Here is a 115,343-nt window from a genome sequence, read left to right as displayed (position 1 = left end):
CCTCTTTGCCAGACTCTCCCTCGACCCGGCTATCCCTGACCGTACCACCATCATGAACTTCCGCCATCTGCTGGAGCAGCATCAGCTGGCTCGCCAGCTCTTCGAGTCCATCAATCAGTGGCTTTCTGACGCCGGCATCATGATGACTCAGGGGACGCTGGTTGATACCACTATCATCGAGGCACCCAGTTCGACCAAAAACAAGCGCCAGCAGCGTGACCCCGAGATGCACCAAACCAAGAAGGGCAACCAGTGGCACTTTGGCGTGAAGGCCCATATCGGGGTCGATGCCAAAAGCGGCCTGACCTACAACCTGAAAACCACCGCAGCCAATGAGCACGACCTCAATCAAGCCGGTAATCTGCTGCACAGGAAGGAAGATTTTGTATTTGGTGATGCCGGTTACCAAGGGGCACACAAGCGTGAGGAGCTTGCAGGGGTGAAGGTCAAATGGGCTATAGCCGAGCGGCCTGGCAAGGTCAAGGCGCTCAAAAAACATCCGCGCAAGAACAAGGCCGTCATCCAGCTTGAAAGGCTCAAGGCCAGCATCCGAGCCAAGGTTGAACACCCATTCCGGCTCATCAAACGTCAGTTTGGCTTCGTCAAAGCGCGGTACAAGGGGCTGATGAAGAACAACAATCAACTGGCGATGCTGTTTACTCTGGCGAACTTGTTCCGAGTGGACCAATTGATAAGAGCGCAGGAATGATCTACCTAAAATCGGATAACACCCCCAGAAAGAGGGTGAAAATGGTTATAAAAGCTGATTTTTGAAGAAAATAGGGCGATTTTGGAAACGGAGATAATCAAAAATCGATCTGACTATCAAAGACGAAGGTGCTAACCACTTATTCGCACCTTCCCTAAATATCCAGGCATATTTTGCCTATGTGTTTGCCATGTAACTGGTGCTCAAAAGCAACCTGAATATCTTCCAGCGGCATCCTGGAATCGATGACAGGACGAATTCCAGACGTATTGAACGCACGGATCATATCGAGTTGATGTGAACGGCTGCCGACTGTTATGCCTTTAACTGTCAGCTGTTTTCCCATAATGGCCCCCGTCGGTACTTGCCCGACAATACCAGTGAATACACCTATTAAACTGATGTGACCACCAATCCTGGCAGCCGTGAGCGATTGTGCTAGCGTCCCTGGCCCACCGATCTCCACAACATGATCGACGCCCCGACCACCGGTCATGTCCAGTATTTTTTTACCCCATTCTGGCTCCCGGCGGTAGTTAACCACTCCGCTAACACCTTGGCGTATTAACCATTCGGCCTTCTCATCAGAAGAGGTCGTCGCCCAGACACGCGCACCAGCCATGAGTGCAAACTGAAGGGCAAAAACTGAGACGCCACCCGTACCCAGGATCAAGACGTCATCTCCGGCTTTGATGTTGCCATTCACGACTAGGGCTCGCCAGGCGGTTAATCCGGCAGTGGGCAGTGTGGCTGCTTCGGCATGATCCCAGCCGCTCGGTGCACGCATAAACCAGTTTGCCGGGCGAACAGCATATGAGGTGGCATATCCGTCAAGCCCATCACCGGGGGTGCGGCTAAAGCCGATGGCAGGACAGTCCCCCTGCTCCCAGTCCGGAAAGAAAACGGAGACAACATGATCGCCAGCAGTGAACCCGGTAACGCCTTCCCCGATCTCCTCAACCACACCGGCACCGTCTGACATCAACAACCGTCCAGCGACAGAGGGAAGGATCCCTGCGGCAACGTTGTAATCATGAAAATTCAGGGAATTGCTGTGGATCCGTACCCTGATTTCACCAGAGCCAGGTTTTCCTGGGTCGGCGATGTCCGTTAACTGGATCTGGTCTATCCCAGGCATATGTCCGAGTAGTGCAGCCTTCATCATCTGGTCTCTTATTGGTATCTACGATGCAGAGAAGGTAACCTTTCCACCCCCTACCGATAAGTACGAACAAAAATGTCAGTATCAAAAATCAGCGACCGGAAGCAGAAGAATGTACTTTCACGCATGCTCGCCAGTAAGGAATCATTCGATGCGTCCTGTTCTTCCCGGCAAATGCTCAGCCATATCACCAGCCGTTGGGGAACGCTGACATTGGTCGCCTTGCTGGAGGGAACGCACCGTTTCAGCGAGCTTCGTCAGAAATTAACGGGCATCAGTGAACGTATGCTCATCAAGGTTTTAAAGGAACTGGAGGAGGACGGTCTGGTCATCCGGGTTTCCTTCCCTGTGATCCCGCCGCATACCGAATATTCCCTCAGCCCGGCGGGTGTTGAGGTCGCCGGGTTGGTAACAGTGCTGACGGATTGGATAGGTAATTACCAGGCAGAACGTGCTATCTGAGGATATTTCAGCTTCGGTAGCCGCTCAAGGCTGCCTGATTTTTGGTCTGGCGTTGCACTTCAACGTTGAATTCGCGCCGAGATATCGTTTTTGCATGGATAAGTACCTCATGGTTTATGTCGTCTCGAGTGGTTAAACATCGAGTTTACGGCCAGTCAACCATTCCACCATGGCGGGGTCGCGGTGAGAGAAGAAGGCACTGGTTGCGGTATCCAGCGCGGCTATCTGCACCATCTCATCCTGACTGAGCTCGAAGTCGAGGATATCGAGGTTCTCCTTCATCCTCTCCTTGCGCACCGATTTGGCCAGCGACGCTATGCCTCGCTGGAAGATCCAGCGCAACACGACTTGCCCCACGCTCCTTCCCCGCTTCGCGCCGATGGCGGTCAGCACCGGATGCTGGAACAGACCATTTCTGCCCTCTGCGAAGGGAGCCCACGCCTGTGGCTGTATGTGTCGACTCTGCATCCAGGGCGCGGCATGCAACTGCTGATTGAAGGGGTTCACCTCTATCTGGTTGACGGCAGGCACCAGCTTGTTGAACGCCATGAGATCCGCCAGCCGGTCCGGCTGGAAATTGCTGACGCCGATTGCGCGGATCTTGCCGGCTTGCAGCAACTCTTCCATCGCCCGCCATGCACCGTGGACATCCCCGTAGGGCTGATGGATGAGATAGAGATCCACATGATCGAGCTGCAGGCGATTCAAGGAGCGCTCGAACTGCGCCTTGGCCCCCTCATAGCTGGCGTCTTGCAGCCAGAGCTTGGTGGTGACAAAGAGCTCGTTACGCCCGATGCCGCTCTGCCTGATCCCGTTCCCGACCTGGGCCTCATTCTGATAGGAGGCGGCGGTGTCGATCAACCGATAGCCGCTGTCGATGGCTTCGATGACGGCGCGCTCGCACTCTGCCGCCTCCGTCATCTGAAAGACACCAAAGCCCTGCAGGGGCATTTCGATACCGTTGTTGAGTCTGACTGTGTTCATCTCATTTTCCTTTCGCTGTGGTGTGACTGGCATGACGCAGCCAAGGGTCTCCAGGGATCAATTCGTTGCCAGGGTGCGCTGACCACCTTGATTGTGCATATCAGGCACCCTGCCGTTATCCCCTGGTTATTGCAGACCCTTCTCTTTCAGGAACTGGCTGACCAGATCGGCAATCTGCACATTGTTCAGATCGGAGAAGGGGAAGTGGGTGTTGCCCTTGATGCCGATTTCGGGCAGATGAACCACAGTGACATCCCCTCCATGCTGGTTGACCAGATCCCGCCACTGGCGGGCCATCGCCAGCCGTACTCGCCAGCTGTCCTGGGCGGGCATGGCAGTCGGTTGGCTTGGGATGTTGTCGCCATACAGGATCAGCACCGGGATCTTGGTCAGGCTCATGAACTGCGCCATCGCCACCGGCTCCCCCTTCAGGGTATCGAACGCACTCGGCATAGGGGCTGGCAACGCCTGCTCAGGGAAGAGGAAGCCACTGCCTGGTTCGAACGCGACTATGGCCTTCACCTTGTTGCTTTTTATGGCGGTATGCCAGCCAGGTCCGCCCCCCTGAGAGTGGGTGAACAGGATGGCCGGACCACTCTTGTCCACCACCGCCGCCATGGCATCGGCGATGACATTGACATCAAAGGGCCCGGTGTTGGGCGTCATCTGGCGGAAATACTGGTTCAGCACCGCTTGATGCTGAGAAAACTGGACGTCTTTGAAATAATCCGGCCAGACGCCAAGACGGAACTGATTGAACCACAACTGCTCATCCGGATTGGGGGCCACCGCCCCCTCCACCATGCTGCGACCCGCGCTGCCTCTGCGGGGTTGATCGACCAGATAGGTCGCAAACCCCCGCCGCAGAAAGAGGCTCTGGAAGCCTTCCCGGCCATCCGGCGTGGTCTGCCAGGTACGGGAAGACTGGCCGGCACCGTGGAGCATGACGATCGGGTACTTGTGCGGGTTGGGCGGAATTTGATAGAAGACGCTGGCGTGATCCCCATGGTAGGTCTGACCGGCAGGCTCCAGTGGCTGCTTGGGGTCAAACTTGCCGGGGGCGGTGACGACGGCGCCCCCCGCGGCAAAGCTGCCCTGCTCCTGAATAACCAGGGGATCGGCATGAGCGGGGGCCACAAGCACCCCTGCCAGCATGCAAAAAAGCAATGATTTACTGAGTCTCTTCATGGTTGTGTTCCCTTGTTTGGCATCAAGCATCAATCCTGTTTACGTAATGAACGTCACCTGTCGCCATCACGACGATGACCTGTCTGCCTCGCCCAAAGATGAGATCAAGTCCCTCTGGCCTCCAGCCACCGGGCTACTGTCTCGGTCGTTCGCCTCTCCTGATCGCACTCCATGATCAGTGGTGCATCTCGCCGGGCACCTGACGCCAGTCTGGCGAGTACCGCCTCGCTATCCCCGATGCCATAACCACCGTGGGTGATGAAAGGAACGAGCCGCTTACCCGCCAGATCATGGGTGATCAAGAAGCGCTTGATCACGCTAAGGGGCGGTATCAAGGTGCACTGATTGGGGATCGGGCTGACTATTATTCCCCTGCATGCTCAATTCCGGTCCCCGGCGACGGAGGCGCGATAATCACGCTCGCTCACCTGCGCAAGCCAGGTCACCACCTGGCCATCCTGCCGTTCAGCCAGCGCCAGGTGGGTCATGGGGGTATCTGGCGCAGCACCGTGCCAGTGCTTCACGCCAGCCGGGATCCAGACCAGATCCCCTGGCCGGATCGCCAGGACAGGACCTTCTGCCATCTGCACCCGCCCTAGCCCACTGACCACGTAGAGGGTCTGGCCCAAAGGATGGGTATGCCAGGCGGTGCGCGCCCCCGGCGTGAAGCTGACCAGGCCGCCAGAGATGGCGGCGGGCGCCGTGCCCTGATACAGCTGATCCACATAGACATCCCCGACGAAGAATTCGCTGGCACCTTGGGTTGCAGGCACCAGCCCCGGGGAAAATACCTGTATCGTCTGATCTTTTGCCTCAGCCTGGGCAAGCGTGGTTGCGGATATTGGGTTCATTGTCGACTCCTGTGCTTTAAAAATGTGTCACTCGCGCCACCAGGCGCTGCCCTCATGGGGGATCAGCACGTTCAGGGGCTCGCCCATCACCGGGGTGGTCAATGGGATCTGCTGCTCGGTGGCCAAACGGACTATCTGCTCGAGCGGGTCATCCCACGAATGCATGGCCAGATCGAAGGTGCCGTTGTGGATCGGATAGAGCCACAGCCCGCGCAGATCGTGAAACGCCTGCGCCGTCTGCGCCGGCAACATGTGCACGTACTCCCAGCGTTTGTCGTAGGCCCCGGTCTCGAGGAAGGTCATGTCGAACGGACCGTAACGCTTGCCGATCTCCTTGAAGCCATCGAAGTAACCGCTGTCACCGCTGAAGAAGAGAGTGGCTCCCTCCCCGCGAATGACCCAGGAGGCCCACAGGGTCTGGTTGCCATCGCCAAGGCCACGGCCGGAGAAGTGCTGGGCCGGGGTGGCGATGAACTCAATGCCGCCGACCCGGGCCTTCTGCCACCAATCCAGCTCCCTGACCTTGTGCCGGGGGACACCCCAGGCAACCAGGCGCGCCCCCACGCCGAGCGGCGTGATGAAGTGGCTGACCTTCTCTTGCAGCGCAAGGATGGCGTCATGGTCGAGATGGTCGTAGTGATCATGGGAGAGGATCACCGCCTCTATGGGAGGCAGCGCATCCAGGGGGATGGGCGGTGCGTGCCAGCGCTTGGGGCCAAACCATTGCACCGGCGAGGCGCGCTCGCTGAACACGGGATCCGTCAGCCAGAACTTGCCCTGCAATTTGAACAGCAGACTGGAGTGGCCGAGGCGCCACACACTGTTATCCGAGGCGGCCATCAGCCCCTCACGGCTCATGGCCTGCACCGGGATGGCGCGATCCGGCACAGTGCCATCAGGCTTGGCGAACAGAAAATCCCACCAGAGCCGTACCCCTTCCCAGGTGCTGCGCTGCGGCAATGCCACGACATTGCTGAATTGACCCGCCTGATACTGGGAAGAGTCAGGGTGTGCGGGCAGGCCCGGTTTCAATACATAGGAAAAGATGCCTGCCATCACGGCTCCTGTTAGCAACCAGAGAGAGCGCCGGCCCCTTGGGACGGCGCGAGAGAGTACAGAGGGGTTCTGCATTCATGAGACTCCTGTTGACGATCCGACCTTAGCGACCCACGTTGTGCTGCAGGTGTGACGGATAGCGATCCCCCTCCACCTTGATCCCGACCAGGGCACGCTGGATGTCTCCCAGATCGGTGGCGCTCAGTACCACCCGAGCTGCGCCCAGGTTCTCCTCGAGCCGATGCAGCTTGGTGGTGCCGGGAATGGGGGCGATCCAGGGCTTTTGCGCCAGCAACCAGGCGATCGCGATCTGGGCAGACGTCACCCCCTTGCTGGCCGCAAGGTCGCTCAATACTTCGACCAGATGCTGGTTTGCCTGGCGCGCCGCCTCGGCAAAACGTGGGACTATGTTGCGAAAATCCGAGTCATCGAAACGGGTATCGGGCTTGATGGCTCCGGTCAGGAAGCCCTTGCCGAGGGGGCTGAAAGGGACGAACCCGATACCCAATTCCTCCAGCAACGGCAGGATGGCCTGCTCCGGTTCGCGCCACCAGAGGGAGTATTCGCTCTGTAGCGCCGCCACCGGCTGCACGGCGTGGGCGCGACGAATGGAGTCGACACCGGCCTCGGACAGACCGAAGTGGCGCACCTTGCCCTCCTGGATAAGGTCTCGCACTGTGCCAGCCACCTCTTCCATGGGGACATCGGGATCGACGCGGTGCTGGTAGAAGAGATCGATCACATCGGTGTTGAGGCGGCGCAGCGACGCCTCCGCCACTGCGCGGATGGTGGCCGGGCGGCTGTCCAGCCCCTCCGAGACCTTGCCGTGCTTGAAACCGAACTTGGTGGCGATCACCACCTTGTCCCGGAACGGGGCGAGAGCCTCCCCCAGCAACAGTTCGTTATCGCCAGGGCCATAGGCCTCGGCGGTGTCGAAGAAGGTCACCCCCAGTTCATGGGCGCGGCGGATCAGGGCGATGGCCTGCCCCTTGTCCGTGGCCGGGCCATAGCCAAAGCTCAGCCCCATGCAGCCCAGACCGATGGCCGACACTGCCAGCCCGCTGTTACCCAAAGTACGTGTTTGCATGATGGATCCCTTTTCTTGAAAGGCGCTCTCCTTGGAGAGCGCCATGGTGTGATGGCTGGCGACGCGCGGTTCAGTCCTGACACAGGACCTGGAGGCACCGCCACTCACATAGCATTGCGAAGGATGGTGGCCAGCACGTCCTGGGTGTAGGTTTCAGCCAGGCCAAACCAGCGGGCGTTACCCTTGAGGTTCTCCAGGATGGCAGGCAGGTCCGCCTCCGTGATGCCGAGCTGGGAGAGGCGGGTCGGCGTGCCAATCTTGTCAAACCATTTCTCAAGGGCGGCAATACCTTCCTCAGCGGTTTTCAAGCCGAACAACTGCTGGGCGAAGCGCTCGAACTGAGCCGGACTCTGGCCCTGGTACCACCTCATCCAGGCGGGCATCACCACCGACAGGCCGGCGCCATGGGGCACATTGAACAGGGCGGAGAGAGCGTGTTCGATCATGTGGTTGGGGTAGCCAAAACCCGAAGTCCCCGCATAGGTCAGGCCGTTCAATGCCAGGGTCGCCGCCCAGGCGAACTCGGCGCGGGCGTTGTAATCGGCGGGATCCGCCAGCAACTGCTCAGTGGTCTCCAGCACGGTGGCGATGACGGACTCCACCAGGCGGGACTGAATTTTCGGCTGCACCTTGGCGGTGAAGTAGCCCTCGATGGAGTGGGCTATGATGTCTGCCGCCGAGTAGACCAGATAGTCGCGAGAGACCGTCTGCATCAGCGCCGGATTGACAATGGAGACTTTCGGGAAGGTGTGCACCGAGTTGATGGCGAACTTCTCTTTGGTGTCATCGTTGGTCACCACGGCGCCGCTGTTCATCTCGCTGCCGGTGGCAGCCAGGGTCAGGATGGCAAACACCGGCAGCGCCGCCTCGATCTGCCCCTTGCCGACGAACAGATCCCAGACATCCCCCTGATAAAGGGCCCCTGCGGCAATGGCCTTGGCGCTGTCGAGCACGGAGCCGCCGCCGACGCTGAGAATGGCGTCGACCCCCTGTTCCCGTGCCAGGGCGATGGCGTCACGCACCTTGGAGATAAGCGGGTTGCTGACGATGCCGCCGCACGCCACGAACGGAATACCCTGCTCGTTCAGACTGGCGCTCACGCTGGCGAAGAGGCCATCACCCTTGATCCGCTCGCTGCCATAGGCCAGCAGCACCTTCTTGATGCCGTGCTGGGCCAGGATCTCGCCGATTAGCCGCTCCTTGCCGGTGCCGAACTCGATCCGGGTCGGGTTGTAAAAGCTGAAATTGTCCATCTTGCTCGTCTCTCTGTCTGGGTTCATGCCGGGAGGCTTGTCGATGAGCTGAACTATAGATGGGCAATAAACATCGAACTAGACGGCAAATGGATGAATCAGTTACAACTAAATGATGTAAATCGACGAGAAAGACCATGATCAGCGAATTGAGATCCATCACCACCTTCGTGCGTACGGTGGAACTGGGTAGCCTCAGCAAGGCAGCCGAGGCCCAGCAAATCTCCCCTCAAGCCGCCAGCAAGGCACTGAGGCAACTGGAGACCTATCTCGGGGTGAGGCTGTTCCATCGCACCACCCGCAGCATGTCGTTGACCGAAGAGGGCCAGCGTTTTCTGGAGGCAGCCCAACCCGCCCTGCTCGGCCTGCAACAGGCGTTGTCAGCCGCGAGGCAGACCCGGGAATCATTCGCCGGCCCACTGCGGATCGTGGGGCCACGCTCGGTCGCGCAGATGATCATCGGCCCAGTGCTGGACGAGTACTGCCGGCTCTACCCCGAGGTCCAGCCGGATGTGCAGCTCGATGACCGTATCGGCAACTGGGTAGAGGAGCGAGTCGATGTGGGCCTTAGGATCGGGCTCTCGCCGCAGGACGGGCTGATCGCACGCCGCCTGTTTCCCTTGCAGCTCATCATCTGCGCCTCCCCCGCCTATCTGCGCAAACATGGGGTGCCGCACACGCTGCACGATCTGGGCGTGCACCGCTGCAGCGTGTTTCGTCATGCCGGCACCGGCCACCTTATTCCCTGGCATGTGAAGCTTGGGGAGAGCGTGCAGGATCATCTCGTTCGTCCGGCAATATCGACCAATGATGAGACGGTAGAGCTGGGCGCCGTGCTGGCGGGAGAAGTGATAGGCCAAATTGCCGGGCCGACGGCGGCGGCGCACATCCGGGCCGGTCGCCTGGTTCCCCTGCTGCTCGACCACATGACAGACATGTACAGCCTGTTTCTCTACTACGGCAGCCGCGCGGCCCAGCCCGCCCGGGTACGCCGCTTCATCGATCTGGCGGTCGAACGCCTCACCGACAGCCCGGAGTTCGTGCTCGGTGCCGAGGAGCTGCGCCTTGCCCATGCCAAAGGCATTGCCCCGACAGCCTGAGGCTCGTGATGGGTTTATCCTGGCGTGGACCCCAAGATGAGTGTTGCCGTCATGGACGGCAGGAATGGCGAGGGAGCCGGGCCAGCAGAGGCTGGCTGATATCGGGCAGAGGGTCAGACAGGCAAGGCCGCAGCGTGTGCATTGACGGGGTACACCGGCACGCTAAAGCAGACAGGGAGGCGAAACTAAGGGAAATGAGGGCATGACGCTTGGGGATAGTACGGGCGAGCTGCCTAGTTACCGCGGCACGGCAGCCAGTTTGTCTCGGGTTTGCAGGGATTTCTTAATCTCTTTACGACGACCACAGGGAGCGTGGTGACTTTCCGGTAATACCAGATGCCGTGGGGACTGAGCCAGAGATTCACTATGAAGACTCCTGATTCATCCACACAAAGTGGATTACCAAGAGGTCTGAAGGGGGTTGTTAGTCGTAACTTATTGATTTGCAGAAACAAGTGGTGGCCCCACCAGCCACATCCCGGCACTCGAGTCCCCCACCTTGGCTGCTACCTTCCGGTCCTGACCAGGTCGACGGGTTATCAATGCGAGAGGACCAATGGGACCACCGGCGACGAGAATAGCAAAGTCCCGTTTCATTGCAATGGCTTTCTGCCCGGGGACGGTGCGTTTGCCTGCTTTTTCGGCAATTAGCCAATAAATCAGCTAAATAGCATAAATTTTGCCCCTATCACCAACATCAGCATGGCGAATGCCTGCTTGAGTCGCTGAGGGGGAAGACGGTGTGCCAGCCTGGCGCCGATGCGGGCAAACAGGGTGCTGGTGAGGATGATGCCGAGCAAGGCCGGCAGATAGATGAAGCCCAGACTCCACTCGGGCAAGCCGGCATGGCCCCAGCCGGCGTAGAGGTAGCTGAGGCTGCCCGCCAGCGCGATGGGGATGCTGCAGGCGGCGGAGGCCGCGACGGCGTTGCGCATCGGCACGCTGTTCCAGCTGAGGTAAGGCACTGTCAGGGAGCCCCCGCCGATGCCAAACAGCGCCGACATCCAGCCGATGACGGTGCCGGCGATGCCGGTGCCGACCGGACCAGGCAGATGGCGTTCCGCCTTGGGTCTGAGGTTGAGCCCCATCTGCAGCGCCATGGTCCAGGCGAAGCAACCTATGATGACGTTGAGGGTGCTGGCGCTGAGCAGGTTGGCCGTCATGCCGCCGAGCCAGGCGCCGACCAGCATGCCGACCGCCAGCCGACGGATGATCAGCCAGTCGACGGCACCCGCCTGTTTATGCACCCGCAGCGAGCTGAAGCCGGTGAATATCATGGTGGGCAGCGAGGTGCCGAGCGCGAGATGGGTGATAATATCGGGGGAGACCCCCTGGGCATGGTAGGTGAAGACCAGCACCGGCACTATGATGAGCCCCCCCCCGATCCCGAACAGCCCCGCCAATATGCCCGCGAAGGCCCCCAACAGCAGATAACCCATAAACAGCATAGAATGTCCTTCCCAAGCGGCGTCACCGTCCGTTTCTGCCAGTCGACACCTGAAAAAAAAGATGGCCAGGAGGCCATCTCTTCATTGTGCCGATTAATGCAGGGGAATGGTACCGTCCATCACCTTGTAGAAGGCCAGCACGGCGCAACCGAGCAGGGCCGCCGTCATCCCCTGCTCCAGCCGGTTGAGGCTGCGCAGCCCATGATGCTGGCGCGCCTTCCAGTAGATGAAGATGCCCGGGCTGTAGAGCAGTGCCACCAGCAGCAGGTATTCCACCCCGGCGGCATAGACCAGCCAGCAGCCGTAGACGGTGGCCACCAGCGCCAGCAGCAGGTCACGCTTGCGCTGGTGCGGCTGGCCCTGATAGGTCTCCCCGCTCAGCGCCAGCTTGAGCCCATAGGCGCCGGAGAAGACATAGGGCACCAGGGCCGCCGAGGTGGCGATGTTGACCAGCGCCAGGTAGGTGCTGCTCTGGAAATAGATGATGATGAGGAAGATCTGCACCAGACAGGTGGAGCACCAGAGCGACACCTTGGGCGAGCCGTTCTTGTTCTCCTTGGCAAACCAGGCCGGGAAGACCCCGGTCTTGCCGGCGATGTAGGGCACTTCCGCCGCCAGCACCGTCCAGCTCAGCAGGGCGCCGATCACCGAGATCACCAGGCCGATGTTGATGAGCCAGGCGCCCCAGGGGCCGACCACGGCCTCCAGGATCATGGCGGTGGACGGATTCTTGAGGGCGGCCAGTTGTGGCTGGCTCATCACGCCAAGGGAGAACAGGGTCACCATCACATAGAGCGCCAGGGCGCCGAGCAGCGCCAGCACTGTGGCACGGCCCACGTCCTTGCGATGACGGGCGCGGGCGGAGACCACCACGGCCCCCTCGATGCCGATGAAGACCCAGAGCGTCACCTTCATGGTGGACTTGACCTGATCCATCACGGATCCCAGTTCCATGTTGCCCTGTCCCCAGATGTCCAGGGTGAAGGTCTCCATGTTGAAGGCGAGCAGGACGGCGACACAGAACACGATGAGCGGCACCATCTTGGCGATGGTGGTGACTATATTCACCAGGGCGGCGACCTGGATCCCGCGCAGCACCAGGGCATGTACCGACCAGATGAGCAGGGAGGCGAGCGTGATGGCCACCGGCGTGTTGCCGTCACCGAAGATGACGTTGTCGGGGGTATCGAAGAAGTAGCTCAGCGCGCTGAACACCACGATGGCGTAGGAGACGTTGGCCAGCAGTTGGCAGAGCCAGTAACCCCAGGCGGCGTTGAAGCCGACGAAGTCGCCGAAGCCCGCCTTGGCATAACTGAAGATACCGCCGTCGAGATCCGGGCGGCGCATGGAGAGATTCTGGTAGACCAGCGCGAGGCAGATCATGCCAAGACCGGTGATAGCCCAACCCAGGGCGACGGCCCCGGCGCTGGCATGAGCGGCGATATTTTGTGGCAGACTGAAGACCCCGGCGCCGACCATGGAGCCGATCACCAGCGAGATGAGGGCGCCAAGCCCTAGTTTCTTGTCCATCTCAATCCTGTTTGATTAGGCGGCTGCAGAGCGTCCGTATTCATACTGCGCGCGACATGGGAGGGGCGAAGAGTCCGAGCCCCGTGAAAAAGGCGGCAACTATATTGCATGACTATTCCGACCGCAATCCCTCGCGGTGCCAATCATGCGCCACCTTGACCGCGCGCAATTCTACAGCACTGACCTCAAGCGCCTGTGAGCTGGTTCAAATTCAGAAAGACCCATTGATATTTCTCATTTTTCCATGACCTCGCCCCGCCTTTTCCAGATCAGCGCTGCATGGACATGCAGGCGCCCGAGGCCCCGCCAGGCGAGGCCGGCGGCGCAGACAGCCAATAAAAACGCCCCTGTGCCGAAGGCAAGGGGCGAGGTCCTGGTCGGCGACCCGCGTCAGAGCCGCAGGCCACCGTCGAGATCGATTATCCGTCCGGACAGATAGTCATTGGCGAGAATGAATTGCACCGTCTGGGCCAGTTGCGCCGCCTGCCCCAGAGTGCCGACCGGGATGGCCTGCTGCATCCGGGCCATCGCCTCAGGTTTCATCGCCGCCGTCATGTCGGTGGCAAAGACGCCGGGGGCTATGCCCATCACCCGGATCCCGTGGCGGGACAGCTCCCGTGCCCAGGTCACCACCAGCGAGGCCACCCCCGCCTTGCTGGCGGCATAGTTGCTCTGGCCTATGTTGCCGGCGCGGGCGATGGAGGAGATGTTGATCATGACCCCCCCCTGCCCGCCCTTGGCCATCAGCGCCGCCCCCTCGCGGCCACAGAGGAAGGTGCCGGTCAGGTTGACGTCTATAACCGCCTGCCACTGGGCCAGGCTCATCTTCTCCACCAGCTCCCCCTCCTTCACCTTGATCAGCATGCCGTCCCGCAGGATCCCGGCGCAATTGATAAGGCCGTGCAAGACGCCAAATTGCTCCTTGATGGCGGCGAAGGTCGCCTCCACCTCGGGCTCGCTCGCCACGTTGCAGACGAACAGGGCGCAGCGGCCATCCCGGCTGCGCAGCTCGGCCTCGGTGACCTCCAGATCGGCGCGATTGACGTCGATGAGGGCCAGCACAGCCCCCTGAGCGGCCAGGCTGAGGGCGATGGCGCGGCCCAACCCGCGTCCCGCCCCCGTGATGGCGATGACCTTCTGCTTGATATCCATGGAGACTCCTTGCCAGCTGACTGGCCATAAATGATTGGGTGAGCGGGCTGAGGGCGATGTCGCCTCGACTCAACCGCTTTGGGACTGATCAGCGATTTATCCAGATAGGGTTCGACGATGCTGGAAAAATTCTTGCCCCCCTCTGGTTCACGTGCAGGTTGAAACGGCGGTGGAGGCCAGAGCCCCCTGGCGCTTATTTGTCACTTGGTGCTTTATCGAGATACAGCGCCAGGATGCTGGAAAAATCCTTGGCCCCCTGCCCCTGACTTGCGTGCAGGTTGAAACGGCTGTGGGGGGCCAGAGCCTCTGGCGCTTATTTGTCACCGGGTGCCTTATCGAGATACAGCTCCAGGATGCTGGAAAAATCCTTGGCCCCCTGACCCTGACTTGCGTGCAGGTTGAACAGGTTACGGGCCAGCGCCCCCAGGGGCACGGCGCTGTGGGCATGCTCGGCCAGCGCCATCGCCAGCCCCAGATCTTTTACCATCAGCCGGGTCATGAAGCCCCCCTGGTAGCCTCGGGCGGCAGGCACGTTCTCCATCACCCCGGGCCAGGGGTTGTAGCGCTCCAGGCTCCAGTTGTTGCCCGAGCTCTTGCCCATGATGGTGGAGAGCACGGCCGGATCCAGCCCCTCCTTCACCCCGAGTGCCAGCGCCTCGGCGGTGCCCGCCATGTGGATGGCGAGCAGCATGTTGTTGCACATCTTGGCGATCTGGCCCGCCCCCAGCGCCCCGGCATGGAACAGGTTCTGCCCCATCTGGGCCAAAATCGGCCTGGCCGCCTCGAAGTCGGCCTGCTCGCCGCCGACGATAAAGGTCAGGGTCCCCGCCGCCGCCCCGGCGACGCCGCCCGAGACGGGGGCATCGATGAAGCGGATGCCGCGCACCCTGGCCGCCTCCCCCACCCGCCGGGCCGAGGCCACGTCTATGGTGGAGCTGTCGATCACCAGGGCCCCCGCCGGCAGCGCCCCCAGCAGACCTTGACCACCTCCCTCTGCCAGCCAGAGCGAGCACACATGCTCGCCGGCCGGCAACATGCTGATGACCACCTCACAGCCACCCACCGCCTCGCGGGCATCGCCGGCGGCGATGCAACCGGCGGCGATCGCCTTCTGCAGGTTCTCCGCCACCAGATCAAACACCTGCACGGCGTGGCCGGCCCTGGCCAGGTTGGCGGCCATGGGGCCCCCCATGTTGCCTAGCCCGATAAATCCGATCCTTGTCATCCTTTGCTCCTTGCTCCGTTCGTTATCTAGCCGGGCCTTTCCGGCGCTCTTGTCTTGTCGACTCGCTGTTAAGGGATCAGGGGATTCTTCCCTTCGGGCCAGCGATAGAAAGCGTCAAGCCAGTCGCTGCCCGGTTGGGCCGCCTGCCAGCGGGGGGACCTGTCCTTGTCGATGAGCAGCGCCCGCACCCCTTCCACGAAGTCCCCCCTCAGCACGCAGTTGACCGAGAGCGCCAGCTCATCGGCGAACACCTCGGTCAGGGACTGGCGGCGGGCCTGCCAGTACTGGCGCCAGAGGATGGCGCGGCTGATGGGGCTGCCGCCGCGGCAGGTCTCCCGCGCCGCCACCAGGCTTGCCTCGTCCAGCTCGGCATCGAACAGCCGCTCCAGCACCCCTTGCAGGGTGCAGCCGGCCATCAGCCCATCGATCCTGGCCTGCAGGGGCAGGATCACCGGGGCCGGCAAGGACGAACTGGCACACAGGCTGCCCAGCAGGCTATCGATCTGATCCCGTCGGCCGTCCGGCTCCGCAGACCAGGGCAAGGCGGCGAGACGCGGCAGCAGCTCGGCGCGCGCATCGCTGGCGATGGCGTGATCCGCCAGCCCCAGCCCGATGGCATCCGCGCCGTTGAAGCGCGCCCCGGTGAGCCCGAGCCAGAGCCCGAGTCGCCCCGGCATCCGGCTAAGGAACCAGCTGGCCCCCACATCCGGATAGAGACCTATGGTCACCTCCGGCATGGCAAACAGGCTCTTCTCGGTCACCACCCTGAACCCGGCGCCGGCAAACAGCCCTATGCCCCCCCCCATGCAGATGCCATCCGCCACGCAGATGAGTGGCTTGGCATAGCGGTGAATGTGGTGATCGAGCCTGTATTCCTGCTCGAAAAAGTCGCGGGCATAGCCAAACAGCGCCTGCTCGCTCTCCTCCTGCCGGCGGTAATAAAAAGAACGAATGTCCCCCCCGGCGCAGAACGCCTTCTCCCCGGCCCCCTGCAGCAGCACGCAGACCACGGTCGGATCCTGCTCCCACCGATCGAGCTCCCGTTGCAGGGCCTGGATCATCGGCAGGCTCAGGGCGTTGAGGGAGGCGGGGCTGTCGAGGGTCAGCACGCCGATTCGATGGCCATCCCGGCTGGGATGGAGGCTTGCCTTTACCGACTCAGTCATCGGTGGCGCCTCCCTGATTCGCGGGATAACGATGGGGAAAACAACCTGAAACAGGGGGATTTATTACTCATGAACGGCTCCATCCGGCTTTGATGAGGGGTCTATGCCTATCCCGTAGTGCCAGCGTGGCGCTCGCTTCTCCAGGAAGGCGGCCACCCCCTCACCTTGATTGGCATCGCTGAACAGCGAGAGGAACAGGCTGCGCTCCAGCGGCAGGGCCGCGTCGCGCGGGCCGCTGCGGCCCTGATTGATCAGCTGCTTGCAGGCACGCAGGGCGCTCGGGCTCTGACGCTCGACCATCTGCGCCATCTGCTGGGCCGCTCCCCAGGCATGGCCCTCGGTCACGACCTCCTCCACCAACCCCATCTCGTAGGCCAGGGTGGCACTCACCTTCTCGCCACAGAGGATCATGCGTTTGGCCCAGCCCGGCCCCACCAGCTCGGTGAGACGCTGGGTGCCGCCGGCACAGGGCAAGAGCCCCACCGAGGCCTCAGGCAGTCCCAGCTTGGCCTGCTGCTCGGCGATGCGAATGTCACAGGCCAGTGCCACCTCCAGCCCGCCACCCATGGCATAGCCATTGATGGCGGCGATGCTGACACCGTGAAAGCGCGCCAGCGCCTCGAAGGCGCGGCCAAAGGCCTCGGCCACCGCACGGGCGTGCACCGGGTTGCCGTCGGCAAACATGTTGAGATCGGCCCCGGCGCAGAAGAACTTGTCCCCCGCCCCGCGGATCACCAGCGCCACCACATCGGGGCGGCTGTCGAGCTCCACCATCATCTGCAGGAAGGCCTGCAGGCTGGCGAGGGTCCAGGTATTGGCGGGCGGATGATCCAGGGTGATGTAGGCCACGTGACCGTGATATTCGAGCCTGATCCTTGTCATTGCATTGTCCTTGTGAATAATCCTGCCCGCCATGATGACAGGGTTGAATGGAGCCGAACTCTGGCTGGCTCACAAAGCCTGATTCATCATGCGAGGCAGCGGGCGCTGATCGGCCGCATCACTTCCTTTGTGCCTTCCTGAGATGGCGCAGGAGTCCGTTACTCCAGCGACAGACCGGGATCCGCCAGCAGGCGGCGGGCGATGATCAGCCGCATCACTTCGTTGGTACCTTCCAGAATGCGGTGTACCCGGGTGTCACGCAGGTAGCGCTCGAGCGGGTACTCGCGGATATAACCATAGCCGCCAAAGAGTTGCAGGGCCTCGTCACAGACGCGATAACCCACATCGGTGGCGAACCGCTTGGCCATGGCGCACCAGGCGCTCTTGTCCGGGCTGCCACTGTCCAGCTTGTCGGCGGCCTGGCGCACCAGCAGCCGGGCGGCGGCCAGCTCGGTGGCCATGTCGGCGAGGCGAAACTGCACGCTCTGGAATTCGGCGATGGGGCGGCCAAACTGCTGGCGCTGCTGCACATGGGCCAGCGCATCGTCCAGCGCCTGCTGGGCTGTGCCCACCGAGCAGCTGGCGATGTTGATGCGCCCGCCATCCAGCGCCTGCATGGCGAACCTGAACCCTTCCCCCTCCTGCCCCAACCGATAACGGGCGGGGATGCGCACCCCGTTGAAGGCCACCTCCCGGGTCGGCTGGCTGTTCCAGCCCATCTTCTCCTCGGCCTTGCCGTAGTGAATGCCTGGAAGGTTGGCCGGCACCATAAAGGCAGAGATCCCCTTGGCCCCCTCGCCGCCGGTGCGGGCCATCACCACCAGTACCTCCGTGCTGCCCGCCCCCGAGATGAAGACCTTGCTGCCGTCGAGGAGGTAGTTATCGCCGTCCCGCACCGCGCGGGTCTTGAGGGCCGCCGCGTCCGATCCCGCTCCCGGCTCGGTGAGGCAGTAAGAGCCCAGCAGCTCGCCGCTGGCGAGCCTTGGCACCCACTGCTCGGCCACCTCGCTGGGCAACCAGCTGCCCAGCATCCAGCTCACCATGTTGTGGATGGTGAGGTAGGCGGTGGTGGAGGTGCAACCCATGGCCAGACGCTCGAAGATGAGGCTGGCGTCGAGCCTCGGCAGCGCGAGCCCGCCGTACTGCTCCGGGGTGTAGAGGCCGCAAAAACCGAGCGCGGCCGCCTGTCTGATGGTGGCAACGGGGAACTCGTGCTCCCTGTCCCAGCGCGCGGCATGGGGTTTGAGCGCCTCATTGGCAAAGGCGGTGGCGGCCTCCATGTAGGCCTGCTGATCCTCGGTCAGGGTAAAATCCATCTCGTTCGCTTCCTCGTTGTCCTTGGTTTATCTGTCGCTGCCAGCTGTCGCTCGGTGCCAGCCTATGATCTGGTTCCGATCCTGCCGACCTCTTTCCTCGATCGGCGTCAGCTCAGTACCACTGATCGCCGCTTAGCGCAGGCTGATGGTCATATTGGGGCCGTGCGGAATGTCCTCGTCGAACCAGCGCTCGGTCACCGTCTTGGTCTCGGTGTAGAAGCGCACCGCCTGCTTGCCGTAGGCGTGCAGATCCCCGTAGAAGGAGCCGCGCCAGCCGGTGAAGGAGAAGAACGGCAACGGCACCGGAATGGGCACGTTGATCCCCACCTGGCCCACCGCCACCTCGTGGCGGAACTTGCGGGCCGCGGCGCCGCAGCCGGTGAAGATGGAGGTGCCGTTGCCATAGGGGTTGTTGTTGATGAGGGTGAGCGCCTCGTCCAGATCCGCGACCTCCAGGCAGGCGAGCACGGGGCCGAAGATCTCCTCTTTATAGATGCGCATCTCGGGGGTCACGCCGCGAAACAGAGTCGGCCCCACCCAGTTGCCCACCGGATAACCAGCCACGTCGCAGAAGCGGCCGTCGAGCAGGCACTCGGCCCCCTCGCTGATCCCCACCTCGATCAGGTTCTCCACCCGCACCTTGGCCTCCGGGCTGATGAGGGGGCCATAGGCCGCTTGCGGATCGTGCCAGACCCCGGGCCTGACTTTGGCGAACTCGGCGGCCAGCTCCGGGATCCACTCCCGGGCACCACCCACGAACACCGCCACGCTGATGGCCATGCAGCGCTGGCCGGCAGCGCCGACCCCGGCCCCCACCAGGTTGCTCAGCACCGGCCCCTTGTTGGCATCGGGCATGATCACCACGTGATTCTTGGCGCCGACGAAGCACTGGGCGCGCTTGAGGTGATCGGTGGCGGTGCGATAGACGTGGGCCCCGACCCGGGCAGAGCCGACGAAGCTGACCGCCTTCACATCCGGATGGGTGATCAGCGCATCCACCTGCTCGGCGCCGCCGTGCACCACCGAGAGGATGCCTTTGGGGGCCCCCGCCTCGGTGAACAGCTCGGCCAGCCGCATGGGGGTGAGCGGATCCTGCTCCGAGGGCTTGAGCACGAAGCCGTTGCCACAGGCGACCGCCAGCGGAAACATCCACAGCGGTATCATGGCGGGGAAGTTGAACGGGGTGATGCCGACGCAGACCCCGAGCGACTGCACCCAGGAGTGACCGTCGACCCGGCGCGCCACGTTGCCCATGGTCTCCCCCATGGTCTGGCTGGCGATGGCGCAGGCCTGCTCCACCACCTCGATGCCACGCCAGACATCCCCCTTGGCATCCGCCAGGTTCTTGCCGGTCTCCTGAGCCAGCAACTCGGCCAGCTCGTCGTGATGGGTCTTGAGCAGATGCTGATAGTTGAACATGACCCTGGCCCGTTCCGGCGCCGGCACCTCCCGCCACAGCAGGTAGGCGTCGTGGGCGCAACGCACCGCCAGCTCGACCTCGGCCGGGGTGGCCATGGGCAGGCGCGCCAGCAGACTCTGATCCGCCGGGTTGGTCACCTCGATCCATGCCTGGCTCTCGGAGGCATGGGCCTGACCGCCGATATAGAGCGGCAGGTCGCCGTACTGGGTGTGATGGTGACTCATGCTTTCCCCCTCTTGCCGCTAGGCCAAGATCTGCACTTGCTGATCATGCTGTTCACTCCTTGCGTTCGACCGTTCGAGGGGATGCACCGCTTGCCACCGCCGCTCAACGAATTTACCTTAGACTAACAATCAATTTACGTTTACGCTAACGTAAACTTAACCCATAAATGGACTGACCAGTTTGTTGCCATTGGCGACGCTGCCGGTGAGTACCAGCCGCTTGATATAGAGGAGAGCAAGGATGCATGCCCTGATGGATGAGACCCTCCGCGCCCTGACCGAACAGGTCGAGGCCTTCTGCCAGAAGGTGATAGCGCCCCGCGCCAGCGAGATTGACCAGAGCAACGCCTTCCCGCGCGACCTCTGGCCCCTGATGGGTGAGCTCGGGCTGCACGGCATCACGGTGGCGGAGGAGTATGACGGGGTCGGCCTCGGCTACCTCGCCCACGTGCTGGTGATGGAGCAGGTGAGCCGTGCCAGCGCCTCGGTCGGCCTCTCCTACGGCGCCCACTCCAACCTCTGCATCAACCAGATCCACCGTCACGGCACCCCCGATCAGAAGGCGCGTTACTTGCCTGATCTCGTCAGCGGCAAGCACGTGGGGGCGCTGGCCATGAGCGAGCCCGGGGCTGGCTCCGACGTGGTCAGCATGCGCCTGACGGCAGAGGCCAGGGGCGATCACTTCGTGCTCAACGGCACCAAGATGTGGATCACCAACGGCCCGGACGCCGACACCTTCGTCATCTATGCCAAGACCGATGCCAAGGCCGGCGCCAAAGGGATATCGGCCTTCATCGTCGAGGCGGGCACGCCTGGCTTTACCACGGCCCAGAAGCTCGACAAGCTCGGCATGCGCGGCTCCAGCACCTGCGAGCTGGTGTTCGAGGAGTGCAAGATACCCAAGGAGAACCTGCTCGGCGTCCTGCACGGCGGGGCCCGGGTGCTGATGAGCGGCCTGGACTACGAGCGCGTCGTGCTGGCGGCGGGGCCCCTTGGCATCATGCAGGCCTGCCTGGACGTGGTGCTGCCCTATGTGCGCGAGCGCAAGCAGTTCGGCCAGGCCATCGGCGAGTTCCAGCTGGTGCAGGGCAAGTTGGCAGACATGTACACCCGCCTCGCCAGCAGCCGCGCCCTGGTCTATTCGGTGGCGAGCGATTGCGATCTGGGCCACACCAGCCGCAAGGATTGCGCCGCCGCCATCCTGCTTGCCGCCGAGAACGCCACCCAGATGGCGCTGGACGCCATCCAGCTGCTGGGCGGCAACGGCTACATCAACGAATACCCCACCGGCCGGCTGCTGCGGGACGCCAAGCTGTACGAGATTGGCGCCGGCACCTCGGAGATCCGCCGCTGGCTGATCGGCCGCGAGTTGATGGGAGAGAACGCATGAGTCATCTCCAATCGCATCTCGATGTTTCAAGCGCCGAGTTTGCCGCCAACCGGGAGGCCATGCAGGCCCTGGTGGCCGATCTCAACGCCCGCTTCGACGAGATTGCCCTGGGAGGGGGCGCGGCCAATCAGGCCCGCCATCAGGCCCGCGGCAAGCTGCTGCCCCGCGAGCGCATCGATCGGCTGCTCGATCCCGGCTCCCCCTTCCTCGAGCTCTCGGCCCTGGCCGCCTGGCAGGTGTATGAGGAGCCGGTGCCCGCCGCCGGCATCATCACGGGATTGGGCCAGATCGCGGGCCGGCTCTGCCTGCTGGTGGTGAACGATGCCACCGTCAAGGGCGGCACCTACTACCCGCTCACCGTGAAGAAACACCTGCGCGCCCAAGCCATCGCCGAGCGGCTGCGGCTGCCCTGCCTCTATCTGGTGGATTCGGGCGGTGCCTTCCTGCCCATGCAGGACGAGGTGTTTCCCGATCGGGATCACTTCGGCCGCATCTTCTACAACCAGGCCCGCATGTCGGCCCAAAACATCTCCCAGCTCGCCGTGGTGATGGGGCTCTGCACCGCGGGCGGCGCCTATGTGCCCGCCATGGCCGACGAATCCATCATGGTCAGGGAACAAGCCACCATCTTCCTGGCGGGGCCGCCGCTGGTCAGAGCCGCCACCGGCGAGGAGATCAGCGCCGAGGCCCTGGGGGGCGCCCTGGTGCACTGCGCCCACTCCGGGGTGGCGGATCACCTGGCCGAGGACGATGCCCATGCGCTGGCCATCGCCCGCACGTTGGTTCGCAACTTAGGGGTGAGTAACCCGGGAGTGAGCAATCTGGGCACGCCACCGCCGCCACCCGCCCCAACCTACGACGAACCCTGTTACCCCATCGAGGAGCTCTACGGCCTGGTGGGCACCAGCCTCAAGCGCCCCTATGACGCCCGGGAGCTCATCGCCCGCCTGGTGGATGGCTCCGAGTTTGACGAATTCAAGGCGCTGTTCGGCACCACGCAGGTCACCGGCTTCGCCCGCATCTGCGGCATGCCGGTGGGGATCCTCGCCAACAACGGCGTGCTGCACAGCGACAGCGCCCAGAAGGGCGCCCACTTCATCCAGCTCTGCAACAAGCGTGCTATTCCCCTGCTGTTCCTGCAGAACATCACCGGCTTCATGGTGGGCAGTGCGGCGGAGAAAGAGGGCATCGCCAAGCACGGCGCCAAGCTGGTCACCGCCGTGGCCTGCAGCCGGGTGCCCAAGCTGACCCTGATCGTCGGCGGCAGCTTCGGCGCCGGCAACTACGGCATGTGCGGCCGCGCCTATGAGCCCGACTTCCTGTTCAGCTGGCCCAACAGCCGCATCTCTGTGATGGGGGGCGAGCAGGCGGCCGGGGTGCTGGTGCAGGTACGCCGCGACAAGCTGGCGGCCGAGGGCAAAAGTTTAAGCGAGCAGGAGGCCGAGGCCATACGCGCGCCGGTGATCGCCCAGTATGAACAACAGGGTCACCCCTACTACGCCAGCGCAAGGTTGTGGGATGACGGCGTCATCGATCCCGCCCAGAGCCGCACCGTGCTGGCCCTGGCGCTGGCGGCCTGTCAGGGCGCCGAACTTGGCCCAGAACAATACGGCATCTTCCGGATGTAAGGAGTTCAGCATGTCCGACCCCCTCTTTGACAATCTGCCCCAGCCCGGTTTTCGGCTGGAACGCCATGGCCCGCTGGCGGAGCTCGTCCTGGCGCGCCCTGCCCGCCACAACGCCTTCGATGCGGCGCTGATGCTGGGGCTGCTCGACTGCCTCGACGAGCTGGTCCACCACCATGAGAACCCCCTCGCCGAGCGGCCACGTGTCCTGCTGCTGCGGGCCGAGGGCAAGCACTTCTGCGCCGGCGCCGATCTCGACTGGATGCGCAGCCTCGCTCACGCCGACTTCGAGCACAACCGCGAGGATGCGAGGGTGCTGGCGCGGCTGATGCAGACCCTGGACACCCTGCCCTTCCCCACCCTCGCCCTGGTGCAAGGGGCCGCCTATGGCGGGGCCCTTGGCCTCGTCTGTGCCTGCGACATAGTGCTGGCCAGCGACGATGCCCGCTTCTGCCTCTCCGAGGTGAGCCTGGGGCTGGTGCCGGCGGTGATCAGCCCCTATGTGGTACGCGCCATGGGCATGCGCCAGGCGCGCCGCTACATGCTGAGCGCCGAGCCGTTCGATGCCATCACCGCCTGCCGCCTCCATGTGGCACACCAGCTGGCCAAACCGGCGCAGCTGCTGGCGGAGGGCCGTGCCCTCGCCCTGCGGCTGTGTCGCAACGGCCCGGAGGCGATGAAGGAGACCAAGCGGTTGCTGGCCGCCATCGATGAGCAGGGGGTTGCCCCTCATGAAGAAAAAACCGTCGAGACCATAGCCCGGGTGCGGGTCGGACTCGAGGCCCAGGAGGGGATGCAGGCCTTCTTCGACAAACGCCCCCCCAGCTGGCGCCCCCGTTTCAAGGATGAAGCATGACAAACAGCAAGCCCATTCGACGCCTTCTTATCGCCAATCGCGGCGAGATCGCGGTGCGCATCATCAAGACAGCACGCCGCCTCGGCATTCATACCATCGCCCTCTACTCAGATGCCGACCAGGGTGCCATGCATGTGCGCGAGGCCGACGAGGCCTGGCACCTGGGGCCGGCCCTCGCGCGGGAGAGCTATCTCGATGCCGCCAAGGTGCTGCGCATCGCCCGCGAGGCGGGCGCCGATGCCGTCCACCCCGGCTATGGCTTCCTGTCGGAAAACAGCGACTTCGCCAGCGCCTGTGAGACTCAGGGAGTGCGATTTATCGGCCCGAGCGGCGCCGCCATCCTCGCCATGGGGGACAAGTCCGGCGCCAAGGCGCTGATGCTGGCGGCCGGGGTGCCCGTGTTGCCAGGCTATCACGGCCAGGATCAGCGCCCTGCGCTGTTGCGTGATCAGGCGAGCCAGACCGGCTTCCCGCTGCTGATCAAGGCCGCCAGCGGCGGCGGCGGCAAGGGGATGCGCCGGGTCGAGCAGATAGACGAGTTCGACGAGGCGCTGGCTGCGGTGAAGCGCGAGGCCCTGGCCGCCTTCGGCGATGACAACGTGCTGCTGGAGCGCTACCTGCCCAGGGCCCGCCACGTGGAGGTGCAGATCTTCGCCGACAGCCTGGGCAACGCCATCTATCTGGGGGACAGGGACTGCTCGCTGCAGCGCCGCCACCAGAAGGTGATCGAGGAGGCCCCTGCCCCCGACATCCCGCCCCAGTTGCGCCAGGCCATGGGTGAGGCGGCGGTCGCCGCCGCCAGGACCATCGATTATGTCGGGGCTGGCACCATAGAATTTCTGCTGTGCGAGGGGGAGTTCTTCTTCATGGAGATGAACACCCGCCTGCAGGTGGAGCACCCGGTCACCGAGTGCGTCACCGGCCAGGATCTGGTGGCCTGGCAGCTGGCGGTCGCCGAGGGCCAGCCCCTGCCGTTGACCCAGGATGAGGTGAAGCTGTGCGGCCACGCGGTGGAGGCGCGCCTCTACGCCGAAGACGTAGGAGCCGGTTTCCTGCCCGCCAGCGGCCCCATCCACTGGCTGCACTGGCCGGAGGGGGTAAGGATCGACACCGGGGTCGCCGCCGGGGATGCCGTCAGCCCCTATTACGATCCCATGATCGCCAAGCTCGTCGCCCACGGCCAGAGCCGCGCCGAGGCCTTTGCCCGCCTGGCCGAGGCCCTGGGTACCCTGGCGCTCGGCCCGCTGGTGCACAACGGTCCGCTGTTGCAGCGCCTGTGCCAGGAGCCCGACGTGCTGGCCATGCGCCATCACACCCAGTGGCCCATCCCCACCGAGCCGCAGGCCATTCCCGCGCTCGCCTGGCCGCTGGCAGCCCTCTGGCTCGCCAGCCGCGTGGCCGGTATGGCGCCCTGGCAGCGGGCGAACGGTTTTCGACTCGGTCATCGCCAGCACTGGACGGCGGCGGTGCGCATCGGCGAGGAACGCCGGGTGCTGAGCCTGACCGGCGCCGAGGGCGCGATCGACTGGCAAGGGAGCCGGCTCCCCTATGAGCTGGGCCCGGATCATATCCGTCTGCAGCAGGAAGGACGCTGGTTGCGCTACCCCGTGCAGCCCGGTGCGGCCGGGGCCTTTCTGCTGCGCCTCGGCGAGCAGAGCATCCATTTTGAGGCCGATGATCAGCAGCATCAGGCGCATCATGATCACCACAAGGGCAGCGGCGCCGTCGCCCCCATGCACGGCATAGTCGTGGCGCTGCTGGTGGAGGCCGGCCAGTCCGTCCAGAAGAACCAGCCCCTGCTGGTGCTGGAGGCGATGAAGATGGAACACACGTTGCGGGCAGAACATGAGGGGATGATCGCCGCCCTGCTCTGCCAGCAAGGGGATCAGGTGAGCCAGGGCACGGTGCTGGTGCATTTTGCCGACGCCGATACGGGCGCTGGCGAAAACAGACAAGAGAGCGCGTCATGAGCAGAGAACATGGGATACCGGTCGATCGGGTGAGCCTGGTGGAGATGGGCCCGCGGGATGGGTTGCAAAACGAGGCCCGCATCCTGCCGCTCGAACAGCGGCTTGAGCTGATCGCCCGCCTCGCCGACAGCGGCCTGCAGCGGATCGAGGTGGGCGCCTTCGTCTCCCCCCGAAAGGTGCCGCAGATGGCGGACTCCGCCGCACTTTTTGAGGCCCTGCCGCGCAAGGGCCCGACTCGCTACGGCGCCCTGGTGCCCAACCTGCAGGGACTGCAGGCCGCCATTGCCGCCCGGGTCGACGAGATCGGCCTCTTCACCGCCTGCTCCGATGGCTTCACCCGCGCCAACATCGGCATCGGCGTGGAGGAGTCCCTGATCCGCTTCGCCCCCCTGGTGGCGGAGGCGCGCCGCCTCGGCATCAAGGTGCGGGGCTACCTCTCCACCGTCATAGCCTGCCCGTTCGACGGCCCGACCCGCCCGAAACGGGTCGCCGCCCTGGCCGAGCGGCTGCTGGATCTCGGCTGTCACGAGATCTCCCTGGGTGACACCATAGGCGTCGGCACCCCGGGCACGGTGGCGCCCATGCTGGATGCGGTGCTGCACGAGGTACCTGCGGGGCGGCTCGCGGTGCATTTCCACGACACCTACGGCCAGGGCCTGGCCAACCTGCTGCCGGCGCTGGAGCGCGGCATCCGCACCATAGACTGCTCGGTGGCCGGGCTCGGCGGCTGCCCCTATGCGCCGGGGGCCTCCGGCAACCTGGCCTCGGAGGAGGTGGTCTATCTGCTGCACGGCCTCGGCATGAGCACCGGGGTGGATCTGGACAAGCTGGCCGCCACCGGCCAATGGGTGAGCGAGCGGCTCGGCCACGGCAACGGCTCCCGGGTCGGTCGGGCGCTCCATGCCAGGGCCCTGCAGCTGGCGGCACAGCATGAGATCGCACAGGGAGAGTGCCATGGTCCTTAATCGCGTCTCCGACAGGGAGATCACTCGCGGCATCTCGGTGCTTGTTTGGGGATTTGAGATGCCCAAGGCGCACGCCATGCAAGCCGGTCCTTTCTCCGGCAAGGCGATCACTTGCAGCATCTCGGTGCTTGACCGGGAGTTTGATATGCGCAGGAGCACACCATGAAAGCCAGCCCCTTCTCCGGCAAGGAGGTCACCTACAGCATCTCGGAGCTGGCGCAGGAGTTTGACATCACTCCGCGCACCATCCGCTACTACGAGGATGAGGGGCTGATCACCCCGTCCCGGGAGGGACAGACCCGCATCTACAGCCACAAGGACAAGATCCGCCTGAAGTTGACCCTGCGTGGCAAGCGGCTCGGCTTCAGCCTGGCGGAGATCCGCGAGCTGTTCGACATGTATGACACCGACCGCTCGAGCCGGATGCAGTTGCACTCCATGATCCAGCTCATCGAGGCGCGGCGTCACTCCCTGCGCCAGCAACTGGAAGACATCCAGATGGTGATGGCCGAGCTGGACGCCGCCGAGCAGCGCTGCGTCAATTCACTCGACGGCTTGAAAACCAGCGCAGATTAACCGGAGCTGAGCCCTCGCGCCCCACGCTGCACCGGGAACGCCGGTGCAGCGCCACCGGCCGATGGCGCCGGCAGGCTCATCCCCAGCCGGGTGGCCGAGCGGCCTGGGACTATGCCAGGACCCGGCGACCCTCTCCTCTCCAACCCGACTCCGTTTCACCAGCGGCGCAGTCATCTCGCGCTATGGCAGGGCGCCCCCCGATGGCGGGCCGACGGCGCGACCAGAACGCGACACACACCACGCGCTGGACAGAGTACGGCGTAGCGCATCCGGCAACCCATGCTTCCCCGGCGATTAATTGCTACCATGTGCGCATCAAACGGAGACCACCATGCTCAAGCCGCTGCCCGCTCGTCTGTTGCGCTATACCCTCTATCTCTGCGCCGCCTTGCTTATCTCCCTCTTCATCCTGCTATGGCAAGCCCCCAACCTCACCCAACGCCACCTGCCCGGCTGGCTGGCCAAGCACTATGGTCTGCGGCTGACCCTGGGGGAGATCGACGTCAATCTGCGCCATCCCTCCCTCAGCATCGGCCCCTCCGCCCTGCTCGACGAGCAGCAGCAACCCCTGCTGACGTTCGAGCGGCTCCAGTTAATCCCCCTGCCGCGCGAGAGCTGGCAGCAAAAATCCATCATCCTGGCCGACGCCATCCTGACCAAGCCGACCCTGGATCTGGTCCGCCTCGCCGATGGCAAGGGGCAGCGCGAGCCGCGCTTCAACCTGACCGAGGCGCTGGCCGGGGTGCTGGCTGCCGATCCGGCTCAGGCCCCCGCCGCCGCCGAGCCTGTGCTGGTGCGCATCACCCGGCTGGCCCTGGAGCAGGGCCAGATCCAGTATCGGGATAGCCGCAAGCAGAGCAGCCCGGGCTGGGTGCCGCCGCTCAATCTGCAGGCCGTGGCGCTGGAGCTGCCCGATTTCTCCACGGCCCAGGCATCTGCCAATCGCTACCGGCTGAGTGCGACCCTCAATCAGAAGAGCCCGCTCAAGGCCGAGGGGGAGTTCGATCTCCTGACCGGGGCCGGCAAGGGGCGACTCAGCCTCGGCAAGTTGCCGCTCTCCCCCTTCGCGCCGCTCTGGGCCCCCTACCTCAAGGTCAATCTGGCCAAGGGGGATGCCAGCGCCGAGCTGGACTACCGGCTGAGCCAGAGCAAGCAGGGGCTGGATTGGCGACTGTCGAAGGGCAAGCTGGTCTTGAACAACTGGCAGCTCAGGCGGCCCAAGGGGGCCGAATTTGCCCGCTTCAACCAGCTGGCCCTGACCGGGATCCGGCTCGATGGCCGCAAGCAGTCCCTCGATGTCGACGCCATCGCGCTCAAGGCCCCGGCCGTGATGGCCGTGATCGATGACAGGCAGCGGCTGGATCTGGCCGAGCTGCTCGTCCCGCCACCCGCCGCCAAGGCGACGGCCAAGCCACAGCAGCCGGGCAAGCCCTGGCGCTGGCAGCTCAAGCAGACCCGCATCAGCCAGGGCGAGCTCAAGCTGACCGAGTCGAGCAGCGGCAAGGCGCTGGCGCGCTCGCTCTCCGGGCTGAACCTCAATCTGGGCACCTTGGGCAGCACCACCGGCCAACCCACGACGCTGACCCTCGCCAGCACCCTCAACGGCCAGAGCCAGCTGAACTTCGACGGCGCCCTCAGCCTCACTCCCTTCGCGCTTGACGGCGAGATCAAGCAGCAGGGGTTGCCGCTGAGCTGGGCCCAGCCCTATCTGCAGGATCTGCTGAGGGTCAAGGTGCAGGATGGTCTGCTCAGCAGCCGCACCAAGCTGGCCATCGCGACCGATGCGCAGGGGGCATTGCGCCGGCTGGAGGTCACCGGCGGCTTCGACATCGACAAGCTGCAGGTGCTGGACAGGGCTGACAACCAGCGCCTGCTGCAGATAGAGCGCCTGCAACTGAGCGGCCTGCGCTATGACGGCATCAGCCAGCAGATGAGGATCGCCGATATCCTGCTGCGCCAACCCTTCGCCCGCATCGAGATCAACGAGGAGGGGATCACCAACGTGCAACAGCTGCTGTTGCCACAGCCGGCCAGCGCCAAGCCGGCCGGCGGACCTGCCCCCCGCATCACCATCGATCAGGTGCGCACCGAGCAGGGCAACCTGCGCTTCGCCGATCGCAGCCTGAGCCCGGAGTTCGTGGTGGACATCGCCTCGCTCGCCGGCCAGAGCCGCCACATCAGCAACATTCCCGGCCAGCGCTCCGATCTCGCCTTCAACGGCAAGGTGGACAGGTACGCCCCCGTCACCATCCGCGGCGGCACCAACCTGCTGATCGACGATCCCGTGCTCGACATCGCCGTGGCCTTCAACAACCTGGAGCTCACCACCTTCACCCCCTACTCCAGCACCTATGCGGGCTACGCCATCGACAAGGGCCAACTCTCCATGAAGCTCAACTACAAGCTGCAGGGCAACCGGCTGGAGGGGGACAACGACATCACCATCAAGAAGCTGCAGCTGGGGGAGAAGGTCAAGAGCGAGCAGGCCAAGGATCTGCCGCTCGGGCTCGCCATCGCCCTGCTCAGCGACGCCAGCGGCGTCATCAAGATGAACCTCAAGGTGAACGGCAACCTGGATCAGCCGGATTTCAGCCTGGGCAACATCTTCTGGGACGTGCTCGGCAACACCCTCGGCAAGGCCATCACCTCCCCCTTCTCCCTGCTGGCCTCCCTGACCGGCGGCACCAAAGATCTCGATGAGCTGCCCTTCCTGCTGGGGGATCCGAGTCTCACCCCAAGCCAGCAGACCAAGCTCGGCACCCTGGCCCAGGCGTTGAAGGAGCGCCCCAAGCTCAGCATGAACATCCGCGGCAAGGTCAACTTCAACGAGGAGCGCCCCATACTGCAACGCCAGAAACTGGAGCGCGTGCTGGCCAAGCTCACTGGCGCCCCGGTCGATCTCGGCGTGCTGGAGCAGGATCCCGCCCTGCAAACCGCGCTGGGTGAGGCCTATGAGGCGCGCTTCAAGGAGGATCTCGGCAGCCTGGCCAGTCGGCTGACCCTGGATGAGGCGAGCCCGGCCCTGCGTGCCCAGGCCGTGATCCTGCTGCGGGACCAGCAGCTGATCACCGCCAAGTCCTTGCGCAACCTCGCCATGCGCCGCGCCCAGAACACCAAGGAGTTCCTGGTGGATACCCAGGGCATAGCGCCTGAGCGGCTGTTCGTGCTCGACAGCCAGGTGAAGGAGGCGGACAAGGACGCCAAGGTGGTGCTGACGCTGGATAACTGAGCCGGTGGGGGGAGCCCGGGCTCCCCTCTTCCCCCATCACTTTCCCCGCCCTCTCCCGCTCGCCTCCATTTCGCTTATATCGCCTTGCTCGGCCATATCGCTTCGCTCGGCGCCCCAGCCACCAGCCACCAGCCACCAGCCATGATGGTGGCCGTCGTTGACACCCTCCCGGATAGTGCCGGTGCTGGCACTATGCCGCAGCGTCCCGTTTCAAATAGTGTTAAACATCACTTGTCTGATGGCATATGAGACTGATTTTCAATCGAAACGAGGTTAAATACCGACTTGCCGGGTGCGATGAGACGGCCAGACGCCATCTCGGGTGCCGTTATTCAGTTTCAGATCCTGGTAACTCACACAAAAAATCAACCTCACCGCCCCTATTCATTTACCTGTTTTCTACCTGGATGGCACGAATCATGGCCTGGGTAATTTTTCGTGTCGTTTTTTTACTATTTCTGCATTTCTCCCCTTGCCCGGGGTCCAGAGCCTGCCTAAAATCGCGCGTCTTTTATCAACCCCTACCTCTATTGCTGGAGAACACCACGTGAGCGAAAAATTGGCCAACCCTGCCCCTCTGGGTCTGATGGGTTTCGGTATGACCACCATTCTGCTGAACATCCATAACGCAGGTTTCTTCCCCATCAGCGCCATGATCCTGGCCATGGGCCTGTGCTATGGCGGCCTGGCCCAGATCATCGCCGGTATCATGGAGTACAAGCGTGGCAACACCTTCGGTGTCACCGCCTTCATCTCCTACGGCACCTTCTGGTGGAGCCTGGTGTTCCTGCTGATGATGCCGGGCATGGGTCTGGCCGAAGCCACCCCGCACGCCTTCATGGGCTGGTATCTGCTGATGTGGGGCATGTTCACCCTGTTCATGCTGGTCGGCACCATCAACTACCCGCGCGTGAAGCAGTTCGTGTTCGCCTCCCTGACCGTGCTGTTCTTCCTGCTGGCCGCCCGTGACTTCACCGGCAGCGCCCTGATCGGCACCATCGCCGGTTTCGAAGGCATCATCTGCGGCGCCAGCGCCATCTACCTGGCCATGGCCACCGTGATCAACGAGCAGTATGGCCGCACCGTGCTGCCCATCGGCGATCACAAGAAAGCCGCCACCGTGCAGCTCAAGGCCGCCGCATAATCCGCGATCATCTGGCGCCCGCGCCGATGCAAAAAAGGCACCCCTTGGGGTGCCTTTTGTTTATCCGGCTGCTTGACTCGCTGCGGGCCCCTACTCTCCCGCCAGCAGGCGGGTGGCCGGGAAGCGGGCCGCCGGCTGCTGGCCGAAGAACAGCACGAACTGCTCGTACACGGCGGGATAGGCCGCCCGTAGCCCCAACGGATCGGTGAAGAAGCTCTCGCAGCACACCGCGAAGAACTCGGCAGGATGCTCGGCGGCATAGGGATCGATGGCGGTCGGCTCGTGGCGGGCCAGCTGGGCACTCAGCTCATCGAACGCACGCTGCATGGCCTGGGTCCACCGGCGCGGATCCATGCCGCTCGGCAGCGGCGGCGCCCCATCGGCATTCCCCCCCAGCATGTCGAGCTTGTGGCTCAGTTCGTGGATCACCAGGTTGAAACCGTCCCAGTCCCCGTCCTGCTGCAGCTCGCTCCAGGCCAGCACCAGCGGCCCCTGGGGCCAGGATTCCCCGGCATTCTCCTCTTCCCATTCGCTGACCAGGCCGAACTCATCCTGCACCTGCTGGCGGCGGGTGACGGGCTCGGGGATGATGATCACCTCGTGAAAGCCGCGATACCAGTCCAGCCCAAGGTGCAGGATAGGCAGCGCCGCCTGCAGGGCCAGCACCGCCTGCTGGCGGGACGTGAGCTCGACCCCGATCTGGGTCAGCGTCTTGCGGGCCAGAAACTGCTGGGCCAACTTCGTCAGCCTCGCCTCGTCGTCCTCGGAGAAACCCTGCAGTATGGGCACGGCCGCCAGGGCCTGCCGCCACTCCAGCGCCCCGGGGGCGTTCTCCTGCCGGAGGGATGAAGGATAAAACCACTTCCGTAATCGGGACCAGAACACACGGACTCCTCTTGTCACATCAGAACAACTTCACGAACCGCTTCGGGCGCTCAAGATAGCCCTGCGCCAGGTAGAAGCGATGGGCCCCCTCCCGCTTCAGGCTGCTGGAGAGCTCCAGCTGGCCACAGCCTTGCGCCTGCGCCCGCGCCTCTGCCGCCGCCAGCAGCAGGGCGCCTACCCCCTTCCCTCTTGCACTCTCATCGATAACCAGCGCCGAGATCAGGCCCCAGGCGGGTGCAAGGTGCAAGGGTTGCAGGACATGCCACACCAGGACCCCCACCACCTCGGCATCGAGACAGGCCAGCAGCACCTCGCGGGCCGGATCCGGCTGCCGCAGGCGATCCACTATCTCGAGTGCCCCGGCCGGGTAGCCCAGCTGCTCGAACAGGCGGGCCATGGCGGCCCCATCCCCCTGCTCGGCGAGGCGGACCATGCCACCATTGTCTTCCATTTTCATTCCTGGCCTCACATTTGCTTTCTATCAACCGGCGACCCGCAAAGTGATCGGCACGGGGCATTTCCGAATCTTGTCCAGCCCATTCTGTCATTTGTTATTGCCAATTCACAAATTAACAAACCGACAACATATTTCACTAGGAAGCCCCTGCACAAATCGATATGTTAAAAGCCGCAGACTTACCAGTCGAAAGTACTGCACTAACCTGAGTGACCCTCTTGGTCACCACAGATTTCAATATTTTAGGGAGCGAGGCACAGACCTCGCCAAGACAGCGCAACAAAGGAGTTGTTGTACATGAATGAGATCGTCAATGCCATCAATGGGGTGATCTGGAGCCCCGCGCTCATCTATCTGTGTCTGGGGGTAGGCCTCTACTTCTCCCTGCGCAGCCGCTTCCTGCAACTGCGCCATATCAAGGAGATGGTGCGGTTGATGTTCGATGGCAAGAGCACCGATGCCGGTGTCTCTTCCTTCCAGGCACTGGCCATGACCCTGGCCGGCCGGGTCGGTACCGGTAACATCGCCGGGGTCGCCACCGCCATCACCTTCGGCGGCCCGGGTGCCCTGTTCTGGATGTGGATGGTCGCCTTCCTCGGCGCCAGCTCCGCCTTCGTGGAGTCCACCCTGGGTCAGGTCTACAAGGAGAAGATCAACGGTGAGTACCGCGGCGGCCCGGCCTTCTACATCGAGAAAGGGCTCGGCATGAAGTGGTACGCCTGGACCTTCGCCATCTCGACCATCTTCGCCTGCGGCGTCTTGCTGCCGGGGGTGCAGGCCAACTCCATCGGGGCCAGCCTGCAGACCGCCTTCGCGATCGATCCGAACGTCACCGCCGCCGGTCTGGCGCTGCTGCTCGGCTTCATCATCTTCGGCGGCGTCAAGCGGATCGCCAGCTTCGCCAGCACAGTGGTGCCCTTCATGGCGCTCGGCTACATCATAGTGGCCTGCGTCATCATCGCCCTCAACATCGGTCAATTGCCCGGTGTGCTGCTGCTGATCTGGAAGAGCGCCTTCGGCATGGAGGCCGGTTTCGGTGCCATCCTGGGCCTGGCCATCATGTGGGGGGTCAAGCGCGGGGTCTATTCCAATGAAGCCGGTCAGGGGACAGGGCCGCACGCCTCCTCCGCCGCCGCGGTGAGCCACCCGGCCAAGCAGGGTCTGGTGCAGGCTTTCTCTGTCTACATCGACACCCTGTTCGTCTGCTCCGCCACCGGCTTCATGCTGCTCATTACCGGGCTCTATAACGTGCAGGGACCGGACGGCGCCGCCATCTACACCGGCATCGCCGGTATCGCCGCAGGCCCAGGCTACGTGCAGACCGCCATGGAGAGCATGATGCCCGGCTTTGGCAGCATGTTCGTGGCTGTCGCGCTGTTCTTCTTCGCGTTCACCACCATAGTCGCCTACTACTACATCGCCGAGACCAACATCGCCTACATCAACCGCAAGGTGAACCGTCCCTGGCTGACCTTCGTGCTCAAGCTGACGCTGATGGCCTCCACCGTCTATGGCACCGTCAAGACCGCGGATCTGGCCTGGGGTCTTGGTGACATCGGGGTCGGCCTGATGGCCTGGCTCAACATAGGTGCCATCCTGCTGCTGCAGAAGACCGCCTTCGTCTGCCTCAAGGACTATGAGGCCCAGAAGGCCAAGGGGCTGGATCCCGTGTTCCATCCGGAGAAACTCGGCATCAAGAACGCCGACTACTGGATGGGTCACCGCTCCGAGGACAACCTGAAACAGGAGCAGGACGGCCATCCGTTCGAGCCGGATCGCAAGATCTCCTGAGTCATCGACCCAGCACGAGACGAAAAAAAAATGGCAGCCCTGGCTGCCATTTTCTATTGAAGAGCGCGGTCAGAGCGCGTTGCGCCGCGGCCCGAACGGCAGCCGCCAGCGCAACAGGCTGTTGAGGGTGGCGCGCCACTGGTTGGGCCGCCCCAGGATCTGCCGCTGCAGACGGGTCTCCTCCTTGAGCATCGCCTCATCGCTGCGGGCCCAGGCCTGGGTATAGAGCCGCTTGATCCCCGCCAGCGCATCCGGCGACTTGGTGATCAGGGTCTTGGCGAACTCCCGCGCCTCACTCAACGGATCCGCGCAGACCCGGCTCACCAGCCCCAGGCTCCTGGCCTCGCTGGCATCGCACTCACGCCCGCTCATGGCGAGCTCCATGGCGGTGTCGACCCCCATCAGGTTGCGCAGGGTGACGCTGCCACTCATGTCGGGGATGATGCCCCACTTGATCTCCATCACCGAGAAGCGGCAATCCGGTGTGCTGAAGCGAAAATCCGCCCCGAGCGCGATCTGCAGGCCGCCCCCGAAACAGACCCCCTGGGTCACCGCGATCACCGGCACCGGCAACTGGTGCCAGCCATAGGCGACCCGCTGGGCCAGATTGGTCGCCTCGTCCGCTTCCCGTTTGAGGATGTCGAGCGCCGCCACCGGCTGCTTGAGCATGGATTTCACATCCAGCCCGGCGCAGAAGGCGCGCCCCTCCCCGTGCAGGATCACCGCCCGCAGCCCCCGGTGCCGCTGCAGCTGGCCGAGCACCTCATCGATGGCGCCGAACATGGCCCTGTCCAGCGCATTGAGCTTGTCCCCCCGCGCCAGCATCACCTCGGCGATGCCGTCCCGGATCTCCCATTTGACCCTTGGTTTATCCATGTCCCCTGTCCTCTCCTGAGTCGCTACTGGTCATACCACCAAGTTACCAGAGTGTTACCGGCGGGTACAGGGAGGCGAGGGCCTCCGTGCGACTAAAGTCGGCTGGCCCCGCTCCGGCGCCTTTGTCAGACTGGCCTCACGCCCCCGGCCGAGAACCGCCATGACCATTCTGTTCAACTTCAGTCGCCCGCCGTTTGACTGCCTCGGGGAAGCGGAGCGCCAGCGCCTCGGGCAGAGCCTCAGCGTCTGCTATTTTCGGGCGGGCCAGAGGGTGCTGAGCCCGGGGGACGCCCCTCCCGGCCTCTATCTCATCATCAAGGGGGCGGTGGAGGAGTCGAGCCCCCACCAGTCGTTCGGCGATTACGGGGTCGACGATCTGTTCGACGTCCGTGCCCAGTTCGATGGCCGCTGCCGCCATGGCTTCAGCGCCCTGGAGGACTGCCTCTGCCAGCTGATCCCCCGCGAGGTGTTCACGGAGCTCTGCGCCGGCAACCCGGAGCTCGCGCACTATTTCACCGCGACCCTGGCCGAGCGCCAGCACCAACAGGCGCGGCGGGAGCAGCTTGGCCAGCAGAATCTGGCGGAGTTCATCCTGACCCGGATTGAGCCCAACCACCTGCAGCCACCGCTCCTCGTCGAGAGCCGGCTCAGCCTGCTGACCGCGACCGAAGCCATGGCCAGCCAGGGCTGCGATTGCCTGCTCTATCCCGCCGCCGACGGCAGCCTGAGCCTGGCCACCCGCAAGACCCTGCTCCACGCCCTGACCCTGAGAGGGCTGCCGCTGACGGCGCCGCTCGCGGTGCTGAGCCCGGCCCCGCTGATCGGCCTGCCCCTTGGCAGCTACCTGTTCGACGCCCTGCTGCTGATGACCCGTCACCGCATCAAGCGGCTGGTGGTCTGGGATCGGCAGGAGGTGGCGGGCGTCTTGCACCTGACCCAGGTGCTCGGCCTCTTCTCCGCCCACTCCCACGTGCTGACCCTGCGCATCGCCCGCGCCGATAGCCTGCCCGCGCTGGAAGCCGTCGCCCGGGAGCAGCAACAGCTGACCCGCTCCCTGTTCGGGCAGGGGATCCACACCGCCTTCCTGATGAGGCTCATCGCCACCCTCAACGAGCAGCTGATCGCCAAGGCCTTCACCCTGGCGATCCCGGCCGAGGTGCAGGATAAGGTGTGCCTGCTGATGCTGGGATCGGAGGGGCGCGGCGAGCAAATCCTCAAGACCGATCAGGACAACGCCCTGATCCTGCCCGCCAGCCTGCAGTGGCCAAGCCAGCAGGCAGACCTTGCCGCCTTCGGCGCCCTGCTGGAGCGGCTCGGTTATCCCCCCTGCCCGGGTCGGGTGATGGTCAGCAACCCGGCCTGGGTGAAGGAGGCCGCGCACTGGCAACAGGAGATCGAACGCGCCTGCCTGGGGGCCAGCGAAGCCGAGCTGCTCTGGCTCGCCACCCTGGCCGATGCCCAGCCCATCGCCGGTGATCGCAGCCTGCTGCCCCCCATCGCCCGCAGGCTAAGGGAGCAGCTCGCCGATCGGCCCGATCTGCTGGCGGAGATGGCCCGCGCCGCGGTCGCCTTTCACACCCCCCTCACCCTGTTTGGCCGGCTGGCGCAGGAGCCGGAGGGGCTGGATCTCAAGCGCGGTGGCCTGTTTGCGCTGGTACACGGCATCCGCCTGCTGGCGCTGGAGGCCAAGATCCTGGAGACCTCCACCCTGGGCCGCATCGAGGCCCTGGTGGCCTGCGATCGGCTCAGCAGCGATTACGGCGCCAATCTGGCGGAGGCGTTCCGGCTGTTCGTTCGGCTGCGGCTGCGCAGCCAGCTCAAGGTAGGTGACCACAGGGTGCGGGTGGAGGCGCTCAGCCACAGCGAGCGGGATCTGCTGCGCCATGCCCTGCATCAGGTGAAGAAGTTCCAGCAGTGGCTCGCCTTGCACTTTCGTCTGAGGCAATAGCATGTGGAGTCGCTGCCGACGCCGTTGGATTGGCCGGGCTTTTCGTCACGGGGAGTTCGCCCCGCTCTTTGCGCCCGCCCCGCGCGATGAGTGGGTGGCCCTCGATCTCGAGACCACCAGCCTGGATCCCGCACAGGCGGAAATCGTCGCCATCGGCGCGGTGCGCATCCAGGGCAACCGGCTGCTCACCGGGGAGGCACTCTCCTTGCGGGTGCAGGCACCCGCCAGCCTGAGCGCACAATCCGTGGTGATCCACGGCCTGCGCCATCAGGATTTGCAGCAGGGCATGCCGCTGGAGGCCGCGCTGCGCCAGCTGTTGGCCTTCATTGGCCCGCGCGAGCTGGTGGGCTATCACATCCCCTACGATCTGCGCATCTTCAACCTGGCCTGCCAAAAGCAGTGGGGGCTGCGCCTGCCCCAGCGCGGCATAGAGGTGAGCCGGCTCTATCACGATCACCTCTATCGACGCTACCCCGATGCCGCCATCGATCTGCACCTCGGCGCCATCTGCAGTCACCTGGAGCTGCCTCCCCTGCCCGCCCACGACGCCCTCGCCGACGCGGTCACCGCCGCCCTCATCTTCCTGCGCCTGCGCCTGGGCGGCCCCCTGGCTTATCCCAAAGTCTAATTGCCCACCAATAACATTTAATTCACATTTCCATTACATGAGCGGACCTCCTGCTCGGTAGGGACATCCTTCATTCACAGTCGACATTCATGTCATGGAGAAATGCAATGGAACAGCAACGCTATCTGAGGATCCAGCAAGATCCCGTCTTCCAGGAGTTGGTCAGCAAACGCCAACGCTTCGCCTGGACCCTCTCCATCCTGATGCTGGGGCTCTACCTGGCGTTTATCCTGCTCATCGCCTTCGCCCCCGGCTGGCTCGGCACACCGCTGAGCGAGGGATCTTCCATCACCCGTGGCATTCCCGTCGGCGTGGGCCTCATCCTCGCCTCCTTCGTGCTGACCGGCATCTATGTGGTGCGTGCCAACGGCGAGTTTGACGAGCTGAACCAGAAGATCCTCAAGGGAGTGCAATCATGAAAGGCAAGTCTCTGCTGCTGTTGACCGGCCTGGTCTCCACCCCCCTGCTGGCGGCCGATGCGCTGACCGGCGAGGTGCAACGCCAGCCCCTCAATGTCCCGGCCATCGTCATGTTCGTGGTCTTCGTGGCCGCCACCCTGTTCATCACCTACTGGGCCTCCAAGCGTAACCGCTCGGCCTCCGACTACTATGCCGCAGGGGGCCGCATCACCGGCTTCCAGAACGGCCTGGCCATCGCCGGTGACTACATGTCCGCCGCCTCCTTCCTCGGCATCTCCGCCCTGGTCTACACCTCGGGCTACGATGGCCTCATCTACTCCATCGGCTTCCTGGTGGGCTGGCCCATCATACTGTTCCTGATCGCGGAGCGGCTGCGCAACCTCGGCAAGTACACCTTCGCCGACGTCGCCTCCTACCGCCTCAAGCAAACCTCGGTGCGCAGCCTCTCCGCCAGCGGCTCCCTGGTGGTGGTCGCCCTCTACCTGATCGCCCAGATGGTCGGTGCCGGCAAGCTGATCGAGCTGCTGTTCGGCCTGCAATACCACGTGGCCGTGGTACTGGTCGGCATCCTGATGGTGCTCTACGTGCTGTTTGGCGGCATGCTGGCCACCACCTGGGTGCAGATCATCAAGGCGGTGATGCTGCTCTCCGGTGCCTCCTTCATGGCCATCATGGTGATGAAGTCCGTCAACTTCGACATCGGTGCCCTGTTCAGCGAGGCCGTCAAGGTGCACGCGAACGGCGCCGCCATCATGAGCCCGGGTGGCCTGGTGGCCGATCCCATCTCCGCCATCTCCCTCGGGCTGGCACTGATGTTCGGCACCGCCGGCCTGCCCCACATCCTGATGCGTTTCTTCACCGTGAGTGACGCCAAGGAAGCGCGCAAGAGCGTGTTCTACGCCACCGGCTTCATCGGCTACTTCTATATCCTGACCTTCATCATCGGCTTCGGCGCCATCCTGCTGGTCAGCACCAACCCGACCTTCAAGGATGCCACCGGCGCCCTGCTGGGCGGCACCAACATGGCGGCTGTCCATCTGGCCGATGCGGTAGGGGGCAGCCTGTTCCTCGGCTTCATCAGCGCCGTGGCCTTCGCCACCATCTTGGCGGTGGTCGCCGGCCTCACCCTGGCGGGCGCCTCCGCGGTCTCCCACGACCTCTATGCCTGCGTGATCAAGCAGGGCAAGGCCAACGAAACCGACGAGCTGCGCGTCTCCAAGTACACCACTGTGGTGCTGGGGGTGGTCGCCATCGGTCTGGGGATCCTGTTCGAGAAGCAGAACATCGCCTTCATGGTGGGCCTGGCCTTCTCCATCGCGGCAAGCTGCAACTTCCCGGTGCTGTTCCTCTCCATGTTCTGGTCCCGCCTGACCACCCGCGGCGCCGTCTACGGTGGCTGGCTGGGTCTCATCAGCGCCGTGACCCTGATGATCCTGGGCCCGACCGTGTGGGTGAAGGTGCTGGGTCATGCGCAGGCTATTTTCCCCTACGAGTACCCAGCACTCTTCTCCATGGCACTGGCCTTCGCCGGGATCTGGTTCTTCTCGGTCACCGACAAGTCCCAGAATGCCAGCGACGAACACGCGAAATTCATCCCGCAGTTCGTGCGCTCCCAGACCGGGCTCGGCGCCTCCGGTGCCTCCGCCCACTAAATTGCTCTCGTCACTCCCAAGCCGGCCCTGTGCCGGCTTTTTTCATGGGATCTCACTCACTTGTCATGGTGCCAGATCACAGTTCTCACTAAAACTTTCGGGGGATCTGTGCCATAATGCGCGCCATTTGACAGACCAACCGGGACATCTCCTTTGTTAAGCAGCAATAACATCACCATGCAGTTCGGCGCCAAGCCGTTGTTTGAGAACATCAGCGTCAAGTTTGGCGGCGGCAACCGCTACGGCCTCATCGGCGCCAACGGCTGTGGCAAGTCCACCTTTATGAAGATCCTCGGCGGCGACCTTGAGCCCACTGGCGGTAATGTGAGCCTGGACGTCAACGAGCGCATCGGTAAGTTGCGCCAGGATCAGTTCGCCTACGAAGAGATGCGCGTGCTGGACGTGGTCATGATGGGCCATAACGAGCTGTGGGCCGCCATCGCCGAGCGCGATGCCATCTACGCCAATCTGGAAGCCACCGACGACGACTACATGAAGGCCGCCGAGCTGGAAGGTCTGGTTGCCGAATACGACGGTTACACCGCCGAAGCCCGTGCGGGTGAGCTGCTGCTCGGCGCAGGTATTCCCATCGAGCTGCACAACGGCCCCATGAGCGAAGTGGCACCGGGCTGGAAACTGCGGGTGCTGCTGGCACAGGCATTGTTCTCCAACCCCGACATCCTGTTGCTGGACGAACCGACCAACAACCTGGACATCAACACCATTCGCTGGCTGGAGCAGGTGCTCAACGATCGTGAAAGTACCATGATCATCATCTCTCACGATCGTCACTTCCTGAACTCGGTCTGCACCCACATGGCGGATCTGGACTACGGCGAGCTGCGGGTCTACCCGGGCAACTACGACGAGTACATGACCGCGGCCACCCAGGCCCGCGAGCGTCTGCTCTCCGACAACGCCAAGAAGAAGGCCCAGATTGCCGACCTGCAATCCTTCGTCTCCCGTTTCAGTGCCAACGCCTCCAAGTCCAGCCAGGCCACCTCCCGCCTCAAGCAGATCGACAAGATCAAGATTGAAGAGGTGAAGGTCTCCAGCCGTCAGAACCCCTTCATCCGCTTCGAGCAGGAGAAGAAGCTGTACCGCAACATCCTGGAAGTGGAAGGGGTGTCCAAAGGCTATGGTGAGGCGCCCCTGTTCAAGGGCCTCAGCATGATGCTGGAAGTGGGCGAGAAGGTCGCCATTCTGGGTACCAACGGCATCGGTAAATCCACCCTGATCAAGACGCTCATGGGCGAATTGGCACCGGACAGCGGCACCATCAAGTGGTCCGAGAATGCCCAGATTGGCTACTATGCCCAGGATCACGCCGAAGACTTCAACACCGATCTGAACGTGTTCGACTGGATGGCGCAGTGGAAACAGGCCAACGAAGACGAGCAGGCGGTACGCTCAGTGCTGGGTCGTCTGCTGTTCACCCAGGACGACATCAAGAAGCCGGTCAAGGTGCTGTCCGGTGGCGAACAGGGCCGCATGCTGTTCGGCAAGCTGATGATGCAGCGCCCCAACATCCTGATCATGGATGAGCCGACCAACCACCTGGACATGGAATCTATCGAATCCTTGAACCTGGCGCTGGAGATGTATCAGGGCACCCTGATCTTCGTCTCCCACGACCGTGAGTTCGTCTCCTCCCTGGCGACCCGCATCATGGAACTGACCGAGAATGGCATCCGCGACTTCGGCGGCACCTACGAGGATTACCTGCGTACTCAGGGCGTGGCATAACCGCCCCTACCCTCGCGGTTCCTAAATGAAAACCGGCGCCACAGGCGCCGGTTTTTTATGCTTGTCTCTGCCGAGGCTGAGGATGCTGAGGATGCTGAGGATGCTGAGGATGCTGAGGATGCTGAGGATGCTGAGGATGCTGAGGATGCTGAGGATGCTGAGGATGCTGAGGATAAAAGCATAATAATGGTGTGCCCGCCCCTGCAGATAAAAAAACGGCTCCATCAAGGAGCCGTTTTCAATGGATGAGCGAGTCGATTATTCGACGGTCGCTTCCACGTCGGTGAAGTACTCGATCTTGGCCGCTTTGCGCAGCTCATCGATCAGCGACTTGTAGGAGGCCTGCGCCTTGCCCTGGCCAAGCTGGCCTTGCAGCAGGCTGACCATCTGGGACGGCTCCTTGGTCACGTTGACCTTGTCCAGCGCCACCACGACCCGATCGCCATTGGCTTCGGCCACCAGCTCGACGCTCGGCTTGCCGTCGACCGGATGGGGCATGCGGAACGCCTGGGCCAGCAGGGTCTGATCCATCTCCTGGGTGAAGCGGGCGACGCCGTTGTGGGTCTCCACCTTCAGTCCAAGGGCGGTCAGATCGGCCTGGATGTCCTCACCGGCGTGCAGCTTGTCGAGCAGGGCCTGTGCCTTGCCACGGGCCACTTCGCTGGCCTTGTCATGCTTGATGGCCGCGATCACCTGCTCCTTGATCTCCGCCAGCGGCTTGGCCGCCTTGGGCTTATGACCCATGATGTGCAGCACCAGCGCCTTGCCATCCGCCAGCTCGATCACATCCGAGTTGGTGTTGTCATCGCGCAGCTGTTCGGAGAACGCCACCGCCAGCACCTTGGGATCCTTGAGCGGGGCCGGGGCATTGGCCTGGCCGAAGTAATCCGAGGAGATGACCTTCAGACCCATGGTCTCGGCGGTCAGGTCCAGGGAGTCCGGGTTCTCGAAGCTGCTGTCGGCCATCTTCTGCTGCTCGGCGAAGAACAGCTCCTTGGCCTTGTCCGCTTGCAGGCGGCTGATGGTGTCACTCATCACATCCACGAACGGTTTGGTCTTGGCGGGCTCGACGGCCAGCAGCTTGATGACGTGGAAGCCGAACGGGCTCTTCACCACGGCGGAGAGATCGCCGGCCTTGTTCAGGGTAAAGGCGGCTTGTTCAAACGCCGGATCCATCACCCCTTTCTCGAACCAGTCCAGCTCGCCACCCTTCTTGGCGGAGAAGCTGTCACTGGAGTTGGCCTTGGCCAGCTCGGCGAAGTCTTCACCGCCCTTGGCCTTGGCCAGCAGGGCCTCGGCCTTCTGCTCGGCCGCTTTCTCGTCCTTGCCAAACGGGATCAGGATGTGCGCCACCTGGCGACGCTCGGCACGCTGGAACAGGTCCTGGTGCTGATCGTAGTAATCCTGGGCATCCTGCTCGGTGACCTTGATATCTTTACCCAGGTTGGCGGCATCCAGCAGCAGGTAGTCTACCTTGACCTGCTCGTCGTTCATGAAACGCGCGCTGTTGGCCTTGTAGAACTGATCCACCTCCGCATCGGAGACCTCGACCTCGCCCAGATAGGCAGAGGCAGCCAGGCGCACCAGGCGCAGATCGCGAGTCTGGTTGTAGAGCTTGTCGAGCTGCTCGGCCTCACCCTTGAGGGCGAATTCGGAGCCCAGCAGGGCGCCCATCAGTTGCTGGCGCACCATGTCCTGGCGCAGGGAGTCGCGGAACATCTCCGGCGTCATGCCGGCGCGGCGGATCAGCTGCAGGTAGCGCTCGTTGTTGAATTTGCCCTCTTCGACAAACTCCGGCATGGCGACGATGGCCTGCTTGATCTGCGCGTCGCTGATGCGCAGGCCGAGTTCACGGGCCTTGTCATCGATCAGCGCCTGATCGATGAGCCGGTCCAGCACACCACGGCGGAACTGTTTCATGTAATCGGGGTTGGCGGCCATCTGGTTGAAGGCCTCGCCCATTTGGGACTCCATGCGGGCCCGCTCGTTGCGATAGGCATTCTCCAGTGCGGGGGCACTGATGTCATTGCCGTTGACGGTGGCGGGGGCGGTACGTGCCGGGCCGTTGAGGTAGCTACCTACACCGGCCAAGGCAAAGGAGAGAATGATCAGGCCCAAGATAACCTTGGCTACCTTGCCCTGCGCCCCTTCGCGTAGTTTATCCAACATCATGTTTGTACTTATGCTCCCGAACTCGATGGGCCTAAATAATGAAAAGGCGCACCGATTGCGATGCGCCTTGGTCAATCAGTATGAGGGAGAGCCCTCTAACTTGTCTGGTCTGCGACCAAGGACGGTGCCGATGAGAATCAGCGCCCGGCTTAGTTGACCGCGTCTTTCAGGGCCTTGCCCGCTTTGAAGGCAGGAACTTTACCGGCGGCGATTTCGATGGTCGCGCCAGTTTGCGGGTTACGGCCAGAACGAGCAGCACGCTCGCGTACAGCGAAGGTACCGAAACCAACCAGAGCAACCTGGTCACCCTCTTTCAGTGCTTCACCTACTGCTTCGATGAAGGCATCAAGCGCACGGCCAGCAGCGGCTTTGGAGATATCAGCACCGTCTGCAATCTTGTCAATCAGTTGAGATTTATTCACTCTTATATTCCCCTTTTATCGAACATCGCTGCGGCGCTGATTTCCCTGGCCACAACAAGTGGAGGTTTTATAGCAAGCCTCCTGATCAGTTGCAAGTGACAATCTGGCGCAAACCCGCGCCACATCACGCATTGCGACTCATCATGAGTACCCGATCGGTGGTCAAGGCTACTTCCGTTATCCGGCGCATGCAAGCCTTAACCACCTCCCGAATGCGCCAAATTTGCGGCGCATCAACATTTACACGACAGAAACGCGTTCGAAACCCTGTGGATTGTCCTGCAGCGCCAGTGCCAGCACCTCATCAATCCAGCGAACCGGATAAATTTCAAGGTCTTGTTTGACGTTGGCCGGGATCTCTTCCAGGTCGCGCTCGTTCTCTTTCGGGATCAGCACCCGCTTGATGCCGCCACGGTGGGCCGCCAGCAGCTTCTCTTTGAGGCCGCCGATGGGCAGCACCTCACCGCGCAGGGTAATCTCCCCGGTCATGGCCACATCGGCACGGACCGGGTTGCCGGTCAGGCTGGAGACCAGGGCGGTACACATGGCGATGCCGGCGCTCGGGCCATCCTTCGGGGTCGCCCCTTCCGGCACGTGCACGTGAATGTCACGCTTCTCGTAGAAGTCGGCGTTGATACGCAGCATCTCGGCGCGGGCCCGCACCACCGTCATGGCGGCCTGGATGGACTCCTGCATCACATCACCGAGCGAGCCGGTGTAGGTGAGCTTGCCCTTGCCCGGCATGTTGGTGGTCTCGATGGTGAGCAGATCGCCGCCCACCTCGGTCCACGCCAAGCCGCACACCTGGCCGATCTGGTTCTGGCTGGTGGCCTTGCCGTAATCGAAACGCTGGACCCCGAGGAACTCCTTGAGGTTCTCCTGATTGACCAGAACATGCTTGATGCTCTTGTCCAGCAGGATACGTTTGACTGCCTTGCGACACATCTTGGAGATCTCGCGCTCCAGGCTACGCACCCCCGCCTCGCGGGTGTAGTAGCGGATCACCCCGATCAGGGCGGAGTCTTCGATGGTGATCTCGGACTCTTTCAAACCGTTGCGCTGGATCTGCTTGGCGACCAGGTGCTGCTTGGCGATGTTGAGCTTCTCGTCCTCGGTGTACCCGGACAGACGGATCACTTCCATCCGGTCCAGCAAGGGGCCCGGGATGTTCATGGAGTTGGAGGTGGCCACGAACATCACGTCCGACAGGTCATAGTCCACTTCCAGATAGTGATCGTTGAAGCTGTTGTTCTGCTCCGGATCCAGCACTTCCAGCAATGCGGAGGCGGGATCGCCACGCATGTCCGAGCTCATCTTGTCGATCTCGTCGAGCAGGAACAGCGGGTTCTTCACGCCGATCTTCGCCATCTTCTGGATGAGCTTGCCGGGCATGGAGCCAATATAGGTGCGACGGTGACCGCGGATCTCCGCCTCGTCACGCACGCCGCCGAGCGCCATGCGCACATATTTGCGACCGGTCGCCTTGGCGATGGACTGACCCAGCGAGGTCTTGCCTACACCGGGAGGCCCTACCAGACACAAGATCGGCCCCTTGAGCTTGTTGACCCTTGCCTGCACCGCCAGGTATTCGAGGATGCGATCCTTGACCTTCTCCAGGCCATAGTGATCCGAATCCAGCACCTCTTGTGCCTTGGCGAGATCTTTCTTGACCTTGGAGCGGGCCTTCCAGGGCACCTGCACCATCCAGTCCACGTAGCTGCGCACCACTGTGGCCTCGGCCGACATGGGGGACATCATCTTCAGCTTGGCGAGCTCGGCCAGCGCCTTCTCACGAGCATCGTCCGGCATTCCAGCCTCTTCAATCTTGCGATTGAGGGCCTCGAATTCGTCCGGACTGTCTTCCAGCTCACCCAGCTCTTTCTGGATGGCCTTCATCTGCTCGTTGAGATAGTACTCGCGCTGGCTCTTCTCCATCTGCTTCTTGACCCGGGAGCGGATGCGTTTCTCGACCTGCAAGAGGTCAATCTCCGACTCCATCATGGCCATCAGAAACTCGATGCGCTCGGACACAGAGGCGATTTCCAGCACCTTCTGCTTGTCTTCGAGCTTGAGCGGCATGTGCGCAGCCATGGTGTCAGCCAGGCGCGCCGCATCGTCGATCGCCGAGATCGAGGTGAGTACCTCGGGCGGGATCTTCTTGTTGAGCTTGATGTAACCTTCAAACTGGCCGATGGCGGAGCGCACCAGCACATCCTGATCCTTCTCCTCGATGGCGGCAGACGCTATGTACTGCGCCTCACCGACGAAGAAGTCCTTGTCATCGATCATCCGCTCAAGACGGGCACGCTGGCCCCCTTCCACCAGCACCTTGACGGTGCCGTCCGGCAGCTTGAGCATCTGTAAGATATTGGCTACTGTCCCGACGGAGAAGATCTCCTCCACCGTAGGTTCGTCTGTCGACGCATCCTTCTGGGCCACCAGCAGGACTTTTTTGTCCTGCTCCATGGCCGCTTCCAGACAGCGAATGGATTTTTCCCGCCCCACAAAGAGTGGAATGACCATGTGGGGGTAAACCACCACGTCACGAAGAGGCAGGACGGGAATCTCGATGCGTTCTGAACGCTCTAGGTTCATATATGTCCTCTCGGCTTGTTATACCGTTGGCAAAGCGCTTGGCTGAGTATATGGGGGCGCTAAGATGAGATTCAATCGCCTTGGCCGTAAAAAGCATGAAAGGGGCAAAATGCCCCTTTATGTGATTAAAAATCAGCCAGTTACTCTGAGGCGGCGGCCTGAGTCTCGGGATTGTCGTAGATCATCAGAGGCGCGGAGTCCCCTTTGATCACCGTCTCGTCGATCACCACCTTGCTGACCCCTTCCAGGGACGGCAGGTCATACATGGTGTCGAGCAACACGGCTTCAACGATGGATCTCAGACCACGGGCACCGGTTTTACGCTCCATCGCCTTGCGCGCAATGGCGTTCAGGGCGTCGTCACGGAACTCCAGCTCCACCTCTTCCAGGGCGAACAGCGCGGCGTACTGCTTGGTCAGCGCGTTTTTCGGCTCTTTCAGGATCTGGATGAGGGCAGCCTCGTCCAGCTCGGTGAGGGTCGCGACCACCGGCAGACGACCGATGAACTCGGGGATCAAACCGTACTTGATCAGATCCTCCGGCTCCACCTTGGCAAAGTTCTCGCTTAAGGTCGCCTTGGCGTTCTTGGATTTGACGTCAGCGCCAAAACCGATGCCGGTGCCCTTGACGGAACGCTGCTCGATCACCTTGTCCAGGCCGGCAAAGGCGCCACCGCAGATGAAGAGGATCTTGGAGGTATCAACCTGCAAGAACTCCTGCTGCGGATGCTTGCGACCACCTTGCGGCGGGACGGAAGCTATGGTGCCTTCGATCAGCTTGAGCAACGCCTGCTGCACCCCTTCCCCGGACACGTCGCGGGTGATGGAGGGGTTGTCCGACTTGCGGGAGATCTTGTCGATCTCGTCGATGTAGACGATGCCACGCTGGGCCTTCTCTACGTCGTAGTCGCACTTTTGCAGCAGCTTCTGGATGATGTTCTCCACGTCTTCGCCCACATAACCGGCTTCGGTCAGGGTGGTGGCGTCGGCCATGGTGAAGGGTACATCCAGCAGGCGGGCGAGCGTTTCGGCCAGCAGGGTCTTGCCGCTACCGGTCGGGCCAATCAGCAGGATGTTGGACTTGCCAAGCTCCACACCGCCGGCTTCGCTGCCGCTGCGCAGACGCTTGTAGTGGTTGTAAACGGCCACGGCCAACACCTTCTTGGCGTACTCCTGGCCGATCACATAGTCATCCAGGTGCGCACGAATTTCATGAGGGGTCGGCAGCTCGCTACCATCGCGCTTGGGAGAGATCTCGCGGATCTCTTCGCGGATGATGTCGTTGCACAGCTCGACACACTCATCACATACGTAGACGGAAGGGCCAGCGATCAGCTTACGCACTTCATGCTGACTTTTGCCGCAGAAAGAGCAATAAAGCAGCTTGTCGCCCTCACCCTTGCGTTTCTCTGTCATTCAGCAACCTCGTTCTATCAATAGAGGATGGATCGTCCTGTTGAGTTTACAACAGGACGGGATACCCTGCTCAGCCGCGCTGGCTCAGGATGCCGTCGACCAGACCATAGGCCACGGCCTGCTCGGCCGACATGAAGTTGTCACGATCGGTGTCGCGCTCGACGGTGGCCATGTCCTGGCCGGTGTGGAAGGCCAGACGCTCGTTCAGGGTATTCTTGATCTTCAGGATCTCCTGGGCATGGATCTGGATGTCAGATGCCTGGCCCTGGAAGCCGCCCAGCGGCTGGTGGATCATCACGCGCGCATTGGGCAGGCAGAAGCGCTTGCCCTTGGCGCCACCGGCCAGCAGGAAGGCGCCCATGGAGCAGGCCTGCCCCATACAGACGGTGCTGACGTCCGGCTTGATGAACTGCATGGTGTCATAGATGGACATACCCGCAGTGACGGCACCACCCGGCGAGTTGATGTAGATGCTGATGTCCTGATCCGGGTTCTCGGACTCCAGGAACAGCAGCTGAGCCACCACCAGGTTCGCCATGTGATCCTCAACCTGACCCGTCAGGAAGATGACCCGCTCTTTCAGCAGGCGGGAATAGATGTCATAAGAACGCTCCCCTTTCGCCGTCTGCTCGACCACCATAGGGATGAGCGCATTGCGTGGGGATTCAGTCACATCGTTATAGTTCTTGTACATAAGGCATTGTCCCTAAAATAAAATGGCCCGAGTGGAGATCACACGAGCCATTATACTTAACAGTTTTGACCTTAAGTCAAATGTTCTTAGGCAGCGGCACCGGACTTGTTGATCACTTCGTCGAAGGCCACTTCTTTCTCGGTCACTTGCGCCTTGGACAGGATCAGGTCGATGGCTTGATCTTCAACCGCCAGATTGCGGACGCCATTCAGCATCTGCTCGTTCTTCTGGTAGTACTCGATCACTTCCTTCGGATCTTCGTAGGCGGTGGCCATGGACTCGATGATGCTGGTCACACGGGCATCGTCAGCCTTGATCTCGTTGGTGCGGATGACATCACCCAGCAGCAGACCAACGCGGACGCGACGCTCGGCCTGGGCCTGGAACAGCTCGGCCGGCAGCTCGGGAGCGTTGCCGCCCTGGAAGCCACCGAAGCGCTGCAGCGCCTGCTGACGCAGGGTGTCGATTTCCTGGGCAACGGCAGCCTTCGGCAGATCGATCTGGTTGGCTTCAACCAGGCCGTTCAGCACTTGCTCTTTCACGCTGTTTTTCAGGGCCTGGGCCAGTTCGCGCTCCATGTTCTTGCGCACTTCGGCTTTCAGCTCTTCAACGTTACCGCTCTCGATGCCAAAACGCTTGACGAACTCTTCGGTCAGCTCGGGCAGCACCTGCTCTTCAACCTTGTTCAGCTTGGAGGCAAACTTGGCCGCCTTGCCTTTGAGGTTTTCGGCGTGGTAGTCAGCCGGGAAAGTCACCTCGATGGTGAACTCGTCGCCCGCTTTCTTGCCCAGGATGGCATCTTCGAAGCCCGGGATCATACGGCCAGCGCCCAGCTCCAGGGTGAAACCTTCGGCCTTGCCGCCGTCGAACTCTTCACCGTCGATGGAACCGACGAAGTCCAGAGTGACACGCATGCCCTTGGCGGCAGCGGCGTCAACATCGGTCCAGGTCGCGTGCTGCTTGCGCAGGGTGTCGATCATGTTGGCCAGATCTTCATCCTTGACGGTCGCAACCGGCTTCTCGACCTTGATGGTCTCGAGGCCTGCAACTTCAAACTCCGGGTACACTTCGAAAGTGGCGGTGAACTCGAAATCCTGGCCTTCCTTGATCTCTTTCGGATCCATGGTCGGCGCGCCGGCCGGGCTCAGTTTGTTTTCGATGATGGCCTTGATGAAGTTGTTCTGCATCATTTCATCGGCAACGCGGGCATGGGCCATGGCGCCGAACATCTTCTTGATGATGGCAACCGGAGCCTTGCCAGGACGGAAACCGTCGATGCGACGAGTCTTGGCCAGGCCATTCAATTCTTTACGCACGGCAGCGTCAACGGTAGCAGCCGGTACAGTGATGGTAAGACGGCGTTCCAGACCCTGGGTTGTCTCTACAGAAACTTGCATTCTTTTACCTCGTTCAACTCAGCACTGTGTGCTGACCCTTTATTACCCCTGGGTAAAACCCGGAGTCTTCCTGTTTATAAAGACAACGACTGTCTTTGTGATGAGAAAATATGACGCGACATTATAGCGGCGCACATTGGTCGCGTCGAGCCGCACATCCCCCATCCGGGGCACAGACGGCACAATTTGCGCATGTCTGCCCCTTATATGGGGAAGCCCTGGCCCCAGTTCAAGCGCCAGGTTAGCAATAATTTGCACTCGCTCACCTTTTTACGCACCAACCCTCCCTTTTTCCACCCCTGTGGCCCGCAAAACGGCCCCGCCGAGGGCGGCTGCGACCCAAATTGTCCACCTTCTCGCATCAGCCATTGCGTCCCTCGACGCCGCTCGCTATGGTGACAACCAATTTATGAGTCTGGAGTGACCCACATGTCCTTTTTCCGCTTCTTGTTTAACCTGCTCTGGTTTGTACTGGGGGGCGTCGTCATGGGGCTGGCCTGGTGGCTGGCCGGGCTGCTCTGCTTCGTCTCCCTGATAGGGATCCCCTGGGGGCGTTCCTGCTTCGTCATCGGCACCTTCACCTTCTTCCCGTTTGGCAAGCAGGCGGTGAGCCGCAAGAGCATGACCGGCCAGAGCGACATCGGCTCCGGCGTGCTGGGCCTTATCGGCAACATCCTCTGGTTCCTGGTGATCGGGGTCTGGCTGGCCATCGGCCATATCGCCTCGGCACTGGCCTGCTTCGTGACCATCATCGGCATCCCGTTCGGCATCCAGCACCTCAAGCTCGCCTTGATCGCGCTGGCCCCCATCGGTCAGATGGTGGTGACCAATCACGAGGCCGAATCCGGTCGCTACATTCGCTAACCAAGAATGCGGCAACGGGCTATGCCTGCGAGGTAAAAAAAGGGCAGACTAGGGTCTGCCCTTTTTCATTGCCCCCGTTCGAGGTCATTCATGCTCCCCAGCCACTTCTTCGCCAACCTCGCCCGCATGCGACTCATCTATCGCTGGCCGCTGATGCGCAACATACAGCCGGAAAACATCGCCGAGCACAGCCTGCAGGTCGCCATGGTGGCCCACGCCCTCGGGGTCATCCAGAATCGCCTGTTTGATGGCAGGGTCGATGCCAACCTGGCCGCGGTGATGGCGCTCTACCACGACAGCAGCGAGGTGCTGACCGGCGATCTGCCGACCCCGGTCAAGTATTTCAACCCCGAGATAGCCCGTGAATACAAGAAGATAGAGCTGGCGGCCGAGCAGCGCCTGCTGGGGATGCTGCCCCCCGAGCTGATGGAAGATTTTCGCCCCCTGCTCGACTCCGGCGCCCAGGATGGCGAGCTCAGCCGGCTGGTGAAGGATGCCGACACCCTCTGCGCCTATACCAAGTGCCTGGAAGAGATCAATGCCGGCAACCGGGAGTTCGAGCCGGCCAGGAAGCGGCTCGAGCAGATGCTGGCCGCCCGCATGAACCCGGCGATGCGCTACTTCATCGACGTGTTCGTGGCCAGCTTCTCGCTGCCATTGGATGAGCTCAACGCCCACTGAGCCTGCCATCGCCGCCACCAGAAAAAGCGAAGGGCCCGTAACGGGCCCTTCTTCTTTATCTTCGCATCCGGCGACGATCAGTGTCCCAACTCGCGGGACGGCACCAGGCCACTCGCCCGCCAAGCGGGATAGAGGGTCGCCAGCAGACTCATCAGGATGGCGGCGCTGGTGACTATCACCAAATCCTGCAGGTGCAGCTCGGTCGGCAGGAAGTCGATGAAGTAGATGTCCGGGTTGAGGAAACGATGGCCGATCACCCCCTCGATGAAGCTCAGGATCTGGGTCAGCTTGCTGGAGAGCAGGCCACCGAGCAGGGCCCCGAGCAGGGCGCCCGCCACCCCGTTCACCATGCCCTGGATGACGAAGGTGAGCCGGACCTGGCCCGGGCTCGCCCCCATGGTCTTGAGGATGGCGATCTCGCTGCGCTTCTCGTTCACCGCCATCACCAGGGTGGAGACGATGTTGAAGCAGGCCACCGCCACCACCATCAGCATCACCACGTACATGACGGTGCGCACCATCTGGATGTCCTGATAGAGGTAGCCCTGGCGGCTCATCCAGCTGCTGATGTAGACGTAGTGCGGAAATTTCTGGGCGGCCGCCACCGTGATGGACTGCGCCTTGAGCACGTCATTCACCTTGAGGCTGAAGCCCTCCACCGCGCTGCCCATGCCGGTGATGGCCTGGGCATCGGCGAGGTGCATGAAGCCGAGCAGCCCGTCGAGTTGACCGCCTATCTCCAGCAGCCCCACCACCTTGAGCGCCTCCCGCTTCGGATTCTTGATGCCGGCGGCATCTCCCCCCTGCGGCAGCAACAGGGCGACGGTGTCACCTATCCCGACCCCCAGCTTGTCGGCGATGGTCTTGCCGAGGATAACCCCGTTGCCACCGGCCTGCAGCTCGCGCAGGCCGCGCCCCGTCATGTACTTGCCCGCATCGGACAGGTTGGCCTCGAGCTCGGGCAACACGGCGCGCACCTGCACCCCCTTGAGGGCGGAGCCGTGTTCCAGCAGGCCATCGAGACGGATGACGGGGGCGGCGGCTTCGATCCCGGGCTGGGCCAGCAGGTAATCCCGCAGCCTGGGCCAGTCGGGCAGCGGCGCCTCCATGCCGATCAGCTCGCCATGCGGCACCACCGAGAGCACCCGGTTCTTGAGCTCGCGCTCGAACCCGTTCATGGCGGAAAGACCGAGGATGAGGGCCATCACCCCCAGCGCGATGCCGATGAGGGAGGATGCCGAGATAAAGGCGATAAAACCGTTACGACGGCGGGAGCGGCTGTAACGCAGGCCCAGAAAGAGGGGCAGCGGTTTGAACATCAGGCGACCTCCGCCATGATGCCGCTCACCAGGGTCACCCGGCGATGCAGCTTGGCGGCGAGGCTCAAGTCATGGGTCACCACCACGAAGGCGGTGCCCAGCTCCCGGTTCAACTCGCACAGCAGCTCGTACACCGCAGTGGCACTGGCGTGATCCAGGTTGCCGGTCGGCTCGTCCGCCAGCACCAGGCTCGGCTCGTTGACCAGGGCGCGGGCGATGGCCACCCGTTGGCGTTCGCCACCGGAGAGCTCGGACGGCCTGTGATGGAGGCGATGGGAGAGCCCCACCCGCCCCAGCATCCGGGTCGCCTTGTCGCTGGCGCTCGCCACCGATTCCCCGGCGATCAGCAGCGGCATGGCGGTGTTCTCCAGCGCGGTAAACTCGGCCAGCAGATGGTGGAACTGATAGACGAAACCCAGCTCCTGGTTGCGGAACCTGGCCTGGGTGCGACTGTCCCAGTGATGGATATCCTGCCCCTTGAACAGCACGGTGCCGCTGGAGGGGTTGTCGAGCGCCCCCATCAGGTGCAGCAGGGTGGTCTTGCCCGAACCCGAGCTGCCCACCACCGCCAGCATCTCGCCGGGAGCCACGCTGAGATCTATCCCCTTGAGCACCTGAGTCTCGAGATGGCCCTCTTTGTAGACATGATTCAGTGCCTCGCAACGCAGCAGAGGTTCACGCGGCTGAGCGTTACGTGATAAGGACTCATTCATAAGAGGGGCTCCACTGGGATGCAATATAAGAGAAGATGAATTATTCATAACGCAGCGCCTCGGCCGGTTTCACCCGGGCCGCACGGGCCGCAGGGTAGAGGGTGGCGCTGAAGCTGAGCAGCACGGCGCCCAGCAAGATGGTGACGACCTGGGCGGGCTCGACGATCACCGGCAGGCCAGAGCCGCCGGCGGCCATATAGAGGTTGAGCCCCACCGCATCGAGTAGGGGGTTGAGCCCCAGGGAGAGGCCAAGCCCCGCCAGGCCGCCAAACAGCGCGCCTATGACGCCACTCGACGCCCCCAGCACCATGAAGATCTTGACGATACCGGGCTCGCTCATGCCCATGGTCCGCAGGATGGCGACCTCCCCTTCCTTGTCGGTGACCACCATCACCAGGGCGGAGAGGATGTTGAAGGTGGCGACCGCGATGATCAGCACCAGCATCAGCCCCATCATGCGTTTCTCCATGGCCACCGCCTGGAACAGCTCGCCGCGCTCGCGGCGCCAATCCTGCCACTCCAGCCCATCGGGCAAGGGGGTCTTGATCACCTGATCGGCGGCGAAGGGATCATCCAGCCAGAGGCGAATGCCGCCGACTGTGCCTTCGGGCAGGCGCAGCATGCGCTGGGCGTCGCCGAGCGCGATCAGCGCCACCTGGCTGTCCACGTCGGCGCCGACCCCGAAGATGCCGGAGACGGTGAACAGCCGCTGGGCCGGTACCCGGCCAAACGGCGTGAAGCGGGTGCCCTCGGTCAGGATGAGACGCACCTGGTCGCCGATGGACACCTTGAGGCGGTTGGCCACCCCCTGCCCCAGCACTATGTGGTATTCACCGCGCTGCAGGCTGTCCAGCCGCCCGCCCAGCATCTGGGCGTGCAGGATGTCATCCTTGGGCCACTGCGCCGGATCTATGCCCTGCACGCTGACGCCGGTGAGCTGGCCCGGGCTCTGCAACATGCCTTCGCTGTCGAGCATGGGGGCATGGGCGACCACGTGGGGCAGCCCGGCCAGATCGGGCAGACCCGGGGGTGCCACCTCCATCCGGCCGGTGGCATTGGTCACCACCACATGGGGGATCACCCCGAGGATACGGCCCTTGAGCTGCCCCTCGAAACCGTTCATCACAGAGATGACCACCATCAGGGCCGCGACCCCGATGGCGATGCCGAAGGTGGAGAAGAGGGAGATGAATGAAACGAAGCGGTTACTGCGTCGTGAGCCTGCATAACGCAGGCCGATGGCCAGCGACAGTGGCTGAAAAAGTCCAGTCTTCAAGGATATGTACGTTGCCAACGAAATAAGATACCGGATAATAAAGGCAAATAGACTATGACAACAAGGGATAGCCTCCATGCAGGAACAGTTCTTCAGCGTCACCCATGCCACGCCGGTCAATGTGATCCCCATGCCGGCCGATTTTCACCTGCCGACGCTGGAGGCACTGGACGCCGAGCTGCCCGAACCCTTTCGCATCGCCTCCTCCATCACCTCCATCGACATGATGAGCAGCCGCCTGCTGCGCAACCAGAACGAGTCGATGCACGATCTGGTGGAGATCATCAACCAGCAGTCGCGCAAGATCGACATGATCATGGGCTATGTGCTGGCGGTGCAGGATCACCCCGAGCATCGCTTCCACACCCTGCGCTTTGGCGCCGGTCAGCTCACCTACCTGCACCCACGTCAGGGTCATGGCGAGGCGCCGCGGGTCCATCAACTGGTGCGCCTCAAGATCTTCCTGCGCGAGGAGGCCTCCGCGGTCTACTGCTATGCCGAGGTCAAACACCTGGAGCCGAGCGAACATGGCATGCACGTGGTGCTCGACTATGTGCGGATCCGCGAGGATGACCGGGAACTGCTGGTGCGCGCCAGCCTGCATGTGCAATCGAAACAGCTCAAACTGCGTGCCCAAGAGCGTCAGCGCTAACCACAGCCAACGTCAACGTTAAAAGAATCGAACGATGCCAATGAAACTCCCCGCCTTGCCCGCCAAAGCGGGCCAAAAGATAACGCTCGGCCAGCTGGTCGGCAGCAGCCTGGCGCTGGTTGCCGCCCGCCTCACCCAGGAGGCAAATCGTCCCGTCCTGCTGGTGACCGCCGATACCCCGAGTGCCCTGCGCCTCGAACAGGAACTGCAGTTCCTGCTGGACGATCCCGTGCTGATGTTCCCGGATTGGGAGACCCTGCCCTACGACACCTTCTCCCCCCATCAGGACATCATCTCCCAGCGGCTCGAGACCCTCTACAAACTGCCGCAGATGAACAGCGGCGTGCTGATCGTGCCCATCTCCACCCTGATGCTGCGCTGCGCCCCCCAGGTCTATCTCGACAAGTACAGCCTGCTGGTGAAGGCCGGTCAGCGCCTCAACCTGCAACAGCTGCGGGGTCGCCTCGCCGAGGCAGGTTACGTGGCGGTGGATCAGGTGCTGGAGCACGGCGAATTCGCCGCCCGCGGCTCCCTGCTCGACCTCTTCCCCATGGGCAGCAACAGCCCCTATCGCATCGACTTCTTCGACGACGAGGTGGACTCCATCCGCCCCTTCGATCCCGAGACCCAGCGCTCCAGCGAGCCGGTCAAGAGCGTCAGCCTGCTGCCCGCCCGGGAGTTTCCCACCGACGAAGGAGCCATCGAGCTGTTCCGGGGCCAGTTCCGCGAGCAGTTCGAGCTGTCGCGCGCCGAGGGATCTGTCTACCAGGAGGTGAGCAAGGGGCGCTGGCCCGCCGGCATCGAATACTATCTGCCGCTCTTCTTCGCGCAGACCGCCAGCCTGTTTGACTACCTGCCGGACAACACCCTGCTGCTCACCGTGGGGGAGATCTATCCCGCCGCCCAGCGCTTCTGGAACGATATCGGCCAGCGCTATGAGGACAGGCGCTGGGACAACACCCGCCCCTTGCTGCCGCCCCAACAGATCTATCTGCCGGTGGAGCAGCTGTTTGCCGCCCTCGGCCAGTATGGCGCCGTGCGGCTGCAGGAGGCCGCCACCGACGGCGGCGCCGGCCACTGGGATCTGCCCCTGGCTCCCCTGCCAGACCTGCAGCTGGATCACAGCAAGGAGCAGCCCCTGCTGGCGCTGGGCCAGTTCCTCGACCAGTTCAAGGGCCGCACCCTGTTTGCGGTGGAGTCCGAGGGGCGGCGCGAGGTGCTCGGCGATCTGCTGGCACGCATCCAACTGCAGCCCAAGGAGTTCGCCTCCCTCGATGCCTTCATAGGGAGCAAGGCGCGCCACGGCCTGCTGGTCAGCCCGCTGGAGCGGGGCTTCCTGCTGCGCGAGCCCGGTCAGGACGAGCTGGCGCTCATCACCGAGACCGAGCTGCTTGGCGGCAAGATCCGCAGCAAGCGGCAGCGGGAGAAGAGCAAGAACCTGAGTTCGGATGCGGTGATCCGCAACCTGGGCGAGCTGACCCAGGGCCAGCCGGTGGTGCATCTCGATCACGGGGTCGGTCGCTATCTCGGGCTCGAGACCCTGGATGCCGGTGGCCTGCCCACCGAGTTCCTGACCCTGGAATACGCCGGCGGCGACAAGCTGTTCGTGCCGGTCACCAACTTGCACCTGATCAGCCGCTATACCGGGTCGGACAATCCGCCCAGCCACAAACTCGGCGGCGAGGCCTGGACCAAGGCCAGGCGCAAGGCGGCGGAGAAGATCCGCGACGTGGCGGCCGAGCTGCTGGACGTCTACGCCCTGCGCGCCGCCCGCAAGGGCTTTGCCTTCAAGCACGACAAGGAGGCCTACCGTCAGTTTGCCGCCGGCTTCCCGTTCGAGGAGACCGAGGATCAGCTCAACGCCATCAACGCTGTGCTGGGGGACATGTGCCAGGCCAAGAGTATGGACAGGCTGGTGTGTGGCGATGTGGGCTTTGGCAAGACCGAGGTGGCGATGCGGGCCGCCTTCGTGGCGGTGCACGGCGGCAAGCAGGTGGCGGTGCTGGTGCCCACCACCCTGCTGGCCCAGCAACACTACGACAACTTCCGCGATCGCTTCGCCAACTGGCCGGTGCGGGTCGAGGTGCTGAGCCGCTTCCGCTCCGCCAAGGAGCAGACCGCCGTGCTCAAAGAGCTGCGCGAGGGCAAGGTGGACATCATCATCGGCACCCACAAGCTGCTGGGCTCCGAGCTCACCTTCAAGGATCTGGGGCTGCTGGTCGTCGACGAGGAACACAGATTCGGGGTGCGCCAGAAGGAGAAGATCAAGGCGCTGCGGGCCGACGTGGACATCCTCACCCTCACGGCGACGCCGATCCCGCGCACCCTCAACATGGCGATGTCCGGCATGCGGGATCTCTCCATCATCGCCACCCCGCCGGCCAAGCGGCTCGCCATCAAGACCTTCGTGCGCCAACAGGAGCCGGCGGTCACCCGCGAGGCGGTGCTGCGGGAACTCAAACGCGGCGGTCAGGTCTACTACCTGCACAACGACGTGGAGAGCATCGAGAAGTGCGCCGGCGATCTCGCCGAGCTGGTGCCGGAGGCGCGCATCGGCATCGCCCACGGCCAGATGCGCGAGCGCGACCTCGAACGCATCATGTCGGACTTCTATCACCAGCGCTTCAACCTGCTGGTCTGCACCACCATCATCGAGACCGGCATCGACGTGCCGAGCGCCAACACCATCATCATGGACCGCGCCGATCATCTGGGGCTGGCCCAGCTGCACCAGCTGCGGGGCCGGGTCGGCCGCTCCCATCACCAGGCCTATGCCTATTTGCTCACCCCCCACCCCAAGCTGATGACCAAGGACGCCATCAAGCGGCTGGAGGCCATCGCCTCCCTCGAGGATCTCGGTGCCGGCTTCGCGCTGGCGACCCACGATCTGGAGATCCGCGGCGCGGGCGAGCTGCTCGGCGACGATCAGAGCGGCCAGATCGAGTCGATTGGCTTCACCCTCTACATGGAGCTGCTGGAGCAGGCGGTCGAGGCGCTGAAAAACGGCAAGGAGCCGTCCCTCGAGCAGCTGATGAGCCAGCACACCGAGGTGGAGCTGCGCCTGCCGGCCCTGTTGCCGGACGACTACATCCCGGACGTCAACATGCGGCTCTCCATGTACAAGCGCATCGCCAGCGCCGCCGACGAGCAGGAGCTGCGCGAGCTGAAGGTGGAGCTGATCGACCGCTTCGGCCTGCTGCCGGAGCCGACCAAGACACTCATGGAAATTGCGGCCTTCCGCCAGCGTGCCACGACGCTCGGCATCCGCCGGGTGGAGATGAGCGAGCGCGGCGGTTATCTCGACTTCAACCAGGACACCAGGGTCAACCCCGGCTATCTGGTCAAGCTGCTCTCCGAGCAGCCGCGCATCTACAAGATGGACGGGCCGACCCGCTTGCGCTTCCAGGTGCCAAACCAGGACAGGGCCATGCGCCTGAAGCTGGTGGACAGCCTGCTGACGGATCTCGCCAACCACAGCCTCTGATCACGGTGAGCACACAACAAAACGGGAGCCATATCGGCTCCCGTTTTTATGCGGCTGGCGCAGGCATCAGCCCTGGCTGGCCGGATCCTCGTGGGCGGAGAACTCCCGCATGAAGGCCTCGGCCCGCTCCACCATCTTGGTGGAGCCGACGAAATAGGGGGTGCGCTGGTGCAGCGCGACGGGCTGGACATCCATGATGCGACCGAAGCCGTCGGAGGCCTTGCCACCGGCCTGCTCGACCAGGAAGGCCATGGGGTTGCACTCGTAGAGCAGGCGCAGCTTGCCGTTCGGAGAGTTGGTGCCGGACGGATAGATGTAGATGCCGCCCTTGAGCAGGTTGCGGTGGAAATCCGACACCAGGGAGCCGATGTAGCGGGAGGTGTAGGGCCTGTGGGTCGCCTCGTCCCGCTCCTGGCAATACTTCAGGTACTTCTTCACCCCGTCCGGGAACTTGATGTAGTTGCCCTCGTTGATGGAGTAGATCTTGCCTTCCTCGGGGATGCGGATGTTCTCGTGAGAGAGGCAGAAACAGCCGATGGAGGGATCGTAGGTGAAGCCGTTGACCCCGAAGCCGGTGGTGTAGACAAGCATGGTGGAGGAGCCGTACACCACGTAACCGGCGGCGACCTGGCGGTTGCCCGGCTGCAGGAAGTCTTCCAGGGTCACGCCGGCGCCCGGCTTGCTGACCCGGCGGTAGATGGAGAAGATGGTACCGACCGAGACGTTGACGTCGATGTTGGAGGAGCCGTCGAGGGGATCGATCAGCACTATGTATTTGGAGTGGCGGGAGAGCTCGGAATCGAAGGAGACGAAGTCCTCCTCCTCCTCGGACGCCATGCCGCACACCTCGCCGCGGGCCTCCAGCGCCGCCTTGAAGCGCTCGTTGGCATAGACGTCCAGCTTCTGCTGCACCTCGCCCTGCACGTTTTCGGCCCCCATGGAGCCGATGATGTCCGCCAGGCCCGCCTTGTTGATCTCCCGGTTCACCACCTTGGCAGCCAGACGAATGGAGCTGAGCAGTGAAGTCAGCTCACCGGTCGCGGTAGGGTAGTCCGCCTGTTTTTTGACGATGAACTCGCCCATGGTGATCATGTTTCGCATTCTTGTTCCTTTAGGAGCGTTTCCGTTGGCCTTTGAAAACGTTTGCAAGCATCGGCAAAAAAAGTGCCGATCCTCGGCTGCGTTATTTTGTAACCTAATGTAACGCCTGTTTTTTGTTTTTGCAGCGAATTAAGCCGGCGTATAAATCACCAGTTTGTCCCGTAAAAACGCGATGGAACGCTGAAAAACAGGTTTCAATCGGCCTCTTTCTTCATGTTAATTCGTGACAATTATTCATCTTCACCCCTCTCCCATACCCGGCCCCCATCCGCTCCAATGCCTGAAAAGCGGCCTGAGCCCCCCTTGAGATCTCGTCGCCAATCCAGCATATTGGTTTGGCTTTGGAAGCAAAAAAACATAAGGATATTCAATGAAAAGGACTCTCATTGCCGGCACGGTTGCCACCCTGCTCGCCCTCCCCGCCCTGGCCGCCCAGGTGCCTGATGGCACCAAGCTGTTGCCCAGCGACCAACAAACCTTCGTGCGCAACATCGGCACCGAGCCCTCCTCCATCGATCCCCAGATGGCAGAAGAGAGCGCGGGCAGCGACATCGTCAACGATCTGTTCGAGGGACTCTATAGTCTGGACAGCAACGGCAAGCTGCGAGCCGCGGGCGCGCTCAGTTACGAGCTCGACAGCACCGGCACCGTCTACACCTTCAAGCTCAGACCCGAGGCCAAGTGGTCCAACGGCGAGCCGGTCACCGCGGCCGATTACGTCTATGGCTGGCAGCGGGCGGCCAACCCCAAGAATGCCTCCAACTACGCCTGGTTCATCGAGCTGACCGGCGTGGTCAACGCCGGTGACGTCATCCAGGGCAAACAGGCACCAGAGGCGCTCGGCATCAAGGCGATCGATGCCCACACCCTGCAGATCACCCTGAAAAACCCTGTCCCCTTCTTCTTGAAGACCCTGACCCACTACACCACCTTCCCGGCGCCCAAGGCGGTCATCGAGAAGTTTGGCCATGAGTGGGTCAAGCCGGGCAACATCGTCTCCAACGGCGCCTTCGCACTCAAGGAGTGGACCCCGAACGAGCGCCTGATCGCCGAGCGCAATACCCACTACTGGGACAATGCCCATACGGTGCTGAACAAGGTGATCTACCTGGAAATCGTCTCTGAGACGGCGGCCTACAACCGCTATCGCTCGAGCGAGCTGCACTACACCACCTATCCGCTGGAGCAGTACCAGCAGCTCAAGAGCCAGAGCCCTGATGAGCTGATCAATGCCCCCTCGCTTGCCACCTATTACTATGTGTTCAACACCCAGCGCAAACCCTTCGACGACGTCAGGGTGCGCAAGGCGCTCTCCCTGGCCATCGACCGGGACACCATCACCGGGAAGATCCTGGGCCAGGGCCAGATCTCGGCCTTCAGCCTGACCCCTCCCAGCGTGGATGGTTTCGAGCTCAAGCGTCCGCCCAGCGAGCAGATGAGCAAGGAGGCACGGCTCACCCAGGCCAAGGCACTGCTGGCCGAGGCAGGCTATGGCCCGCAGAATCCGCTGGATGTGGACATCCTCTACAACACCAACGAGGGGCACAAGAAGATAGCGCTGGCCATCTCCTCCATGTGGAAGCACAACCTGGGGGTCAAGGCCGAGCTCAGCAACATGGAGTGGAAGACCATGGTGTCGGCCCTCAACGAGGGGGATTTCGGGGTCAGCCGCTACTCGTGGAACGGGGATTACAACGATGCCTCCACCTTCCTCGACATCATGACCTCCAGCAGCAGCGCCAACAGCGGCAAGTGGTCCAACAAGCAGTACGACGCCCTGCTGGCCAAGGCCCACGACTCCAAGGATCCGGCCGAACGCAACCGGCTCTATCAACAGGCCGAGGTGCTGATCGATGAGGAGGCACCCATTGCCCCCGTCTACTTCTACGTCAAGTCACGGCTGCTCAAGCCCTTCGTCAAGGGCTATCCCTACCACAACCCGCAGGATCTGGTCTATTCGAAGGACCTCTATCTCACTGCGCAGTAACGCCCTAGACCCCGTAAACGAAAAGACCGCCTCTGAGGCGGTCTTTTCGTTCAATCTTCCTGACAGCTGGCCATCGCGAGCCTGGCCCGTCGCCGCACGACCACGGGCTTGACCAACAGTTGTGCCAGCAGCACCCCCAGCAGGGTCATGCCGCCGCCGATCAGGTGGTAGCTGGTCAGCTCCTCCCCCAGCCAACTGATGGCCAAGGCTGCCGTCATCACCGGCAACAGGTTCATGAAGATGGCGGTACGGCTGGCGCCCAGCAGCGCTATCCCCTGCATCCACAACCAGGGCGAGAGGGCCGAGGTCGGGATCCCCGCATAGAGGATGAGCCAGAGTGCACTGCGATCGGGCCATTGTCCATCCACCAGCAGGTAGAAGGGGGTGAGGAACAGCAGGCTGCACAGCACCTGGCCGTAGAGCATGGACCAGTTGTCTAGCCCCAGATCCCAGCGCTTGAGCAGCACGCTGTAGAGCGCATAGGTCGCCGCCGACAGCAGCATGTAGACGGAGCCGATGTGGATGCCCTGCGTGAGCAGCCGGGTCGGATCCCCCTGCCCCAGCAAGACGGCCAGCCCCAGGATGGAGATGACGCCGCCGAGCAGGGCCCCCCAGGTGGGCCGCTCGCGCAGCAGCCAGATGCTGAGCAACACCGTCATCAGCGGGGTCAGCCCCATCATCAGACCGATCTCGGTGGCTCCCAGGGTCTGGGCCGCGTAGTAGCCGAACGTCTGGTTCAGCACCATGCCGAGCAGGGCCAGCATGGCCAGCTGGCAAAAACCGGCCCGCAGTTTGGCCCGCACCCGCCAGGCCCGACGGGCGAGGAAGGGAGTCAGGACAATGGCCGCGACCATCCAGCGCGACCAGGCCAGCGCCGCCGGCGAGAGCACCCCCACCGCCAGCTTGCTGACGATACCGTTACCGGCCCAGATGGCCATGCAGGAGAAAGGAAACAGAAAGGCAAGGGGCATTGCTATATCCAGAAAGAGGGGGGTGGGTATTTTAGGCGGGAGTATAAAGAGGCAAACAGGATTAGCAAGTGCGGCAACGGGGCAGCCCGGCAGGGTCTGCAAAAAGGGAATCAAACAGAACCAAAATCGAGGCGGCAGGGCCAAAAACAATCATGCCCGCACGGCGGCGGGCATGGGGAGGACGACCATCAGGGTGCGATGATCAAGCCGCATCCATGTGCAGTCTCGAGATCAGCTCATTGACCTCGAGCACCGTCTGGCGGTGGGGAATGTCCGCTGGCGAGGGCATCATCAACAAGCCGGACTGGAAATCGAAGCGCCCCCTGCCGTGGATATAGATCCGCCCCTTGAAGAAGGTTTTGACATGCTTTGCCACCATCAGCGGCAGATACTTCTTGAACACTCTCATCGTTTGCAACCTCTTGCAGTTGTATCCGTATGACAGCAGCTTCTGCGAAATAATTCCGTTAATTTTGTATAAAAAACCGGAAAAATCGCCTATCTCATCCCAAAAAACCAATTAGTAACTTTTTATTAACTTTTAGCGTATTGTATGTGGTCCTTCAAGCCAGAGCAATACCCCCTTACCATCTTGCCACTCAATACAGGCCATGCCCGAGGTGGCAAACATGGGCGCACCGGCCGCCGGGCAGAGGCTCTGCACCAGATAACCCACCAGCGGCAGGTGGCTGACCATCAGGATGCTCTCATGCTGTGTCGCCAATGCGGCCAGATAGCTCGCGACCAGCGCCGGATCGCCATAGGGCGTGATCTCGCCGCTCTCTTCCACCTCTTGCGCGTCGGGCAATTCGGGGGCGATGGCCTGCCAGGTTTGTCTGGCTCGCAGGTAGTTGCTGTGGACCACCAAGCCCAGCGTTCCCGCCAGCTGGGGCGCCAACCAGCGGGCCATGTGAATGGACTCTTCGATGCCCTGCTCGGTCAGTGGACGCTGTTCATCCGTTTTCGCATTCATGCCAGCCTGGCCGTGACGCATGATGTAGATTTTCATTACAACCTCGCCCAACGGGCCTGTTTAGATAGCGGGGGGATCTTACCCCGCCATGCAGGGGGAAACAATTGCGCTACCTCTCAGAAAAGGGTTTGCCTCGTGAGATAGCGAGGTCGATAATCATCTTTAAATTCAAATAAATTCACCGCGAGTCAGCCCACATGAGCCCACATGCCAGTCCTAATGACCATCGGCGGTATCACTATCTGGAGCTGGCAAATCGGCTCAGGGTCTTGTTGATCTGCGATCCCGACACCGACAAGTCCGCCGCCTCCCTGGCCGTCAACACCGGTCACTTCGATGATCCGGCCGACAGGCAGGGCATGGCCCATTTCCTTGAGCATATGCTGTTCCTCGGCACCCGCACCTATCCCAAGCCCGGCGAGTATCAGCAGTTCATGAGCCGCCACGGGGGCAGCAACAACGCCTGGACCGGCACCGAGTTCACCAACTTCTTCTTCGATATCGACAACGCCTTCTTCGAAGCCGGGCTCGATCGTTTCTCTCAGTTCTTCATCTGCCCCACCTTCAGCCCGGAGTGGGTCGACAAGGAGCGCAACGCGGTCGATTCCGAGTATCGCCTCAAGCTGCAAGACGACGTGCGGCGCAGCTACCAGGTGCATAAAGAGACGGTCAACCCGGCCCACCCCTTCTCCAAGTTCTCGGTCGGCAACCTGGATACCCTGGCCGATCTGCCCGGCCGGGATCTGCGCTCCGACCTCATTGCATTCTACGAAGGGCACTACAGCGCGGATCGCATGGCGCTGGTGATGATCTCGCCCGAATCCATCGAGACCCAGCTCGGCTGGTGCGAGCGCTTCTTCAGCCCCATCCTGGATCGCAACCTGGGCACCCCGACCCTGTCCGCCCCCCTCTACCGGCTCGATGATCTCGGCATCCGCATTCAGATCAAGCCGGTCAAGGAGAGCCGCAAGCTGACGCTGACCTTCCCGCTGCCCAACGTGGATGCGTTTTACGACAAGAAGCCGCTCACCTTCCTGAGCCACCTCATCGGCTATGAAGGGGACGGCAGCCTGCTCTCATTGCTCAAGGCCAGGGGCTGGGTCAATCAGCTCGCCGCCGGCGGCGGCATCAGCGGCGCCAACTTCAAGGACTTCAGCATCAGCTTCGGGCTCACCCCGCTCGGGCTAGCGCGGGTGGACGACATCATCGCCGCCCTGTTCGGCTACCTGAAACTCATCGAGCGTGACGGCCTGCAGGCCTGGCGCTATGACGAGAAGCGCAGCGTGCTCGAGTCGGCCTTCCGCTTCCAGGAGCGGGGCCGGGCACTGGATACCGTCTCCGGCCTGGTGCTGAACCTGTTCAGCTATGCCCCGGACGATCTGCTCCACGGCGACTACATGATGCGTGGATATGATGAGGCGCTGATCCGCCGCTTCCTCGCCAAGCTCACCCCCCATAACCTGCGCATGACGATTCAGGCACCGGAGGTCAGCACAGATCGCCTCGCCCGCTGGTATCAGACCCCCTACAGCATCGCCCCCATCCCGGAGGCGGAGAAGATCCGCTGGCAGCAGAGCGAGCCGGATCCCGCGCTGCACCTGCCCGCGCCCAACCCCTTTATCAGCAGTCGGCTGGATGCCCGCATGCCGGAGCTTTGCGCCGACCTGCCGGCCTGCCTCATCGACCGCCCCGGTTTTCGGCTCTGGCACCTGCACGAGCACCTGTTCGGAGTGCCCAAGGGCAACCTCTATATCTCCATCGACAGCGAGCACGCGGTCAGGAGTCCGCGCCACATCGCCATGGCCCGGCTCGCGGTGGAGCTGCTCACGGATCACCTCAACGCCCTCACTTACCCGGCCGAGCTGGCCGGGCTTGGCTACCAGATCTATGCCCACCAGGGGGGCTTCACCATCAATATGAGCGGCTTCGCCGACAAGCAGCCGCTGCTGCTCGACATGATCCTCGGCAACCGCACCCTGGGTTATCCGGATCCGGCCCGCTTCGCCGAGATCAAGGAGCAGCTCATCCGCAACTGGGAGAACCAGTCCAAGACGAGGCCCATCTCCCAGCTCTTCAACCAGCTCACCAGTTTGCTGCAGCCCAACAACCCGCCGTTCGAGCAACTGCTGCGCCACCTGCGCACCATCACCCTCGACGAGATGCCCGACTTCGTCGCCCGGCTGTTTGCCGAGGTGCATGTGGAGACCCTGATCCACGGAGATTGGGACGTGGCCGAGGCACTCGAGCTGGCGGCGCTGCTGGAGCGCCACCTCGGCGTCAGCAGCCAGCCCAGCGCCGAGACCCGCCGCCCCCTCATCTCCATTCAGGACAGAGGCACCCTCATCCGCGAGCAGGGTTGCGAGCACGAAGATTCTGCGCTGCTGGTCTACTATCAGTCCCGCACCACCAGGGCGCGGGATCTCGCCTGCTTCACCCTGGCCAACCACATCATGTCCTCCACCTTCTTCCACGAGCTGCGCACCCGCCAGCAGCTCGGCTACGTGGTGGGCGCCGGCAACCTGCCCTTGAACCGCCATCCCGGCCTCATCTTCTATATCCAGTCGCCGGTGGCCGGACCCCAGATCCTGCTGGATGCGGTGGAGGAGTTCATCGATCTCTTCCCGCTGGCCATGCTGGAGCTCACCGAGCAGCAGTGGCAGGACAGCAAGGCGGGCCTGCAGGCCCAGCTCAGCGAGCGGGACGCCAACCTGCGCAGCCGGGGCCAGCGGCTCTGGGTCAGCATAGGCAACAAGGATCTCGGCTTCGATCAGCGGGAGAGGGTGTGCGAGGAGGTGGGCAAGCTGAACCGAGCCGATCTGGTGCGCTTCATCACCCAGCTGAGATCGAGGACCTCGGATCGACTGATCCTCTGCAGCTATGGCCAGGGCCACGAGCATGACGAGCGGATCACCGGCCAGTTCATCGACGATCCCAAGGCGTTCCGGCTCGCCGCCAGCACCTTCGAGGCCTGAGCCGCCTCGAATCGCAGGCAATAAAAAGCCGACCTGAGGGTCGGCTGGAAAAACCATATCAATTGCGACAGAGCCGCCAAAAGTGAACATGAGCGTGAAAATCAGACACTGAGTTGATGATCGGCCAGGTGATGCGAACCAGAGCTCATCGACCGAGACCAACAGTGATTGAGAAACAGGATCATCTTAGACAGGGCCCCTGTCTTTCACGTTGATCTATGTCAAAGGAGGTAAAGAGAGTCTCGCCTCGTCACCCTTTCGCCTCACCTTACCTCTGGTCTCATCCATCGCTCAGACGGCGGGTCAGCCGGTAGGCCACCTCATCGAAATAGGAGAGCTGGCCGGATTGCACCCTGGGATGATCCTGCTCGGTCGCCCGACCCAGCACTTCCACGCTGAAATCGCGCTCGAACAGGGTGCGCACCTCCATCTCCCCCACCGAGAACGGCGGCTGCACCTGCTGCTCCGGCTGATACTCCAGGGTCACCAGCAAGACTTGTCCAGCCGGCTCGATGAGGCGACTCATCAGCTCGGCATACTGACGGCGCATGGAGGTCGGCAGCGCGATCAGCGCCGCCCTGTCATAGGCCAGCCGATAACGACGCCCCAGGGTAGGTACGGCGAAGAAGTCACCCTGATAGATGCGCAACGTCTCGTGCTGATGGCACTGGTAAGGCCCGACCTCGCTCACCGTCTCGGTCAGCTGGTTCTCACCGAAGAACTGGCTGATGGCAAGCTCGGACAGCTCGAAGCCGTCGACGGGGTGACCCTGCTGGTTGAGCCAGAGCATGTCGCCCGACTTGCCGCAGAGGGGAACCAGCACGGGCTCATCTCCCTGCCGGGCCGACCAGCCGGTCTGCAGCCAGCGATTGAACTCCACCTGATGAAAGCCTATCCGGTTCTCTTTCCACTTCTGATGCCAAAACGCCGCTTCCATCATCATCCTCTCGTCATCTGCAATGATGCATCAATATCACAACTTCAACGGGGCGGTGCAAGCCTTGTCGCCCCCTCATCCGCCTTTTTGCAAGACAAACGATTGCAAAACCAAAAGCGATGCCAAGCGCCGCTTTCGGCAGGTTTTACTCAAGACTCGATGCCGACCGTCAGGAGTGCGCCAGCCCGGTTGTCCTCTGCATGACTGCCATGGCCGAGTCGGCTCCTGACGTCGAGCAGCCGGGCACAGATCTCGGCAAAGGCTGGCCGCAGCGCCAGCTCCCGCTGCTGGCAAGCCTGCACCAAGTCATCGAGCCCGTGATGCGAGCCCGCTTGCGCCGGGCAGAGCGCCAGCAGCTCCTCCAGCAGGCAGCCGAAGGCCCGCACCTCCAAGCGCTCCAGCCGGGTGGCCAGCTGAGGATCCCGCACCGGGTAGAAAGAGGCGGCGCCGAAGTCCCCGAGCAGGGCGGCACCCTGGCCGTTATGGAGGATGTTATGACCATAGAGATCCCCGTGCATGATGCCCAGCCGATGTAGATGAGCGGCGGCAGAGGCAATGCGCCAGGCCATCTCCAGCGCCGTCGGCAGCGAGATCGCGAGCGAGGCCGGATAGACATCGCGGGTACAAGACGCGAGGCTGGGGGGACCGGCCAGGTTCACCAGCTCAGGCGCGATCAGCGCCATCACCAGCGCGGGGATGCCGGAGGGGTGATCGCCTATCCGGCCCACCACCTCGATCAAGGCCGGATGCTGACCCGCGGCCATGGAGGCGGTCATCTCGGCCCCCGGCAATCCATCGCTGGTCACCTCCCCCTTGAACAGCTTCACCGCCACGGCGCGGGGGTTTCTCCCCTCACCGAACCACTGCGCTCTATGGATGACCCCGGAGGCCCCCTGCCCCAGCAGTTCGCCGATGGTCAGCTCATGCCAGGGGATCTCGGCGATGGCCATCGCCTCGCCCAGCTGTTTCTCCCACCCCTCACAGAAGGGGTTGCCCGAATAGGCCAACCAGGAGAGCCGTGGCAAGGAGAGCAACCACAGGGGCAATGCCTCGAGCCGGTTGGCGGAGATGCGCAGCAACTCGAGGCGGGCGCAATGCGCCAGCGCAGCTGGCAGCGTCTCGAGCCGATTGCCCGCCAGCATCAGCTTTTGCAGTGCCGTGCACTGACCCAACTCGTCGGGCAATTGCTCAATCTCGTTATCGGTCAGGATCAGCCAGCGCAGCTTGGCAGGCAGTGATTTAGGGGATACCACGCTGATCCGGTTGGCCTTAAAGCCCACCATGGTGAGCGCCGGGCAGTTCCCCAACACCTCGGGCAGTTCGGTGAAGTTGTTCTCGGAGCAGAAGATGATGCGAAGCTTGCTGCACTCGGCCAGCTCGTCCGGCAGCGTGCTCAACTGGTTGCCGGTGAGATCCAGCACCTCCAGCGTCTCTTTCAGACTCAGGATCTCGGGGGGGAAGCTCGTCAGATTTTCACAGAGCTTCAGATGGCGGGCGCCGTTCAACTCGCCAGCGCGCAGCTGTTCCAGGGTATGCATAACCATTTCTCAATCTTGTCGGCCCTGCTTAGCGGCACTAAAGCAGGCCATATGGCACCGCCGGACATGGGCCTAGCGGTGATAAGGGGGGCATTATAAAGAACTGGCGCTAGAGATCGCCCCTTTTGTTACAGATGGCCGCTAGAGCCATCGGCCTCGTGGTCGGCGGCAAGCTCGGCGGCTATCACTGGGGCGAGACCCGCAAACAGGCGATGCACGCCAGGGAGGCGGCGAGGTATGAGTAAGGTACGGCCTGTGATGCTCTGCCTGACAAGGGAAACACAGAGCCTGAAACTGGAGGGGATTGAGCACCGGACCACCAAGGTGCGAAGGCCGCAGAGTAACGGCTTTATCGATCGGCTGCATCGCACCCTGCTGGATGAACATTTCCGTATCAAGAGGAGGACAACCTGGTATGAGTCGGTGGAGCAGATGCTGGTAGACCTGGATGCCTATATGGAGCCCTACAACACCCAGCGGCCACATCAGGGCCGGATGATGGAAGGGCAGACCCCCTACAGCATGTTCAAGAAGGGTCTGAAATTGATACCCAAGGAAGTGCACTCTAAAGTAGAGTAAACGAGACACCGGTTTGAGACCGGTGTCAGATGATAACTATATCTGTACAAAGCGCCCTGCACAGAAACTACAGTGCCTTCTTAGTCGATTCCCATAACGGCTTTCCTGTAACAGATTTAACATGAGTATTGACAGAACCACCTGTTTTAGCAGCCAAATTTTCTATGAATTGCCTAAAGTCGGTGACTTGTATTTTTTTCACAGAATTTGCAGATTTCCCTCTGTGTGCAATTTCACCACGCAACTCAATAAACTTATCAAGCTTGTCTCTAGCTCCCTCAACAGTAAGCTTCTTAGCCCATTTCCATTTTGATGAGATATTTTTTAGACCTATAGACTTTTCAAACAAGTCATCAATATTTGATGATTTAGGTGTGTTGAGCCTTCGATTCCTTTCTTCTTTCAACGCTTCTAGCCTAGCTGACAAATATTGTTTCCATTTCCCATCAGCGACCTCCCACACAGATAGCTCATTATTATCTTTTTTTAACTCTTTAGAAATTATTTTTTTGATTTCCAAGGGAAGTGTATCTGATGTTAAAGAGTGTACAAGGATATGTTCCAAAGCTTCTTCTGCAAGATCTTCACAATATGCCTCCCAATAAGAGCATATAAGAACAATTGCCGACTTATTTAGAACCTCTAAATCATATCTTCTTCCTCTACCATTGCCGCCTTCAGAGGCATGTAGTTCAAGGAGTTTATCAATATCATTTAAATTTTCTGACAGTGCTTTCCTCGCTTTACTTGGCATATAATACTCCTTAATTGCTAACGTATTAAATCATCTGGGGTGTACGGATTTATCACACAACGTCTGGTTAAGTCACTGACTCGGGATCTATAGCTTCAGTCGCTACTTTACATGCTTTGCAGAAAACACTGATATCGAAGCTGGAGATAGAGTCTGACTTACCCATACCTGCATTTGTAAAAATATACAAAAAATGTGCCCCAGAGGGGGATATTGTGAAGTTAACAGCGCTTGCACTACGATGCTTTAGTTTATTCAATGCTACAGCTAAGGTTAGCGGGGTTGGGGAAGCAACTGGAGGCAAGGCTCCTTTTCCGGATTGACATGACAGGAAGAATTCTTTGTCGTTCTGGGTAGCTGGTTCGATTAATTCTCCTACGATTGCGTCTAGTGCCGCCTTAAACGGATTAGATGACCATCCAGCCAACTTTGATTTCTCGTCCCGATGGCGTAGAAATTCATTCTGAATATGGTCAAGAAGCTGAAAAGCTTCTTCGCTCGTAGTAAGTGCATCCTGAATCTCATTGGAAAGCCAACTACGACAAAAACCAGCAGATAAATTGCTAACTTGACGAATAGACTCAGGAAGTGATCTAGGGGCGGTGTTGTTTTTGGTAACAAGAAAATTGATGTATGTATTTGCCATACTTATATCTCGATTCTAAGTACTGATGGTTGAAGACGTCTAACAGAGATTATATGGAAGGCACTACCAAACCCCGCCTCAGTTAACAAGTCAGCACGGTGATACGCTGGCATCAACTGTGGCCTCTACTGACTCTCGAGGCGCGTTCGTGTTACACCTAAGCTACCGCCCGACAGTCTCCAGTTTGCAGCCTTTAACCCACAAGGTGTCTCTGGCCTGACTCATAGGTGACTCCAAAGAGGCCATATCCATACGGCTATCCTAGCGAGCAAGAGAGACAAGAAAAAGCGGAAGCTGGCTATTTCTCAAGCCAGATCAAGAAATTACCCTATCTTGGGGGGCGCATCAGCAGCTGGAATACCATCTCGCATCAATATGGGCATCGAAGTAGCGGGTATCCTGATCCAATTCCCGCATGGCACCTGACGGACAGGGTTTGCTCCCCTCCCCTGGCTGGAGAGGCAACAGCCTGCCGCCATATGTAGACGCGATAGATGACGCTCTGCCAATCGGCTCGGGAACTCACCACGACAACGTTGGCAACACGGCCTCCAACCCCTGCGCCAGAAGCAAAATTTCCTCGTGAACGATTGGAAAAAGAAAAGACGCCTCAAGGGCGTCTTTTTGACAGTTTTGCGTTATCGGCAGGAAGAGGCGTTAACCGCTTATTCCCATTCGATGGTCGCGGGCGGCTTGCCGGAGACGTCGTACACCACCCGGGAGATGCCGTTGATCTCGTTGATGATGCGGTTCGACACCAGGCCCAGGAAGTCGTACGGCAGATGGGCCCAGTGAGCGGTCATGAAGTCGATGGTCTCGACGGCGCGCAGGGCGATGACCCAGTCGTACTTGCGGCCATCGCCCATGACGCCGACGGAGCGCACCGGCAGGAACACCGCAAATGCCTGGCTGACCTGGTTGTAGAGGTCGGCCTTGCGCAGCTCTTCGATGAAGATGGCATCGGCCTTGCGCAGCAGCTCGCAGTACTCTCTCTTCACTTCGCCCAGCACCCGCACACCCAGGCCCGGGCCCGGGAAGGGGTGACGGTAGAGCATGTCGTAGGGCAGGCCCAGCTCCAGGCCGACGCGGCGCACCTCGTCCTTGAACAGCTCGCGCAGCGGCTCGACCAGCCCCATCTTCATCTCGGCCGGCAGGCCGCCGACGTTATGGTGAGACTTGATGACGTGGGCCTTGCCGGTGGCGCTGGCGGCGGATTCGATGACGTCCGGATAGATGGTGCCCTGGGCCAGCCACTTGGCGTTTTTCAGCTTCTTGGCTTCGTCGTCAAACACCTCGACGAAGACGCGGCCTATGGTCTTGCGCTTGGCTTCCGGCTCGTCGATCCCCTTGAGGGCGCCGAGGAAGCGCTCTTCGGCGTCGACCTTGATGATCTTGAGCCCGAAGTGATCGCCAAACATCTCCATCACCTGCACGCCTTCGTTCAGACGCAGCAGGCCGTTGTCGACGAACACGCAGGTCAGGCGATCGCCGATGGCGCGGTGCACCAGCATGGCGACGACTGAGGAGTCCACGCCACCGGAGAGGCCCAGGATCACCTCGTCGTCACCCACCTGCTCGCGGATGCGGGCGACGGCGTCGTCGATGATGGTGGCCGGGGTCCACAGGCATTCGCAGCCGCAGATGTCTTTTACGAAATGTTCGAGCAGACGGGCACCCTGACGGGTGTGGGTCACTTCCGGGTGGAACTGCACGCCGTAGAATTTCTTCTCTTCGCAGGCCATGGCCGCATGGGGGCAGGTCGCGGTCTGGGCGATGGTGGCGAAGCCCGCCGGGATCTCGGTCACCTTGTCACCGTGGCTCATCCAGACGTCCAGCAGGGCGTGGCCGTTGGGGGCGATGGCGTCTTCGATGTTGCGCAGCAGGGCGCTGGCCTGGCCGGACTGACCCAGCACTTCGACCTGGGCATAGCCAAACTCACGTTCGGTGGAGGATTGCACCTTGCCACCGAGCTGCTCGGCCATGGTCTGCATGCCGTAGCAGATACCGAACACCGGCACGCCGGCGGTGAACACGTAGTCGGGGGCACGGGGGCTGCCTGCCTCGGTCACGGACTCGGGGCCGCCGGAGAGGATGATGCCGTTGGGATTGAATTCGCGGATCTGCGCTTCGGTCACATCCCAGGCCCACAGTTCGCAGTAGACACCGATCTCACGGACACGGCGGGCGATAAGCTGGGTGTACTGGGAACCGAAATCCAGGATCAGGATACGGTGAGCGTGAATATTTTTAGTCATTTTATTCCTGCATCAGGCTGATGTTGTCACAAAAAGTGTGGGATAAAAATGGTGTGAAAACGGGGCCAGAGCCCCGTTTTATCAGCCCATCCGATAGTTGGGGGCTTCTTTGGTAATGGTCACATCGTGGACGTGGGACTCTTTCATCCCGGCCCCCGAGATGCGCACGAACTCAGCCTTGGTGCGCATTTCGTCGATGGTGGCGCTGCCGGTCAATCCCATGGAGGAGCGCAGGCCGCCCATCTGCTGGTGAATGATCTCTTTCAGGCGGCCCTTGTACGGCACCCGCCCTTCGATCCCTTCCGGCACCAGCTTGTCGGCGGCGTTGTCGGTCTGGAAGTAACGGTCGCTGGAGCCCTTGGACATGGCGCCCAGAGAACCCATGCCACGGTAGGACTTGAAGGAGCGGCCCTGGTAGAGCTCGATCTCGCCCGGTGCCTCTTCGGTACCGGCAAACATGGAGCCCACCATGACGCAGCTGGCGCCCGCGGCGATGGCCTTGGCCACATCACCGGAGAAGCGGATGCCGCCATCGGCAATGACCGGCACGCCGGTGCCTTCCAGCGCGTCCACGGCGTCGGAGATGGCGGTGATCTGGGGCACGCCGACACCGGTCACGATGCGGGTAGTACAGATGGAGCCCGGGCCTATGCCGACCTTGACGGCGTTGACGCCGGCGGCGACCAGCGCCAGGGCACCGGCGGCGGTGGCGACGTTGCCACCGATGATCTGCAGATCAGGGTAGGCATCGCGGGTCGCCTTGATGCGATCCAGCACGCCCTGGGAGTGGCCGTGGGAGGAGTCAATCAGCAGCACATCCACACCGGCCTCGACCAGGGCGGCGACGCGCTCCTCGTTGCCGGCACCGGCACCGACGGCGGCGCCGACGCGCAGGCGGCCGCGCTCGTCTTTACAGGCGTTCGGCTTGCGCTCGGCTTTCTGGAAGTCTTTGACGGTGATCATGCCCTTCAGTTTGAAGTCGGCATCGACCACCAGCACCTTCTCGATACGGTGCTTCTGCATCAGGGCGACCACCTCTTCACGAGGGGCGCCTTCACGCACTGTGACCAGACGATCTTTCTGGGTCATGACTTGTTCGACGGTCTGGGAGAGATCGATCACGAAGCGCACGTCACGGCCGGTGATGATACCGACCAGCACGTTGCCCTCGGTCACCACGGGGTAACCGGCGAAGCCGTTCTTGAGGCTCAGCTCTTTGATCTGGGCGATGGTCATGTCAGGGCGTACGGTCACAGGGTCGGAAACGACGCCGCTCTCGTACTTTTTGACCTTGCGCACTTCGAAGGCCTGTTGCTCGATGGACATGTTCTTGTGAATGAAGCCGATACCGCCTTCCTGGGCCAGTGCGATAGCCAGACGGGCTTCGGTCACTGTGTCCATGGCAGCGGAAATCATCGGGATATTCAGGGAGATAGCAGACGTCAGCTTGGTACGCAGATCGGCTGTATTAGGAAGAACAGTGGAGTGGGCTGGAACCAACAATACATCGTCGAAGGTCAGCGCTTCTTTGGCAATCCTGAGCATGGCAATATCTCACCGTTGAGGAGTGGGGGTGTAAAATATTGCCGACAAATTTTACTCATGCATTGGCCACTGGTAAAGAAGTTTTTTGAATTTTTTATGGGGTAGCCCGGTTTAACGCCACCAACGGGGTAAAAAACCAATAAATTCAGGCATAATCATGCCATTTTTCGCGACATGATGATCTTTTTTGCCGTTGGCATCCCATCTGCCACGAACCGCCCGTCGGATCACTTTTTAACAATTCCCCTCCCCCGCGCCTCTCCCATGGCCGCCACTCAGCCTCCCTGATAGCGGCCAGGCTTGTGCCAGTTCATCAGCATGGCGTTCATGGCGAGCGCACTCAGGGTGGACCAGAGCAGCAAGGGCAGCGGCAGCGTGAGCAAGGAGAGCGCAAATACCAGCACATCGAGCAGCATCTGGCTCTTGCCCGCGTTGATGCCGGCGCGCCTCTGCAACCAGAGCGTCACCACGCCTATGCCCCCCACGGAGGCGTTGTGGCGGGCGAGGGATAACACCCCCATGCCGAGGAAGGTGCCCCCCACCAGGGCGGCAAACAGCGGGTGGATGTAGCTCACCGTCAGCAGCAGCGGCACCCCCTGGGTCGCGACCGAGAGCGCCACATTGACCACCAGCGTCTTGAGCATGAAGCCCCGCCCCATGGTGACGTAGCTGAACACCAGAAAAGGCAGGTTGGCCAGGAAGAACAGCAGGCCGATGGGCAGGCTGCTGACATGGGCGAGCAGCAGTGCGATGCCCGCGATGCCGCCGGTGATCATGCCGGAGCACTTGAGCAGATTCAGGCCCACGGCGATGAACATGACGCCGAGCACCATGCCATAGACATCATCCTTGAGGCTATGAGCCAGTCCCTTGCCCGCAGCAAGCGGCTGCATGGTCATTTCACCTTCCATATGACTCCTTTTGATAACCAATAACACAACATCGAATGCTGCTTGACGGCCGATAAGGCGCCGCGTGCGACGAAAATGGGGGGCTTGCCCTGTCCATGGGGTTACCCCGCTACAAACTGCAGCAAAAAGAGAGCCAATCAAAACAAGAGTCCGATAAATATCGGATATTCGGATTTAAGTTCCGTACGCAGGTAAAAATTCAAGGTGATAACACCAGATTGAAAACCGCCGGATCCGGCGAGCCAGCATATTTGCGAGGTCGGTGCTCAAGGGGCCGCGTCGCGCCTATCTCAAGACGCGCGGCAGTGGCCGCCATCCCTTTTCCCATCAGGCTTGGCGCCATACATGAGAACCAGAAGACACCCGCAAGCGACGGCATTTTCAGGGTCAATGGGGGCTCAGCCATTTAAGATTGGCGCACCAAATCAGTGCGCGCGCCTCATTTAGGTGCAACGACATCCCTAGCCCCGACCCCGACCCGCGTTGCGAGCAGAACGCGGGCATAAAAAAAGTCGGCCCAGGGGCCGACTTCGGGTATTTATCCGTTTTCATTTCAGCGCAATGATAACCCGGCTTACCGGGCGCCCCATCACTTCAGATATTTGCCGTCGACCCCTATCTTGCCGGGGCCGTTGAGCACCCAGACACGGGCGGAATAGGCCGGTACCTGGAACGAGAGCGTGCCATTGCCGACCGTTAACGTGCTACCGGTGACCGCCTCTGTGTAGCTGCCGTTCCGGATGCCGCTGAGACTGACCTGCTGGGCCGAGTTCGCGGCCAGGCCGACCGCCGCATAGCTGCCCTCGGCGCCGAGATCGCGCACAAAGCTGATGCCGCTCCCCCACTCGTTGACCTGGCTCATGGGCGCCTTCTGCAGAGCCGGCACCGCCTTGCGGATCTGGTTCAGGCGTTTGATGTGCTGGTAGAGCGGGTGTGATGGGGTCGCGGGGTTGTCCAGCACCTCGCCGTAGTAGGCGCGGCCGGTCTGATCCACCGTCATGGTGGCCCCATCGATGTCCTGCGGCTTGCCGGCCTGGAACATCACCTCCTCCCCGTAGTAGAGGGTCGGGATGCCCCGCGCCATCCACAGCAGGTTGTAGGTCATGGCCGCATTGCCCTCTTCCCCGCCATAACGGTACTTGAAGTCGTTGTCCGGCCCCACGTCATGGTTCTGGAAGAAGGTGATGAGCTTGGTGGCATCCCCATAGACCCAATCCATGCCGAAGATGCCACCCACCCCGCCGAAGCTGCCTTTGGTGACGTTGTCACGGAAGGTCGAGAACAGGGAGAAGTCGAGTACCGACAGCCCGGAGTCGCCACCGGCGCGGGGATTGGCCGGGTTGGCCGTGGTGCGGGTATACCACCAGGGGCGGATCACCGCCGAGGCGTTGTCGTTGGCGAGCTCAGACCCCCAGCCCGTGCCCTTCACCAGATTCTCACCGAACACGAACAGCCCCGGCTTGTGGGCCTGCCAGTCATGGACATAGCTGAGCAGCTCGTCGCGCTCTATGTGCTTGAGGGTATCGATGCGGATGGCGTCGACCCCCATGTCGAGGTACTGGTGGATGGCGCCGTTGAGATACGCCTTGACGTTGGCGTTGCCGGTCGCCAGATCGATGCAGTCCCCCGCCATGTGCTTGCGCTGCAGGGCGAGCGGGTTCTCCCAGTCGCCACCGGACATAAAACCGTCCTGGTGATACCAGCTCGGATCCAGCCCCTGGGCATCGATGCCGAAGAAGCGGTTCGGGTTGTAACCAGCGCTTGGCACGCTGCTGCCACTCTTGGGATCCACCAGCGGCACCAGGCCTGCCGGATCGGACTGACAGCGGGCCTTGTACCAGTCGGGCGCCGCCGGGTTGTCATCGTCACAGCGGTTGAGGGTGGCGTAATCCCCCAGGTTGCCCTGGTAGGGACCGTTGTTGATCAACCCCTGGCTTGAGCCCGTCGGCACGTAGTATTTGACCGGCAGGCGATCGATCCACACCTTGCCGCGCAGGCCGTACTGGCTGGAGTGGTTGATGACCACATCCTGAATCACCTTGAGCCCCTTGCCGTGGGCCGCCTGGATGAACTCCCGGTAGCCGGCGCCCGGCGACTCCAGCCGGGGATCGACCCGGTAGAAGTCGTAGGCATGATAGCCGTGGTAGTCGAGGCCGGAGCGGTTCTCCACCGGCGGCGTCACCCAGATGGCGGTGAAACCGAGATCCTTGATGTAATCCAGCTTATCGATGAGCCCCTTGAAGTCGCCGCGCCAGTGGGGATCCCCGGCCTTGTAGCGATCCCGGTTGTAGTAGTTGTTGCCCGCATCGCCATCATAGAAGCGGGCGGTCAGCAGGAAGTAGATGCTCTCGCCACGAAAGTCGCCGCTGGCCACCCCCTGCTCGCCGATATGGTAACTGAAGCTCTGGGTCTGCTGATTGCCGCTGGCATCTATGCCCAGGGTATTGATCACCAGATCGACCCCGCTGCCCTTGTCGCTGGCGTCGAACGACTGCCCGGCGTAACGCGTGGAGCTCGTGGTGGGCGTGCTGCCATCCAGGGTGAAGTAGAGCCTGGGGGCACCGTCCTGATCGTCGCTCACCGCCAGGCTGACGGACTGCGCCTGGGCATAGCTGCCGGCGGGCGGGGTCGCGCTGACCGTCGGCGCCTGAGTATCGACCCCGGCCAGCGGTACCACATCCAGCGCCTTGCGCTGGGCATCGAAGCAGATGCGATAGCCGGTGTTGGTCGCCACCTTGTAGTCCTGGGCCGGGTAGGCCTCGGTCCAGTCCCCCTTGTGATCGATCTTGAAGCGGGGATCGCTGCTGCCAAAGGCCTGCTCGGTACAGAAATTCACCCCATCCAGGCTGGTCATCGCCGTGAGGCCCCAGTTGTTGGGGGTGCCGCGGAAGTACCACTTGTCGCCGGCGGCGGCCTCCCCGACCACCACGCTGACGCTGCTGCCGGCCTTGGCCCCCTGATCGTCGGTGACCGTCAGGCCATAGGTGAAGGTGCCCGCCTGGCTGGTGTTGACGACTATGCTCTCCGTGCTCTCGCCGTTGCTCCAGAGGTAGCCGGTGACCTGGCCATCGGGATCGGTGGAGTCGCTGCCGCTCAGGGTCAGCGCCGCCCCCAGTGCGACTCGGACCGTGCCGCCCGGGCTGATGACCGCCAGCGGCGGCTGGTTGTCATCCCCCAGGGGCGTGATGCTGTAGGCTTGCGTCTGATCATTGACCTGGAAGCGGACAGTGCCGGTCCCGCTCCAGAAGATGTCGCCGCCGCCGGGCTCGAGCACCCCATCGGCGTTGCTGTCGCCGAAGCTGGTCACCCAGTCCCCCGCCTGATCGAACTTGAGGCGCTGATTGGTCTTGCCATCCAGATAGGCCTCGGCCTGCCACAGGTGATCGGCCACCAGCTGCATGGGCACAGAACCCCAGCCGTTGAAGGTGCCACGCACCTGCAGTTGCGGCCATGTCTTGGCGAAGCCGGACGAGGTGCAGCTGTCGACCGCCGTGACGGTGATCGCCTGGTTGCCGGCGTTGATGTTGATCCGGTAGTGGGTGTTGGCACTGACCGCATAATCGGCCGCCGGGTAACTCTGCTGCCAGTTGCCGTATCTGTCGATCTTGAAGCGCGGGCCGCCGCTGGCATCCCCGCTCTGGAACAGCTGACAGCTGTCGTAATTGACGCCGTCGGTCGAGACCATGGCGGTCGCCGCCCACCCATTGGCGGTGCCACGGAAGAACCACTCAGCCGCCGTTACGCCGGGCGATGCAATGAGTGTCCCCAACAATCCGGCAGCCATTATCCATCTAGCCATTGATAGTCCTTTATTCTTGGTTTTTGTGTGAGGCCGGGCATGCGTCCCGGCATGTCCCCCATCCGCTACCGCCTGTCTTCAGATGAGCTCGGTCAGTCTAGGGCGCATCTGGGCCTATTCATGGCAGATGAGTGCAAAATGTGACCACAATCGACCTCAAGATTGGCTAGTTGTGATTGATAGCGCTTTCATTTCTGCTCCCGCCTCACCCTCTTTCCAGGGCTCTCGACGCCCACTCTTCCCCCTCGCGATCCAGGCTCCGGTGATTAAAACGCGATTGATAATGTTTCTTGTTTGCAGGCCCTGAAGTGGCGCATGCTGGGCGCCAAAGGCCGGCTTTGGCGCCTATTTCATAGACATTTGAGTACGAACATGACGATCAGGAAGGAAGCAGGTCGATGAGCGCCTGTGCAATGAGACCGGCCATCGGCCGCGACAAGATGGCATTTGGCCCTGTCCAACTCGCCTGCCTGGCCATCGCCGCGCTCCTGCACCTCGCCATCCTGTGGCTGATGCAGGGGAGCCACCCCGCCCCCATCCAGCCACCCGAGCCCCTCACCCTGTCTGCCCGCTGGGCCGGGGAGTCGAACAAGGATGACGCGCCGGGCAAACCGGCGGCGCCAGCGCCCACCCCGGCACAGCCGAAGGTAGTCAAACAGCCTGCGCCGGTTCAGCACAAGCCGGTCAAGCCGGTCGTCAAGAAAGTCGCTCCCAAGCCTGTGCCCAAGGCACCGCCCAAGCCTGCCCCCCTGGTCAAGCCCGTCGCCAAGGCCCAGCCGGTAACGGCGCCCGCCGCGCCGCTGACCACGGCCAATCACCAGAGCGGCAGCAGCAATAGTGCGCCTGCCAAGACGAACCAGACTGGGACCGGCGGGGGCAGCAGCGCCCCCATTGCCCGCGATGCCAGATTGAACAACCCTGAGCCCCCCTATCCTCATGAGTCACGCAGACGAGGGGAAGAAGGGCGTGTGGTGTTGAAGGTTCGCGTCAGCAAGGAGGGCACGGCCGAGTCGGTCGAGGTCGAAAACAGCAGCGGTTACCGGCGCCTGGACATGATTGCCCGCAAGACGGTCAGCCGCTGGCGCTTCATCCCGGCCAGGCAGAATAACGCCGCCGTCGCGGCCTGGACCGGGGTCACCATCATCTTCAAGTTAGGGACATAACCATGAATCCGGAAATCGAAACGAACGGGATGGGCATCGCTCATCTGCTCAGCCAGAACACGGGAGTGGGCCTTATCCCATTGATCTTGCTGGTGCTGATGTCGCTTGCTACCTGTTACTACGCCCTGCTCAAACTCTGGCTCGGCTATCGCGAGCAGCGCCTCAATGCCCGGTTCGTGAGCCAGTTCTGGCAACACGCCAGCGTGCAGGAGATGGAGCGCCAGCTCGCCCAGACGCCGCCTCAGGAAGGCTATGGGCGGGTGACGCGTGCCGCCCTCGCGGCCGTGGCCCAGCTTGACAGGGCGCAGGAACGGGCCGTCTCCCTCAAGTTGGGATCCCCCGACGACTTCTTGCTGCGCGCCCTGCGCCAGGCCATCACCCTGGAGCGGATCCGCCTCGAACAGGGCCTGACCTTGCTCGCCTCCGTGGGCTCTGCGGCCCCCTTCATCGGGCTGTTTGGCACCGTGTGGGGCATCTATCATGCCCTGCTTGCCATCGGCAGCGCCGGCCAGAGCAGCCTGGACAAGGTGGCAGGTCCGGTCGGAGAGGCGCTGATCATGACCGGCTTTGGCCTCGCCGTCGCCCTGCCGGCGGTGCTCATCTACAACTTCTTCGTGCGCCGCAATCGCCTCAAGCTGGCGGCTCTCGACGAGTTTGCCTATGACCTCTTCGCCTTGCTGGTGACCGGGTTCGAGCAGGCCTCGCCCAAGGTCACCCAGCTCGCCGAGCGGGAAGCCAGGAAGGGGCGCGGATAATGGCATTTGGTAAATTATCCAGTGATTCGGACGATCAACCCCTCTCCGAGATCAACATGATCCCGATGATCGATGTCATGCTGGTGCTGCTGATCGTCTTCATGATCACGGCCCCCCTGCTGACCAACGCGGTCAAGCTCGACTTGCCCGAGGCCAGCAGCCAGGCAAATCAGCCGAAACAGGACGACATCAGCCTCTCCATCGACGGGGCCGGCAAGATGTACTGGAATGACAAGCCGGTCGACGAGGCGGCCCTGATCGCCCAGATGAGCGCGGTCGACCAGAAGGCGCAGGAGCTCCCCGAGATCCAGCTGCGCATCGACAAGAGTGTCGAATACGGCACCATTGCCAGAGTAATGGCGCTGGCCTCTCAGCATGGCCTGCACAAGATCGCCTTTGTCAGCCAGCCGGAAGCCGAGTGACAGCCGGTCTGAGGCGGGTCGAATACGGCACTGTCTATACGCCCGGGGGATGGCGCTGGCCTCTTAGCATGGGCTGCACAAGATCGCCTTTGTCAGCCAGCCCGAGGTAGAGTGACAGCCGGTCTGAGGCGGGTCGAATACAGCACTGTCTATACGCCCGGGTGATGACACTGGCCTCCCAGCATGGCCTGCACAAGATCGCCTTTGTCAGCCAACCCGAGGCCGAGTGATCGTCCTAGGTCAGTGCGAATCGAAGCGACGCTGGCAACAAGCCATCACCCAGGTGGTGCCTTGCTTGTTTGCCGCCCCATCACCCGGTTGTCAGACGCAGGGCATCCCTGCATGATGCGGGATCTGCATGTCAGAGCGCTGGCGTGAGCCCCATGATTTCAAGGAGAGAAGATGAGAACATCGGATTATGTGAGGCTGCTGGTACTGGCGGCCATCTGGGGCGCCAGCTTCCTGTTCATGCGCATCGCAGCGCCGGCGTTCGGCTCGGTCAATACCACCTTCCTGCGGGTCCTGTTCGCCCTCATCGGGCTCGCCGTCATGCTCCTGCTGCTGCGCACCCCCATGAGGTTCAAGGGCAAGCTGAGATCCGCCATGCTGCTCGGCATCATCAACTCAGGTGTGCCCTTTCTGATGTACGCCATCGCCGCGCTCTGGCTGCCGGCCGGCTACTCGGCCATCCTGAACGCGACCACCCCGCTGATGGGGGCCATGATCGGCTTCTCGTTCTTCGACGAGAAGTTGAGCCCGCGCAAGTGGTTCGGCGTGATGCTGGGGCTCGTCGGCATCGCCCTCATCACCACCACCGGCGAGGTGAGCCTGAGCGGCAACGTGATCATCGGCGTGCTGGCCTGCCTGTTTGCCACCGCCTGTTACGGCTGCGCCGGTTTCCTGACCCGCCGCTGGATCACCGAGCAGGGCGGCCTCGATGCCAAGCTGGTGGCCTTCGGCAGCCAGCTGGGTGCCTGCGTGTTTCTGCTGCCCTTCTTCGGCTACACCATGACGGCGGGGCCCGCCGTCAACTGGGCCATCCCCGAGGTGTGGGCCAGCATCCTGGCCGTCGGCTTCGTCTGTACCGCCCTCGCCTACCTGCTCTATTTCAGGCTGATCGCCGACATCGGGCCGCTGCGCTCCCTGACGGTGACCTTCCTCATCCCGCCGTTCGGCATCTTCTGGGGCTATCTGGTGCTCGGCGAGACCCTCACCGAGGGCTTCATCATCGGCGGCCTCATCGTCTGCCTCTCGGTCTGGCTGGTGGTCAGCCCGGCCAGGAGCCAGCCCAGGGTGAACCCGGAAACCGAACGCTAGTCATGACGGGGCCGAGCGACAGGCTCGGCTCAGCGTCCAAACTGGGGTAAGATGGCCCCATTCGCTTTCTCCTTTTTTCATCCCCCTCGGCCTTGCCAAGGAGAGGGGCGCACCAGCAGGATCTGCCTTGAACCACCTCGACGACCGCCAGCAGAAGCAGCAACAGATCTTTACCGTCACCCGCCTCAACAGCACCGTGCGCATGATCCTGGAGCAGGATCTGGGGCTGGTGTGGCTGACGGGGGAGCTCTCCAACCTGGCGATGCCAAGCTCGGGCCACTGGTATTTCTCCTTGAAAGACATCTCGGCCCAGGTGCGCTGCGCCATGTTCAAGGGCAACAACCGCCGGGTGCCGTTCCGCCCGCAGGATGGCATGCAGGTGCTGGTCCAGGCGCGGGTCTCCCTCTACGAGCCGCGCGGCGACTATCAGCTGATCATCGAGTCGATGCAACCCGCCGGCGATGGCATGCTGGCCCTGCGCTTCGAGGAGCTCAAGCGCCGCCTCGGCGCCGAAGGGCTGTTTGACGAGGGCCGCAAGCGGCCGCTGCCGCGCGAGCCCCGCGCCGTGGGGCTGGTCACCTCCGCCACCGGCGCCGCCCTGCACGACATGCTGACGGTGCTTGAGCGCCGCGCCCCGGATCTGCCGGTCTTCATCTACCCGACTCAGGTGCAGGGCAGCGCCGCCATCGGTCAGATAGTGGCGGCGATCCATCTGGCCAACCGCCGCGCCGAGGTGGATGTGCTGATCGTCGGTCGCGGCGGCGGATCGCTGGAAGATCTCTGGTGCTTCAACGAGGAGGCGGTGGCCCGGGCCATCGCAGGCTCCGCCATCCCCGTCATCAGCGCGGTGGGCCACGAGGTGGACGTCACCATCAGCGACTTCGCCGCCGACTTGCGCGCCCCCACCCCCTCCGCCGCCGCCGAGCTGGTGGCGCCGGATCAGGGCGCCCGCGCCCAGCGCCTCACCCACCTGGGACAGCGGCTGACCCAGGCCATCAGCCGCCACCAGACCGCCGCCCGTCACGGCTTCGCGCTGCTGCAAAAGCGGCTCGACCATCAGGATCCGAAGCGGCGGCTGGAGCAGCAGTCCCAACGGCTGGACGAGCTCTCCAGCCGTTTGCAGCAACTGCTCAACCAGCGCCTGCATCAGGGGGAGCGGCGCCTCGCCAACCTGGAGCTGCGGCTGCAGGCCAGGAGCCCGGAAAAGCTGCTGGCCGCCGGCAAGCGCCGTCACCAGCTGGCCGAGGAGCGTCTCTTCGCCCTGATGAACAAACGCCAGAGTCTCGCCGACCATCGCCTCGCCATGCTGAGCGCCCGCCTCGACGGGGTGAGCCCGCTCGCCACCCTGGGGCGTGGCTACTCCATCACCCGCACACAGGGTGGTGAGGTGATCAGCCGCGCCGCCCAGGTGAGCGCCGGGCAGTCGCTGGTCACCACCCTCGCAGAGGGGCATCTGCGGGTGCGAGTCGAAGAGGTGCACAACCCATAGATAAACAAGGGGGCCTTCAATCGGCCCCCTTTTCGTCCCCTCCTCGTCTTGATCCCAGCCAGTTACACCAGCGAGTGCCGCACCGCCCCGGCCGGATGAGCGCCGCTCTCTGCCCCGCCGCCCAGCGGGTTGAGCTGCAGGAACTCGAACAGCCCGGCCTGCAGATTGACGTTCCAGAAACGCCCCGCCAGGGTCAGCTCCAGCCGCTCCTCCGTCAGCGCCGCCAGCCCGTGCCGTTGCCATGCCTGGAACAGCGGCAACAGGTGCGTCCGCAGTGATGGTGGCAGCCGGGTCAGCGCGAGCCAGCCGGTATCGAGGGCGCCGCGCAGCAGGCCGTCGATATGCGCGTTGGGGTTGCGCCCCATCACCATGCCGGGCGCCCGCACGCCGCTCGCCAGCGCCTCGTGCCAGAGCGCCAGATCCCGGCCGTACATCAGGCCATGACCCTGCACATTGCCCCCGGCGCCGGCGCCGAAGGGGAGGATCTCGGCGCCGCGCTTGGCCATCTGGTTGTAACGGCTCTGCTCGCGCTCCCCCCGCCGCCAGTGGCTGCTGGAGAGCCGCTGCCAGCCCCCCTGCTCCAGGGTCTGGGCGCCGTAGGCATACATGCCGGCCCGCTGCTGGCCGTCGGCCGACCAGCCGAGCCGACCCCTCTCCTGCGCCTGCTCCAGATTGGTGCCCGCCATGGCGATGAGCTGATAGAGATCCACCCCGTGCACCCCGCTCGCCATCACGTCCGCTATGTCCTGGCGCCAGACGGCGTCATCCTGCCCCGGCAGGCCGAAGATGAGATCCGCCACTATGACGGCGGCATCATCCCGGGTCAGCTCGGCCAGCCGGGCGAGCAGGGTCTCCCTGTCATCGAAGCGGGCCGCCTGCTGGCGCACTTCTGTATTGAAGCTCTGCACGCCGAACGAGAAGCGGTTGAAGCCCCCCGCCAGCGCCGTCTGCCACTTCTCGTCGTCGAAGCCGTTGAGCCGCCCCTCCAGGGTCAGCTCCGCATCCTCACTCAAGGGAAAACGGCGGATCGCCTCGGCGAGGCGCGCCAGATCCTCTGCCGCCATGTCGGTCGGGGTCCCGCCCCCCACGTAGACGGCCGAGAAGGGCTGACTCTGGCCGAGGGGGGACTCGGCGGCCCGCTGCAGGCTGTCACACAGGGCCGCCATGTAGCGGCTCATGCGCGCCGGATTGGCGCCATTCTCGAAGAAGTTGCAGAAGCTGCAGCGCTTGCGACAGAACGGAATGTGGATGTAGAGCGCCCGCTCCTGCGCCTGGCTCGGCTGTTGCCACCAGCCTTGCCAGGCGGCGTCATCCAGCGACAAGGGGCGAATGCCGCCCCGGCTGGCGTGGGCCGAGGTCTTGGCGGTGAAGGCAAACTTGAGGGGATCGGGAGTCGAGAGTCCGGTCATGGTCGGGGTGAGCTGTGCTGTCGTCACTGGCGGTTACCATTTGGAAATAATGCAAATGATAACGAATATCACTCAATAGTGAGCTTGTGCCAGATCAAGTCTGTGGCACTGGGCCGCCATTTATCCCTCGGGCTGGCGTCAGCCAGGGGGTTTGTTGAGCGAAGGTTGGTTCAGGAGAGAGTGTACTGGCGGAGAACCACTCCCCTGTCGGCATCGGGGTCATCGACAGGAGAGCGGACACACACGCATTCAGGCTAGCGGGGAGCCTTGCTGCCAGCCTCGAGCGACGGACGGAGGCGGCGAATGCACTGCGACTGGGGTGGGATCAGCCGTTGCCGATGATGATGGCCACCCGGCGATTCTCCGCCCGTCCGGCGGCGGTGCCGTTGTCGGCGACTGGTGCCTGCTCGCCGCGACCACGAATGTCCAGGTTGGCCGCCGGCATCCCCACCGACGCCAGCACGTCGGCCACGGACTGGGCCCGCTTGCGGGAGAGCTGCTCGTTGTAGGCCGCCTCGCCGTTGGAGTCGGTATGACCGTCGACCCTGACCCGGTTCAGGCCCACGTCCAGCAGGGCCTTGCCCAGCTTCTCCACCACCTGGCGGGTATTGGGGTTGAGTGCGCCCACATTGTTGGCAAACAGCACCTTGTTGGAGATGTCCAGCGTCCAGCCCTCATCGGTAAGGTGGAAGCCCTGCTCCTTGAGCACGGTCACCTGCTCCGCCGTGAGACCCTGAGGCGCACTCTGGCAAGCCGCCAACACACTCAACAAGAGCCCGAACAGACCCACCTTCATCAGGTTGGAAATTTTCATTGTTATAGTCCTTTTGTTATTTTTGCCTGCAAAAACATCAAATACTCAGCTTGTGGTCGGTGACCTCCTCCCTGCGTTGTCGTTTGGCTTGATACATGGCACTGTCCGCGTGCTGCAGCAGCTCATCGGCGGTCAGCCCCTGCTCGGGGAACATGGCATAGCCGACGCTGACCTTGGCCACCAGATGGCGGCCATCCCCCAATACTACGGGCACTATCATCGCCTGCTGGATCCGGATCATCACGTCGCGCACCTCGCGCTCATGCTGCAGCGGCGCCAGCAGGACCGCAAACTCGTCCCCCCCCAGCCGGCACACCAGATCCATGGGTCGCAGTTGATGCTGTATCCGCCTGGCCAGCGTCACCAGCACCTCGTCACCGGCGGCATGGCCCAGGCTGTCATTGATCTGCTTGAAGCGGTCGCAATCGAGGTACAGCAGGGCGAACCGCTCATGCTGGGCGCGACCGGTCATGATGGATTGATCCAGCCGGGCTTCGAACAACGCGCGATTGGGGAGACCCGTCAGGGGATCGTGGGTCGCCTGGTGCAGCAGGCTGGCATTCTCCCGTTTCTGATGGAGTTGCCAGGCCTCCAGCTCATCGAGCAGGGAGTTGAAATCTTCCCCCAGCTCATGCAACTCGGCGATGTCGGCCGCCGGGACGCGCTGCTTGAGGGCGCGCTGACGGCGGACGCTGTGGGCCACCTGCGCCAGCGCCTTGAGGGGATCTGTGATGGAGTACTGCATGCGGCGCGCCACATAGAGCGCCCCCAGGATGCTGAGCAGCAGGCAGAGCAGGGTCGCCATCAGGGTCTGCAACAGGAAGCGCAGCAGGTATTGGCCGTGGCCGACCAGGTGGATCCGCGCTATCTCCTTGCCCTCCCGCAGCACCGGCAGCTCCACCGGCCCCGGCAGGATCAGGTGGGCCAGCTGTTGCTCCAGGCTGGACCAGGGGGTGGTGATGGCCCGGGTCCAGCTCGCCAGCACCTGACCATCGGCCAGCTGGATGCGGGCACTGGCCACATCCTCGTGGGAGGCGATGGCCTGCAGGGTCTCTTTCGCCGCCTCCTCGTCGTGGAACACCACCGCCGCCTCAGTGGTGTAGCTGATGGCTCGCGCCACCAGCTCGAGGTTGTGATCGGCGTAGAGGCGCAGCGCCAGCAGGGCGGTGATGGTCAGGAACAGGCCGGCCATGCAGACCGCGGTGAGGGAGGTCATCATGTGGGTGCGGCCCAGGCTCTGTCGCAACGTGATCCGTTGCTCGGCAGGGATCTGATTTTTCATCGTGCGTCCTCGTCCGCCCTGGCCAACTTGAGCACGGCCGGGTGCACCCGGACGCCGCTGCGGGCGAGCGCATCCAGATTGACCTTGAAGCGCACCCGCTCCTGGCTGGCCTGCAGGCAGAACACCGCATCGGCGATGCACTCGTGGCTCTGTTCACCGATGCTGAGGATGGCGTGCCCACGCAGGCGCTGGAACAGCGCCACCCGTTGCTCGCTCGTCATCACCCCCAGATAGAGCACGTCACAGCGCTGGCTCAAGGCCTCGTCATCCAGATCGTAACGGTGCACATCGACCGGGCGGCCGTTGGCCTGCTGCTTGATGGAGGGCAGAGCCCCGGCATATTCCGTCGGCGCCGCGATGCACAGGCGCAACTCGGCAGGCTCGGTGGGCCAGCGGGTATAGCTGAGGATGTCGAGCACCGTCTGGCGCACCAGCTCGGCGCGCACCTCGGCCGAGGTCTCGCTGACGCTGGCCAGCGCCAGCGAGCAGAACAGCAGCGCCAGCCACGCCATGGCCCGGATCAGAGAATGTGACTGCATGATGCCTGCCTGTTCACGTCTGCCCAAGAGGCCAGAGGGCTATGCCAAAGAGGAGTGGCATCAAGCTTATCAGTCGCGCGCCAGCCACCCATGGCTCTGCGCGCAGGCTGTGTCACCTTGTGTCGTACTAATGACAAGGGCCCACCCGGATGTGAGCCCCACGGACCAACGGCAGGCATGGGCTTACTTCTTGCCGATCCCGTATTCGCGCAGCTTGTTGGCAATGGCGGTGTGGGAGACCCCGAGCCGCTTGGCCAGCTGGCGGGTGGAGGGAAAGGCCGGATAGAGCCGCTCCAGCAGCCGGCTCTCGAAGCGCTTCACCGCCTCGTCCAGCCCGCCCTCGAACCACTCGTCGATGAGCGGCATGGCATCGGCTGCCACCGGCAGATCCACGTGCTCGGGGCCTATCTCGTCCCCTTCCAGCAGGGTCATGGCGCGGTAGAGGCAGTTGCGCAGCTGGCGCACGTTGCCGGGCCAGCGATAGGCGGTCAGGTATTCGGCCATGTTGCGGGTGAAGCGCGGGCGGGGCCGCTGCAACTCGCTGGCGAAGCGGGAGACGAACTGCTGGGCCAGCGCCATGATGTCCGCCTTGCGCTCGCGCAGGGGCGGCAGGCCTAAGCTCAGCACATTGAGCCGGTAGTAGAGATCCTCGCGAAACTTGCCCTCGTGCACCAGATCCAGCAACTGCTTCTGGGTGGTGCAGATGAAGCGCACGTTGACCCTCACCTCCTGCTCGTCACCGACCCGGCGGAAGACGCCGTCCTGCAACACCCGCAGGAACTTGGTCTGCAGATGGGGGGACATGTCGCCGATCTCGTCCAGCATCAGGGTGCCGCCGCTGGCCAGCTCCAGCACGCCGCGCTTGCCCTCGGTGTTGTTGCCAAAGGCGCCGGGGGCGTAGCCAAACAGCTCGCTCTCGGCCACGTTGTCCGGCATGGCGGCACAGTTGAGAGCCATGAAGGGATGGCTGGAGCGCAGGCTGGCGCCGTGGCAGGCGCGGGCCAGCAGCTCCTTGCCGGTGCCGGTCTCACCCAGGATAAGCAGCGGCGCATCCTGCATCGCCAGCTTGGCGGCCTGGGCCAGCACCTCTTTCATCTTCTGGCTCTCGGCCTGCAGGTGCTCGAAGCCCCCCACCTCCACCGCGTGCAGCGCGCTGAAGTGCATGCCGACCCGGCGCGCGGACTTGAGCACCACCACGGCGCCGGCCAGGGCTTGGCGGCCCTTCTCTTCGGCCACGAACAGCGGCATCAGGTCGCCGAGGTACTCCTCACCGCCGAGGCTGAGCTTGCAGGTCTGCGGCTTGATCTCGCTCGCCTCCAGCCAGCGGGCAAAGGAGAAGCCCTTGACCAGGGAGCCGAGGGCCAGACCGCGCACCTCCTCCTGGGGCAAGGCAAGGGTGGTGAGGGCCGACTGGTTGGCCTGGGTTATCCGCCCCTTGCTGTCGAGGGAGAAGACCAGGTCCGGCAGCGCCTTGAGCAGCGCCTCTATCTCGTGATGTTCCCGCTCGGAGGGCATGTAGGGGATGGTCTTGACGTCATAGACACCGGGAATGCGGCGGATCTCCGGCATCAGATGCTGGAAATCTCGAAACTCCAGCTCGGGGAAATTGAGATAGATGATGCCTGTGGTATCGATTTCGATGCCGCGCAGATCGATGTTGTGCTCCACCAGACGGTCGAGCAGTTCCCGGGTCAGGCCCAGGCGGTCTTCACAGCTGACTTCAAGACGCATTCGGGACACACTTCCTAGCTAACACTCTGAATAACGGGATGATACAGACTCGATCCCGCCAGTGCGAGCGCTCGCCCATAAAAATGCGGGCCCGCCCCGCTTTCGCCGGACAGGCCCGAGTCAATGGCTGGCGCTTATTTCAGCAGCTGGTCGGTGCGCGCCGCCATGATGAAGTCGTTGCGATGCAGGCCGCCTATCTTGTGGGTCCACCAGCTGACGGTCACCTTGCCCCATTCGGTCAGGATCGCCGGGTGATGGAACTCGGCCTCCGCCAGCTCGCCGAGACGGTTGGTGAAGGCCAGCGCCTCCTTGAAGTTGCGAAAGCCAAACTCCCTGCGCAGTTGCAGCTCTCCCTTCACCACCATGGGCTGCCAGTCGGGTATGGCGTGCATCAGCTCGCTCAGCTCCTGCTCGCTGACCTTGGGGGCATCGGCGCGGCACGCTTCGCACCGTTGGCTTGCCAGTTCGGACATTAGGGACTCCTTTCATTAACAATGGGTTGGAATGGATTGCGCGCCGTCGTCAGCTCGCCTGTTTGCCGGGCGCCGGCGCAAAACGCGGCGCTCGCAGGCCGAGGCGACGCGCCTGGGCCACGCAGGCCATGATGTCCTGCTCCGCCAGCTGATAGAGGGCATCCAGGCTGGGCAGCACGAAATAGGTCGGCTGCATGATGTCGATGCGATAGGGGGTGCGCAGCACCTCCACCGCATCGAACGGCTGCAGGCTGGGTTGACCAGAGAGGGCATAGGCAGTCTCGCCGATGGAGGAGAGAATGCCGCCGCCGTAGATACGCAGGGAGGCGGCGCTCTGCACCAGACCGAACTCCACCGTGAACCAGTAGAGCCGGGCCAGATAGACCCTGTCCTCCTTGCTGGCCTTGAGACCGAGCTGACCATAGACATGGGTGAAATGGGCGAAGGCCGGGTTGGTCAGCATGGCGCAGTGGCCGAACAGCTCGTGGAAGATGTCCGGCTCTTGCAGGTAATCGAGCTCATCCCGGCGGCGGATGAAGGTGGCCACCGGAAACTGGCGCTGGGCCAGCAGCGAGAAGAAGCGATCGAACGAGATGAGGGCGGGCACGGCTACCACAGACCAGCCGGTGCTAGGGGTCAGCACGGCGTTGATCTCCATCAGCTGCGGGATGCGATCACGGGGCAAGTCGAGTCGGGCCAGCCCCGCCAGGTATTCGTCACAGGCCTTGCCCTTGAGCGCCGCGAGCTGGCGCTCGATCAGGATCTGCCAGGTGCCATGCTCTTCATCTGTGTAATGAATGAGGCCCTGCTCGTCCGGTTGATGTGCTGTGTAGAGGCTTGCCATGATCCCGTTCCATCCCGCGCCAGAGAGCGGCGCCTTTACGTTGGTTGTCAGGATCACTGTAACGGTTTAGCCCCTAAAAAAGCAGCCGACCCCGAGGTCGGCTGCCGGCCACAAATGTAAACAATTTGTGACATTCGCTATTCATATATCCGGGCTCAGGACTTGTTGAGATAGCCCGCCAGCTGGCCGATAAGCCGCTTGCGCAACTCACCCAGTTTCGGTTTCTCGTCGCCGCACCAGGGCAGCGGGCGGCAGGCCTCTATGGTGCGCAGCCCCAGCCTGGCGGTGAGCAGGCCGGCCCCCACTCCTTGCGCGGCGCGGGCGGAGAGCTTGGCGGTGAGCTCGGCCCCCAGCAAGTCCATGCCCACCTCGGTCACCAGCTCGGTGGCGCCGGCATAGAGCATGTTGCGAAACACCTGGCGGATGAGGCTGATGCGGCTCCAGTAGCCGAGCTCGATGGCGTAGACATCGGCGATGTCCTCGATCATCCGCAGGTTGCGCCACAGCATCAGCATCATGTCGACGGTGGCGAGCGGGCTCAGGGCCACCAGCACCGCGGCCTCCCCCGACCATTTGGCGACCCTGGCCTGGGCGAGTTTATCCCGCTCGGTCAACACCAGCTGACTGTAGAGGGTCAGCACCTCCCGATCGCTGTGGCTCTCGTCGAGCTGGCCGAGCCAGTTCTGATAGCCCTCCCGCCCCTTGTCACCACTCTTCTCGGCCAGGGCCTCGCAGAACGCCTGCCCCTGCCCCACCCCCTGGTGAGCCAGCATATCTTCGGCGCGGGAGCGCACATCCTGGCGCCGCTTGAGGGTGCGCAGCCGCAACCACTCCCGCCCCGCCACCCCGGCCGTGCCCACCACCACCAGCCCGGAGGCCAGCAACCAGGCGCCGCCCCAGAGCGGGGACGCGACGAACTGGTCGTAGAGGAAGCCGCCAAACTGGCCGAGGGAGAGCACACCGACCACCCCCAGCCCCCAGGCCAGCAACCGGTGCCGGCGCCTTGGCCGCAGGGTCAGGGCCGGCTCCACGAAGTCATTGAGCTCGTCGAGCCGCTCGAAGCTCTCCTCCTCCAGCCGCTGGGCTGGAGCGGGCGCCTGCTCGGTTGGCGCCGCCGAAAACGCAGGCTCCAGCAGCACCTTGCCTTGCAACGGAACGCCCTCGTCTGGCGTCCGCACTTTGGTCTGATCGTTCATCGCAATAGGTTCCTCTGTAGCGCTCGGTCAGGGCGCCGTGCCCGCGCAGGGGTGGCGCTCATTCGAGGTGATCCCCCAACAGAAACTCCAGCGCGGCGTCGAGTCGGATATGGGGCAACGCCTGATGGGGGCTCATGGGCAGGGGGCGAAACGCCTGAAAATCGAAGCCCTGGTTGTGCCACCACTGCGCCGGGGGAATGTGGGACGGCACCTCACCGGGAAACAGCAGCAGCGGCTCGCCAGCCAGACTGGTGCCACGGATGGCCGGGAACTCGCGGCCATTGGCCAGCCCCTTGCCCACCTCGGTGGCCTTGATGGCGGCGAGCGCCAGGCACTCGGTCTCGATCCCCTCGAAGCGAGCCTGGCCACGGCCACTGCTCACCAGATGCTGCAACAGGGACACCAGCGGAGCGTGCTGCTCCGGGGTCACGTGATCCGCCTTGCTCGCCACGAACAGCAGCTTGTCGATGCGCGGGGCGAACAGCCGGCGCCACCAGTTGCTCTTGCCGTAGGCGAAGCTCTCCATGATGCGGGCGATGGCCTGCTGCATGTCGCCAAAGCTGGCGGCGCCGGCGTTGAGAGGTTGCAGGCAGTCCACCAGCACTATCTGGCGATCGAAGCCGGCGAAGTGCTGCTCGTAGAAGCCCTGCACCAGGTGCTGCTTGTACTGCTCGAAGCGCTGCTTGAAGGTGGCGTAGAGGCTGCCATCGGCGGGCTCGGAGGCGGGTTTGTCCCACACCCAGGGCACGAATTGCAACAGCGGTGCCCCGGCATACTCCCCCGGCAGCACGAAGCGGCCCGGCTGGATGAAGTGCAGCCCCAGCTCGCGCTTGCAGGCATGCAAATAAGCGGTGTAACGCGCCGCCAGCTCGCAGGCCGGCCGCTCCTCGAAGGCCTGCTCGGCCTGCCAACGCGGTTCAAGCCAACTGCTGGCGAGTGCTTGCAGCTCGGGGCGCCGCAGCTGGTTTGCCACCTGCTCGCTCCACTGCTCGTAACTCAGCTCCAGCAGCGGCAGGTCCAGCAGCCACTCCCCCGGGTAGTCCACCAGATCCACATAGAGGGTGGAGATCTCCCCCAGGTGCTTGCGCAGCGGATGGCGGGTGCGGTAGCGGATCTCGAGCCGCACCTCGGCCACGCCGCGGGTAGGCTCAGGCCAGGCGGGCGGCTCGCCAAACAGGGAGTCGAGGCCCCGCTCATAGGCGAAGGTGGGAATATGGGCATTCAGCTGGGGGACGCGGCGCGCCCCCAGGATCCGCCCCTGGCGCTGGGCATCCCACAGGGGCAGACGGCCGTCGATGGCCGCGTGCTCCAGCTGGTTGACCAGCGCGGTGATGAAGGCGGTCTTGCCGCTGCGTGACAGGCCGGTGACCGCCAGCCGGATGTGGCGATCCCGGACCCGGTTCACCGCCTCGAAGGCCTTGTGCTGCAGCACAGACCACTTCTGCTCTAGTTTGTTGCGTATCAAGGCTCGTTCGATCCTCCCGCTAAAGATCGCCGGCCCGTCTGGCCGGCGCGGTGTCATTCATGATGGCACTACAGCTTGCTGAACTCGCGCTGCAGGGTGAACTCCTTGGAGGTCACCAGCTTCTCGATGCGCTGCAGTCTGGGCTCGAGCGTGTCGAGCTCCTGGGCGATGCGGCCGAGCGCCTGATGGGGGGTGACCCCCGCCTGCCAACTGCGCGCCTTCATGCGCACCTCGGCAAAATCCGCCTCCTGCTCCCCGTAGAGGGTGACCGGTTTCTTGTCGAGTAGAAACCAGGCCGCGATGTAGGCGGTGAAGGTGATGAAACCGGCGAAGATGAGGCCGGTGATGGCCAGCAGCCGCACTATCCAGGTCTCCACCCCGAAGTAGTCGGCAAGGCCGGCGCAGACGCCGGCTATCTTGCCCTTCTGGGGATCCCGGTAGAGATTGCGAGAGTTGTTCGAGGCGCTCATACCCTGTTCCTCCAGCCGGCAACTTCAGCATCCGCGATGAAACCCTGTGTACCGACCGACGCAGACGTCACGCCATGGCAGCCATAGATGGCATTCATACCTTGTTCCTCCAACCGGGGACCTCGGCATCCAGAATGGATTCCAGTGCACCGACCCGCTCCTGCATCTTCTCGGCGCGAACCAGCAGGCCCTGCAACTCCTCCCGCTCATTGTCGGCGAGACCAGCACCGATCCGGCCCTTGGCGCGATAGTGCAGCACCAGCCAGATGGGGGCCACTATGACCATGAAGACGATGAGTGGCGTCGCCAATATCCCAAGAATGTCTTCCATTCATCACTCTCCCTGTTTCAAGGCGGTGTCACCCTGGCCCAGCTTCTGGCGCATGGCCTCGAGCTCGCGGCTGATCTGATCGTCCACTTCCAGCTCGGCAAACTGCTGGGCCAGCGCCTTGTCGGACTGGCCGAGATCGGCGCGGGCCTCCATCTCGTCGATGCGGCGCTCCATGCGCTCGAACTTGCTGACCACGGCCTGGCTGTCGCCACGGGCCACCTGGCTCTGCACGTTCAGGCGGCTGCTGGCGGCCTCGCTGCGAATGGCCATCGCCTTCTGGCGGGCACGGGCGTCTTCCAGCTTGGCTTCCAGCTGGCGGATCTCGTCACCCAGCTTGTCGATGCCGCTGTCCACCGCCTGCTGCTCACGGTAGAGCGTCTCGGCCAGCTCGGTCTGTTTCTTCTTCTCGATGAGGGCGGCCCTGGCCAGATCGTCGCGGCCCTTGGCCAGCGCCAGTTCGGCCTTGCCCTGCCACTCATTCACCCGCTCCTGGTGACGGTGGACCTGACGGCCAATCTCTTTCTGGTTGGCGAGGAAGCGGGCCAGGTTGGAGCGCTCCTTCACCAGCTCATCTTCCATCTCCTGGATGATCAGGCGCACCATCTTCTGGGGATCTTCTGCCTTGTCGAGCAGGGCCGTCAGGTTGGAGTTGATGATGTCGGCCAAGCGGGAAAAAATGCTCATGATTGTACTCCTGTGATGGGCATTGGGTTGTTTCTCCATTGACAATGGCAACTTGTGTGCCAATCTGGAACGAAATTTAACTTGTTGATTTATATGGGCGCTCTCCATGAGTTTCAAGACGTCCGAAACAAGAGATGATAAAAAACACTAACTTTTGGTAAGATTGACCAGATTTTTCACCGAGCAGGGATCATTATGACCACGGACACGGAAAGCCTGTTGGGTGAGTCCAACGCCTTCCTCGAAATCATCGAACAGACCTCGCGCCTCGCGCCGCTGCGCAAACCCGTGTTGATCATCGGCGAACGGGGCACCGGCAAGGAGCTCATCGCCCACCGCCTACATTATCTCTCGGCACGTTGGGATCAAAGCTTTGTCACCATCAACTGCGCCACCCTGAGTGAGAGTCTGTTGGAAACCGAGCTGTTCGGCCACGAGGCGGGCTCCTTCACCGGCGCCGCCAAGCGCCATCAGGGCCGCTTCGAGCGCGCCGATGGCGGCACCCTGTTCCTCGACGAACTGGCCACCACCAGCGCCCGGGTGCAGGAGAAGCTGCTGCGGGTCATCGAATATGGCGAGTTCGAGCGGGTCGGCGGTGCCAAGCCGCTCAAGGTGGATGTGCGGCTGGTGTGCGCCACCAACGAGGATCTGCCGCGGCTGGCCGAGCGCGGCCAGTTTCGCCACGACTTGCTGGACCGGCTGGCCTTCGACGTCATCACCCTGCCCCCGCTGCGGGAGCGGCGGGACGACATCCTGATGCTGGCGGAGCACTTCGCCCACAGCATGACCCGGGAGCTGGGCTATCCGCTGTTTGCCGGTTTCTCTCGCAAGGCGACCCAGCTATTGCTGGACTATCCCTGGCCCGGCAACGTGCGCGAACTGAAAAACGTGGTGGAGCGCAGCCTCTACCGCCAGAGCAACCCCCAGCTGCCGCTCACGGAGCTGGTGCTCAACCCGTTCGATTCACCCTGGCGCCCCCGCGCCAATGGCCTGGCACCCTCCCCCGTCGAGGCGGCGCCGGACGGGCAACAGGCCCACAACCTGCCGCTGGATCTCAAGGGGGCGGTGGCGGAATACGAGATTAATTTACTCAAGCAAGCGATGCAGCAATCCCAGTATAATCAGCGCAAAGCGGCTCAATTGCTGGCCCTGAGCTATCACCAGTTCCGGGGCATGCTGCGTAAATACCAGCTGCTCGAGGGAGATGACAGCAATGGCAACGCGGACATCGACTGAGCCGGCGTCATCACCGATTTCGGAGCATGCTGCGTGAATACCAACTGCTCGAGGGGGATGACAGCAATGGCAACGCGGACAGCGACTGATCCTGCGCCATCACCGATTTCGGAGCATGCTGCGCACATGCCCGCGGCTGGATGGTGACAGCGATACCGACTGATCCCAACAGAGGGAGTCCCTGCCCGGCAGGCTCCTGCAACGCGCCCGCCCCCCGGCGGGCAACTCAGCATGAAAACATGGTTCCATAATGAGAATGCTCAAACCACTGCTGCTCGGTCTCCTGGTCCTGGTCACCGGCTGTCAGAAACAGACAGAGGCCTCCAAGACAGGGCTCGTCTACTGCGTCGAAGGGGCTCCCCAGACCTTCAACCCGCAGATCGCCAATTCGGGGGTGACCCTGGATGCCAGTGCCCGCCCGCTCTATGATCGCCTGCTCGAGGTGAACGCCAATACCCTGAGCATCGAGGGGGGCCTGGCCACCCACTGGCACAGCAGCGACGATGGGCTCTCCTATACCCTGAACCTGCGCAAGGGGGTGACCTTCCATCGCACCCCCTGGTTCAGCCCTTCCCGCCAGTTCAACGCCGACGACGTGCTGTTCACCTACCAGCGCCTGCTGGACGAACACCACCCGTTCCACACCATCTCCGGCGGCGAGTACCCCTATTTCTACAGCCTGGGGCTGCCCTCCCTCATCAAGCGGGTCTACAAGCAGGGCCCCTATGAGGTGGTGTTCGAGCTCAACCGGCCGGATGCCTCCTTCCTCGCCACCCTGGCCAGCGACTACGCCGTGGTGCTGTCGGCCGAGTATGCCGAGCAGATGATCAAGGCCGGCACCCCGGCGCTGCTCGACAATCGCCCCATAGGCACCGGGCCTTTCAGCTTCAAGGAGTACCGCCACAACGAGTTCATCCGTTACCTGCGCCATCCCGGCTACTGGGGCGGCGAGGCCAAGATTGAGCAGCTGATCTACGACATCACTCCCAAGTCGTCCAAGCGGCTCGCCAAGCTGCTGACCGGCGAGTGCGACGTGATGAGCACCCCCTCCGCCAGCCAGCTGTCGGTGATCGACAAGGATCCGGATCTCAACCTGTCGATCCAGTCGGGCATGAACGTCGCCTTCCTGGCACTCAATACCCGCAAGGCCCCCTTCAACAAGGTGCAGGTGCGCCAGGCGCTGGCCAGCGCCATCAACGTGCAGAACCTGCTGCATGCGGTCTACTTCGAGACCGGACAGCCGGCCACCAGCCTGCTGCCGCCGCTCTCCTGGGGCTACAACCCCTCCCTGCAACTGCGCCAGCCGGATCTGAAGCTCGCCCGCCAGTTGCTCAAGGAGGCCGGCCTCCCCCATGGCTTCGAGATGCAGGTGCTGGTGCAGCCGGGGGCGCGCCCCTACAACCCGGACGGCCTCAAGACCGCCCAGCTGATGCGCAGCGATCTCGCCAAGATAGGGGTGAAGCTGAAGATAGTGCAGCAGGCCTGGCCGGTCATCGAGACCCGCCTCGCCAAGGGGCAATATGACAGCCTGCTCTCCGGCTGGATCGCCGACAACGCCGACCCTGACAACTTCTTCCGCCAGCTGCTGAGCTGCGCCGCGGTCGAGCGGGGCAACAACTACAGCCGCTGGTGCAGCCCGGCCTTCGATCAGCTGCTGGACGATGCGGTGACCACCCCCCAGCTCGCCTTCCGCCTGCGCAATTACTACTATGCCCAGACCCTGCTCAATGAGCAGTTGCCGCTGATCCCGCTGGCCCATGCCCTGCGCACCCAGGTGAGCCGCAGCGATATCCAGGGGCTGACCCTCATGCCCTTCGGTGGCACCACCTTCAACCAGGCCTACCGGGAGTAAGCATGCGTCTCTATCCCCATCCCGGCAGCGGCAGCCGGCCTCCCCTGTCATCGACGCACCCGAGTGCGGAGGGCTAACCATGTTCTTTTATATTCTGCGCCGCATCAGCCTGCTGCTGATCACCCTGCTGGTGCTGACCCTGGGCGCCTATCTGCTGGAGTCTCGCCTCATCGGTCAGGTGCTGGACTTCGGCCATGGCTACCCGGACTTCCTGCGGCGCATCTTCGCCGGCGATCTCGGGCTGTCCAGCGTCTCCGGCCTGCCGGTGCTGGAGGAGATCCGTCACTACTTCCCGGCGACCCTGACCCTCTGCATCACGGCCTTCGCCATCTCGCTGCTGCTGGGGATCCCGCTCGGTACCCTGGCCGCGCTCTATCAGGGGCGCTCCCTGGATCTCTCCATCATGACCGCCGGCCTCATCGGCTACGCCGTGCCGGTGTTCTGGCTGGCCCTGCTGATGGTGATGTTCTTCTCGCTGGATCTTGGCTGGCTGCCGGCCTCGGGCCAGATCAGCCTGCTCTATGACGTGCCCTCCATCACCGGCATCGCCATCATAGACGTGCTGCTGAGCCAGGAGCCCTGGCGGGAGGCGGCCTTGCACGATGCCCTGCGCCATCTGGTGCTGCCGTCGCTGGTGCTGGCCGTGGTGCCCACCACCGAGGTGATCCGCCACGTGCGCAGCTCGCTCATCGACGTGCTGAAGCAGAACTACATCAAGGCCGCGGCAAGCCGGGGCCTCTCCCGCCGCCAGATCGTCTGGCGCCATGGTCTCAAGAATGCCCTGCCCCCGGTGCTGCCGCTGCTCGGCCTGCAACTGGGCAGCGTGCTCACCTCCGCCATGATCACCGAGGTGGTGTTCGACTGGCCCGGCATCGGCCGCTGGCTGGTCAACAGCATAGCGCTGCAGGACTACGCCGCCATCCGGGGCGCGACCCTGGTGGTCGCCAGCTTCGTGATCTTCATCAGCGTCAGCACCGAGCTGCTCACCACCATCATGTACCCGGCACGGCGCAAAGAGCTCTATGCAAAACAAGATTGAACACGAACCTATGGTGAGCCCATCTTGCCCTCTCTCTATGCTGTCAGCGCCGCGCTGCTCACCGCCGTCATGCTGTACCCGGCACGACGCAAAGAACGCTATGCAAAACAAGATTGAACCTGCTCATGGCCTGGGCTGGAGCCTGACTTATGCAAGATAAATCGAACATCTATCCGGAGCTCAAGATCCTCTCCCCACTGGAGCAGACCTGGGCCTCCTATCGTCGCAACCCGCTGGCCATGGGCGGCCTCTGGTGCTTCGGCCTGCTGCTGCTGATCACCCTGGTCGGTCCCCTGGTGGTGCCCTACGGCATCGACGATCAACACAGCAGCCGTCTGCTGCTGGCCCCCTCCTGGGCCAGCACCGGCAACATCGACTACTTCCTCGGCACCGACGATCTGGGCCGCGACATCCTCTCCCGCCTCGTGGTAGGGGCAAGGCTCACCTTCGGCAACGCCCTGCTGGTGGTGGTGATCGCGCTCATCGTCGGCTCCGCCATCGGCATCCTCGGCGGCATGAGCAAGGGGGTGAAATCGAGCGTGCTCCATCACCTGCTCGATACCCTGCTCTCCATCCCCTCCCTGCTGCTGGCCATCATAGTGGTCGCCATCCTGGGGCCTGGTCTGTTCAACACCCTGATCGCCATCACGCTGGCGCTCATTCCCCCCTTCATCCGGGCGACCTACAACGCGGTCCACACCGAGATGCAGAAGGAGTACATCATCGCCAGCCGCCTCGACGGCTCGCCCCCCTGGCGCATCATGCGGCTCGCCGTGCTGCCGAACATAGTGGAGACCCTGGTGGCGCAGACCACCCGTACCCTCTCCGCCGCCATCCTGGATATCTCGGCGGTGGGCTTTCTCGGGCTCGGCGCCCAGTCGCCGCAACCCGAGTGGGGCGCCATGCTGGCCGATTCGAGCGATCTCATCTATCTCGCCCCCTGGACCGTGACCCTGCCGGGCATGGCCATCCTGTTCAGTGTGCTGGTGACCAACCTGGTCGGCGAAGGTATACGTGAAGCGCTAAAAGAGGGGAATGATTGATGATGCCCTTACTCGATACCGTTAAAATTGGTATAGGTGCGATGCAAAAAGCCGTGCCAAGCCTTGATAAGGAGCGCCACTGATGCCCTTGCTCGACATACGCAACCTCACCATCGAGATCGATACCCCCCAGGGCAAGGTCAAGGCGGTGGACAGGGTCAGCCTGACCCTGAACGAGGGAGAGATCCGGGGCCTGGTGGGTGAATCCGGCTCCGGCAAGAGCCTGGTCGCCAAGGTGATCGTCGGCATCCAGAAGGACAACTGGACGGTGCGCGCCGACCGGATGCGCTTCAACGACATGGATCTGCTGACCATGGCCCCCAAGGAGCGCCGCCGCATCATGGGTCGCGAGATCGCCATGATCTTCCAGGACCCCATCAGCTGCCTCGATCCCTCGGAGGAGATAGGCACCCAGCTGGAAGAGGCCATCCCGACCGACTCCTTCGTCGGCAAGTTCTGGCAGCGCTTCCAATGGCGCAAGAAGCGGGCCATCGCCCTGTTGCACCGGGTGGGGGTCAAGGATCACCGCAAGGTGATGCGGGCCTACCCTCACGAGCTGTCGGACGGCATGTGCCAGAAGGTGATGATCGCCATGGCCATCGCCAACCAGCCGCGGCTGCTGGTGGCCGATGAGCCCACCAGCGCCATGGAGTCCACTACCCACTCCCAGATCCTGCGGCTGCTGGACAAGATGAACAAGCTGGGCAACACCACCATCCTCATCATCAGCAACGACATCGCCGCCATCGCCAACCTGACCGATACCATCAACATCATGTATTGCGGCCAGATGGTGGAGGTGGGCACCCGGGAGCAGATCCTGACCTCGCCCCATCACCCCTATACCGACGCCCTGCTCAAGTCCATTCCGGACTTTGACAAGCTGGTGCGCCACAAGTCCCGGCTCGAGACCCTGCCCGGGGTGATACCGCCGCTGCAGCACCTGCCCATCGGCTGCCGCCTCGGCCCCCGCTGTCCCTATGCCCAGAAACAGTGCGTGCAGACCCCGCTGATGAGCAAGGTCAAGGGCCACCAGTTCAGTTGCCACTTTCCGTTGAACATGGAAGAGCCGAAGAAATGATCCGGACCCATGAGCAAGGCCAGGGGCCAGCCAGGTATCAGCTGCCACTTCCCCCTGAACATGGACGAACCGAAGAAATGATCCGGACCCATGAGCAACGCCAGGGGCCAGCCTGGTATCAGTTGCCACTTCCCCCTGAACATGGAAGAGCCGAAGAAATGAACATGAATCATCCGTCTGTGGCGACGCCGTCGCTCGCCAAGGAGCCAAGCCTGTGATCGAACCCTCCCTGTTGCAGGTCAGAGGCCTCTGCAAGACCTACCAGAACCGCACCGGCCTGTTCCGACGCCAGGCGGTGGAAGCCATCAAGCCGCTCTCGTTCAATCTGGAGGTGGGCCAGACCCTGGCCATCGTCGGTGAGGCAGGCTCCGGCAAGAGCACGCTCGCGCGCATCCTGGCGGGCATGATAGAGCCCAGCGGCGGCGAGATCGCCATCGAGGGGCAACCCCTGGTGCACGGTGACTATCAGACCCGCTGCAAGCTGCTGCGGATGATCTTCCAGGACCCCAACACATCGCTCAACCGCAAGATCCGGGTCGGCCAGATCCTGGAGACCCCGCTGCGCCTCAACACCGAGATGAGCGAGGAGGAGCGCAAGGACAAGGTGGTGCAGACCCTGCGCATGGTGGGCATGCTGCCCGACCACGCCCTCTTCTATCCGCAGATGCTCTCCGCCGGTCAGCAGCAGCGGGTGGGGCTGGCCCGCGCCCTGATCCTCAATCCCAAGATAGTGGTGGCGGACGAGGCGCTGTCGACCCTGGATATCTCGGTCCGCTCCCAGATCATCAATCTGCTGCTGGAGATGCAGGAGACCACGGGGCTGAGCTATGTGCTGGTGGCCAACGATCTCGGCATCGTCAGCCACATCAGCGACGAGGTGCTGGTGATGCATGACGGCCGGGTGGTGGAGCGCGGCAAGACCCTCAAGGTGTTTGCCGATCCCCAGCACGAGGTGACCCGCCGCCTCATCCAGAACTACAACAACGAATACCGCAGATGATGTCGAGGCCGCGGACTCGGCGCGGCCGTTCCCTCGTTTTTCAGGCATAAAAAAACCCGGCTTGTGGGCCGGGAATTGCGCTCAAAAAGTGATTGCGTCGCTCGTAGTAGGAACACCGAGATAGTAGGTGCCCCCTTGGGGTTCAACAACTGTCAGATCTGACAGGCGGTCCGCTATGGAACCTGAACTGCGGATCCGGCGAACTAATGAGCTCTGCCTCTATCTCGCCGAAGAAGGCCACCCGCTCGCTGATGTCCTCCCCCGCGAAATGCGAGGCCAATGCCAGATAATCCTGGTAGTGGCGCGCCTCCGAGCGCAGCAATGAGACATAGAAGCGCCCCAGCTCCTCGTCCAGATGGGGGGCTATCTTCGCGAAGCGCTCGCAAGAGCGCGCCTCTATATAGGCACCGATGATCATCTTGTCGACCACGGCGGCGGGCTCATAGGTACGCACATGCTTTAGCAGACTGCGGGCATAGCGGGAGGCGCTGACCGGGCCGTAGGGGATGCCGCGGGCGGCCATGATCTCCAGCACCTGCTCGAAGTGATGAAGCTCCTCCTGGATGAGCCGCACCATGGGAAACAGCAGGGGGTTGCGCTCCAGTTCGGCAAACACGCTTCGATCCGACTCCCCCATGATTCGCTTGCCGAGGATCTCGGCCTTCTCGGGGATGGCGTCCAGCTCCCGGTAGAACGCCAGCTTGGGCAGCAGGTGACGCTTGCCCTTGGGCAGGCAGTAGCGACGCACCAGGCTGTGGGCGGTCAGGGCGGCCTTGTTCTCGCAGTTGGCGTGATCGATGAGCAGGGTCGGCAATTGGGCGGGATCCCGCGCCATCTCCACCCAGGCATCCGGGGTCTCACAATGCAGGAACTGGCGAACGGGGGCTAGCAGGTCATCCATCTGAATTCTCGTCTGTTCTGGTTGATACGGCGGCGCGATTGACGCGGTGGCAGCCCATGCTAGCGGATCCCGCAGCCACTGCCCACACCCGGCCGCATAAGTGCTTATTTTTAAAACAGATAATCCTCCTTCCCCGCCTCTCAGACACGACAATGGGGGCCAAGGCCCCCATCTTCATTTCCGGTCCAGACCAGCTGGAAAACGTTTAACTGCCTTCGTTAAAAATTTCCAGGTTGCTGGTGCCTTCCTGCCACTCGCGCACGGCCTTGTTGTCGTCGCAGCGCTGGGCATTGAGGTGGTCCAGATAGCCCTGATCCACGTCGGCGGTGACGTAGTGGCCGTTGAACACCGAGGTCTCGAAGTGGCGCAGCTCGGGGTTGATCTCCCGCACCGCCTCTTCCAGATCTTCCAGGTCCTGGAAGATGAGGCCATCGGCACCGATCAGCTTGCACACCTCTTCCACTTCCCGGCCATGGGCGATCAGCTCGTTGGCGGTGGGCATGTCGATGCCGTAGACGTTGGGGAAACGGATCTCGGGGGCGGCGGAGGCAAAGTAGACCTTGGCCGCACCGGCTTCCCGCGCCATCTGGATGATCTGCTCGGAGGTGGTGCCACGGACGATGGAGTCATCCACCAGCAGCACCTTCTTGCCCTTGAACTCGGAGCCGATGGCATTGAGCTTGCGACGCACCGACTTCTTGCGCTGGGTCTGGCCCGGCATGATGAAGGTACGGCCGATGTAGCGGTTTTTCACGAAGCCCTGACGGTACGGCAGGTTGAGGGTATGGGCTATCTCCAGCGCGACGTCACAGGAGGTCTCGGGGATGGGGATGACCACGTCCACGTCGAGATCTTCCCACTCGCGGGCGATCTTCTGGCCCAGCTTGCGACCCATGTTGAGGCGGGCGGCATAGACGGAGACCTTGTCGATGCATGAGTCGGGACGGGCGAAGTAGACGTACTCGAAGATGCAGGAGCTCATCTGCGGGTTCTCCGCACACTGCTCGGAGAACAGCTGGCCCTGCTCGGTGATGTAGATGGCCTCGCCCGGGGCGACGTCACGCACCGTCTCGAAGCCGATGGCGTCGAGCGCCACGCTCTCGGAGGCGAGCATGTACTCCACCTGGCCCTGCTCGTCGATCCGGCGACCCAGGATCAGCGGCCGAATGCCGTTGGGATCGCGGAAGCCAATGAGGCCGTGACCTATCACCAGCGAGACCACGGCATAGGCGCCGCGGATCTGCTGATGAGTCTTGCGCACCGCGGAGAAGATGTCCTCGGGACGCAGCTCCATCTTGTCGCAGAGATCCAGCTCATGCGCCAGCACGTTCAGCAGCACTTCCGAGTCGGAGGTGGTGTTGATGTGGCGGCGGGCGATCTTGAACTGCTGCTCCTTGAGCGCCTTGGCGTTGGTGAGGTTGCCGTTGTGGGCCAGCACCATGCCGTAGGGGGAGTTCACGTAAAAAGGTTGGGCTTCAGCGGCACTTGAGCTGCCTGCGGTGGGATATCTGACATGTCCTATGCCGATATGCCCCTTCAGTCGCTGCATGTGGCGCACTTCAAACACATCCTTCACCAGGCCGTTGGCCTTGCGTTGCCGGAAGTTTCCACTGTCTATGGTCACGATCCCGGCGGCATCCTGTCCCCTGTGCTGCAACACCGTCAAGGCGTCGTAGAGGGCCTGATTGACGGGGGTGGTGCCAACTATACCGACAATACCACACATGTCTTTGCTACCTCGAAGTCACTGTACCTGATTGAGAAAACTGGATGAGTTCAGCATGAACCCGAAGAACCACTGGATCACCGGTTTAAACTCGGGAACCAGCTTGGACGCCACCCACCAGTCGCTCTGGGAGAGACTGGTGAAGGTATCCATAAAAAACAGCAGGGCACTGACGATCAGTACCCCGCGAATGGCGCCAAAACAGACTCCCAGCACCCGATCGGTGCCGGACAGGCCGGTCTTTTCCACCAGCAGGCCCACCACATAGTTGACCACGCTCCCCAGGATCAGGGTCGCCACGAACAGGGCGGCGATGGCTAGGCCGTTGCGCACCATGGCATCGGTAAACGAGGTGAAGTAGACGGCGAGATCGGGATAGAAATGGCTGGCAATGAAAAAGGCGACGAACCAGGTGACAAGGGACATGGCTTCCTTGAGAAAGCCGCGCACCAGGCTGATGAGAGCGGAGAAACCGACGATGCCGATGATGGCGTAATCAATCCAGACCATAGAAAAAGATGTCCTGCGAAATTGCGGCGCAGTCTAACAAAAACGATTGCGCAATGCTTGATAAAATTGTGTTAAATATCCAATACGGCGCCGATAGAAGCCATGTTAGCCCCTGCCGAAACCATTGGCCGACGCCGGAATGCACAACGCCATGGCACTGCCATGGCGTTGTCGTCAGCACGAGCGGCTTACCCTATGTGGGTCAGGCCACCCATGTAGGACTGCAGCGCCGCCGGGATGGCGATGCGACCGTCTTCCTGCTGGTAGTTCTCGATCACCGCCACCAGGGTGCGACCCACTGCCAGGCCGGAGCCGTTCAGGGTGTGCAGCAGCTGGGGCTTGCCATCGATGCGCACCCGGGCCTGCATGCGACGGGCCTGGAAGTCGGTGCAGTTGGAGACGGAGGAGATCTCGCGGTAGGTGTTCTGAGCCGGCAGCCAGACTTCCAGATCGTAGGTCTTGGCGGCGCAGAAGCCCATGTCGCCGGTGGCCAGCGCCATCACGCGATACGGCAGCTCCAGCAGTTGCAGCACCTTCTCGGCGTGACCGGCCATCTCTTCCAGCGCTTCCCAGGATTTCTCCGGGTGCACCAGCTGCACCATCTCGACCTTGTCGAACTGGTGCATGCGGATCAGACCGCGAGTATCACGACCGTAGGAGCCCGCCTCAGAGCGGAAGCAGGGGCTGTGGGCGGTCATCTTGATGGGCAGTTCCTGCTCGTCGAAGATCTCGTCGCGGGCCATGTTGGTGAGCGGCACTTCGGAGGTCGGGATCAGGGAGAACTTGCGCAACTTGCCCTCGTCATCCCCTTCCCCATTGATGCCGGTGTTGAACAGGTCTTCGGAGAACTTCGGCAGCTGACCGGTGCCGTACAGGCTGTCCGGGTTCACCAGATAGGGCACGTAGCACTCGGTGTAGCCGTGCTGCAGGGTGTGCAGGTCCAGCATGAACTGCGCCAGGGCGCGATGCAGGCGGGCAATCTGGCCCTTCATCACCACGAAGCGGGCACCGGCGAGCTTGACGCCGTTCTTGAAATCCACGCCCTTGGCCGCTTCACCGAGATCGATGTGATCGCGTACCGGGAAGTCGAACACGCGCGGGGTGCCCCAGCGGCGCACTTCCACGTTATCGTTCTCGTCACGGCCCACCGGGGTGGTCTCGCTTGGCAGGTTGGGGATGGCGTCGGAGATGGCCTTGATCTCGGTCAGCAGGGACTCGAGTTCGACCTTGCTGGTCTCCAGCTCGTCGTTGATCTTGGTCACCTCGGCCTTGAGCGGGGCCACATCTTCACCACGACGGGCCGCCTCACCGATGGACTTGGAGCGGGCGTTGCGCTCGGCCTGCAGCTCCTGGGTACGGGACTGCAGATCCTTGCGTTTCTCTTCCAGAGCATTGACAGCCGCTACGTCCAGAACGTAGCCACGTGTCGCCAGACGAGCGGCAGCCTCTTCGATATCGCTGCGCAGATATTTGGGATCCAGCATGGTTTACCTACTTTTTTTAATGGGATCTGGGCCTGGGTCGTCGTGACCGGGCGAGAGAACAGATCCGGAAGTTAACATCGGTTGGCGCACCCCTATGTCTTCGGAATCGGGCCTTCGAAATCAAGAAGATGGTGCAAGGCCAAGACAAGCGGGGTCAGAGGGGCAGTGTAGCAGACCGCCCCCCTGCCCGAACAGGGACTATTGCTGTCGTTTTTGCCAAGTTTTCGGGCATCGGCAGCCTCTTCTTCGCCGATCCGGTCTTACGGCGTCCCGCATCCGGCGTCGAGCCGCTACTTGTCTCTTTTGTGCGGGCTCTGCCGGTCCAGCTCACGCAGATAGTCGAGCTTCTGGGCAATCTGCTTCTCGAGGCCGCGATCGGTCGGCTGGTAGTAGTGCTTGCCGGCGAGCTCCGGCGGGAAGTAGCTCTCCCCCGCCGCATAGGCGCCGGGCTCGTCGTGGGCGTAGCGGTACTCGGCGCCATAGCCCAGCTCGCTCATCAGCTTGGTCGGTGCGTTGCGCAGGTGCGGTGGCACCTCGAAGTCGGGCAGGTTCCTGGCGTCGTTGAGCGCCGCCTTCCAGGCGGTGTAGACCGCATTGCTCTTGGGGGCACAGGCGAGGTAGACGATGGCCTGGGCGATGGCACGCTCCCCCTCCGCCGGGCCGATGCGATGGAAACAGTCCCAGGCCGACAGTGCCACCTGCATGGCGCGCGGATCGGCGTTGCCGACGTCTTCCGAGGCGATGGCCAGCAGCCGGCGGGCGATGTAGAGCGGATCGCAACCGGCGCTCACCATGCGGGCATACCAGTAGAGCGCCGCATCGGGGGCCGAGCCGCGAATGGACTTGTGCACCGCCGAGATGAGGTCGTAGAAGTGATCGCCCCCCTTGTCGAAGCGTGCCACGTGCTCCCCCACCACGGCGGCCAGCAGGGCGCTGTCGATGATGCGCTGCCCTGCCCCGTTGGCCTCGGCCATGTCGGCCAACAGCTCCAGGTAGTTGAGGGACTTGCGCCCGTCGCCGTCCACCGCCTTGGCCAGCGCCTCCTTCACTCCGGGGGCGAAGGCCAGCGTCGGGTCATTGAGGCCGCGCGGGTCGGTCAGGGCCTGATCGATCATGGCGAGGATGTCCTCCTCCTCCAGCCTCTTCAGCAGATAGACCCGGGCCCGGGAGAGCAGTGCGTTGTTGAGTTCGAACGAGGGGTTTTCGGTGGTGGCGCCGATGAAGGTGATAGTGCCGTCTTCGATGTGGGGCAGGAACACATCCTGCTGGCTCTTGTTGAAGCGGTGCACCTCATCCACGAACAGGATGGTGCGCACCCCGCTCCAGCTGTTCTCCTTCGCCTTGTCGATGGCGGCGCGGATCTCCTTGATGCCGGAGGTGACGGCCGAGAGCCGCTCCACCTCGGCCTGACAATAGTGCGCCATCAGCTCGGCGAGGGTGGTTTTGCCGGTACCCGGGGGGCCCCACAGGATCATGGAGTGGCAGTGGCCGGCCAGGATGGCTTTGCGCAGGGGCTTGTCAGCCCCCAGGATATGCTGCTGACCTATGTACTGATCGAGATTCTGCGGCCGCATCCTGGCCGCCAGCGGGCGAAAGTCGGACGAGAAGTCCAGCGACAGGTTGCTCATCTGCGTTGACCGTCCTGCGCCACGTCGACCGCCAGTGGCAGACGGTCCGACGATAAATCCAAAGAGAGGTTGCTCATCGGCGTTGACCATCCTGCGTCACCCGGGCCGCCAGCAGGAGACGGCCCGAGCAGAGATCCAAAGAGAGACCGCGCATCAGCGCTGGTCGTCCAGTGCGACCCCCTTCGGGATCTTGAACTGGAACTCGCTGCCCTTGAGCACCGGTTTGCGGTTGAAGCCGCTGAGGGTGAACTCGCTCCACTGCCCCTGCGCCTCTTTCACGTCGAAGCGGCTGATGTTGTTCTGCCGATCGAAGGTGATGCGGAAGGAGGCGATCAGCTCGTCCTGATTGCGGCTGGTGACGGTGTAGACGTCCCCCTGCTGGGTCACGTCGTAGTTCTTCCAGAGCGCGTTGTCATTGCCGGCGATCAGCACGAAGGGGGTGTTGAGCACCGCATCCTTCAGCTTGAGGGCGGTGACCTGCTCGACGAAGGGATCATAGACCCAGACGTCCTTGCCATCGGCCACGATCAGGCTCTCATCCGGCGCTGTGGTGTGCCAGTTGAACCGGTTGGGGCGTTGCACCAGCAGATCGCCGCTCGCCTTTTGCAGCTCCTTGCCCTTGCTGTCATAGACGGTCTGGGCAAACTTGGCCGAGAACAGGCTCACATCGGACAGCTTCTGCTTGAGGTCGCTGGCGGCATCGGCCCACACCTGGCTGCTGGCCAGCAGCAGCACCGTACCCATCAAAAATTGTTTCTTCATCATGCTTCCCATTCGAAAGGGCTCGATAAGAGGCCATGTCTAGCGAGACATGGCCTGGATGATAGGGGGAACTCAGTCACGCACCGGCGGCGGTGCCAGCACGTCGCGCTGACCGTTGCCACCCGGGCTGCTGACGATGCCCTGGTTTTCCATCTGCTCGATGAGACGAGCCGCCCGGTTGTAACCGATCTTGAACTTGCGCTGCACGCTGGAGGTGGAGCCACGACGGGATTCCACCACGAAGGCCACCGCCTCGTCGAACAGGGGATCCAGCTCCTCGTCGCCGCTGCTGCCGTAGTCACCGCTGCCGCCTTCACTATCCGACTCGCCGGAGAGGATCTCCTCGATGTAGTTCGGCTCGCCGCGCAGCTTCCAGTCCGCCACCACCTTGTGTACCTCGTGGTCATCGACGAAGGCGCCGTGGACCCGGGTCGGGTTGGAGGTACCGGCCGGCATGTAGAGCATGTCACCCATGCCGAGCAGGGATTCGGCACCGCCCTGATCCAGGATGGTACGGGAGTCGATCTTGCTCGAGACCTGGAACGAGATCCGGGTCGGGATGTTGGCCTTGATGAGACCGGTGATCACATCCACCGACGGACGCTGGGTCGCGAGGATGAGATGAATACCGGCGGCCCGCGCCTTCTGGGCGATACGGGCGATGAGCTCTTCCACCTTCTTGCCGACGATCATCATCATGTCGGCAAACTCGTCCACCACCACCACTATGTGGGGCAGCTTCTCGAGTTCCGGCGGCATCTGATCCATGGAGTCGCCAGGGCGCCACAGCGGATCCCGCAGCGGTTGTCCCTCGGCGGCCGCGGCCAGCACCTTGTCGTTGTAGCCCTTGAGGTTGCGCACCCCGACCGCCGACATCAGCTTGTAGCGGCGCTCCATCTCGCCCACGCACCAGCGCAGGGCGTTGGCGGCGTCCTTCATGTCGGTGACCACCTCGGTCAGCAGGTGCGGGATCCCCTCGTAGACCGAGAGCTCCAGCATCTTGGGATCGATCATGATGAAGCGCAGATCCTCCGGCGACGACTTGTAGAGCATGGAGATGATCATGGTGTTGACCCCCACCGACTTACCGGAGCCAGTGGTACCGGCCACCAGCAGGTGTGGCATCTTGGCTAGGTTCACCACCACGGGCTCCCCTGCGATGTCCTGACCCAGACCCATGGTCAAGGGGTTGCGGCTGTCGCGGAAGTCGTCGCAGTCGAGGGTCTCGCGCAGGTAGACGGTCTGGCGTACCCGGTTCGGCAGCTCGATGCCGACGAAGGTCTTGCCCGGGATCACCTCCACCACCCGCACGCTGCTGGCGGAGAGGGAGCGCGCGAGATCGCGGGACAGGTTGGTGATCTTGCTCGCCTTCATGCCCGGCGCCAGATCCAGCTCGAAGCGGGTGATGACGGGGCCAGGATAGACGCCGACCACCTTGGCCTGCACGTTGTAATCGGCCAGCTTGGCCTCCACCAGACGGCCCATACGGTCCAGCTCGTCCTTGCTCATCATCTGAGTCTTGGCGGGCGGTCTGTCCAGCAGATCCAGCCCCGGCAAGGGGGCCATGCCCGGCTGCGGGCGGCGCTTGGCTTTGGGGGCAACCGCCACCGGCGCGGCCGGGGCCTCGTCGCCCTCCGCCCAGGGCAGATCGAGCTCGTCCTCATCCCCTGCCGCCAGCACGGGTTGCGGGCGGGCATTGGCCGCGCGCTTGGGCTTGGAGGCGGGCGGCGGCGCCTCGTCATCTTCGTCGTCAAACTGCGGCTCGAACTGGAAGGTGTCGTCATCGAGTTCCGGCAGCCATTCGTCAGATTTTGTCTTCTGGGCCGCGCCCTTGGCCTTGGGATTGCGCGTCCAGCTGCCGTGAGGTTCGTCTTCCTCATCCAGATCGATGGCACCCACGCCGCCCTCCAGCAAGGGATCCGGTCCCTCGAAGCGGGGCTGGCGCCAGCCCCCGGTCAACCAGCGACCCAGGGTGGTGGGGAAGTGATAGATGGCGCTGACGGTGCCGGTGCAGCTGGCCCCGATCCGCTCGACTATGGTGAGCCAGGACCAGCCGGTGAACAGGGTGATGCCGGTGGCCACGAAGCAGAGCAGCATCAGGTTGGCGCCGACACCGCCGAACAGCGGCACCACGGCGGAGGCGATCACGTCCCCCACCAGGCCGCCGGCGGAAAAGTTCTGCATGTCGTTGAAGTTCATGCTGGCGATGGCCGACATGCCGAGCACGGTCAGCAGGAAGCCGACGATGCGCACCGACAGGGTCAGATAATCCACCTCCAGCAGCCGGCTCGGACGCCAGAACAGGCTCCAGCCGAGCAGAACCGTCAGCGGCGGCACCAGATAGGAGAAGGCGCCGAAGGTGAACATGGTGATATCGGCGAGCCAGGCACCGGCGCTGCCCGCCAGGTTCTTCACTTCCCCCTGCCAGGAGGTCTGGGACCAACCGGGATCGGCGGGATGGTAAGTCAAGAGAGCAAGCAAGAGATAGGCAGCCATCAGGGTGATGGCGATCAAGACGGCCTCGAAGATCCGTTGGGTACCTGACAAAGGAGTAAACAGCTTTTTATCGGCCAAACTCCGGCTCCTTTCTGAAAACATGTAATGCGGGGATAGGGGGCCTAGTATCCCTGAAAAGCCCACCGATTGTCAGCCTGTGCCTGAGGGCGGGGCCATCTTTACAACCAAGTTCATAAGAAGAAACGAGCGGACCGGCCGCTCGTTTCTGACTATCGTGACTCGTCATGGAACTTGCAAGTCACAGCATAACCCGGCTTAGCGGGTGCTGATCACCAGACGACTGCTCTGCTTGACCTCTTCCATCACCACGTAGGTGCGGGTGTCATTGACCCCGGGCAGACGCAACAGGGTCTCCCCCAGCAGGCGGCGGTAAGCCGACATGTCGCTGACGCGGGTCTTGAGCAGATAGTCGAAATCACCGGAGACCAGATGGCACTCCTGGATCTCCTCGAGCACCTGAACAGCCTTGTTGAACTGTTCAAAGACGTCGGGTGCGCCGCGATTGAGGGTAATTTCCACGAACACCAGCAGAGACGCGTCCAGATAATGAGGGTTCAGAATAGCGGCATATCCTTCGATATAGCCTTGTCGCTCCAGGCGACGAACCCGTTCCAGACACGGTGTAGGACTCAGGCCAACTCGTTTGGACAACTCAACGTTCGAAATCCTGCCATCCTTTTGCAGTTCATTCAGAATGTTGCGGTCAATCCTGTCCAAATCCTTTAGCCGACTCTTAGCTTCCATCATTTAATTCCATCCTTTGGCTATTTTTTGGTAAGAATCACCAGTCATTTTATAATTATGGTCACAAATCCTGTCAATACCTGAATATACTAGGCGCAAATGTTGCTTAACATTGTGGCAACATAAACCACCAATCGATAGACGAGGGATAGCATGATTATCGGTGTACCTAAGGAAATAAAAAACCATGAATATCGCGTAGGCATGGTTCCGGCCAGTGTACGTGAACTAACAGCACGAAACCATACCGTTTTCGTCCAAAGCGGCGCAGGAACTGGCATTGGCTTCAGTGACGCAGATTATCTGGCTGCGGGGGCCGAAATTCTGGCCTCTGCTGACGATGTTTTCGCCAAGGCCGAGATGATCGTCAAGGTCAAGGAGCCCCAGGCGGTCGAGCGCGCCATGCTGCGTC

General features: G+C 62.6%; 96 protein-coding genes, 1 other RNA gene and 3 pseudogenes (2 of these 100 cut by a window edge). 39 read left to right on the top strand and 61 right to left on the bottom strand.

Annotated elements, in window-relative coordinates; all coding sequences use genetic code 11:
• A pseudogene (locus AACW18_RS07820) lies at positions 1 to 709 on the top strand (IS5 family transposase) (it extends 253 nt beyond the left edge of the window).
• A 154-nt stretch (positions 710 to 863) separates the two neighbouring features.
• On the opposite strand, the gene AACW18_RS07815 reads toward AACW18_RS07820, so the two are convergent.
• The gene (locus AACW18_RS07815; protein WP_218388278.1) at positions 864 to 1,874 is read right to left on the bottom strand and encodes a zinc-dependent alcohol dehydrogenase family protein; all 1,011 of its coding nucleotides are present in this window, start codon (positions 1,872 to 1,874) and stop codon (positions 864 to 866) included.
• 72 nt (positions 1,875 to 1,946) lie between these two features.
• Here AACW18_RS07815 and AACW18_RS07810 point away from each other — a divergent pair, with 72 nt between their 5' ends.
• Entirely contained in the window at positions 1,947 to 2,333 is a 387-nt protein-coding gene (locus AACW18_RS07810; protein WP_256351774.1) for a winged helix-turn-helix transcriptional regulator, read from the top strand.
• Positions 2,334 to 2,465: 132 nt separating this feature from the next.
• Here the strand turns inward: AACW18_RS07810 and AACW18_RS07805 are convergent, their stop codons facing one another.
• The 7 genes from AACW18_RS07805 to AACW18_RS07780 all read right to left on the bottom strand — a co-directional run bounded on the left by AACW18_RS07805 (position 2,466) and on the right by AACW18_RS07780 (position 8,752).
• On the bottom strand, positions 2,466 to 3,317 hold the full coding sequence (locus AACW18_RS07805) for an aldo/keto reductase (RefSeq protein ID WP_218388277.1): 852 nt from the start codon (positions 3,315 to 3,317) through the stop codon (positions 2,466 to 2,468).
• 126 nt (positions 3,318 to 3,443) lie between these two features.
• The gene (locus AACW18_RS07800; protein ID WP_339381488.1) at positions 3,444 to 4,505 is read right to left on the bottom strand and encodes an alpha/beta hydrolase; all 1,062 of its coding nucleotides are present in this window, start codon (positions 4,503 to 4,505) and stop codon (positions 3,444 to 3,446) included.
• 104 nt (positions 4,506 to 4,609) lie between these two features.
• Positions 4,610 to 4,822 (bottom strand): flavodoxin, encoded by a 213-nt coding sequence (locus AACW18_RS21490; protein ID WP_370302244.1) that lies wholly within the window; start codon positions 4,820 to 4,822, stop codon positions 4,610 to 4,612.
• A gap of 63 nt (positions 4,823 to 4,885) precedes the next feature.
• The gene (locus AACW18_RS07795; protein ID WP_218388275.1) at positions 4,886 to 5,356 is read right to left on the bottom strand and encodes a (R)-mandelonitrile lyase; all 471 of its coding nucleotides are present in this window, start codon (positions 5,354 to 5,356) and stop codon (positions 4,886 to 4,888) included.
• Positions 5,357 to 5,383: 27 nt separating this feature from the next.
• Positions 5,384 to 6,412: an MBL fold metallo-hydrolase gene (locus tag AACW18_RS07790; RefSeq protein ID WP_256351773.1), complete on the bottom strand. Its 1,029-nt coding sequence runs from the start codon at positions 6,410 to 6,412 to the stop codon at positions 5,384 to 5,386.
• A 103-nt stretch (positions 6,413 to 6,515) separates the two neighbouring features.
• On the bottom strand, positions 6,516 to 7,499 hold the full coding sequence (locus AACW18_RS07785) for an aldo/keto reductase (protein WP_218388274.1): 984 nt from the start codon (positions 7,497 to 7,499) through the stop codon (positions 6,516 to 6,518).
• Between the two features lie 104 nt (positions 7,500 to 7,603).
• Positions 7,604 to 8,752: an iron-containing alcohol dehydrogenase gene (locus tag AACW18_RS07780; RefSeq protein ID WP_218388273.1), complete on the bottom strand. Its 1,149-nt coding sequence runs from the start codon at positions 8,750 to 8,752 to the stop codon at positions 7,604 to 7,606.
• A gap of 137 nt (positions 8,753 to 8,889) precedes the next feature.
• On the opposite strand from AACW18_RS07780, the gene AACW18_RS07775 reads away from it, so the two are divergent.
• Complete coding sequence (locus tag AACW18_RS07775; RefSeq protein WP_218388272.1) at positions 8,890 to 9,852, top strand: LysR family transcriptional regulator; 963 nt, start codon at positions 8,890 to 8,892, stop codon at positions 9,850 to 9,852.
• Between the two features lie 462 nt (positions 9,853 to 10,314).
• Here AACW18_RS07775 and ffs read toward each other — a convergent pair.
• From ffs to AACW18_RS07730, 9 genes are all read right to left on the bottom strand, one after another.
• An RNA gene (gene ffs, locus AACW18_RS07770) (signal recognition particle sRNA small type) lies at positions 10,315 to 10,411 on the bottom strand.
• A 100-nt stretch (positions 10,412 to 10,511) separates the two neighbouring features.
• Positions 10,512 to 11,300 (bottom strand): sulfite exporter TauE/SafE family protein, encoded by a 789-nt coding sequence (locus AACW18_RS07765; protein WP_218388271.1) that lies wholly within the window; start codon positions 11,298 to 11,300, stop codon positions 10,512 to 10,514.
• Between the two features lie 93 nt (positions 11,301 to 11,393).
• Complete coding sequence (gene arcD / locus AACW18_RS07760) at positions 11,394 to 12,830, bottom strand: arginine-ornithine antiporter (RefSeq protein ID WP_042653695.1); 1,437 nt, start codon at positions 12,828 to 12,830, stop codon at positions 11,394 to 11,396.
• A gap of 390 nt (positions 12,831 to 13,220) precedes the next feature.
• A complete protein-coding gene (locus tag AACW18_RS07755) occupies positions 13,221 to 13,982 on the bottom strand; it encodes an SDR family oxidoreductase (RefSeq protein ID WP_163155093.1) in 762 nt (253 codons plus the stop codon).
• 313 nt (positions 13,983 to 14,295) lie between these two features.
• Positions 14,296 to 15,207, bottom strand: coding sequence for a 3-hydroxyisobutyrate dehydrogenase (gene mmsB / locus AACW18_RS07750; protein WP_218388270.1), 912 nt, complete (start codon positions 15,205 to 15,207; stop codon positions 14,296 to 14,298).
• A gap of 68 nt (positions 15,208 to 15,275) precedes the next feature.
• Positions 15,276 to 16,373, bottom strand: coding sequence for an enoyl-CoA hydratase/isomerase family protein (locus tag AACW18_RS07745; protein WP_218388269.1), 1,098 nt, complete (start codon positions 16,371 to 16,373; stop codon positions 15,276 to 15,278).
• A gap of 63 nt (positions 16,374 to 16,436) precedes the next feature.
• A complete protein-coding gene (locus AACW18_RS07740; RefSeq protein ID WP_218327798.1) occupies positions 16,437 to 17,255 on the bottom strand; it encodes an enoyl-CoA hydratase in 819 nt (272 codons plus the stop codon).
• A 158-nt stretch (positions 17,256 to 17,413) separates the two neighbouring features.
• On the bottom strand, positions 17,414 to 18,571 hold the full coding sequence (locus AACW18_RS07735) for an acyl-CoA dehydrogenase family protein (RefSeq protein ID WP_218388268.1): 1,158 nt from the start codon (positions 18,569 to 18,571) through the stop codon (positions 17,414 to 17,416).
• Between the two features lie 132 nt (positions 18,572 to 18,703).
• A complete protein-coding gene (locus tag AACW18_RS07730) occupies positions 18,704 to 20,215 on the bottom strand; it encodes a CoA-acylating methylmalonate-semialdehyde dehydrogenase (protein WP_218388267.1) in 1,512 nt (503 codons plus the stop codon).
• Positions 20,216 to 20,456: 241 nt separating this feature from the next.
• Here AACW18_RS07730 and AACW18_RS07725 point away from each other — a divergent pair, with 241 nt between their 5' ends.
• The 9 genes from AACW18_RS07725 to AACW18_RS07685 all read left to right on the top strand — a co-directional run bounded on the left by AACW18_RS07725 (position 20,457) and on the right by AACW18_RS07685 (position 31,970).
• A complete protein-coding gene (locus tag AACW18_RS07725; protein ID WP_218388266.1) occupies positions 20,457 to 21,605 on the top strand; it encodes an isovaleryl-CoA dehydrogenase in 1,149 nt (382 codons plus the stop codon).
• Entirely contained in the window at positions 21,602 to 23,233 is a 1,632-nt protein-coding gene (locus AACW18_RS07720; protein WP_218388265.1) for a carboxyl transferase domain-containing protein, read from the top strand. The genes AACW18_RS07725 and AACW18_RS07720 overlap by 4 nt, the downstream gene beginning before the upstream one ends.
• Before the next feature lie 10 nt (positions 23,234 to 23,243).
• Positions 23,244 to 24,086, top strand: coding sequence for an enoyl-CoA hydratase-related protein (locus AACW18_RS07715; RefSeq protein WP_218388264.1), 843 nt, complete (start codon positions 23,244 to 23,246; stop codon positions 24,084 to 24,086).
• On the top strand, positions 24,083 to 26,056 hold the full coding sequence (locus AACW18_RS07710; protein ID WP_218388263.1) for an acetyl/propionyl/methylcrotonyl-CoA carboxylase subunit alpha: 1,974 nt from the start codon (positions 24,083 to 24,085) through the stop codon (positions 26,054 to 26,056). Before AACW18_RS07715 ends, AACW18_RS07710 begins: the two co-directional genes overlap by 4 nt.
• On the top strand, positions 26,053 to 27,021 hold the full coding sequence (locus AACW18_RS07705) for a hydroxymethylglutaryl-CoA lyase (protein ID WP_218388262.1): 969 nt from the start codon (positions 26,053 to 26,055) through the stop codon (positions 27,019 to 27,021). Before AACW18_RS07710 ends, AACW18_RS07705 begins: the two co-directional genes overlap by 4 nt.
• Complete coding sequence (locus tag AACW18_RS07700; protein ID WP_157013110.1) at positions 27,011 to 27,187, top strand: hypothetical protein; 177 nt, start codon at positions 27,011 to 27,013, stop codon at positions 27,185 to 27,187. Before AACW18_RS07705 ends, AACW18_RS07700 begins: the two co-directional genes overlap by 11 nt.
• Positions 27,184 to 27,597 (top strand): MerR family transcriptional regulator, encoded by a 414-nt coding sequence (locus AACW18_RS07695; protein ID WP_042653683.1) that lies wholly within the window; start codon positions 27,184 to 27,186, stop codon positions 27,595 to 27,597. Before AACW18_RS07700 ends, AACW18_RS07695 begins: the two co-directional genes overlap by 4 nt.
• A 331-nt stretch (positions 27,598 to 27,928) precedes the next feature.
• Positions 27,929 to 30,826, top strand: coding sequence for a DUF748 domain-containing protein (locus AACW18_RS07690; protein WP_218388261.1), 2,898 nt, complete (start codon positions 27,929 to 27,931; stop codon positions 30,824 to 30,826).
• Positions 30,827 to 31,373: 547 nt separating this feature from the next.
• The gene (locus tag AACW18_RS07685) at positions 31,374 to 31,970 is read left to right on the top strand and encodes an acetate uptake transporter (RefSeq protein ID WP_042653681.1); all 597 of its coding nucleotides are present in this window, start codon (positions 31,374 to 31,376) and stop codon (positions 31,968 to 31,970) included.
• A gap of 90 nt (positions 31,971 to 32,060) precedes the next feature.
• Here the strand turns inward: AACW18_RS07685 and AACW18_RS07680 are convergent, their stop codons facing one another.
• On the bottom strand, positions 32,061 to 32,855 hold the full coding sequence (locus AACW18_RS07680; RefSeq protein WP_218388260.1) for a M90 family metallopeptidase: 795 nt from the start codon (positions 32,853 to 32,855) through the stop codon (positions 32,061 to 32,063).
• A gap of 19 nt (positions 32,856 to 32,874) precedes the next feature.
• Entirely contained in the window at positions 32,875 to 33,288 is a 414-nt protein-coding gene (locus AACW18_RS07675) for a GNAT family N-acetyltransferase (RefSeq protein ID WP_218388368.1), read from the bottom strand.
• A gap of 321 nt (positions 33,289 to 33,609) precedes the next feature.
• Here AACW18_RS07675 and AACW18_RS07670 point away from each other — a divergent pair, with 321 nt between their 5' ends.
• Complete coding sequence (locus AACW18_RS07670) at positions 33,610 to 35,103, top strand: alanine/glycine:cation symporter family protein (RefSeq protein ID WP_218327810.1); 1,494 nt, start codon at positions 33,610 to 33,612, stop codon at positions 35,101 to 35,103.
• A 69-nt stretch (positions 35,104 to 35,172) separates the two neighbouring features.
• Here the strand turns inward: AACW18_RS07670 and AACW18_RS07665 are convergent, their stop codons facing one another.
• Positions 35,173 to 35,979 carry a crotonase/enoyl-CoA hydratase family protein gene (locus AACW18_RS07665; RefSeq protein ID WP_218388259.1) on the bottom strand — a complete coding sequence of 269 codons (807 nt, stop codon included), beginning with the start codon at positions 35,977 to 35,979 and terminating at the stop codon, positions 35,173 to 35,175.
• Positions 35,980 to 36,139: 160 nt separating this feature from the next.
• Between AACW18_RS07665 and AACW18_RS07660 the strand changes: the two genes are divergently transcribed.
• From AACW18_RS07660 to AACW18_RS07635, 6 genes are all read left to right on the top strand, one after another.
• Positions 36,140 to 37,927, top strand: a complete 1,788-nt coding sequence (locus AACW18_RS07660) for a putative nucleotidyltransferase substrate binding domain-containing protein (protein ID WP_218388258.1) — start codon at positions 36,140 to 36,142, stop codon at positions 37,925 to 37,927.
• 1 nt (position 37,928) lies between these two features.
• Complete coding sequence (locus AACW18_RS07655) at positions 37,929 to 38,555, top strand: 3'-5' exonuclease (protein WP_218388257.1); 627 nt, start codon at positions 37,929 to 37,931, stop codon at positions 38,553 to 38,555.
• A gap of 107 nt (positions 38,556 to 38,662) precedes the next feature.
• A complete protein-coding gene (locus tag AACW18_RS07650) occupies positions 38,663 to 38,974 on the top strand; it encodes a DUF485 domain-containing protein (RefSeq protein ID WP_042653674.1) in 312 nt (103 codons plus the stop codon).
• On the top strand, positions 38,971 to 40,626 hold the full coding sequence (locus tag AACW18_RS07645) for a cation acetate symporter (RefSeq protein ID WP_218327823.1): 1,656 nt from the start codon (positions 38,971 to 38,973) through the stop codon (positions 40,624 to 40,626). The genes AACW18_RS07650 and AACW18_RS07645 overlap by 4 nt, the downstream gene beginning before the upstream one ends.
• Before the next feature lie 153 nt (positions 40,627 to 40,779).
• Complete coding sequence (locus AACW18_RS07640) at positions 40,780 to 42,372, top strand: ABC-F family ATPase (protein WP_042653672.1); 1,593 nt, start codon at positions 40,780 to 40,782, stop codon at positions 42,370 to 42,372.
• A gap of 57 nt (positions 42,373 to 42,429) precedes the next feature.
• The gene (locus AACW18_RS07635; RefSeq protein WP_218388256.1) at positions 42,430 to 42,621 is read left to right on the top strand and encodes a hypothetical protein; all 192 of its coding nucleotides are present in this window, start codon (positions 42,430 to 42,432) and stop codon (positions 42,619 to 42,621) included.
• Between the two features lie 9 nt (positions 42,622 to 42,630).
• Here AACW18_RS07635 and ppiD read toward each other — a convergent pair whose 3' ends face one another.
• From ppiD to tig, 6 genes are all read right to left on the bottom strand, one after another.
• On the bottom strand, positions 42,631 to 44,544 hold the full coding sequence (gene ppiD, locus AACW18_RS07630; RefSeq protein WP_218388255.1) for a peptidylprolyl isomerase: 1,914 nt from the start codon (positions 44,542 to 44,544) through the stop codon (positions 42,631 to 42,633).
• A gap of 149 nt (positions 44,545 to 44,693) precedes the next feature.
• The gene (gene hupB, locus AACW18_RS07625) at positions 44,694 to 44,966 is read right to left on the bottom strand and encodes a nucleoid-associated protein HU-beta (RefSeq protein WP_042020877.1); all 273 of its coding nucleotides are present in this window, start codon (positions 44,964 to 44,966) and stop codon (positions 44,694 to 44,696) included.
• A 240-nt stretch (positions 44,967 to 45,206) separates the two neighbouring features.
• Complete coding sequence (gene lon / locus AACW18_RS07620) at positions 45,207 to 47,561, bottom strand: endopeptidase La (protein WP_042653670.1); 2,355 nt, start codon at positions 47,559 to 47,561, stop codon at positions 45,207 to 45,209.
• Between the two features lie 140 nt (positions 47,562 to 47,701).
• Complete coding sequence (clpX, locus tag AACW18_RS07615) at positions 47,702 to 48,976, bottom strand: ATP-dependent protease ATP-binding subunit ClpX (protein ID WP_042653669.1); 1,275 nt, start codon at positions 48,974 to 48,976, stop codon at positions 47,702 to 47,704.
• A gap of 70 nt (positions 48,977 to 49,046) precedes the next feature.
• Positions 49,047 to 49,670, bottom strand: coding sequence for an ATP-dependent Clp endopeptidase proteolytic subunit ClpP (gene clpP, locus AACW18_RS07610; protein ID WP_033129953.1), 624 nt, complete (start codon positions 49,668 to 49,670; stop codon positions 49,047 to 49,049).
• Positions 49,671 to 49,756: 86 nt separating this feature from the next.
• Positions 49,757 to 51,067 (bottom strand): trigger factor, encoded by a 1,311-nt coding sequence (tig, locus tag AACW18_RS07605; protein WP_042653668.1) that lies wholly within the window; start codon positions 51,065 to 51,067, stop codon positions 49,757 to 49,759.
• 429 nt (positions 51,068 to 51,496) lie between these two features.
• On the opposite strand from tig, the gene AACW18_RS07600 reads away from it, so the two are divergent.
• Together AACW18_RS07600 and yfbR are read left to right on the top strand one after the other, a co-directional pair.
• On the top strand, positions 51,497 to 51,931 hold the full coding sequence (locus AACW18_RS07600) for a YccF domain-containing protein (RefSeq protein ID WP_042653667.1): 435 nt from the start codon (positions 51,497 to 51,499) through the stop codon (positions 51,929 to 51,931).
• Between the two features lie 90 nt (positions 51,932 to 52,021).
• Complete coding sequence (yfbR, locus tag AACW18_RS07595) at positions 52,022 to 52,612, top strand: 5'-deoxynucleotidase (RefSeq protein WP_042653666.1); 591 nt, start codon at positions 52,022 to 52,024, stop codon at positions 52,610 to 52,612.
• Positions 52,613 to 52,689: 77 nt separating this feature from the next.
• On the opposite strand, the gene lolE is transcribed toward yfbR, so the two are convergent.
• The 3 genes from lolE to AACW18_RS07580 are packed head-to-tail and all read right to left on the bottom strand — an operon-like array spanning position 52,690 to position 55,920.
• The gene (lolE, locus tag AACW18_RS07590) at positions 52,690 to 53,931 is read right to left on the bottom strand and encodes a lipoprotein-releasing ABC transporter permease subunit LolE (protein ID WP_218388254.1); all 1,242 of its coding nucleotides are present in this window, start codon (positions 53,929 to 53,931) and stop codon (positions 52,690 to 52,692) included.
• Positions 53,931 to 54,644, bottom strand: coding sequence for a lipoprotein-releasing ABC transporter ATP-binding protein LolD (gene lolD, locus AACW18_RS07585; RefSeq protein WP_218292271.1), 714 nt, complete (start codon positions 54,642 to 54,644; stop codon positions 53,931 to 53,933). Before lolD ends, lolE begins: the two co-directional genes overlap by 1 nt.
• Positions 54,645 to 54,684: 40 nt before the next feature.
• A complete protein-coding gene (locus tag AACW18_RS07580) occupies positions 54,685 to 55,920 on the bottom strand; it encodes a lipoprotein-releasing ABC transporter permease subunit (protein ID WP_218388253.1) in 1,236 nt (411 codons plus the stop codon).
• A 76-nt stretch (positions 55,921 to 55,996) separates the two neighbouring features.
• Here AACW18_RS07580 and AACW18_RS07575 point away from each other — a divergent pair, with 76 nt between their 5' ends.
• On the top strand, positions 55,997 to 56,572 hold the full coding sequence (locus AACW18_RS07575) for a PilZ domain-containing protein (RefSeq protein ID WP_218388252.1): 576 nt from the start codon (positions 55,997 to 55,999) through the stop codon (positions 56,570 to 56,572).
• Between the two features lie 40 nt (positions 56,573 to 56,612).
• Positions 56,613 to 60,056: a transcription-repair coupling factor gene (gene mfd / locus AACW18_RS07570; RefSeq protein ID WP_218388367.1), complete on the top strand. Its 3,444-nt coding sequence runs from the start codon at positions 56,613 to 56,615 to the stop codon at positions 60,054 to 60,056.
• Positions 60,057 to 60,122: 66 nt separating this feature from the next.
• Here mfd and fbp read toward each other — a convergent pair whose 3' ends face one another.
• On the bottom strand, positions 60,123 to 61,157 hold the full coding sequence (gene fbp / locus AACW18_RS07565; protein WP_042653660.1) for a class 1 fructose-bisphosphatase: 1,035 nt from the start codon (positions 61,155 to 61,157) through the stop codon (positions 60,123 to 60,125).
• 370 nt (positions 61,158 to 61,527) lie between these two features.
• Between fbp and AACW18_RS07560 the strand changes: the two genes are divergently transcribed.
• A complete protein-coding gene (locus AACW18_RS07560; RefSeq protein WP_218388251.1) occupies positions 61,528 to 63,144 on the top strand; it encodes a peptide ABC transporter substrate-binding protein in 1,617 nt (538 codons plus the stop codon).
• 50 nt (positions 63,145 to 63,194) lie between these two features.
• On the opposite strand, the gene AACW18_RS07555 is transcribed toward AACW18_RS07560, so the two are convergent.
• From AACW18_RS07555 to sixA, 3 genes are all read right to left on the bottom strand, one after another.
• Positions 63,195 to 64,115, bottom strand: coding sequence for a DMT family transporter (locus tag AACW18_RS07555; protein ID WP_218292268.1), 921 nt, complete (start codon positions 64,113 to 64,115; stop codon positions 63,195 to 63,197).
• Between the two features lie 202 nt (positions 64,116 to 64,317).
• The gene (locus AACW18_RS07550) at positions 64,318 to 64,524 is read right to left on the bottom strand and encodes a DUF1107 domain-containing protein (protein WP_042653763.1); all 207 of its coding nucleotides are present in this window, start codon (positions 64,522 to 64,524) and stop codon (positions 64,318 to 64,320) included.
• A gap of 132 nt (positions 64,525 to 64,656) precedes the next feature.
• Positions 64,657 to 65,124, bottom strand: coding sequence for a phosphohistidine phosphatase SixA (sixA, locus tag AACW18_RS07545; RefSeq protein ID WP_042653657.1), 468 nt, complete (start codon positions 65,122 to 65,124; stop codon positions 64,657 to 64,659).
• Positions 65,125 to 65,285: 161 nt separating this feature from the next.
• On the opposite strand from sixA, the gene AACW18_RS07540 reads away from it, so the two are divergent.
• On the top strand, positions 65,286 to 68,060 hold the full coding sequence (locus AACW18_RS07540) for an insulinase family protein (protein WP_218388250.1): 2,775 nt from the start codon (positions 65,286 to 65,288) through the stop codon (positions 68,058 to 68,060).
• Positions 68,061 to 68,340: 280 nt separating this feature from the next.
• Here the strand turns inward: AACW18_RS07540 and AACW18_RS07535 are convergent, their stop codons facing one another.
• Together AACW18_RS07535 and AACW18_RS07530 are read right to left on the bottom strand one after the other, a co-directional pair.
• A complete protein-coding gene (locus AACW18_RS07535; protein ID WP_218388249.1) occupies positions 68,341 to 68,997 on the bottom strand; it encodes a thiopurine S-methyltransferase in 657 nt (218 codons plus the stop codon).
• 149 nt (positions 68,998 to 69,146) lie between these two features.
• A complete protein-coding gene (locus tag AACW18_RS07530; RefSeq protein ID WP_218388248.1) occupies positions 69,147 to 70,535 on the bottom strand; it encodes a leucine-rich repeat-containing protein kinase family protein in 1,389 nt (462 codons plus the stop codon).
• A 137-nt stretch (positions 70,536 to 70,672) separates the two neighbouring features.
• Here AACW18_RS07530 and AACW18_RS21485 point away from each other — a divergent pair.
• Together AACW18_RS21485 and AACW18_RS07525 are read left to right on the top strand one after the other, a co-directional pair.
• Positions 70,673 to 70,780: pseudogene (locus AACW18_RS21485) on the top strand (6-O-methylguanine DNA methyltransferase); the annotation flags it as partial.
• Between the two features lie 43 nt (positions 70,781 to 70,823).
• Positions 70,824 to 71,114: pseudogene (locus AACW18_RS07525) on the top strand (integrase core domain-containing protein); the annotation flags it as partial.
• A 67-nt stretch (positions 71,115 to 71,181) separates the two neighbouring features.
• Here AACW18_RS07525 and AACW18_RS07520 read toward each other — a convergent pair.
• From AACW18_RS07520 to AACW18_RS07495, 6 genes are all read right to left on the bottom strand, one after another.
• On the bottom strand, positions 71,182 to 71,868 hold the full coding sequence (locus AACW18_RS07520) for an MAE_28990/MAE_18760 family HEPN-like nuclease (protein WP_218388247.1): 687 nt from the start codon (positions 71,866 to 71,868) through the stop codon (positions 71,182 to 71,184).
• A gap of 67 nt (positions 71,869 to 71,935) precedes the next feature.
• Entirely contained in the window at positions 71,936 to 72,514 is a 579-nt protein-coding gene (locus AACW18_RS07515) for a hypothetical protein (protein WP_218388246.1), read from the bottom strand.
• Positions 72,515 to 73,179: 665 nt separating this feature from the next.
• The gene (guaA, locus tag AACW18_RS07510; protein WP_218388245.1) at positions 73,180 to 74,769 is read right to left on the bottom strand and encodes a glutamine-hydrolyzing GMP synthase; all 1,590 of its coding nucleotides are present in this window, start codon (positions 74,767 to 74,769) and stop codon (positions 73,180 to 73,182) included.
• Positions 74,770 to 74,850: 81 nt separating this feature from the next.
• Entirely contained in the window at positions 74,851 to 76,314 is a 1,464-nt protein-coding gene (gene guaB, locus AACW18_RS07505; protein WP_042653654.1) for an IMP dehydrogenase, read from the bottom strand.
• A gap of 275 nt (positions 76,315 to 76,589) precedes the next feature.
• Positions 76,590 to 77,225, bottom strand: a complete 636-nt coding sequence (locus AACW18_RS07500; RefSeq protein WP_218388244.1) for a YitT family protein — start codon at positions 77,223 to 77,225, stop codon at positions 76,590 to 76,592.
• Positions 77,226 to 77,814: 589 nt separating this feature from the next.
• Positions 77,815 to 81,024, bottom strand: a complete 3,210-nt coding sequence (locus AACW18_RS07495) for an alpha-amylase family glycosyl hydrolase (protein ID WP_256351772.1) — start codon at positions 81,022 to 81,024, stop codon at positions 77,815 to 77,817.
• A 398-nt stretch (positions 81,025 to 81,422) separates the two neighbouring features.
• On the opposite strand from AACW18_RS07495, the gene AACW18_RS07490 reads away from it, so the two are divergent.
• The 5 genes from AACW18_RS07490 (at position 81,423) to xseA (ending at position 86,170) form a co-directional block, all read left to right on the top strand.
• Positions 81,423 to 82,187 carry an energy transducer TonB gene (locus tag AACW18_RS07490; protein WP_218327849.1) on the top strand — a complete coding sequence of 255 codons (765 nt, stop codon included), beginning with the start codon at positions 81,423 to 81,425 and terminating at the stop codon, positions 82,185 to 82,187.
• A 2-nt stretch (positions 82,188 to 82,189) separates the two neighbouring features.
• Positions 82,190 to 82,942 carry a MotA/TolQ/ExbB proton channel family protein gene (locus AACW18_RS07485; protein ID WP_218388243.1) on the top strand — a complete coding sequence of 251 codons (753 nt, stop codon included), beginning with the start codon at positions 82,190 to 82,192 and terminating at the stop codon, positions 82,940 to 82,942.
• Positions 82,942 to 83,364, top strand: a complete 423-nt coding sequence (locus AACW18_RS07480) for an ExbD/TolR family protein (protein ID WP_042653650.1) — start codon at positions 82,942 to 82,944, stop codon at positions 83,362 to 83,364. The genes AACW18_RS07485 and AACW18_RS07480 overlap by 1 nt, the downstream gene beginning before the upstream one ends.
• Before the next feature lie 402 nt (positions 83,365 to 83,766).
• Positions 83,767 to 84,681: a DMT family transporter gene (locus tag AACW18_RS07475; protein WP_218388242.1), complete on the top strand. Its 915-nt coding sequence runs from the start codon at positions 83,767 to 83,769 to the stop codon at positions 84,679 to 84,681.
• A 127-nt stretch (positions 84,682 to 84,808) separates the two neighbouring features.
• Entirely contained in the window at positions 84,809 to 86,170 is a 1,362-nt protein-coding gene (gene xseA, locus AACW18_RS07470; protein WP_218388241.1) for an exodeoxyribonuclease VII large subunit, read from the top strand.
• A 62-nt stretch (positions 86,171 to 86,232) separates the two neighbouring features.
• On the opposite strand, the gene hutW is transcribed toward xseA, so the two are convergent.
• From hutW to pspA, 12 genes are all read right to left on the bottom strand, one after another.
• Positions 86,233 to 87,579, bottom strand: coding sequence for a heme anaerobic degradation radical SAM methyltransferase ChuW/HutW (hutW, locus tag AACW18_RS07465; RefSeq protein ID WP_218388365.1), 1,347 nt, complete (start codon positions 87,577 to 87,579; stop codon positions 86,233 to 86,235).
• Positions 87,580 to 87,904: 325 nt separating this feature from the next.
• A complete protein-coding gene (locus tag AACW18_RS07460) occupies positions 87,905 to 88,393 on the bottom strand; it encodes an OmpA family protein (RefSeq protein ID WP_218292255.1) in 489 nt (162 codons plus the stop codon).
• Between the two features lie 37 nt (positions 88,394 to 88,430).
• Positions 88,431 to 89,675 carry a diguanylate cyclase domain-containing protein gene (locus tag AACW18_RS07455; protein WP_218292254.1) on the bottom strand — a complete coding sequence of 415 codons (1,245 nt, stop codon included), beginning with the start codon at positions 89,673 to 89,675 and terminating at the stop codon, positions 88,431 to 88,433.
• Entirely contained in the window at positions 89,672 to 90,214 is a 543-nt protein-coding gene (locus AACW18_RS07450) for a YfiR family protein (RefSeq protein WP_170176002.1), read from the bottom strand. The genes AACW18_RS07455 and AACW18_RS07450 overlap by 4 nt, the downstream gene beginning before the upstream one ends.
• A 183-nt stretch (positions 90,215 to 90,397) precedes the next feature.
• Positions 90,398 to 91,945 (bottom strand): transcriptional regulator TyrR, encoded by a 1,548-nt coding sequence (tyrR, locus tag AACW18_RS07445; RefSeq protein WP_042653644.1) that lies wholly within the window; start codon positions 91,943 to 91,945, stop codon positions 90,398 to 90,400.
• Positions 91,946 to 92,079: 134 nt separating this feature from the next.
• Entirely contained in the window at positions 92,080 to 92,418 is a 339-nt protein-coding gene (locus AACW18_RS07440) for a 4a-hydroxytetrahydrobiopterin dehydratase (protein WP_218292253.1), read from the bottom strand.
• A gap of 49 nt (positions 92,419 to 92,467) precedes the next feature.
• Positions 92,468 to 93,262 carry a phenylalanine 4-monooxygenase gene (gene phhA, locus AACW18_RS07435; RefSeq protein WP_218388240.1) on the bottom strand — a complete coding sequence of 265 codons (795 nt, stop codon included), beginning with the start codon at positions 93,260 to 93,262 and terminating at the stop codon, positions 92,468 to 92,470.
• 155 nt (positions 93,263 to 93,417) lie between these two features.
• Positions 93,418 to 94,458 (bottom strand): YcjF family protein, encoded by a 1,041-nt coding sequence (locus AACW18_RS07430; RefSeq protein ID WP_218388239.1) that lies wholly within the window; start codon positions 94,456 to 94,458, stop codon positions 93,418 to 93,420.
• A gap of 58 nt (positions 94,459 to 94,516) precedes the next feature.
• Positions 94,517 to 95,923 (bottom strand): YcjX family protein, encoded by a 1,407-nt coding sequence (locus tag AACW18_RS07425; RefSeq protein ID WP_218388238.1) that lies wholly within the window; start codon positions 95,921 to 95,923, stop codon positions 94,517 to 94,519.
• A 68-nt stretch (positions 95,924 to 95,991) separates the two neighbouring features.
• Positions 95,992 to 96,393, bottom strand: coding sequence for an envelope stress response membrane protein PspC (gene pspC / locus AACW18_RS07420; protein ID WP_106886959.1), 402 nt, complete (start codon positions 96,391 to 96,393; stop codon positions 95,992 to 95,994).
• 94 nt (positions 96,394 to 96,487) lie between these two features.
• A complete protein-coding gene (gene pspB / locus AACW18_RS07415; RefSeq protein ID WP_042653638.1) occupies positions 96,488 to 96,724 on the bottom strand; it encodes an envelope stress response membrane protein PspB in 237 nt (78 codons plus the stop codon).
• 3 nt (positions 96,725 to 96,727) lie between these two features.
• Positions 96,728 to 97,408: a phage shock protein PspA gene (gene pspA, locus AACW18_RS07410; protein WP_218388237.1), complete on the bottom strand. Its 681-nt coding sequence runs from the start codon at positions 97,406 to 97,408 to the stop codon at positions 96,728 to 96,730.
• Between the two features lie 195 nt (positions 97,409 to 97,603).
• On the opposite strand from pspA, the gene pspF reads away from it, so the two are divergent.
• The 6 genes from pspF to AACW18_RS07380 all read left to right on the top strand — a co-directional run bounded on the left by pspF (position 97,604) and on the right by AACW18_RS07380 (position 104,659).
• On the top strand, positions 97,604 to 98,644 hold the full coding sequence (gene pspF, locus AACW18_RS07405) for a phage shock protein operon transcriptional activator (RefSeq protein WP_218388236.1): 1,041 nt from the start codon (positions 97,604 to 97,606) through the stop codon (positions 98,642 to 98,644).
• A gap of 256 nt (positions 98,645 to 98,900) precedes the next feature.
• Positions 98,901 to 100,496, top strand: coding sequence for an ABC transporter substrate-binding protein SapA (gene sapA, locus AACW18_RS07400; protein WP_218388364.1), 1,596 nt, complete (start codon positions 98,901 to 98,903; stop codon positions 100,494 to 100,496).
• 79 nt (positions 100,497 to 100,575) lie between these two features.
• Positions 100,576 to 101,535, top strand: a complete 960-nt coding sequence (locus tag AACW18_RS07395) for an ABC transporter permease (protein WP_042653634.1) — start codon at positions 100,576 to 100,578, stop codon at positions 101,533 to 101,535.
• Between the two features lie 149 nt (positions 101,536 to 101,684).
• Positions 101,685 to 102,578, top strand: coding sequence for an ABC transporter permease subunit (locus AACW18_RS07390; protein WP_042653633.1), 894 nt, complete (start codon positions 101,685 to 101,687; stop codon positions 102,576 to 102,578).
• An 82-nt stretch (positions 102,579 to 102,660) separates the two neighbouring features.
• Positions 102,661 to 103,659 (top strand): peptide ABC transporter ATP-binding protein, encoded by a 999-nt coding sequence (locus AACW18_RS07385; protein ID WP_218388235.1) that lies wholly within the window; start codon positions 102,661 to 102,663, stop codon positions 103,657 to 103,659.
• A 214-nt stretch (positions 103,660 to 103,873) separates the two neighbouring features.
• Positions 103,874 to 104,659, top strand: coding sequence for a peptide ABC transporter ATP-binding protein (locus tag AACW18_RS07380; protein WP_042653631.1), 786 nt, complete (start codon positions 103,874 to 103,876; stop codon positions 104,657 to 104,659).
• Positions 104,660 to 104,801: 142 nt separating this feature from the next.
• Here AACW18_RS07380 and miaE read toward each other — a convergent pair whose 3' ends face one another.
• The 8 genes from miaE to lrp form a co-directional block, all read right to left on the bottom strand.
• Positions 104,802 to 105,560: a tRNA isopentenyl-2-thiomethyl-A-37 hydroxylase MiaE gene (gene miaE, locus AACW18_RS07375; RefSeq protein WP_218388234.1), complete on the bottom strand. Its 759-nt coding sequence runs from the start codon at positions 105,558 to 105,560 to the stop codon at positions 104,802 to 104,804.
• Between the two features lie 205 nt (positions 105,561 to 105,765).
• On the bottom strand, positions 105,766 to 107,286 hold the full coding sequence (purF, locus tag AACW18_RS07370; protein ID WP_218388233.1) for an amidophosphoribosyltransferase: 1,521 nt from the start codon (positions 107,284 to 107,286) through the stop codon (positions 105,766 to 105,768).
• A gap of 18 nt (positions 107,287 to 107,304) precedes the next feature.
• Positions 107,305 to 107,796 (bottom strand): CvpA family protein, encoded by a 492-nt coding sequence (locus AACW18_RS07365; protein ID WP_042653628.1) that lies wholly within the window; start codon positions 107,794 to 107,796, stop codon positions 107,305 to 107,307.
• Between the two features lie 188 nt (positions 107,797 to 107,984).
• Positions 107,985 to 109,280: a serine--tRNA ligase gene (gene serS / locus AACW18_RS07360; protein ID WP_218327873.1), complete on the bottom strand. Its 1,296-nt coding sequence runs from the start codon at positions 109,278 to 109,280 to the stop codon at positions 107,985 to 107,987.
• A gap of 290 nt (positions 109,281 to 109,570) precedes the next feature.
• Entirely contained in the window at positions 109,571 to 110,908 is a 1,338-nt protein-coding gene (locus AACW18_RS07355; protein WP_218388232.1) for a replication-associated recombination protein A, read from the bottom strand.
• Between the two features lie 153 nt (positions 110,909 to 111,061).
• A complete protein-coding gene (gene lolA, locus AACW18_RS07350) occupies positions 111,062 to 111,670 on the bottom strand; it encodes an outer membrane lipoprotein chaperone LolA (protein ID WP_042653625.1) in 609 nt (202 codons plus the stop codon).
• Between the two features lie 72 nt (positions 111,671 to 111,742).
• Positions 111,743 to 114,244: a DNA translocase FtsK gene (locus tag AACW18_RS07345; RefSeq protein WP_218388231.1), complete on the bottom strand. Its 2,502-nt coding sequence runs from the start codon at positions 114,242 to 114,244 to the stop codon at positions 111,743 to 111,745.
• A gap of 198 nt (positions 114,245 to 114,442) precedes the next feature.
• On the bottom strand, positions 114,443 to 114,934 hold the full coding sequence (lrp, locus tag AACW18_RS07340; RefSeq protein ID WP_005300047.1) for a leucine-responsive transcriptional regulator Lrp: 492 nt from the start codon (positions 114,932 to 114,934) through the stop codon (positions 114,443 to 114,445).
• 150 nt (positions 114,935 to 115,084) lie between these two features.
• On the opposite strand from lrp, the gene ald reads away from it, so the two are divergent.
• On the top strand, positions 115,085 to 115,343 hold the beginning of the coding sequence (gene ald / locus AACW18_RS07335; RefSeq protein WP_042653623.1) for an alanine dehydrogenase. It continues 857 nt past the right edge of the window; the window shows 259 of its 1,116 coding nt (coding positions 1-259); it begins with the start codon at positions 115,085 to 115,087; its stop codon lies beyond the right edge, outside the window.

Origin of the sequence: Aeromonas sp. sia0103, from assembly GCF_963895295.1 — a bacterium.
GTDB classification, from domain to species: Bacteria; Pseudomonadota; Gammaproteobacteria; order Enterobacterales; family Aeromonadaceae; genus Aeromonas; species Aeromonas encheleia.
The sequence above is the reverse complement of the archived record's forward strand: the minus strand, read 5'-3'. Positions and strand labels throughout refer to the sequence as shown.

Coding starts and splice junctions, on each gene's coding strand:
- AACW18_RS07815 (WP_218388278.1), bottom strand. CDS start 1,874: ATGATGAAGGCTGCACTACTCGGACATATGCCTGGGATAGACCAGATC.
- AACW18_RS07810 (WP_256351774.1), top strand. CDS start 1,947: ATGTCAGTATCAAAAATCAGCGACCGGAAGCAGAAGAATGTACTTTCA.
- AACW18_RS07805 (WP_218388277.1), bottom strand. CDS start 3,317: ATGAACACAGTCAGACTCAACAACGGTATCGAAATGCCCCTGCAGGGC.
- AACW18_RS07800 (WP_339381488.1), bottom strand. CDS start 4,505: ATGAAGAGACTCAGTAAATCATTGCTTTTTTGCATGCTGGCAGGGGTG.
- AACW18_RS07795 (WP_218388275.1), bottom strand. CDS start 5,356: ATGAACCCAATATCCGCAACCACGCTTGCCCAGGCTGAGGCAAAAGAT.
- AACW18_RS07790 (WP_256351773.1), bottom strand. CDS start 6,412: ATGGCAGGCATCTTTTCCTATGTATTGAAACCGGGCCTGCCCGCACAC.
- AACW18_RS07785 (WP_218388274.1), bottom strand. CDS start 7,499: ATGCAAACACGTACTTTGGGTAACAGCGGGCTGGCAGTGTCGGCCATC.
- AACW18_RS07780 (WP_218388273.1), bottom strand. CDS start 8,752: ATGGACAATTTCAGCTTTTACAACCCGACCCGGATCGAGTTCGGCACC.
- AACW18_RS07775 (WP_218388272.1), top strand. CDS start 8,890: ATGATCAGCGAATTGAGATCCATCACCACCTTCGTGCGTACGGTGGAA.
- AACW18_RS07765 (WP_218388271.1), bottom strand. CDS start 11,300: ATGCTGTTTATGGGTTATCTGCTGTTGGGGGCCTTCGCGGGCATATTG.
- arcD (WP_042653695.1), bottom strand. CDS start 12,830: ATGGACAAGAAACTAGGGCTTGGCGCCCTCATCTCGCTGGTGATCGGC.
- AACW18_RS07755 (WP_163155093.1), bottom strand. CDS start 13,982: ATGGATATCAAGCAGAAGGTCATCGCCATCACGGGGGCGGGACGCGGG.
- mmsB (WP_218388270.1), bottom strand. CDS start 15,207: ATGACAAGGATCGGATTTATCGGGCTAGGCAACATGGGGGGCCCCATG.
- AACW18_RS07745 (WP_218388269.1), bottom strand. CDS start 16,373: ATGACTGAGTCGGTAAAGGCAAGCCTCCATCCCAGCCGGGATGGCCAT.
- AACW18_RS07740 (WP_218327798.1), bottom strand. CDS start 17,255: ATGACAAGGATCAGGCTCGAATATCACGGTCACGTGGCCTACATCACC.
- AACW18_RS07735 (WP_218388268.1), bottom strand. CDS start 18,571: ATGGATTTTACCCTGACCGAGGATCAGCAGGCCTACATGGAGGCCGCC.
- AACW18_RS07730 (WP_218388267.1), bottom strand. CDS start 20,215: ATGAGTCACCATCACACCCAGTACGGCGACCTGCCGCTCTATATCGGC.
- AACW18_RS07725 (WP_218388266.1), top strand. CDS start 20,457: ATGCATGCCCTGATGGATGAGACCCTCCGCGCCCTGACCGAACAGGTC.
- AACW18_RS07720 (WP_218388265.1), top strand. CDS start 21,602: ATGAGTCATCTCCAATCGCATCTCGATGTTTCAAGCGCCGAGTTTGCC.
- AACW18_RS07715 (WP_218388264.1), top strand. CDS start 23,244: ATGTCCGACCCCCTCTTTGACAATCTGCCCCAGCCCGGTTTTCGGCTG.
- AACW18_RS07710 (WP_218388263.1), top strand. CDS start 24,083: ATGACAAACAGCAAGCCCATTCGACGCCTTCTTATCGCCAATCGCGGC.
- AACW18_RS07705 (WP_218388262.1), top strand. CDS start 26,053: ATGAGCAGAGAACATGGGATACCGGTCGATCGGGTGAGCCTGGTGGAG.
- AACW18_RS07700 (WP_157013110.1), top strand. CDS start 27,011: ATGGTCCTTAATCGCGTCTCCGACAGGGAGATCACTCGCGGCATCTCG.
- AACW18_RS07695 (WP_042653683.1), top strand. CDS start 27,184: ATGAAAGCCAGCCCCTTCTCCGGCAAGGAGGTCACCTACAGCATCTCG.
- AACW18_RS07690 (WP_218388261.1), top strand. CDS start 27,929: ATGCTCAAGCCGCTGCCCGCTCGTCTGTTGCGCTATACCCTCTATCTC.
- AACW18_RS07675 (WP_218388368.1), bottom strand. CDS start 33,288: ATGGTCCGCCTCGCCGAGCAGGGGGATGGGGCCGCCATGGCCCGCCTG.
- AACW18_RS07670 (WP_218327810.1), top strand. CDS start 33,610: ATGAATGAGATCGTCAATGCCATCAATGGGGTGATCTGGAGCCCCGCG.
- AACW18_RS07665 (WP_218388259.1), bottom strand. CDS start 35,979: ATGGATAAACCAAGGGTCAAATGGGAGATCCGGGACGGCATCGCCGAG.
- AACW18_RS07660 (WP_218388258.1), top strand. CDS start 36,140: ATGACCATTCTGTTCAACTTCAGTCGCCCGCCGTTTGACTGCCTCGGG.
- AACW18_RS07655 (WP_218388257.1), top strand. CDS start 37,929: ATGTGGAGTCGCTGCCGACGCCGTTGGATTGGCCGGGCTTTTCGTCAC.
- AACW18_RS07650 (WP_042653674.1), top strand. CDS start 38,663: ATGGAACAGCAACGCTATCTGAGGATCCAGCAAGATCCCGTCTTCCAG.
- AACW18_RS07645 (WP_218327823.1), top strand. CDS start 38,971: ATGAAAGGCAAGTCTCTGCTGCTGTTGACCGGCCTGGTCTCCACCCCC.
- AACW18_RS07635 (WP_218388256.1), top strand. CDS start 42,430: ATGCTTGTCTCTGCCGAGGCTGAGGATGCTGAGGATGCTGAGGATGCT.
- ppiD (WP_218388255.1), bottom strand. CDS start 44,544: ATGATGTTGGATAAACTACGCGAAGGGGCGCAGGGCAAGGTAGCCAAG.
- lon (WP_042653670.1), bottom strand. CDS start 47,561: ATGAACCTAGAGCGTTCAGAACGCATCGAGATTCCCGTCCTGCCTCTT.
- clpX (WP_042653669.1), bottom strand. CDS start 48,976: ATGACAGAGAAACGCAAGGGTGAGGGCGACAAGCTGCTTTATTGCTCT.
- clpP (WP_033129953.1), bottom strand. CDS start 49,670: ATGTACAAGAACTATAACGATGTGACTGAATCCCCACGCAATGCGCTC.
- tig (WP_042653668.1), bottom strand. CDS start 51,067: ATGCAAGTTTCTGTAGAGACAACCCAGGGTCTGGAACGCCGTCTTACC.
- AACW18_RS07600 (WP_042653667.1), top strand. CDS start 51,497: ATGTCCTTTTTCCGCTTCTTGTTTAACCTGCTCTGGTTTGTACTGGGG.
- yfbR (WP_042653666.1), top strand. CDS start 52,022: ATGCTCCCCAGCCACTTCTTCGCCAACCTCGCCCGCATGCGACTCATC.
- lolE (WP_218388254.1), bottom strand. CDS start 53,931: ATGTTCAAACCGCTGCCCCTCTTTCTGGGCCTGCGTTACAGCCGCTCC.
- lolD (WP_218292271.1), bottom strand. CDS start 54,644: ATGAATGAGTCCTTATCACGTAACGCTCAGCCGCGTGAACCTCTGCTG.
- AACW18_RS07575 (WP_218388252.1), top strand. CDS start 55,997: ATGCAGGAACAGTTCTTCAGCGTCACCCATGCCACGCCGGTCAATGTG.
- mfd (WP_218388367.1), top strand. CDS start 56,613: ATGAAACTCCCCGCCTTGCCCGCCAAAGCGGGCCAAAAGATAACGCTC.
- fbp (WP_042653660.1), bottom strand. CDS start 61,157: ATGCGAAACATGATCACCATGGGCGAGTTCATCGTCAAAAAACAGGCG.
- AACW18_RS07560 (WP_218388251.1), top strand. CDS start 61,528: ATGAAAAGGACTCTCATTGCCGGCACGGTTGCCACCCTGCTCGCCCTC.
- AACW18_RS07555 (WP_218292268.1), bottom strand. CDS start 64,115: ATGCCCCTTGCCTTTCTGTTTCCTTTCTCCTGCATGGCCATCTGGGCC.
- AACW18_RS07550 (WP_042653763.1), bottom strand. CDS start 64,524: ATGAGAGTGTTCAAGAAGTATCTGCCGCTGATGGTGGCAAAGCATGTC.
- sixA (WP_042653657.1), bottom strand. CDS start 65,124: ATGAAAATCTACATCATGCGTCACGGCCAGGCTGGCATGAATGCGAAA.
- AACW18_RS07540 (WP_218388250.1), top strand. CDS start 65,286: ATGAGCCCACATGCCAGTCCTAATGACCATCGGCGGTATCACTATCTG.
- AACW18_RS07535 (WP_218388249.1), bottom strand. CDS start 68,997: ATGGAAGCGGCGTTTTGGCATCAGAAGTGGAAAGAGAACCGGATAGGC.
- AACW18_RS07530 (WP_218388248.1), bottom strand. CDS start 70,535: ATGCATACCCTGGAACAGCTGCGCGCTGGCGAGTTGAACGGCGCCCGC.
- AACW18_RS07520 (WP_218388247.1), bottom strand. CDS start 71,868: ATGCCAAGTAAAGCGAGGAAAGCACTGTCAGAAAATTTAAATGATATT.
- AACW18_RS07515 (WP_218388246.1), bottom strand. CDS start 72,514: ATGGCAAATACATACATCAATTTTCTTGTTACCAAAAACAACACCGCC.
- guaA (WP_218388245.1), bottom strand. CDS start 74,769: ATGACTAAAAATATTCACGCTCACCGTATCCTGATCCTGGATTTCGGT.
- guaB (WP_042653654.1), bottom strand. CDS start 76,314: ATGCTCAGGATTGCCAAAGAAGCGCTGACCTTCGACGATGTATTGTTG.
- AACW18_RS07500 (WP_218388244.1), bottom strand. CDS start 77,225: ATGGAAGGTGAAATGACCATGCAGCCGCTTGCTGCGGGCAAGGGACTG.
- AACW18_RS07495 (WP_256351772.1), bottom strand. CDS start 81,024: ATGGCTAGATGGATAATGGCTGCCGGATTGTTGGGGACACTCATTGCA.
- AACW18_RS07490 (WP_218327849.1), top strand. CDS start 81,423: ATGAGCGCCTGTGCAATGAGACCGGCCATCGGCCGCGACAAGATGGCA.
- AACW18_RS07485 (WP_218388243.1), top strand. CDS start 82,190: ATGAATCCGGAAATCGAAACGAACGGGATGGGCATCGCTCATCTGCTC.
- AACW18_RS07480 (WP_042653650.1), top strand. CDS start 82,942: ATGGCATTTGGTAAATTATCCAGTGATTCGGACGATCAACCCCTCTCC.
- AACW18_RS07475 (WP_218388242.1), top strand. CDS start 83,767: ATGAGAACATCGGATTATGTGAGGCTGCTGGTACTGGCGGCCATCTGG.
- hutW (WP_218388365.1), bottom strand. CDS start 87,579: ATGACCGGACTCTCGACTCCCGATCCCCTCAAGTTTGCCTTCACCGCC.
- AACW18_RS07460 (WP_218292255.1), bottom strand. CDS start 88,393: ATGAAAATTTCCAACCTGATGAAGGTGGGTCTGTTCGGGCTCTTGTTG.
- AACW18_RS07455 (WP_218292254.1), bottom strand. CDS start 89,675: ATGAAAAATCAGATCCCTGCCGAGCAACGGATCACGTTGCGACAGAGC.
- AACW18_RS07450 (WP_170176002.1), bottom strand. CDS start 90,214: ATGCAGTCACATTCTCTGATCCGGGCCATGGCGTGGCTGGCGCTGCTG.
- tyrR (WP_042653644.1), bottom strand. CDS start 91,945: ATGCGTCTTGAAGTCAGCTGTGAAGACCGCCTGGGCCTGACCCGGGAA.
- AACW18_RS07440 (WP_218292253.1), bottom strand. CDS start 92,418: ATGTCCGAACTGGCAAGCCAACGGTGCGAAGCGTGCCGCGCCGATGCC.
- phhA (WP_218388240.1), bottom strand. CDS start 93,262: ATGGCAAGCCTCTACACAGCACATCAACCGGACGAGCAGGGCCTCATT.
- AACW18_RS07430 (WP_218388239.1), bottom strand. CDS start 94,458: ATGAACGATCAGACCAAAGTGCGGACGCCAGACGAGGGCGTTCCGTTG.
- pspC (WP_106886959.1), bottom strand. CDS start 96,393: ATGAGCGCCTCGAACAACTCTCGCAATCTCTACCGGGATCCCCAGAAG.
- pspB (WP_042653638.1), bottom strand. CDS start 96,724: ATGGAAGACATTCTTGGGATATTGGCGACGCCACTCATCGTCTTCATG.
- pspA (WP_218388237.1), bottom strand. CDS start 97,408: ATGAGCATTTTTTCCCGCTTGGCCGACATCATCAACTCCAACCTGACG.
- pspF (WP_218388236.1), top strand. CDS start 97,604: ATGACCACGGACACGGAAAGCCTGTTGGGTGAGTCCAACGCCTTCCTC.
- sapA (WP_218388364.1), top strand. CDS start 98,901: ATGCTCAAACCACTGCTGCTCGGTCTCCTGGTCCTGGTCACCGGCTGT.
- AACW18_RS07395 (WP_042653634.1), top strand. CDS start 100,576: ATGTTCTTTTATATTCTGCGCCGCATCAGCCTGCTGCTGATCACCCTG.
- AACW18_RS07390 (WP_042653633.1), top strand. CDS start 101,685: ATGCAAGATAAATCGAACATCTATCCGGAGCTCAAGATCCTCTCCCCA.
- AACW18_RS07385 (WP_218388235.1), top strand. CDS start 102,661: ATGCCCTTGCTCGACATACGCAACCTCACCATCGAGATCGATACCCCC.
- miaE (WP_218388234.1), bottom strand. CDS start 105,560: ATGGATGACCTGCTAGCCCCCGTTCGCCAGTTCCTGCATTGTGAGACC.
- purF (WP_218388233.1), bottom strand. CDS start 107,286: ATGTGTGGTATTGTCGGTATAGTTGGCACCACCCCCGTCAATCAGGCC.
- AACW18_RS07365 (WP_042653628.1), bottom strand. CDS start 107,796: ATGGTCTGGATTGATTACGCCATCATCGGCATCGTCGGTTTCTCCGCT.
- serS (WP_218327873.1), bottom strand. CDS start 109,280: ATGCTGGATCCCAAATATCTGCGCAGCGATATCGAAGAGGCTGCCGCT.
- AACW18_RS07355 (WP_218388232.1), bottom strand. CDS start 110,908: ATGAGCAACCTGTCGCTGGACTTCTCGTCCGACTTTCGCCCGCTGGCG.
- lolA (WP_042653625.1), bottom strand. CDS start 111,670: ATGAAGAAACAATTTTTGATGGGTACGGTGCTGCTGCTGGCCAGCAGC.
- lrp (WP_005300047.1), bottom strand. CDS start 114,934: ATGATGGAAGCTAAGAGTCGGCTAAAGGATTTGGACAGGATTGACCGC.